Raw genomic sequence first — 112,424 nt, 5'->3', positions numbered from 1 at the left:
CGGCGGTCGCGTCGTCGGGGTCGGGGTCGGCGTCGCGCGGGGTGGCCCGGACGACGGACGCGGTCGCGGCGGCGAGGGCCGCGGCCGGATCCGGGTCGGCGCCGTCGAGGTCGGGTGCGTCGAGCGGCACGGGCTGCTCCGTGGGCGGGAGGAGCTGGCGGGCGTCGCTGCGGTCGACGAGGCCGAGCGAGCGGATCCCGCGGTCGAGGTGCCACTGCGCGTACGCCGCGACGACGCCGCTCGCGCGCGCCTGGGACCGCAGCGTCGCCGCCTCGGCGTGCCGCCAGTCGCCCGTGAGGAGGGCGGACAGGAGCGCGAGGGTGTCGGGGTCGAGGCGCGGGGACCCGGGCGGGGCGGCCGCGTCGGCGACCACGCCGCCGAGCTGCACGACGAACGCGGAGTGGGGTCCGGGCGCGCCCGTGACCGCGCAGTCCTGGAAGCTGGGCGCCCAGCCCGCCATGGAGAGGCTCCGCAGCAGGTACGAGTCGAGCGTGAGGCTCGCGCCGTGCTCCCGGCGGCTCAGCGACCGGAGCGCGCCGACGAGGAGCAGGTACTGCTGGAGCGAGCCCTCGTCCTCGGTGACGCGGTCGGCCGTCTCCACCATCGCGCTGGCCGCCGTGTAGCTGCCGTAGTCGGTCGCGATGAGGGCGCCGTAGGAGGCGATGGACTCGGCCTGCGTGATGATGTCGAGGGTCCGGCCCTCGAAGAACTGCGCGTCGGCGACCATGAAGGGCTCGAGCCGCGCGCCGAACTTCGACTGCGTGCGGCGCACGCCCTTCGCGACGGCGCGGATCTTGCCGTGCTGCCGGGAGAGCATCGTGACGATCCGGTCCGCCTCGCCCAGCTTGTGGGTGCGCAGGACGACGATCTCGTCACGGTAGAGGGGCACCCGTCGATTATCCGCCCCGGACGCCGGCTCCCCCTCCGCCGCCGCGCGGGGCGGGTCCGGTCCGCCCGGCGTCACGGGTCCGGGAGCGACGCCCGCGCTGTGCTATCAAGGGGAGGCCATGCATCCCGTCCCCCTCACCATCCCGCTGTGGGCGGACCTCCTGGCGGTGAGCATCGGCAGCCTCCAGGGCGCCATGTTCGCGGCCGGCTTCCGCGACCGGCGGCTCGACCTGCTCGGGGTCGCCATCATCGGCACGGCCACGGGGCTCGGCGGCGGCCTCCTCCGCGACGTGTTCCTCAACGTCACGCCGGCCGCGCTCTCCAGCAACTGGCTCATGCTCGTGGCCGTCGCCGCGGCGCTCGGCGGGATGCTGCTCGAGCGGATCTTCACCCGCCTCGACGTCGTCATCACCGTGCTCGACGCGCTCACCATCGGCCTCTTCTGCGCCATCGGCACGTCGAAGGCCATGGCCGCCGGCGTCCCCGAGGTGCCCGCGGTCTTCATCGGCGTCGTCTCGGCCGTCGGCGGCTCGTTCGTGCGCGACCTGCTCCTCAACCTGCCCATCGCGATGATGCACGTGGGCTCGCTCTACGCGGTCGCCGCCGCCGTGGGCGCGGTCATCGTGGTGGGGCTGGCCGCGTTCGGGGTGCCCATGTGGGGCGCCGCCATCGTCTGCGTCGCCGTCACCGCGACCACGCGGCTCCTCGCGGTGCGCTTCGGCTGGAGCCTGCCGGAGCAGCGCGCGCTCAGCCGCCTGCGCTTCACGGCGCTGCGCCGCCCGCGTCCCCGCCGCTGAGGCGCCCGCGTCCCCGCAGCTGCGCCGCCCGCGGGACGCCCCCCGCGCACGATGACGGCCGGGCGTCGCCGCCCGGCCGTCATCGTGGTGGTGCCCCGCGGATCAGACCGCGGCGAGCTCCGGTTCGCGTACCGTGCGGCGGATCGCCCGGTTGACCGCGGAGACGATGGCCTCGAGCGAGGCCGTGGAGCTGTCCTCGTCGATGCCCACGCCCCAGAGGCGCACGCCCTCGACCTCGAGCTCCACGTAGGACGCGGCCAGCGCGTCGCCGCTCGCGCTGAGCGCGTGCTCCACGTAGTCGAGGAGGCGCACGTCCACGCCCTGGTCGGCGAGCACCTGGAGGAACGCGGCGATGGGGCCGTTGCCCGCGGCGGATGCCTGCCGCACCTCGTCGCCGTCGCGGAGCTCGACGTCGAGCGAGACGGATCCGCCCATGTCGCTCGAGGTGCGCGTGGAGGTCAGCTCGAACCGCCCCCACTTCTCCTCGGCGCGGTCGAGGGGCGCGGGGAGGTACTCGTCCTGGAAGATCGACCAGATCTGCGCGCTCGTGACCTCGCCACCCTCGGCGTCGGTCTTGGCCTGCACGACGCCGGAGAACTCGATCTGGAGGCGGCGCGGCAGGTCGAGCGAGTGGTCGGCCTTCAGCAGGTACGCGACGCCGCCCTTGCCGGACTGCGAGTTGACGCGGATCACGGCTTCGTAGGAGCGGCCGAGGTCCTGCGGGTCCACCGGCAGGTACGGCACGGCCCACGGGATCTCGTCGACCGTCTTGCCCTGGGCCGCGGCGTCGACGGCCATGGCCTCGAAGCCCTTCTTGATGGCGTCCTGGTGCGATCCGCTGAACGCCGTGTACACGAGGTCGCCCGCCCAGGGGCTCCGCTCCGGCACGGCCAGCTGGTTGCAGTGCTCGGCCGTGCGCTTGATCCCGTCGAGGTCGCTGAAGTCGATCTGGGGGTCGATGCCCTGCGTGAACAGGTTGATCCCGAGGGCGACGAGGTCGACGTTGCCCGTGCGCTCCCCGTTGCCGAAGAGGCAGCCCTCGATGCGGTCGGCGCCGGCCAGGTAGCCGAGCTCGGCGGCGGCGACGGCCGTGCCGCGGTCGTTGTGCGGGTGCAGCGACACGATGACCTCGTCGCGGCGGTCGATGTGGCGGCACATCCACTCGATGGAGTCGGCGTAGACGTTCGGCGTCGCCATCTCGACGGTCGCCGGCAGGTTGAGGATGACCTTGCGCTCGGGCGTGGGGTCGAGCACCTCGACGACGCGGTTGCAGATCTCGGCCGCGAACTCCAGCTCGGTGCCCGTGTAGCTCTCGGGCGAGTACTCGTAGTACACGTCCACGTCCGGGATCGTCTCCTCGTACCGCTTGCAGAGGCGCGCGCCCTCGAGCGCGATGTCGATGATCCCCTGACGGTCGGTGCGGAACACGACGTCGCGCTGCAGCACGCTCGTGGAGTTGTACAGGTGGACGATCGCCTGCTTGGCGCCGCGGATCGACTCGTAGGTGCGGGCGATGAGGTGCTCGCGCGCCTGCGTGAGCACCTGGATGGTGACGTCGTCCGGGATCGCGCCCTCCTCGATGAGGCTGCGCACGAAGTCGAAGTCGGTCTGGCTGGCCGACGGGAAGCCGACCTCGATCTCCTTGTAGCCCATGCGCACGAGCAGGTCGAACATGATCCGCTTGCGCTCGGGACTCATCGGGTCGATGAGCGCCTGGTTGCCGTCGCGGAGGTCGACCGCGCACCAGCGCGGCGCCTCGGTGATCCGGCGGGAGGGCCAGGTGCGGTCGGGCAGGTCCACCTGGATCTGCTCGTGGAACGGGCGGTACTTGTGGATGGGCATCCCGCTGGGGGCCTGCGTGCTCTTCATGGTCGTCTCCTCGTCGTGTGCGGGTCAGCCGTGACGGGACTCCGCGACGAGGAGGGCCGGATCAGGCCTCGCCGCGGCGACTAAGGAGGAGGCGGCCGGACTGCATGGGTCCACGGTACACCGGCGCCCAGGCGGTCTGCACCCGCGGCCGGGCGGCGCTCATCGGGCGGAGCGGAGCACGCGCGTGAGGTCGCGCACCGACGTGGACGGCAGGTACGCCCGGGTGAGGGCGAGCCCGATGGTGGGCAGGGCGGTCGCGTCCGGGTACGCCATGATCAGCGGCACCAGCTCCGGCTGGAACTTGCGCTTGAACTCGAGCAGCGAGCGGAACCCGTAGACCGGCTCGAGCGAGTCGGCGAGGAACTCGAGGATCCGCTCGACCGCGCTCTCCCGGCGCTCCTCCCCCGGCGCGTCCGACGCGGTGTCGGGAGACGCCGCCCGGGTCTGCGCGAGGGGCGCCGCGGAGAGGCTCATGAACTCGATGCCGTCCTCCTTCATGCGCATGGCGGAGCGGGCTATGAGGAACTCCATCACGCCGTTGATGCCGTCGGGCCGGCGGCGCATGAAGTCGAGGGTCCAGCCGATCACCACGCCGTCGCGCCTGGTGGGCAGCCAGCTCGTCGCGGCCTGGACGCGGTCGTCGGCGTCGACCGCGAGCATGAGGCGCACCTGCGGGTCGCGCAGCTCCTCGACCCCGCCGAGCGTGAAGCCCATCTCGGGCAGCTCCTTCTCGGCGACCCACTCCTCGGACATCTGGTCGATCTGGCTGGCCCACGCCAGCGGCAGCTCGGCCCACGTCGTCCACTCGGCGCGGATGCCGGCCCGGTCGGCCCGGTTGATGGACGTGCGCACGTCCTGCCACTTCTTGCCCGTGGTCTGCCAGGTGCCCGGGCGCACGACCGTCTCCTCGGCGACGACCAGGGTCTCCCAGCCCATGTCGCGGAACAGCGGGGACATCGACGCGGGGACGCTGTAGAACACCGGCGTCCATCCGTTGTCGTCGGCGAAGCGCGCGAACTGGCCGAGGACGTCGCGGAGGGCCCGCTCGTCGTGGGCGGGCGCGCCGAGCGGCGCCGCGGTCGTGATGGCGACGCTGCCCACCACGCGGTAGGCGACGACCGTGGCTCCGTCCGCGGCGATCCAGTACGAGTTGCCGGGCCAGGTGGCCATGTGCGAGAGCGAGCCGATCGCGCCGCGCTGCAGCGCCGGGCGCACGAGCGACGCGGCCCGGGGAACGGCCTGGATGCGCACGTCCGCGATGGCCCGCAGGCTCGCGATGACCAGGATGATCCAGAACACCGGTCCGACGCCGCGGTAGACGATGTCGGTGATCGGGTCCGTGGGAAGGAAGTCGAGGGACTCGCCGCGGAGGAACGAGGCCGGGATGAAGCGGTCGGGTGCCTCGGCCAGCAGGTCGTTGAGGTCCACGGTCCGGGTGAAGGCGTCGGACAGCGCGAGGCCGACCCCGACGAACAGCGCCATGAGGCCCGCGAGCGCGCCCGCGACCGTCAGGAGGAAGCGGCGGATGGCGGGGGCCGTGGAGAGGATGGTGAAGTGCCGCCGCATGAGCACCAGGACGATCGCGCTCCCGAGCGGCAGCAGCACGGACGCCGCGAGCGCGGCCACCGCCTCCGGATGCGCGGACGGGGACGCCGACAGGCGCGGCGAGACCATGTCGCGGTGCACGAGCATGCCGAAGGCGTACGCCGACAGCACGGCGAGGAGCCCGTTGACGGCGACGGCGAGCCACACCGCGAACCGGCGTCCGCGGGCGAGGCCGTAGGCGGCGACGAGGAGGGCGAGCAGCGGGGCGACGGACAGGAGGATCGGCCCGACCCCGCCGCCGATGCGCGCCAGCATGATCTCCTGCAGGCAGTCGTGGGTGAAGTCGCTCGACAGGCAGCGCGTGGAGATGGCGTCGCCCGGCACGCGGTCGTCGACGAACAGGAGGGCGATGGGCGCGAGCGGGCCGTACCGGCTCCGCGACAGCAGCGCGATGGCGGGACCGGTGCCCAGGATTCCGACGACGGTGGCGAGGATCACGCGCACCTCGTGGTGGGAGCTGCGCTGCCAGCGCGCGCCGACGGCCGGGCGGTGGAGGAGCGCTCCGGCGACCCCGCCCGCGATGATCGCGAGCAGCCGGTAGAGGTCGGACGGCTGACCCGAGTAGAGCAGGAACACGAGCACCACGACCGCGAGGACCACGCGGATCCGGCGCCGCCACAGCACCCCGGCCCACGCGCTCGAGAGGGCGAGGACGCCGGCCACCGCCGTCAGCGGATCGGCCGTCGCGATGCCGCGGACGCCGTGCGACCACAGCTCGCCGTCGACGAGCCCCTGGGCCTGCACCGCGATGCCCAGGAGCGAGCCGACGGTGCCGGTGAGGAGGAACCCGAGGAGCGTCCGCCACCAGCCCATCAGCCGCTCGGCGGCGCCGACGAGCACGAGGACGGCGAGGAGGGACACGACGAGCTCCACGGGCCCGTCCGTCAGGAAGGCCGCGGTCGCCGTGGTCCACCAGTGCCCGCGTTCGACGACCGCGACGTAGCCGGTCGCGAGGTCGTGGTGCACCGTGTGCGCCCACCGGTCCGACACGGCGGGGAGGATGCCCAGCAGCAGCACGACCACGGCGATGCCCGTGGTCGCGGGGAGGGTCAGGGTGCGCATCATCAGCGCGCGACCGGTGCCCGACAGGGTGAGGAGCGGAGGGCGCGGGCTCATCGCGAGAGCCCCAGGCGCTGGCCGAGCGCCGGGAGCGCGTCCTGGACGCAGCTGGTCACGGCTCCCCAGTCGTGGGCTCGGCCGGGGGCGAGGCCCATCCGCGTGTCCATGCCCGCGGCCTTGGCCGCGGCCGACATCTCCTCCACCTGCGAACGGAAGGCCTGGTCGTTCTCGCCCACGCAGAAGAAGGCGCTCATGTCGTCGTAGGGCGCGCGGGCCTTCATCACGGCCTCCGGCGCGGCGGCCGCGAAGAGCTCCTGCGAGCCGCCGAACCCGGCCTGGACCGTGTCGGGGCCGCGGTTGGGCGTGAGCTCGCCCGAGATGTCCATGAGCGAGCCGAAGAGGTCGGGGTGGCCGGTGCCGAACTGCGCGGCGCACGTGCCGCCCTGCGAGAAGCCGAGGACGGCCCAGGCGTCGCGATCGGGGAGCACGCGGAGGTGGCTGCGGATCCACGCCGGCACGTCCACCGTGACGTACGTCTCCGAGTTGCCGAGCGGGGAGTCGATGCACAGGGGGTTGGCGTCGTCGGCGCCGAGCTGGTCGGGGATGACGACGATGGGCGCGAGACCGCCGTGGTCGGCGGCGTAGGCGTCGAGCAGGGTGTCGAGGCGCCCGGAGTCGATCAGGTCCACGGGCGATCCGGGCTGACCCGACATCCCCACGATGACGGGGAGCTGCGGGGCGTCCGCGACGAGCGCGGCCGGCGGCAGGTACACGAACGCCTCGCGTGCGGGGAAGCCCGACTGCGTGCCGGGGATGGTCACGCTGCCGACGCGCCCGCGGTGCGGCAGGTTCTCGCGCGCCTGCCACGTCTCGTCGAGCGGTGCCGACGCGTCCCGCGTCCCCGGGTCGCCCGCGGGGAGCGGTCCGGGGAGCGCGGAGACGTCGAGGGGGCTGATCCGCGACAGGCCGAAGACCGCCGCGATGTTCGGGTACTCCTGGATGTCGTCGTTGATGCCGACGGCCGCGGCGAACGCGACGAGCGGCACGACCAGCACGGCGACGACGGTGTGCAGAGCCCGGAGGCTCCGCGGCGGGGCCGCGCGCCCCCCGATGCCCGTCACGGCGCGTCGTCCGCGGACGAGGGACACCAGCGCGAGGCCGAGGCCCATGCCTCCGACCGCCGTCCAGCCGCGGGTCGGCATCGACAGCACGACGCCGAAGAGGTCCAGCACGTCGCCCAGGAGCCACGCCAGCGCGATGCCGGAGAGCGCTCCGAGGAGGGCCGCGAGGCCGAGGACGCCCGCCGTGCGGACGGGGTCCTCGGCACGTGCGCCGCGCACCAGCCGGGCGCGTCGCGCGATCACCGCGAGGAGCACGAGTCCCACGATCGGCGCGACCGCCACCGCGGTCACGAACGACGTCGAGATGATGGGCAGGTCGGCGAGTTGCTTGAGCACGGTCTTCCTCTGGAGCTGGAGGGTGGCGATCGAATGTAGCCCACGACCATGGGCGGGGCCGGAGCCGCGCGCCGAGCGGCTACGGAGTCGGTCGCGTGCCGGTCAGCCGGTGCTCGAAGGCGAAGACCACGAGCTGCACGCGGTCGCGGAGGCTGAGCTTCGCGAGGATCCGGCTCACGTGGGTCTTCACGGTCGCCTCGCTGAGGAACTCGGCCTGCGCGATCTCGGCGTTGCTGAGCCCGCGCGCCGCGAGCACGAAGATCTCCCGCTCCCGGGAGGTGAGCGACGAGAAGGCGGGCGGCGCGACGCGCGGTTGGGAGCCGGGATCGAAGTGCTCGAGCAGCTGCCGGGTCGCGGATGCGGCGATGACGGAGTTGCCCGCGTGGACCGTGCGGATGGCGGCGAGGAGGAACTCGGGGTCGGCGTCCTTCAGGACGAAGCCGCTCGCGCCGGCCCGGATGGCGCGCGCCGCGCTCTCGTCGAGGTCGAAGGTGGTGAGCACGAGGATGCGGGGCGGGCGCTCCCCGCGCGCGTCCGCCGCGCGCAGCACCTCGGCGGTGGCGTGGATGCCGTCCATCACGGGCATGCGGATGTCCATGAGCATCACGTCGGGCCGCTGCTCGCGCGCGAGGCCGACGGCCTCCTCGCCGTTGGCGGCCTCTCCCGCGAACTCGAGGTCGGGCTGCGAGGAGATGAGCATGCGGACGCCGGTGCGGAACAGGGCCTGGTCGTCGACCAGGGCGACGCGGATGGGGGGTGTCGGCACGGGGGTCCTTCTGTCGGGGTGCGGGAGGGCGGGGCAGCGGATGCGCGGGTCGGCGGATGCGCGGGTCAGGACGCCGTCGAGCGGTCGTCGTCCGCTCGGCGGGCGGCGGCACCGCGGGCGGCGGCGGTGCGGTGCGGGCTCATGCGCGGGCTCGGCGTCGCCGTGCCCGCGGCGGCGGCCTCGGGCGGGAACAGCTCGTCGAGGGTGAGGGGCCGGCTGCGCGCGTCGGATCCGGCCGTCGCGGCGGCGCCGGGCACGGGCACGCGCGGCACGGGTCGGGTGGCCGGCGCGAACGGGACCCACGCCGAGACCGTCCACACCCCGTCGCGCACGCCCGCGGAGAACCGCCCGCCGGACAGCGTGGCGCGCTCGCGCATGCCCGCCAGGCCGTGGCCGACCGGCTGCGGGGACGTGGCGGGCGCGGGCGGCAGGACGGGCAGCGCGATGATCCCGGTGGTGGTCCGCGCGGGCCGGACCGGATCCGGCAGCGTGCGGCTCCGCACCGCGACCGACACGCCGTCGGGCTCCCACGCCAGCTCCACGTCGACGGGGTGCGCGACGTCGCCGTGCCGCAGGACGTTCGTGAGGGCCTCCTGCACTATCCGGTACACGGCGAGCTGCTGGCCGGTGCCGAACGCGCCCGGCTCGCCGGTCTCGACGACGGCGATGGTGAGGCCCGTGGAGCGCATCTGCTCGATGAGGTCGCTGAGCTCCTTGAGCTCGGGCTGCGGGCTGTCGTCGGAGCTGTGCCGCAGCTGCGCCAGGAGGATCCGGACGTCGCCCAGCGCCTGCCGCGCGGTGGTCGAGATGGTGCGGAGCGCCTGGTCGGACGCCTCCGGGTCCACCAGACGGGCGTAGCGGGCGCCGTCGGCCTGGGCGATCACGACCGCCAGCGAGTGCGCGACGACGTCGTGCATGTCCCGGGCGATGCGGTTCCGCTCCTGCTCGACGACGACGTCGTGCAGCGCGCGCGCCTGGTCGCGCTCGGCCGTCTCCTGCGCGCTCCGGCTGGCGTGCGACGCGCGCGACGCGACGACGAGGCGGCCCGCGGTCCACGACGCGAGCAGCACGCTCCACGCGCAGAGGAGGAGGAAGAGCACCAGGGTGGCGTACGCCGTCCACTCCCCCGTGCTGAAGGCGGCGCTGCCGATCGGCACCCGGCCCGACTCGTAGGAGAGGTAGAGGGCGGCCACGATCCCGCCGACGAGCGCGGAGGCGAGGCCGAGCGCGCGCACGATCCGGCCCCCGTACGCGGCGCTGCAGTACACGACGCCCGCGACGGCGAGGTCGCCGGGCTCGACGCCCACGCCCGCCCCCATCTGGATGACGGCGCCCGCCCACGCGATGGCGAGCGAGAGGCCGGGCGACAGGCGGCGCACGGCGAGGGCGGCGCCCATGACGAGCACGAGGACGAGCGAGACCGGCGATGTGGTGAACGAGAGGACGCCGAACGCGCCGGCGGCCATGACGCCGATCGAGCCGGGCGCGAGGAGCGCGACGAACGCCACGGCGAGGACGACGTCGAGGACGACCTGGTACCTCGGGATCCTGCGCAGCATGGGACCACCGTAGGGGCCGCGCCCGCCGGGCGCGCCCCGAGCGGCCGAGGATCCGCGGCCGGTCGCCCCGATCTCATCCGCGCGATGTACGCGCGGCGGCTCCCGTGTCCCGGTCAGAACCCGAGGCGGCCGAGCAGCTTCGGGTCGCGCTGCCAGTCCTTGGCGATCTTCACGCGCAGCGAGAGGAACACGCGCTTCCCGACGAGCGGCTCGATCTGCGCGCGCGCCACCTGGCCCACGTGCTTGAGCCGCGACCCCTGCGCGCCGATGACGATGCCCTTCTGGCTGTCGCGCTCGACGAAGAGGTTCGCGTAGATCTCGAGCAGCTCCTTGTCCTCGCGCTCGATCATGTCGTCGATCGTCACGGCGAGCGAGTGCGGCAGCTCGTCCTGCACGCCCTCGAGCGCGGCCTCGCGGATGAGCTCGGAGATGCGGGCCTCGAGCCCCTCCTCGGTGACGGCGTCGTCTGGGTAGAGCTGCTCCGAGACGGGCAGGGCCTTCAGGAGCTCGCCCACGAGCGCGTCGAGCTGGATGGCCTCGACCGCGGAGACGGGGACGATGGCGTCCCAGTCGCGGAGCTCCTGCACGGCGAGGAGCTGCTCGGCGACCGCGTGCCGCGACGCGGAGTCGGTCTTCGTGACGATGGCGATCTTGCGGGCGCGTGGGTACTCGTCGAGCTGCTCGTTGATGAAGCGGTCGCCCGGGCCGATCCGCTCGTCCGCGGGGATGCACAGGCCGATGACGTCGACGTCGCCGAGCGTGGTCTGCACGAGCGAGTTGAGCCGCTCGCCGAGGAGCGTCCGCGGGCGGTGGATGCCCGGGGTGTCCACGAGGATCAGCTGCCCGTCGGGCCGGTGCACGATGCCGCGGATGGCCTTGCGGGTGGTCTGCGGCTTGGAGCTCGTGATGGCCACCTTCTCCCCCACCAGCGCGTTGGTGAGCGTCGACTTGCCCACGTTCGGGCGGCCGACGAAGGAGACGAACCCGGCGCGGTACGCCGGGGCGCCGCCGCGGGGCTTGCGCTTCGGCCGGGCGGCCTCGGCCGCGGCCTCGGCGGCACGGTCGATGCCCCACGCGGCGTCGGAGAGCGGGGCGGGCGCCGCGGCGTCGGCATCCGTCGTCGGAGCCGCGGCCACGTCGTCGTCGTCCCGGGGGTCAGTCATGGTCGTGTCCTCTGCTGGCGGCGGCGCCCGCGGGGGCCGCCTCGTGGTCGTCGTCGTCCGCGCGGTCGCGCTCGACGAGGATCGTGCTGATGCGCGTGCGGCGCCCCTCGACCCGGTCGGCCGTGAGCACCAGACCGCCGACCCGCACCACGGATCCGCGCTCCGGCAGGCGGCCGAGTGTCTTGGCGAGCAGGCCGCCGGCGCTGTCCACGTCGTCGTCGTCGAGCTCGAGGCCGAACAGGTCGCCCAGCTCGTCGATCGGGAGCCGGGCGCTCACACGGTACACGCCCTCGCCGAGGTCCTCGTACTCGGGCACGTCGCGGTCGTACTCGTCGCTGATGTCGCCCACGAGCTCCTCGATGAGGTCCTCGAGCGTGACGAGCCCGGCGATGCCGCCGTACTCGTCCACCACCATCGCGAGGTGGTTCGACTCCAGCTGCATCTGCCGCAGCAGCGCGTCCGCCTTCTGCGACTCGGGCACGAACACGGCGGGACGCGCGAGCTGGTCGACGGTCGCGCCCTCGGCCTCGAGGGGCCGCTCGTAGACCATGCGCGCGAGGTCGCGGAGGTACAGCACGCCCTCGATCTCGTCCGAGTCGCGCCCCGTGACGGGGGCCCGGGAGATGCCGCGGGAGAGGAAGAGGCCGAGGGCGCTGCCGACCTGCGCGGTCTGCTCGACCACGACCATGTCGGTGCGCGGGATCATGACCTCGCGCACCACGGTGTCGTTGAACTCGAAGATGGAGTGGATGAGCTCGCGGTCGTCCTCCTCGAGCACCTCGAGCTCCGTGGCCTCGTCCACCATGCTGAGCAGCTGCTCCTCGCTGGTGAACGTCGCCACGGTCTTGGGGCGGCCGGGCGTGACGCGGTTGCCGAGCGCGACGAGGGCGTCGGCGACCGGGCCGATGGCCACCCGGATCACGCGCACCATGAGCGCCGTCCACGCGAGGAGCGGGCGGGCGTGCACCCGACCGACCGAGCGCGGGCTGGCCCCGACGAGCACGAAGGACACGGCGGTCATGATGGCGGCGGCCACGAGCAGAGTGATCCACCACTCCGCGATCGTGTCCGCCAGCGCCAGCGTGACGAGCACGGCGGCGCTCGTCTCGGCGATGATGCGGACGAAGCTCAGCGCGTTGACGTACGCGCCGGCGTCGGTCGAGATGGCGAGCATCGACCGTCTCGCGCGCGACGTGAGCGCGAGCTCCTGGATGTCGGCGCGGGACAGGGACGAGATGGCCGACTCGGAGGCGGCGAGGAGGCCGCCGAGGACGACCAGGAGGAACGCGGGGACGAGGAGGGCGAGCATCGTCGGCGGGTCAGCGACCGCGCTCGCTCATGGCGAACCCGATCAGGATGTCGCGCTGGAGCCCGAACATCTCGCGCTCCTCGTCGGGCTCGGCGTGGTCGAACCCGAGCAGGTGCAGGATCCCGTGCGCGGTCAGCAGCAGGATCTCCTCCATGGTCGAGTGCCCCGCCGTCACGGCCTGCTCGGCGGCGACCTGCGGGCAGACCACGATGTCGCCGAGGAGCCCGGCGGGCGTCGGGCGGTCCTCGGTGCCGGGGCGCAGCTCGTCCATCGGGAAGCTGAGGACGTCCGTGGGACCCGGCTCGTCCATCCACTGCACGTGCAGCTGCTCCATCGCGCCCTCGTCCACCATCACGATGGCGAGCTCGGCGTCCGGGTGCACGTGCAGGGTGTCGAGCGCGTAGGTGGCGAGGCGCTGGATGAGCGGCTCGTCGACCTCGATGGCGGACTCGTTGTTGATCTCGATGCTCATCGGGTGCTCCCAGGGGCGGTGCGGCGCTCGGCGCGGAGGTGGTCGGCGGCCTGGCGCTCCGCGTCGTAGCGCGTGTACGCGTCCACGATGCGGCCGACCAGGGTGTGCCGCACGACGTCGTCGCTCGTGAGGCGGGAGAAGTGGATGTCGTCCATGCCGTCCAGCACGCGGGTGACGAGCTGGAGGCCGCTCGACCCCGTGGGCAGGTCGACCTGCGTGATGTCGCCCGTGACCACCATCTTCGAGCCGAAGCCGAGGCGGGTGAGGAACATCTTCATCTGCTCCGGAGTGGTGTTCTGCGCCTCGTCGAGCACGACGAACGCGTTGTTGAGGGTGCGCCCGCGCATGTAGGCGAGCGGCGCCACCTCGATGGTGTTGGAGGCCATGAGCTTCGGGACGAGCTCGGGATCCATCATCTCGTTGAGCGCGTCGAACAGCGGCCGGAGGTACGGGTCGATCTTGTCGGTCAGCGAGCCGGGCAGGTAGCCGAGCCGCTCGCCCGCCTCGACGGCCGGGCGGGTGAGGATGATCCGCTCGACCTCCTTGCGCTGCAGCGCCTGGACGGCCTTGGCCATGGCGAGGTAGGTCTTGCCGGTGCCCGCGGGGCCGATGCCGAACACGATCGTGCTCGCGTCGATGGCGTCGACGTACTGCTTCTGGCCGGGCGTCTTGGGGCGCACGACGCGGCCGCGCGACTGCACGATGGCCTCGCTCAGCACGTCGGACAGCGTCCGGGCGTCGTCCTGGCCGAGCCGGCGCGCGCTCGTCTCGATCTCCTGCGGTTCCACGTGCTGTCCGTCCTCCACCATCGCCACGACCTCGTCGATGAGCCGACGGGCCGACGCCACGTCCGCCCGGGTGCCGACGAGCGTGATCTCGTTGCCGCGGACCCGGACGTCGACGTCCGGGTGCTCGCGCTCGATCTGCCGGAGCAGCCGGTCCTGCGGCCCGAGGAGGCGCACCATGAGCACGCCGTCCATCGTCGCCGTCTGCTCGACGCGCTCCTCCTCCGCGGACGCGCCGCCCCGCGGGTCAGAACCCGACATGGTCCCCCTGGCCGAAGCCCGCGAGCACGTGCGCGTGCACGTGGAAGACCGTCTGGCCGGCCGCCGCGCCCGTGTTGAAGACGAGGCGGAACTGCCCGCCCGCCCGCTCGGCGCCGATGCGCGACGCGAGGTCGACGACCTCCGCGAGGAGGCCCGGGTCGCCCGCGGCGAGCTCGACGACATCGCGGTACGCGGCCGTCTTCGGCACGACCAGGACGTGGACGGGGGCCTTCGGGGCGATGTCCTGGAACGCGATCACGCGCTCGGTCTCCGCGACGATCTCGGCCGGGATCTCGCGGGCGACGATGCGCTCGAAGACGGTGGGCTCTCGGGTCTCGCTCATGCGTCCAGCCTACGCGGCGCCCGCGACGTCACCATCGCCCGAGGGCCGCGTTCACGAGCGCGAGCGCTGCGGGTCCTGCGGTGGACGTGCGGAGGATGCCCGAGCCGAGCGCGACCGGGATCGCCCCGGCCTCCCGGAGCACCTCGACCTCCGCCGGGCTGATGCCGCCCTCGGGTCCCACGACGAGGAGCACGTCGGTCGCCTCGGCCTCGGCGGGGGCGGCGAGGTCGAGCGCGGACAGCCGCGTCGCGGCGGTCGGGTCGAGCACGAGCACGCGGGCGGTGGCGGCCATCCGCGCGAGGTCCTTCGTCGTCGCGAGCCCCTCCACGCCGGGCACGCGCGGGCGGATGGACTGCTTCACGGCCTCGCGCACGATCGCGCGCCAGCGGTCCCGCCCCTTGGCGACCTTGGCGCCCTCCCAGCGGGAGATGGAGCGCTGCGCCTGCCACGGGATCACGGCGTCGACGCCCAGCTCGGTCGCGGCCTGCACAGCCAGCTCGTCGCGATCGCCCTTCGCGAGCGCCTGCACGAGCACGACGCGCGGCGACGGCTCGGGGTGCTCCTCGACACCGTCGACCCGCAGCTCCAGCCGCTGCGGATCCGCGGTCGTGACGGTGCACGACGCGATCGTCCCGCGCCCGTCGCCGACGAGCAGGCCCTCGCCCGCGCGGATCCGGCCGACGGTGACCGCGTGGCGCGACTCCGCGGCGCCGAGCGCGACGACCCGGCCGACGGCCAGGTCACCGTCACCGAGGTCGTCCGCGAGGTGGAAGTGCGCCACGGTCAGACGTTGAGGAAGCGGTCGCGGAGCTTCTGGAAGAGGCCCTGCTGGAAGTGCGCGAGGTGGGGCGCGGGAGCCTTGTTGCGCTTCGCGAACTGCTGGATGAGGTCGCGCTCCCTGTGGTCGAGCTTCTGCGGCGTCACCACCTGGATGCCGATCTTGAGGTCGCCGCGCCCCGAGCCGCGGAGCTTCGTCACGCCGCGGCCTCGCACCGTGATGATCTCGGCGCTCTGGATGCCGGGGCGGAGCTCGAGGTCCACCGCGCCGTCGAGCGCCTCGATGCGCGCGTCGCTGCCGAGGATCGCGTCGACCATGCTCACCTCGACCGTGGCGAGCAGGTCGTCGCCGTTGCGGCTGAAGACGTCGTGGTGCGCGACCTTGATCTCCAGGTAGAGGTCGCCGTTCGGTCCGCCCGCGGGGCCGACCTCGCCGGAGCCCGGCATCTGGAGGCGGAGGCCCGTATCGACGCCGGCCGGGATGTCGACCGGCACCGTGCGGCGCGCGCGGACGCGGCCCTGGCCGGCGCACGTGGGGCAGGGGTGCGGGATGACGGTGCCGTAGCCGCGGCAGGTGCCGCAGGGGCTCGACGTCATGACGTTGCCGAGGAGCGAGCGCACCTGGCGCTGGATGCTGCCGGAGCCGCGGCAGATGTCGCACGTGACGGCGCTCGTGCCGGGCTGCGCGCAGGATCCGTGGCACGTGTCGCACACGACGGCCGTGTCGATCTCGAGGTCGCGGTGCACGCCGAAGATGACCTCCTCGAGCTCGACCTCGACGCGGAGGAGCGCGTCCTGGCCGCGCTCCTGGCGCGAGCGCGGACCGCGCCCCCCTCCGCCCTGCTGGCCGCCGAAGAACGTCTCGAAGATGTCGCCGAACCCGCCGAAGCCCTGGCCGCCGCCGCCGAACCCGGCCTGCGGGCCGAGGTCGTACTGCTGGCGCTGCTGCGGGTCGGACAGCACGTCGTACGCGTGCGTCACGAGCTTGAACCGCTCGGCGGCGTCGGGGGCGTCGTTGACGTCCGGGTGCAGCTGGCGCGCCTGCTTGCGGTACGCCTTCTTGATCTCCTCGGACGTCGCCTCGCGGCTCACGCCCAGTACTTCGTAGTGGTCAGCCACGTCGGGCCCTTCGGTGGTGATGGTCGTGGGGAACAGGGGCGGTGCGCCGGCGTGCGGGCGTCACCGCTCCTCGAGCAGGCGCGAGAGGTAGCGCGCGACCGCGCGCACCGACGCCATGTTGGTGGAGTAGTCCATGCGGGTCGGGCCCAGCACGCCGAGGCGCGCGAGCACGCCTCCCGACGAGCTGTAGCCGCTGGTGAGCACGCTCGTCTCGCCGAGCCCGAACGGGGCGTTCTCCCGCCCGATGCTCACGGAGACGCCGTGCTGGTCGGCTTCCATCTCGCCGAGCAGGCGCAGGAGCACCACCTGCTCCTCGATCGCCTCGAGGACGGGCGAGATGCTGCCCGGGAAGTCGCGCTCGGTGCGGGCGAGGTTCGCGGATCCGGCGAGCAGCAGGCGCTCCTGCCGGTTCGCGAGCACCTGCTCGACGAGCGTGCCCGCGAGAGCCGCGGCGGCGGCCCGCTGGGCGGGCTCCACCTCGTCGGCCAGGGTCTCGAGGCGTGCGGCCGCCTCGGCGAGGCCGAGACCGCCGACGGCCGCGTTCACCCGCGTGCGCATGGCCGCGAGGAACTCCTGGTCGGGATCGCCCTGGAGCTCGACGACGCGCTGCTCGACGCGGCCCGTGTCGGTGATGAGCACGGTGAGCACGCGCGTGGCCGACAGCGCGACCAGCTCGACGTGCTTCACGTGGCTCGTCGCGAGCGACGGGTACTGCACGAGCGCGACCTGGTTGGTGAGCTGCGCGAGGAGCCGCACGGTGCGCGCGAGCACGTCGTCGAGGTCGACCGACTGGCCGAGGAACACGTGGATGGCCTGGCGCTGCGCCGGGGTGAGCGGGCGCACGTCCGCGAGCTGGTCGACGAAGAGCCGGTAGCCCTTGTCCGTCGGCACGCGTCCCGAGGAGGTGTGCGGCGCCGCGATGAGCTCCTCCTCCTCGAGCAGGGCCATGTCGTTGCGGATGGTGGCGGCCGAGACGCCGAAGGCGTGGCGCTCCACGATGGACTTGGAGCCCACGGGCTCACGGGAGGACACGTAGTCCTGCACGATCACCCGGAGGACGTCGAGTCCGCGTTCCGAGACCATGGCGGCTCCCTCCTGGCACTCGTCGGTTCTGACTGCCAATCGTACCGCGTGGATCCGACGGCCCGGCATTGCCGGTCGCGCGTCGGCGGAGGTAGCGTGGTGGGGCCGGGCGAGGCCGGGCACCACCCACACGATCCCGCGCGATCCACCGGCCGTCGGCCCGTGCCGTGCACCGAGAGGCCCGCGATGTCCGCACCCGATCCCCACCCCTACGGCGCCCCCGCCCCCCTCACCCCGGGCGAGGACCGGCTGTGGGCGTCGCTGACGCACTTCCTCGCGATCCTCATCGTGCCGTCGTTCATCGTCTGGCTCGTGTTCCGGGAACGCGGTCGCTTCACGGACCAGGAGGGCAAGGAGGCGACGAACTGGACGATCAACGTCGCCGGCGTGCTCGTCATCCTCAACGTGCTCCAGGCCGTCTTCGTGGTCATCCCGTTCCTCGGGATCCTCATCTCCGTGCTGCTCGGCCTCGTGATCTTCGCGGTCGTCGTGGTCAACATCGTGTTCGCGATCATCGGCGGCGCGCGCGTGCAGGGCGGTCGGCCCTACCGCTACCCGCTCAACATCCGGTGGATCAAGTAGTCGGGGACCGATGAGCGCCAGGATCCGCCACGTCGCCGTGGACTGCCGGGACCCGCACGCGCTCTCGCTCTTCTGGGCGGGCGTCACCGGCTTCGCGGAGGATCCGGACGAGCCCAACCGCCCCGACGAGGACGCGGCGTGGCTCGGCGACCCGGTGTCGGGCCTCGGCATCATCCTGCAGCGCACGGACGCGCCGAAGACGGCGAAGAACCGGGTGCACCTCGATCTGGCGCCCGACGACCGCACGCGCGACGAGGAGGTCGACCGGGTGCTCGCCCTCGGCGCGACGCTCGTCGCCGACCGGCGGAACGCGGACGGCAGCGGGTGGGTCGTGCTCGCCGACCCGGAGGGGAACGAGTTCTGCGTGGAGCGCAGCGACGCCGAGCGCGAGGCGGGCGACGAGGTGGGCGCGGTCGTCCTCTGACCCGGCGGCGGTGCGCGCCGGCCTCGAGGAGGCGGCGGACCACGGCCCGTGTCAGTCCTCGAGGAGGCGGCGGACCACGGCGTCGGCGAGGAGCCGCCCCGACAGGGTGAGCACGAGGGTGCCCGCGAGGGCGGCGCGCGGGTCCACGAGGCCGTCGGCGATGAGCCCGGCGACCTGGCGGCGCCCCTCGACGGTGAGGGTGGGAATGGACAGGCCGTCGCGGATCCGCGCCCCGAGCAGGACCCGCTCCACCTCGCGCGTGGCGTCGTCGAGGTTCTCGCGGCCGGCGCCCGGGGAGGCGCCCGCGAGCACGCGGTCGGCGTAGGCGGCCGGGTGCTTCACGTTCCACCAGCGCACGCCGCCGACGTGGCTGTGCGCGCCGGGTCCGACGCCCCACCAGTCGTGGCCCTGCCAGTACGCGAGGTTGTGGCGGCTGCGGCGGCCGCCGCGGGCCCAGTTGCTCACCTCGTACCACTCGTAGCCGGCCTCGCCCAGCATGCGGTCGGCCAGCTCGTACATGTCGGCCTGGAGGTCCTCGTCGGGCTCGGGCACCTCGCCGCGGCGGATCTGCCGCGCGAGCTTCGTGCCGGGCTCCACGATGAGCGCGTACGCGGACAGGTGGTCGGGCTCCTGGGCGATCGCCTGCTCGAGCGAGGCGCGCCAGTCGTCGATACTCTCCCCCGGCGTGCCGTAGATGAGGTCGAGGCTCACCTCGAGCCCGGCCGCGCGGGCGCCGCGGACGACGGGCGCGATGCGGGCGGGGTCGTGCGTGCGCTCCAGCGTCGCCAGCACGCGCGGCACGGCCGACTGCATGCCGAACGAGACGCGCGTGAAGCCGCCCGCCGCGAGGGCCGCGAGGTAGGCGTCGTCGACGCTGTCGGGGTTCGCCTCGGTCGTGACCTCGGCGCCCTCCGCGATGCCCCACGTCTCGCGCACGGCGTCGAGCATCCGCACCAGGTCCTCCACCGGCAGGAGGGTGGGCGTGCCGCCGCCGAGGAACACGGTGGAGGCGGGCCGTGCGGGTACGCCGGAGTCGCGGAGGGCGGATCCGGCGAACCGCACCTCCTGCACGGCCTGCGACGCGTAGTCCGACTGCTTCACGCCCCGGAGCTCGGGCGCCGTGTAGGTGTTGAAGTCGCAGTAGCCGCAGCGCACGCGGCAGAACGGCACGTGCAGGTAGACGCCGAACGCGCGCTCGTCGGCGCCCGCGGACGCGGAGGCGGGCAGCAGGCCGTCGGCGGGGGCGGGATCGGCGAGGGGCAGGGCGGACGGCATCCGTCCATCATCCCCCGGCGCGGAGGCCGGTCCGTGCAGCGGCCTCCGGCAGGATGGGCGCATGACCGACGCCCCCACGCCCCGGCCCCTCCACGTCCTCTGGGACGTCGACGGCACGCTCCTCCACAACAGCCCGCGCTCCGGCAGCATGTACCACCGCGCGATCGAGCTGGCCGCGGGCGAGCCGCTCGTGGACCGCACGGTGCACGCGCACGGCAAGACCGACGGGCAGATCATCTGGGAGACCCTGGACGTCTACGGCCTGCCCGAGTCGCTGCACGCGCCGGTCCGTCAGCACCTCGAGGAGCTGTCGCGGGTCGAGCACTACGGTCCTGGCCGCCGCACCGTGCCGGTCGGCGTCCCCGAGCTCGTGGCCGACGTGGCGGCACGCGGCTGGGTGAACGCGCTCCTCACGGGCAACTCGCCGCTCCGCGCCCGGTACAAGCTCGACGGCGCCGGGCTCGACGTCGGCCTGTTCGACTGGGACGCGTCCGCGTTCGGGCACGAGGCCCGGATCCGCAGCGACCTCACCCGGCGGGCGGCCGCCGAGCTGGCCGGCGCGCCCGTCGTGATCATCGGCGACACCCCCGCGGACGGCGTCGCCGCGGAGGCGGCGGGCTTCCCGTTCGTCGCGGTGGCGACGGGGGCGTATGACGTGGACGCGCTGCGGGCCCCGGACGCGCACGCGGCGCTCGTGGTGCCGGACCTCCGGGCCGGGCGCGACGAGGTGCTCGCGTTCCTGGACGGACTCGCCGCGCGCTGATCCCGGCACCCGAGGGGCGGAGCACGCGGCGCCGCGGATCAGGCCGAGGCGACCGCCGGGTGCAGCGAGCGCAGGTACCTGCGCGTGAAGATCCCCTGCACGACGCGGAGGACGGGGCTCGCCAGCCGCAGCGGCCACGAGGCCGGGCGGGAGAAGACGCGGAGGGTGAGCCACACGCTGCCGTCGGGCTCCCGGGAGACGAGGAACGCCTCCTCGCCGCTGAACGGGTGGCCGGGCAGCGTGCCGTAGGCGAAGCCGACGCGGTCGGCCTCCTCGACGGTGTAGACGACGCGCACCGGCGCCTCCGGGTGGAACGGCCCGAACGGCATGCGCAGCACGGCCGAGGTCCCCGACGTGATCCACGCGGTCCCGTCGTCGCCGTACAGCGCCTCGCGCGGGCGGTCGGCGGGCACCTGGGGCACCCCGTCCTCGTCGAACTCCAGTCCGCGGTAGCCGGGCTCGTCCGGCACCTCCTGCTCGATGCGCGTGACGTCGATCCCGCTGCCGCGCTGCACCCCCCAGGTCATGAGGAGGGCGACGGCCTGCTCGAAGCGCTCGTCGCCGCTGCCGAGCCGGGCGCTCGCCTCGGCGGGGCGGTAGCCCTCGGGCGGGTAGGTCATGAGATCGACGGCCTGGGTGCCGCCGACGGAGCCGTACGTGACGGCGGTCGCGGTGTAGGTGCTGCGGCGCATGAGGATCAGACTACGGCGTGCCGCTGGACGTCCCGGCCGACGCCGGGCGGACCGCTGCGGAGCGGAGCCGAGCCGGTGCTCCGAGCCATCGCCGGATGCGCCGCGGCGCGTGCCGCCAGCATGGACGAGCCCCCGTCCGAGGGCTCTCGGTGCCCCCGGGCGGGGGCTCGGACCCTCGACGTCATCCCTCCGGATGAGGATCCTGACGACGCCGTCATCCCCGCGATGCAGGGGCCCGAGGACCGTCACCGGATCGTGATCCGAACGCGAGCGGCCGTCCTCCGCGGACCCCTAGCCTTCAGTCGGCGCCGGGCCTCCCGAGCGTCGCGCATCCCCCTCTCCCGACGCTCGTCGTCGGTCCTCGGAAGGTCCTCCCGTGCTCCGCTCCCTCACCGCCCTCGCCGTCGCCGGCTCTCTCGCCGTCGCCGGAGTCGCCGTCGCGACCCCCGCCTCCGCGGCCGCCGGCGGCACGTTCTACTCCGTGCCCTACGACTCCTCGCTCTTCCAGGTGACGACGGTCGCCGGGCGCGCCGAGGCGCAGCCCGCGTCCTTCGAGACGTGGCGCGCCGCCGGCTTCCCGGCGCCGCAGCCCGCCGCCACGCAGTACGTGCGCTTCACGTGGGAGTCGACCGTCCAGGCCGACAGCACCGCGGGCGACGCGGCGTTCTCGGTCTCGTTGACCTCCGCCGAGTGGCGGCGCGCCGGGTCCCCGACGCCCCGTACGGACCGCCTCCCGGCCGCGTCGAGCATCCTGCAGTACTCCGGATCGGGCGAGCTCTTCGTCGTGGAGTCCGAGTCCTCCTTCACCGACGACCCCGGATACCACCAGCTGACCTTCGCCGAGTACGCGCACCTCGGCTACCCGGCCGTCGACACGACGTCGCCGCGCATCTTCTCCAAGCTGTCCTGGAACGCGACGCTCGTCGGCCCGGTGTCCAGCTCGGGCGAGACGGGCCCCGTCTCGTTCGCGGTCTGGGACCGCTTCGCCCGCCCCACCCCCGTCGTGGTCGCGTCCTACGACGGCGACCGCTTCTGCCACGCGGCCGGAGCCGCCGAGATCCGCTACGTGGGGAAGGCCGCGCCCGAGGGCATGGCGCTCACCTACCGCGAGTGGGTCGCCGCGGGGTCGCCCGAGCCCGCCACCTGCTGACCCCTCCCGCAGCGCCTGACGCGCCCCGCCTCTCGAGGCGGGGCGCGTCTCGTCGTCCAGGCCACGTGCGGTGCGCACGCCTAGCAGGTGCAGGCGCCGTGCGCATCCCTCCCGCGAGGACCGCCTCCTCATCCGTCCGCCCAACCCTCGTCCGGGGGTGGTCGGTGCCGTGATGAAACCGTGATCAGAGCTGCATTCCTACGCGAGTTGAAGCCGCTACCTTGGGCCTGCGAGGCCGAGCCGGAACGGGCGGATCCTCGGTCCGCATGATCCAGCACGACACCTCTCGGCGCCTCGGCGTCGCCCATCGGAAGGCCATCATGAACCGCTCACTGCCCGCCCTCGCCCTCGTCGGGGCGCTCGTCCTCGGCGGCAGCGTCCTCGCCGCGGCACCAGCCCAGGCCGCTGCCGGGGACACCTACTACTCGGTCCCCTTCAACGACTCGCTGATCGTCGAGTCCCCCGTCTCCGCCGACGTCCCCGGGATCGGCTACGCGACCTTCGCGGAGTGGAAGGCCGACGGCTTCCCGCGTCCCGTCCCCGCGGCCGTCGCCTACCGCCTCCTCCCCTGGGACAGCACCGTCTTCGCCGATGTGATGGGCACGCACTCCGGCCTCACGGCGGTGCTGACCGGCACCGAGTGGCGGCGCGCCGGATCGCCGGCGCCGACGCGGGGCGCGCTGCCGTTCTCCTCCACCGTCGTCCAGTACCCGACGTCCGACGAGCTGCTCGTGCGCACCGGCACGCTCTGGGGTTCGGATGCCGCCGAGTGGCACACGCTGACCTTCGCCGAGTGGCGCACCCTCGGCTACCCGGCGGTCGACCGCCGTGAGGCCGTCGGCTTCTCGAAGCTCTCCTGGCTCGGCACGATCGTCGGTCCGGATCCCCTCACGGGCGGGCAGACCGCGATCTCCTACGACACGTGGCTCGACGCCGGCCGTCCGACGCCGAAGGTCGTCCCGTCCTTCCCGAACGACAGGTACTGCTCCGCGCGGGGCAGCTCGGAGATCCGCTACGTCGGCCTCGCGGCTCCCCGGGGCGTCGCGCTGACGTTCCGCCAGTGGACCGCCGCCGGCTCGCCGAAGCCGACCGTCTGCTGACCTGCTCCGCACGCGACGCGCCCCCTGCCTCGAGAGGCAGGGGGCGCGTCGTGCGGGGGGGGGCGGCTACTTGGCCTTCTTCTCCGTGTCGCCCGAGAGCGCGGCGATGAACGCCTCCTGGGGGACCTCGACGCGGCCGACCATCTTCATGCGCTTCTTGCCCTCCTTCTGCTTCTCGAGCAGCTTGCGCTTGCGGGTGATGTCGCCGCCGTAGCACTTGGCGAGCACGTCCTTCCGCATGGCGCGGATGGACTCGCGGGCGATGATCCGGGCGCCGATGGCGGCCTGGATCGGCACCTCGAACTGCTGGCGCGGGATGAGCTCGCGCAGGCGCCCGGTCATCAGCACGCCGTACGCGTACGCCTTGTCGCGGTGCACGATGGCGCTGAACGCGTCGACCTGCTCGCCCTGCAGCAGGATGTCGACCTTCACGAGGTCGGCCTCCTGCGAGCCCGCGGGCTCGTAGTCGAGCGACGCGTAGCCGGCCGTCTTGCTCTTGAGGTTGTCGAAGAAGTCGAACACGATCTCGCCGAGCGGCATCGTGTAGCGGATCTCCACCCGGTCCTCGCCGAGGTACTCCATGCCGAGCAGGATGCCGCGCCGCGACTGGCACAGCTCCATGATCGTGCCGACGTAGTCCTTGGGGGCGAGGATCGCGGCCTTCACCACGGGCTCGGAGACGCTCACGATCTTGCCGCCCGGGAACTCGCTCGGGTTGGTGACCGTGACGGTCTTCTTGTCCTCGCTCGTGACCTCGTAGATGACGGAGGGCGCCGTGGTGATGAGGTCGAGGCCGAACTCGCGCGAGAGGCGCTCGGTGATGATCTCCAGGTGCAGGAGGCCGAGGAACCCGCAGCGGAAGCCGAAGCCGAGCGCGACCGAGGTCTCGGGCTCGTAGACGAGCGCGGCGTCCGAGAGCTTCAGCTTGTCGAGGGCGTCGCGGAGGTCGGGGTAGTCGGATCCGTCGATCGGGTAGAGCCCGGAGAAGACCATGGGCAGCGGCTCGGTGTAGCCGGGCAGCGCCTCGGTCGCGGGGCGCGCCGCGGTCGTGACGGTGTCGCCGACCTTCGACTGGCGCACGTCCTTCACACCCGTGATGAGGTAGCCGACCTCGCCGACGCCGAGGCCGTCGGACGGCGTGGGCTCGGGCGAGCTCACGCCGATCTCGAGGATCTCGTGGGTGGCGCGCGTCGACATCATCGCGATCTTCTCGCGCGGGCTCAGCTTGCCGTCGATCATGCGGACGTAGGTGACCACGCCGCGGTAGGCGTCGTAGACCGAGTCGAAGATCATGGCGCGGGCGGCCGCGTCGGGGTCGCCGACGGGAGCGGGGATGGTGCGCGAGACCCGGTCGAGCAGCTCCTCGACGCCGGCGCCCGTCTTGCCGGAGACGCGCAGGACGTCGGCCGGGTCGCCGCCGATGAGGGAGGCGAGCTCGGCCGCGTACTTGTCGGGATCCGCCGCCGGCAGGTCGATCTTGTTGAGCACCGGGATGATCGTGAGGTCGTTCTCGAGCGCGAGGTAGAGGTTCGCGAGCGTCTGGGCCTCGATGCCCTGCGCGGCGTCGACCAGGAGGATCGCGCCCTCGCATGCGGCGAGCGAGCGGGAGACCTCGTACGAGAAGTCGACGTGACCGGGGGTGTCGATCATGTTGAGCGCGTAGGTCTTCCCCTCCAGCTCCCACGGCATGCGCACGGCCTGGCTCTTGATGGTGATGCCGCGTTCGCGCTCGATGTCCATGCGGTCGAGGTACTGGGCGCGCATGGCGCGCGACTCGACGACGCCCGTGAGCTGCAGCATGCGGTCGGCCAGCGTGGACTTGCCGTGGTCGATGTGGGCGATGATGCAGAAGTTGCGGATGGACGCGGGGTCGGTCGCGGCGGGCCGGAGGGCCTTCGTTGCTAGGGGGCTCACGCGTTCCTCAAGGTCGAGCGGGTGGGGCGGTCCGTCGATCATCCCATGGCGGGGCGGTCCGGCCGGTCCGGGCGCCGGCGCCGAGGCGGGGCGCGGTCCCTGCCCGCGGAGGAGCAGGGACCGCGCCCGGCGACGGGATCAGCGGCGGACGATGTCGGCAACCGCCGCGTCGAGCTCCGGCCACCGGAACCGGTAGCCCGCGGCCTCGAGCGTCTCCGGGACGACCCAGCGGCTCTTGAGGACGAGCTCGGGCTCGGTGCGGAACAGCCACATGCCCGCCTCGAGCATCCACCGGTTCGCGGCGAGGCCGACCGGCATGCGGACGGCGTGGCGCAGCACCTTCATCAGCCGCCGGTTGGTGACGGGCGCGGGGCTCGACGCGTTGACCGGGCCCTCGATCGTCGGGGTGTCGCGCACGAAGCGGATGATCCCCACGAAGTCGTCGATGTGCAGCCAGCTGAAGACCTGGCGGCCGTTCGTCGGCTGGAAGACGTGGTGCGCGCCCGCCCGGATGCGCGACGGGCGCCCCGGGAACCGCCCGTCGAGCTGCGGCCCGCCGAGGCCGAAGCGCGCGAGGCCGAGGAGCGGCTGGAGCGCGCCGTCCCGTCCGAGGACGATCGCGATGCGCAGCGCGACGCGACGCGTGGACGGCAGATCCGGCGCGAAGAACGCGCGCTCCCAGGCGCGGCCCACCGACGGCGAGAAGTCGTCGCCGAGCTCCCCCGTCGACTCGGTCTGCGGCCCGTCGGTCGCGTGCCGGTACACCGTGGCGGTCGAGGCGTTGATCCACACGGGCACGGGGGCCACGCTGTCCTGGATCGCGCGTCCGAGCTCGGCGGTCGTCTCCACGCGCGAGCGCAGGATCTCGAGGCGGTTGGCCACGCCGTAGCGGCAGTTCACGCTCTTGCCCGCGAGGTTCACGAGGAGGTCGGCGCCGTCGAGGAGGCGGCGGATCCCCTCGGCGTCGCCCCAGCGCGCGTCGGCGCCGGAGCGACCGACGGTGCGGACGAGGTAGCCCTCCTCGGTCAGCTCGCGGACGAGCACCTGTCCGATGAAGCCGGACGCGCCCGCGATGACCGCGATGCGCGGGGCGGCCGGCCCCGGTGCGTCGCTCATGCGCCGAAGCGCGTGCCGCGCTCGACCGTGGTGCCCCGGCCGTCGGCCCACGTGTAGACCGTGTCGCCGCCGATGATGACGTGCTCGGCGCGCGACCGCACGTCGAGCGGGTCGCCCGACCAGATCACGACGTCGGCGTCGAGGCCCGGCGTGAGCGCGCCGACGCGGTGGTCGAGGCGGAGGATGGCGGCGGGGTTCGCGGTGATCGCCCGCAGCGCGATGTCCGCCGGCAGGCCGTCCTTCACCGCGAAGGACGCCTGGTGCACCAGGAAGTCGATGGGCACGACGGGCGCGTCCGTCGTGATCGCCACGAGGACGCCCGCCCGGTGCAGGGCCGCGAGGTTCGCGACGGCGCGGTCGCGGAGCTCGACCTTGGAGCGCGAGGTGATCATGGGCCCGAAGATGACGGGGATGCCGCGCTCGGCGAGCACGTCCGCGATCTTGTCGCCCTCGGTGCCGTGGTTGACCACGAGGCGGTAGCCGAACTCGTCGGCGAGGCGGATCGCCGTGGCGATGTCGTCGTGGCGGTGCGTGTGCTGGTCCCAGGCGAGCTCCCCGTCGAGGACGCGCACGAGCGTCTCCTTGCCGAGGTCGCGGGAGAAGGGCGTGCCCTCCTTCGCCGCGTGGTCGCGGGCGGCGCGGTAGTCCTCGGCGTCGCGGAAGGCCCGGCGGATCACCATGGCGACGCCCAGGCGCGTCGACGGCGTGCGGTCCTTGGAGCCGTAGACGCGCTTCGGGTTCTCGCCGAGCGCGCTCTTGACGCTCACGGAGTCGCTCACGAGCTGCTCGTCGATGGTGCGGCCGCCCCACGACTTGATGGCGACGGACTGGCCGCCGATCGGGTTGCCCGAGCCGGGCTTCACGACGATGGTCGTGACGCCGCCCTTGAGCGCGTCGCGGAAGCCCTCGTCGTCGATGTCGATCGCGTCGATCGCGCGCACCGACGACATGTCGGGGTCGGTCATCTCGTTGGTGTCGTCGCCCGCCGGGCCGTTGGCCTCCTCGTGGATGCCCACGTGGCCGTGCGCCTCGACGAAGCCGGGGAGGACCCAGCGGCCGGCGGCGTCGATCACGGTCGCGTCCGCGGGGACCTCGACGTCGGCGGCCGGGCCGACCGCGGCGACGAGGCCGTCGCGGAGGAGGACGGTGCCGCCGGGGATCGGGGCGCCGTCGACGGGGACGACGTGGCCTCCGGTGATGGCGGTGACGGTGGATGCGGAGGCGCGGACGGGGGCGGTGGGATCTGCGGGGAGGGCCATGCCCCGAGCCTAGGACGGCGGGGCGGCGGCGGCGGGGCGGCCGCGGCGCGTTCTGGCGGCCGCCGGGGACGGGGTCGCCGGAGGAGCCTCGGTAGGCTCGCGGGATGGGCATCCCCGACTTCATCGTGTCGCTCCGCGAGCGGATCGGCACGGAGCCCCTGTGGCTGTCCGGCGTGACCGCGGTGATCCTCGACGGCCCGCGCGTGCTCCTCGTCCGCCGCGGCGACACCGGCGGGTGGGCGCCCGTCACGGGGATCCTCGATCCCGGCGAGGAGCCCGCCGTCGGCGCCGCGCGGGAGGCCGCCGAGGAGACGGGCGTGGAGATCGAGGTCGAGCGGCTCGTCTCCGTGGGCACCACCGGCGAGATCACCTACCCCAACGGCGACCGCGCGAGCTACCTCGACCTGACCTTCCGCTGCCGCTACGTGGGCGGCGAGGCGCACGTCGCCGACGACGAGTCGCTCGACGTGGGCTGGTGGCCGGTGGACGCCCTCCCGGACATGCCCGCGGACCTCCGCCAGCGCATCCTGGACGCCGTCGACGACCTGCCCGAGGCCCGCTTCGTGCGTCCGGGCGAGCGCTCCCCGTGGGCGGACGGCGACGCGCGGGGCTCGGGCGCCTGATTTCCTGGCCGCGACCTGGTATCGTCGCCTGTTGGCTTGCGTGTGATCCTCCCCGATCACGCGGTATCGCCGCAGGCGCCCTCTCTCGCTGAGCGGCAACTCATCTGACGAAAAATCGAACGGAAGACATAACACGTGGCAAACATCAAGTCGCAGATCAAGCGCATCGGCACGAACAAGAAGGCTCAGGAGCGCAACAAGGCCGTCAAGAGCGAGCTGAAGACGGCGATCCGCTCGGTCAAGACCGCCATCACGGCGGGCGACAAGGACGCGGCCGTCAAGGCCGTCAGCCTCGCCGGCAAGAAGCTCGACAAGGCCGCCAGCAAGGGCGTCATCCACAAGAACCAGGCCGCGAACCGCAAGGGCGCGATCGCCAAGCAGGTCGCCAAGATCGGCTGACCTCGCCGCACCGCACGACGAAGGGCCCCGCTTTCCGCGGGGCCCTTCGTCGTGCTCGGCGCGATGCCGATGGGCGGCCTCAGGGGCGGTCCTGATGGGCGGCCTCAGGCGCGGTCCGCGTCGTGGTCTCAGTCGCGGTCCCCGTCGCGGCCCACGCCGTGGTCTCAGTCGCGGCCGCGGGAGGCGACCGTGCGGACCATGCGCTCGAGCGAGTAGACCGCGTCGCGTCCGCCGCCCTTGACCTGCGCGTCCGCCTCGGCCAGGGCCTCCACGGCGCGGCCCAGGCCCTCGTCGTCCCAGAGCTGCAGGTCGCGCCGGGCGCGGTCCACCTGCCACGGCGCCATGCCGAGCTTCGAGGCGAGCTGGCCGGAGGGGCCGGAGACGCCGGAGACCTTCGCCATGGTGCGGATCTTCATGGCGAAGGCGGCGATGAGCGGCACCGGATCCGCCCCCGAGGTGAGCGCGTGCCGGAGGAGCACGAGGGCCTCGCCGCGGCGACCGGCGATGGCGGAGTCGGCGACCGCGAACGCGTTGATCTCCACCCGGCCGCCGTAGTACTCGTCGACCGTGACCTCGGTGATCTCGTGCGCCGTGTCGGAGATGAGCTGCTGGCACGCGGACGCGAGCTCGCTGACGTCGTCCTGGAACGCGGCGACGAGCTGGCGCACGGCGCCCGGCGTGATGGAGCGCTTGGCCGCCCGGAACTCGGCGACGGCGAAGTCGTGCTTCTCGCTGTCCTTCTTCAGCTCCGCGCAGACGACCTCGATGCCGCCGCCCGTGCCCGCGCGCACCGCGTCGAGCAGCTTCTTGCCGCGCACTCCCCCGGCGTGCCGGAGCACGACGTAGGTGTCGTCGGCCGGGGACTCGAGGTAGGCGACGGCGTCGAGCAGGAACTGGTCGGAGCACTTCTCCACGTTGACCACGCGGATGAGCCGCGGCTCCGCGAACAGCGACGGGCTGGCCAGCGTGATGAGCTCCCCAGGGGCGTAGGAGTCGGCCTCGATGTCGGACACCTCGATGCTCGGATCCTCCGCGGTGAGGATGTCGCGGAGGCGCCGGATGGCCCGGTCCGCGAGGAGCGCCTCCGTGCCGGAGACGAGCACGATGGGGGCGGGGCGGACGGCATCCCACGCGAGCTGCGGGATGGCCGCGGACGCCTTCGCGGCGGTGCCGCGGGTGGTCCTGGTCGCCATGCGGGTCCTTCCGGGCGGGGTGGAGTGGTCGGCCGCGGTCGGGTGCCGCGAGCGGATCCAGGTTAGCCGTCGGGTGGGACATCGGCCGTCCCCGGGCGCACGCCGTGCACGGGCGGCGGGCCCGCCGACGACGGGGCTGCGGGCGGGGCCGGGCCGGGAGTGACGGCGGTCCCGGCGCGGCGCTCCCCCGGCCCGCGTCCGAGCGCGAGCGCCGCGACCGCCAGCGCGCTGGCCAGCGTGAGCGCGACGACGCCGCCCAAGCCGGTGGGCCACGGGACCCGCCCCCACGGCAGCTCCGACATGACCCGGGCGACGGCCGCGATCCACGAGGACGGCAGCCAGGCGAGCCGCAGCGCCAATCCCCCCGCGGCCGGCCAGATCGGCAGCAGGACGCACGCGGCGAGCCCCGCGACGGTGGCGGGCGCCGCCGCGGGCTCGGCGAGGAGGTTCGCGAGCACGCCGTGGACGGGCAGTCCCGGCTGCAGCACCAGCAGGACCGGCTGGCAGGCGACCTGCGCGGCGACGGGGACGGCGAGCCCCTCGGCCAGGCGACGCGGCATCCCTCGCGCGAGGCGGTCGGCGAGCGGTGGCGCGAGCACGAGCAGACCCGCCGTGGCCAGCACGCTCAGCGCGAAGCCGAGGTCCCGAGCCAGCCAGGGATCGCCCACGAGGAGGATGACCACCGCGAGGGCGAGCGCGGGCAGACCGCGTGAGGGGCGGCCGGTGACGGTGGACACGATGAGCACCGCGGCCATGACGGCCGCGCGCAGCACGCTCGGCTGCGGGGTGACGAGCACGACGAACGCGGCGAGGGCCCCCACCGCGGCGACGGCGCGGGCCGGCCGCCGCAGCCCGACGGCGGCGGCCAGCGCGAGCACGATGCCCACGATGACCGCGCAGTTGGCGCCGGAGACGGCTGTGAGGTGCGTCAGGGAGGTGTCCTTCATGGTCTGCGCGAGCTCCGCGGGGACGGCGGACACGTCGCCGATGGCGAGCCCGGGGAGCAGACGCGCTCCCGGCCCGGGCAGCTCGGACGCGGCGCGCGTCAGTTCCCGGCGCAGGCCGTCGGCGACGGCGAGCGGGCCGTCGGGCCGGGCGATCTGCTCGAGGCCGCCGCGGGCGAGGAGCAGGTAGGCCGCCTGGTCGCCCGCTTCCGCGGCTCGCACCGCCGCGGTCAGCCGGATCGTCGACCCCACCCCGGGTCGCGCGCCGCCCACGGCGGCGGCGGGCGCGAAGACGACCACGGGGACGGGCGCCGACGGGGTCACCGTGACGTCGGCGGCCCGACCGGGCGCCTGCCCGCCGACGTGGATGACGCGGAGGCGGCCGACGATCCGGACCCGGGCGGGTGCGGCGGACGCGCCCGACGCGCGCCCCGCCACCGGGGCGGGCGACTCGTCGAGGACGACGTCGGCGACGACCATCCCGGCGGCGGCCGCCGCGGCCTCGAGCTCGACGGGATGGCGCAGCGGCTCGCGGGCGGCCGCCGCGCCGAGGAGCATCGCCGCCACGCCCGCGGCGACCGCCAGGCCGGCCGCGCCTCGGAGCATCCCGGGCGGGGATGAGGTGGGACCCCGGGATGCGCGCCGCGATCCGCGCCCGGGTGGGGCCGGTCGGGCGCCGCGCTCGTCACATCGGGACCGCCGCGCCGCGGCCACCGACGCCAGCGCGAGCGCAGCGGCCAGCGCCGCGGCGAGGACCGCGGCCGGAGCGGCGGACCCGCGGACGCCGATCGCCACGGCCGTCGCGCACCAGCCGACCCCCGCCGGGATGGCGAGCCGCAGGTCGAGCGGCGTCGCGGCGGCGGCTGCTCGCGCCCGATCACGGCCGCCCCGGACGTCACGAGGGCCACGGGCGGGGCGGTCGCGCGCGGTCGGGTCCGCTCGGCGGGGCGTCACACCCGCACCAGGGGCGTCAGCGAGGCGAGCGTCCGATCGCCGATGCCCGGCACGCGGCCGAGGTCGGCGACGCGCGCGAAGCGGCCGTGCGCGGATCGCCAGGCGATGATGCGCCCGGCGAGCGACGGGCCGACGCGCGGGAGCGTCTCCAGCTGCTCCGCTGTCGCGGTGTTGAGGTCGACGGGCGCGGACGGGGTCGCGCCGCCCGCGCTGCCGGCGGCCGCACCGGCGGGACCCGAGGCGGCGGCGGGAGGCGTCTCCCCCTGGCGCGGCACGACGAGCTGCTCGCCGTCGACGAGGACGCGCGCCAGGTTGACGCCCGCCGGATCCGCGCCGTCCGCGAGCCCGTGGGCTGCGGCGAGGGCGTCGACCACCCGACTCCCGGCCGCCAGCGGGTACAGGCCCGGAGAGACGACGGCGCCGACTACGTGGACGTAGACGGGGGCGGCGCCGGCGGTCCCGGAGCCGGAGCCGGATCCGGTGCCCGCGCCGTCGGCATCGGCTGCGCCCCCGGAGCGCGACACGGCATCCCCGGGATGGCCCGTCGTGCGGGGGGATCCGGCGTCGTCGGACCCGACGTCGGACACGGTGCCACCCGCTGCCGACGCGTCGGCGGTGGCCGCTCCCTCCCCGTGCGAGGTCGCGCGGGGCGAGGCGGCCCCGGCTGCGTCGGAGCCGGGCGTCCCGGTCGCCTGGACGGCCGTGACGAGGATCGTGACGACCAGCGCGGCGGCCACGAGCACCGCGGCCGCCCCGACCCCCGTGCGCAGGCGGAACCGCGGACGCCGCCCCACGAGGTCCGCCGGGAGCCGCGGCGCGGCGGCGCGCGTGCCCCGGTCCGCGGGGCGCGGCCGCGCGTCCTCGGCCGCGTCTGCGCGCGCACCGAACGGGTCCTCCGCGTCGAACGGGTCCTCCGCCGGGAACCGATGCTCCGTATCGAACGGATCCTCCGCCGGGAACGGATCCTCGTCGGGTCCGCCCCATCCCGTGGCGTCGCCCGCGGCGTCGCCGGGATCGTCGGCGGGGAGTGCGGGCCGGGAGGGGCGGTGGGAGCGCATGCGCGCACGGTAGGCCGCGACGCCGGTGCGGACGATCCCGTGCGTCCGGGCTGGGGATCGTGCCCCGCGGCGGCCCCTGGGATGGAGCGAGGGCGGCCCGGGATCCGGACCGCCCTCGTTCCCGCGTGCGCGGCCACCCGCTAGGAGGCGGGCTTGGTGGTGATGCTGACGATCTTCGGCGCGCGCACGATGACCTTGTCGATCGTTCGGCCGGCGGTGGACCGCGTGACGCCCGCCGTCTCCCGGGCCAGCGCCTCGAGCTCGTCGGCGCCGATGCGGGCGTCGACCTCGAGCTTGTCGCGCACCTTGCCGTCGACCTGCACGACGGCGGTGACCGTGCTCACGACGAGCAGGTTGCGATCGGCCTTGCGCCAGCCGGCGAACGCGACCGAGCCCGTGTAGCCGAGGCGCTTCCACATGTCCTCGGCCGTGTACGGCGCGAAGAGGCTGAGCGCCACGGCGACGACCTCGGTGGCCTCGCGGACGGCCGCGTCGCCGCCGCCCGGGCCCTGGTCGATGGTCTTCCGGATGGCGTTGACGAGCTCCATCGTGCGGGCGATGACCACGTTGAACTTGAACGCCTCGAGGAGCCCGGGGCCCTCCGCCAGGAAGCGGTGCGTGACGCGGCGGAGCGCCTCGTCCCCCGTCTTCCACTCGACCTCGGGCGCGCTCGTGATGTCGCCCGTGAGGCGCCACGCACGGGCCAGGAACTTGGCGGACCCGGACGGGGACACGTCCTCCCAGTCGATCGGGTCCTCCGGCGGGCCGGCGAACGCCATGGTGAGCCGGATGGCGTCCACGCCGTGGCGGTCGATCTCGGAGCCGAGGTCGACGCCGCCCTTGCTCTTCGACATCTTGACGCCGCCGGAGAGCACCATCCCCTGGTTCAGCAGCGCGCTGAACGGCTCCGTGAAGGTGACGTAGCCGAGGTCGAACAGCACCTTGGTGATGAAGCGCGAGTACAGCAGGTGCAGGATCGCGTGCTCGACGCCGCCCACGTACTGGTCGACGGGCGCCCAGCGGTCGGCGTCGGCCGGGTCGAACGCCTTCGTGGCGTCGTTCGGCGAGAGGAAGCGCAGCCAGTACCAGGAGCTGTCCATGAACGTGTCCATGGTGTCGGGGTCGCGCGTGGCCGGGCTGCCGTCCACCGGGCTCGGCACGTTCGACCACTCCGTCGCGGCGGCCAGCGGCGACTTGCCCTTGGGCGTGAGGTCGAGCCCCGCGGTGTCGGGCAGCCTGACGGGCAGCTGGTCCTCCGGCACGCGGATCTCGTTGCCCTCCGCGTCGTAGACGATGGGGATGGGCGTGCCCCAGAACCGCTGGCGCGAGATGAGCCAGTCGCGCAGCCGGTAGTTCTTCGCCGCACGGCCTCGGCCCTCCGCCTCGAGCTGCTCGATGACGCGCTTGATGGCGGGCTGCTTGCTCAGGCCGTTGAGCGACCCGGAGTTGATGAGGCGGCCCTCGCCGGGGAGCGCGACGCCCGTGCGACCGGGCAGCACCTCCTCGAGGTCGGGCAGCTCGCCGTCCTCCGGGATGATGCGGATGGCGCCCGTGACGGGCTGCGTGGTGTCGACCACCACGCGCACCGGCAGGTCGAAGGCGCGCGCGAAGTCGAGGTCGCGCTGGTCGTGCGCGGGGACGGCCATGACCGCGCCCGTGCCGTAGTCGGCGAGGACGTAGTCGGCGGCCCAGACGGGGATCCGCTCGCCGTTGACCGGGTTGACGGCCGTGCGGCCGAGCGGGATGCCCGTCTTCGGCCGGTCGGTCGTGGAGCGCTCGATCTCGTTGAGGCGCTGCGTGCGCTCGAGGTAGCCGCGGAACTCCTCGCGGACCTCGTCGGACGCGCCCTCGACGAGCTCGGCCGCGAGGTCGCTGTCGGGCGCGACCACCATGAACGTGGCGCCGTGCAGCGTGTCCGGGCGGGTGGTGAACACCGTGACGGGCTCGTCGCGGCCCTCGATGACGAAGTCGACCTCCGCGCCCACGGAGCGGCCGATCCAGTTGCGCTGCATGTTGAGCACCTTGGACGGCCACTTGCCCTCGAGCTGGTTGAGGTCGTCGATCAGGCGGTCGGCGTAGTCGGTGATGCGCAGGTACCACTGCGTGAGCTTCTTCTTGACGACGACGGCGCCGGAGCGGTCGGACGTGCCGTCCGGCAGCACCTGCTCGTTGGCGAGCACCGTCTGGTCCACCGGGTCCCAGTTGACCCAGCTGTCCTTGCGGTAGGCGAGGCCCTTCTCGTGCATCTTGAGGAACAGCCACTGGTTCCACGCGTAGTACTCGGGGTCGCTCGTGTGGAGCTCGCGCTCCCAGTCGAAGGAGAGGCCGTAGCGCTTCATCGACTGCTTCTGCGTGTCGATGTTCGCGTAGGTCCACTCGCGCGGGTCGACGCCGCGCTTGATGGCGGCGTTCTCCGCCGGCAGGCCGAAGGAGTCCCAGCCGATGGGGTGGAGGACGGTGAAGCCCTGCTGGCGCCAGTAGCGCGCGACCGCGTCGCCGATGGCGAACGCCTCGCCGTGCCCCATGTGGAGGTCGCCCGAGGGGTACGGGAACATGTCGAGGATGTACTTGCGGGGACGGGTGTCGCTCGCGTCCGGCGTGCGGAACGGCTGCTCGCGCTCCCACACCTCCGACCACTCGGCCTCGATGGCGCGGAAGTCGTAGGTGTCGCCGGGGGTGTCGGGGGTCTCGTGTGCCAAGGGCGCTCTCGATTCGATGCGGGGGTCGCGGCCGTCAAGGCCTCGACAAGACTAGTGACCCGGCCGGGGGGAACCCGCACGGGCGACGGGGTGGCGGATCAGGCCCCGGCGGCGGCCCTGGGGAGGGAGGACGGGAGACCCCCGACGCGTTCCGCGACCCGGCCCGCGGCCACGGCGGCCAGCAGCGGCGCGGCCTTCACGCGCACCTCCTCGAGCTCCTCCTCGGGCACCGACAGGGCCGTGATGCCGCCCCCGGCGCCCACGGTTGCACGGCCGTCCACGACGACGACCGAGCGGATCACCATGGCCAGGTCGGCACGTCCGTCGTCGCCGAACCAGCCGAACGCGCCCGCGTACACGCCGCGCGGCCCGCGCTCGAGGGCCCGGAGGATGCCGACGGCCGCGGACTTCGGGGCTCCCGTCATGGATCCGGCGGGGAACAGGGCGCGCACCGCGGCCACCGCCGTGACGCCGGGCACGAGCCGGCCCTCCACACGGCTGACGAGCTGGTGCACCTGCGCGTACGCCTCGACGGCGAAGAGGCTCGTGACGCGGACCGAGCCGAGCACGCACACGCGGCTGAGGTCGTTGCGCATGAGGTCGACGATCATCACGTTCTCCGCGCGCTCCTTGTCGCTCGCGAGCAGCTCGGCGCGGGCCCGCTCGTCGGCTGCCGGATCGGCGTGACGCGGCCGGGTGCCCTTGATGGGGAGCGTGCGCAGCGTGCCGCCCGCGTCCACCTCGACGAAGCGCTCGGGCGACGCGCTGACGAGCACGGTGCCGCCTATGCGGAGGAACCCGCCGTGGTGGGTGGGGCTGAGCGCGCGCAGGGCCAGGTGCACGCGCACGGGGTCGACCCGCCCGGGCATGCGCGCGGTGTTGGTGAGGCAGAGCTGGTAGGCGTCGCCGCGGCGGATGGACTCCTGGCACGAGCGGATGAGGGCGAGGTAGCCGTCGTCGTCGTGGCGCCAGACGGGGTCGGATCCCGGATCCGCGTCGGCGGGGCCGTGCGGTGGCGCCGCGGCGGCCCGACGGGGGTTCGCCGGGACGCCCGCGAGGTCGCCCTCGACGGCGTCGAGCCACGGGTCCCCCGCGCGCGCGACCGCCCAGACGGCGGAGGTGCCGTGGTCGAACGCGAGCAGGCGCTCCACCCGGAGGACGGCGGCGGCGGCGGGCTCAGCATGCTCGGGCGCGGCATGCTCGGGCGCTGCGTGCTCGGGCGCGGCGCGGTCCGGGGCGTCCGCGACCGGCGCGTGGTGCAGCGGCACGGTCTCGGTCCAGGCGTCGTACGGGATCCAGCCGACCACGCCCAGCCGGAAGGCGAGGTCGGGTGGGAGGCCGTCGTCGAGGGAGGCGCCGGCGTCGGCGGCCGACGCGTGCGCCAGCAGCCCGGCCAGCCCGTCGAAGACGCCGTCCGGCCAGGCGGTGACGCTGCCCGCGCTCGCACCGAGGTAGCTCCAGCCCTCCCCCGCCGAGTCGTCGAGCCACGCGACGTCGCCCGCGGCCTCGTCGGCGAAGAGGGCCGTGAAGACGTCCTCGGGGTCGTGCCATCCGGCGATGCGGCGTCCCCGGACGGCCGTCCTCGCGTGCGCGAGCGCTCCGTCCATGCGCGGCCTCCCGGTGTCGTGGCCGCACCCTGTGGCCGCCTAGCCTCAAGGGTATGAGCTCCGAGCAGATCCTCCGGTGGACCCCCGCGGGCTGGGCGCCCGACGCCGCGGACGCGACCCGGGGAGGAGCCGAGGAGACGCGGCCCGCCGGGCACCGGGTCCTCGCGGCCGACTCGTTCCTGGTGGACGACGGGCGGGTCCTCGCGCTCGACGTGCACCGGCAGCGGTTCCTCGCGGCGCTCCGGACGCAGGCGGCCGCGGTGCCGGATCCCGCCGCCTTCCTCGACGCCGCCGTCGCCGCGCTGCCGCGCGCGGGCGCCTGGTTCCCCCGCGTGGAGGCGCTGCGCGGCCCGGACGGCGACGTCGCCCGCCTGCTCGTGCGACCCGCCCCCGAGCGCACCGCGACGGTCGTGCTGCGCGACCACGACGGGCCGGATCCGCGCACCCTGCCGCGCCTCAAGGGCCCGGACCTGCACGCGCTCGGCGCCCTGCGGAGCCGCGCGGCCCGGCACGGCGCGGGCGAGGCCGTGATCCTCGCCGACGACGGGACCATCGTCGAGGGCGCCTACAGCGCGATCCTGTGGTGGCACGGCGACGCGCTCGCGGTGGTCGAGGGCGACGTGCCGCGGATCGCGAGCATCACCGAGCGCAGCATCCTCGCGCTCGCGACCGCCCTCGGGGTCGATGTGCTGCACGACCGCGTTCGTCCCGCCGACCTCGACGGCCGCGAGGTGTGGGCCGTGAGCGCGCTGCACGGCATCCGCCTGGTGCGCGGGTGGATCGACGGCCCGGCCGTCGCCGCCGAGCCCGGCCGCGTGACCGCCTGGCGCGCGCGGCTCGACGCGCTGCGGCGCGAGCTGCCGGTGGGCTGAGTCAGCCAGCGGAGGGGAGGGTGCCCGCTCCCCCGATCGCGCCGAGCTCCACCGTCCGGTCGACGAGGTCCGCCGGCACGTCCGTGTGCGTGAGCAGCAGCACCCCGCGGCCCCGGTCGCGCGCGGCCTGCAGCACGTCGCGGAGGACGGCCCGGGCGCGGTCGGCGTCGACGTCCGCCGTCGGCTCGTCGAGCACCAGGATCGGGAAGTCGGCGAGGAGGGCCCGGGCCAGCGCGATCCGCTGCGCCTGGCCGCCGGAGACGAGCCCGCCCCGGTCGCCCACGCGCGCGTCCAGGCCGCCGCGATCGGCGGTCCAGCCCGCGAGCCCCACGCGGTCGAGCGCTGCGAGGAGCTCGTCGTCGGTCGCCTCCTCGCGGGCGAAGAGCAGGTTCTGCCGGATGCTCGCGTCGAACAGGTGCGGCGACTGCTCGCACAGGCCCACGATCCGCCGCACCTCGGAGGGCCGCCGCGACCGGGCGTCGACGCCGTCCAGCTCGTAGCCGCCCGTCGACTCGAGGAAGCGCACGAGCGCGGCGGCGAGCGACGACTTGCCGGATCCGCTCGGGCCGCGCACGACGACCGTCTCCCCCGGCCGCACCGCGAGCGACACCGGTCGGAGGGCGTCGGCGTCCGCGCCCGGCCAGCGGGTGACGAGGTCGCGGATCACCAGGGTCGCGCCGCCGCGGGCAGCGGAGGGAGCGGGGCCCGCCTGCTCCGGCTCCTCCGCCCGCTCCAGCGGGATCTCGGCGGGCACGACCGCGGGCGCGGCGCCCGCGACCCGATCCGCGCTCGTGCGCACCCGCGTCCACGCCTGCACCGCGAGCGGCACGGCGGTCGCCGACTCGACGAGCGCCAGCGGCACGAGCGCCGCGAGGACGAGCCACGCCGGATCCAGCGCGCCGGACGCGAGGCCGGGCACGCCCTGCAGCACGGTCCAGCCCGCGACCGCGCCCGTCCCGACGAGGACGACGCCCGTCGTCGCGCCCGTGGCCGCCGCGCTCCGCAGCTCCTCGCGGCGGAGCCGACGCGCGACCCGCTCGAGGTCGGCGAGCCGCGCGTCCACCGCCTGGAACGCCGTGAGCACGTCGAGGCCGCCGACGAGGTCGAGCACCCGGTCCTGCACGGCGGCGCGCAGCGGGGCGATCCGCGTCTCCGCGCGCCCCGCGAGCGCCCGCGTCGCGAGGACGCCGACGGCGAGCGCGACGGCGAGCACGAGGGCGAGCGCGATCCCGGCGGCCGGGAGCACGGCCGTCACCACGGCCACGCTCGCCGCCTGCACGAGCACCGACACGGCGAGCGGCTGCACGACGCGCAGCGGGAGGTCCTGGAGCCGGTCGACGTCGCCGACGAGCCGCGCGAGGAGGTCGCCGCGCCGGGTGTGCCGGAGCCCGGCCGGCGCGTGCGGCAGGAGCCGTTCGAACACCCCGACCCGCAGCGTCGCCAGGGCGCGGAACGCGGCGTCGTGGCTCGTGATCCGCTCCAGGTAGCGGAACGCGGCGCGCCCCAGCGCGAAGGCGCGGACGCCGACGATGGCCATGCCGAGGAAGAGGATGGGCGGCTGCTCCGACGCGCGCGTGATCAGCCAGGCCGAGGTCGCGAGGAGGGCGACCGCGCCCGCCGCGCTCGCGAGCCCCGCCAGCAGCCCGGGGAGCGCCCGGCGGAGAGGCGGCTGCGCGAGGCGGAGCACCTCGCCGCGGTTCACGGCGCCACCTGGGCGCGCCAGGCGGGCTCGGGCGTCGTGCGCGCGGGATCGGCGACGGCGCCGGCCCGGTCGTGCTCCGCGGGCCGCGCGCCGGGCGAGGGAGGCGCGGCGGCGGATCCCGGCGCCGCGAGCCGTAGCTCCTCGTCGGCGGCGTCCACGAGCGCCGGGCGGTGGGTCACGACGACGACGGCGCGGCCCTGGTCGGCGAGCGCGCGGATCCCCCGCGCCAGCCGCTCCTCCGCCGCCGCGTCGAGGGCGGAGCTCGGCTCGTCGAGGAGCACGAGCGGGCAGTCGAGGGCGAGCGCGCGGTGCACGGCGCGGGCGACGGCGACCCGCTGGGCCTGCCCGCCCGAGAGGCCCTGGCCACCGACGCCGAGCACGAGGTCGGGGTCGATGCCGTCGGCGGCTGCGAGGGACAGGGCGCGCCGGACGAGCGCATCGTCCGGATCCGGGACGCCCAGCGCGACGTTCTCCCGCACCGTGCCGGCCACGAGTCCCGGCCGCTGTCCGGCCCAGGCGATCTCCGCGGGTGCCGGCCGCCGGAGCGCGGTCGGGTCCCCGTCGCCATCCGCCCAGCCGATGACGCCGCGCGCGGGCAGCTGCCCGAGCACCGCCGCGAGGAGCGACGACTTCCCGGCCCCGCTCGGGCCGGTCACCGCCGTCACGCAGCCTCGGCGGAAGCGCGCCGAGAGGCCGTCGACCACCGGCCGGTCGTCGTGCGCGACGACCAGGTCGCGGATCACGAGCTCGTCGTCCGGAGCCGCCTCGCCGGGCGCGGCGCCCGCGCCGTACCGCGCAGACCCCGGAGCGGGTGCGGCTGCGGCTCCGGCGGCGCGGGACGCCCGCCCCGCCCGCTCCTCGTCGAGGATCCCGAGCACGTCGTCCGCGGCCGCCACCCCCTCCGCGGCGGCGTGGAACTGCACGCCGACCTGGCGGATCGGCAGGAACGCCTCGGGCGCGAGCAGCAGCACGAACAGCCCCACCTCGAGGTCGAGCTGCCCGCCGATGAGCCGCACGCCCACCGACACCGCGACGAGCGCCACCGACAGGGAGGCGGCGAGCTCGAGCACGAAGCCGGAGAGGAACGAGATCCGGAGCACGCGCATGGTCTCGACGCGGTGCTCCTCGGTGACCCGCCGGATCCTCGCCGTCTGCCGCCGCGCCCGCCCGAACACCAGCAGGGTGGAGAGACCGTCGACCACGTCGAGGAATCCCGACGCCAGCTCGGTGAGCCGGACCCACTGACGCCGCTGCACCTCCCGCGTCGCCCAGCCGACCAGCACCATGAAGACGGGGATGACGGGCAGCGTCACGAGCACCGTGACGCCCGTGAGCGGGTCGGCGAGGAGCAGCACCGCGACGACGATCGGCGTGGCGAGCGCCGTGAGGATCAGCTGCGGCACGTAGCGCGCGAAGTACGGGTCGAGCGCGTCGAGGCCGGGGCCGATCACCGTGGCGACGCGGGCGCGGCTGCGGCTCGCGGTCCACACCGGGCCGAGGTCGACGACGGCCCGGAGCGCGCGCCGCCGCAGTTCCGCGACGACCTGCGCGGCCCCGCGCGCGCCGACCACGTCGAGCAGCCAGCCGGCGACGCCGCGGAGGACCGCCGAGACGACGACGAGCGCGAGCACGGGCGCGAGCTCCTCCGCGGTCCGCCCCGCGATCGCCCGCACGACCAGCTGCGTGAGCGACCAGCAGAAGCCCACGAGCGCCGCGGTCTGCACGATGCCCGCGAGGGCGCCGACGACGAGCATCGTGCGGGCGGCGGCGGACGCCCGCAGCAGCCGCGGATCCAGGGGCTTCACCGTGCGCCTAGTGGGCGGCCCGGCTGATCACGGCGCGCGTGATGCGCTTCCGGAACACCCAGTACGTCCACCCCTGGTACGCGAGGATCAGCGGCAGCGCGAACCCCGCGGCCCACGTCATGATCGTCAGCGTGTACGCCGACGACGACGCGTTCGCGATCGTCAGCCCGTACGCCGGGTCGTTCGACGCCGGCATGACGAACGGGTGCAGCGCCGCGAACAGGCTGGCGACCGCGAGCGCGATAGTGGCCGCGAGCAGACCGAAGGCCCAGCGCTCCCGGCCGCGCACGTTGGCGAGGTACGACGCGACGAGCGCGACGGCGGCGAGCACCGAGATCAGCCCGGAGAGGGCCGAGCCGTGGGCCAGCGTGGTCCAGACGAGGAAGGTCGCCGCGACGACGATGGTGACGGCCCCCACCCGCATCGACAGCGCCCGGGCACGCGTCCGGATCGGCCCGTCCGTCTTCAGCGCCGCGAACTGCAGCCCGTGCACGAGGAACAGCGACAGCGTCGTGAGCCCGCCGAGGAGCGCGTACGGGTTCAGCAGGTCGAGCGTGGATCCCGTGTAGTCGTGGCCCGCGTCCATCGGCACCCCGCGCACCACGTTCGCGAACACGACGCCCCAGAGGAACGCGGGCACGACCGAGCCGACCACGATCATCAGGTCGAAGGACCCGCGCCACCGGTCGGACGCCCCCTGGTGCCGGTACTCGAACGAGACGCCGCGGAGGATGAGCGTGATGAGGATCGCGAGCAGCAGCAGGTAGAAGCCGCTGAACATGGTGGCGTACCACTCGGGGAACGCCGCGAAGAGCGCGGCGCCCGCGACGATGAGCCACGTCTCGTTGAGGTCCCAGACCGGGCCGATCGCGTTGATGAGGACGCGCCGGTCGGTGTCGTCCTTCGCGAGGAACGGCAGGCTCATCCCCACGCCGAAGTCGAAGCCGTCGAGCACGAAGTAGCCGACGAAGAGGAAGGCGATGACGCCGAACCAGAGGGTGGGCAGGTCCATGTCAGTACACGCTCGCTTCCCGGGCGACCTCGCCCGTCACGGGATCCGGCTCCCGCTCGGGCTCCGGTCCGTGCTGCGCCGCCTTCAGGATGAGGCGGAACTCCACCACCGCGAGCGACCCGTAGACGAGCGTGAACGCGACGAGCGAGATCAGCACCTGCAGCCCGGTGACGTTGGGCGAGACGGCGGAGGACGTCTGCAGCAGGCTGAACACGATCCACGGCTGGCGGCCCATCTCCGTGAAGATCCAGCCGACCGTCATCGCGAGCAGCGGGAGCGGGGCGGCCCAGATGGCGACCCGCCACATCCACGGCCTGGTGATGCGGCGCCCGCGGCGCGTGAACCAGAGGCCCGCGACGGCGACGCCGATGGCCGCCATGCCGAAGCCCATCATCCAGCGGAACGCCCAGTAGGTGACCCAGATGGTGGGCGTGTAGTCGCCGGGGCCGTAGCTCGCCACGTACTGCGCCTGCAGGTCGTTGATGCCCTGCACGGTGCCGTCGAGCGTGTGCGTGGAGAGGAACGAGAGCAGGTACGGGATGCGGATGGAGAACAGCTCGCTGGAGCCGTCCGGCGTGCCCCAGGTGAAGAGCGAGAACGACGCGGCCGCTCCCGATGAGGTGTCGTAGTGCGCCTCGGCGGCCGCCATCTTCATCGGCTGCGTCTGCACCATGGCGAGGCCGAGCTGGTCGCCCGACAGGATCGTGAGCGCGCCGGAGACGACCATGAACCACATGCCGAACCTCAGCGCCGGCATCATCGTGTCGAGGTGCTGGTTGCGCGAGAGGTGCCAGGCGGCGACCGAGATGATCACGGCGGCCGCGCACATGAAGGCGGCGAAGATCGTGTGCGGGAACGCGGCGAGCGCGACCTTGTTCGTGAGGAGCGCCCCGATGTCGGTGAGCTCCGCGCGGCCGCGGACCTCGTCGATGCGGTAGCCCACCGGGTTCTGCATGAAGGCGTTGGCCGCGAGGATGAAGTACGCCGACAGGATCGACGCCGCCGACACCACCCAGATGGACGCCAGGTGCAGCCCCTTCGGAAGCTTGTCCCAGCCGAAGATCCAGACGCCGATGAACGACGCCTCGAGGAAGAACGCCAGCAGCCCCTCGAGCGCGAGCGGGGCACCGAACACGTCGCCGACGAAGCGCGAGTACTCCGACCAGTTCATGCCGAACTGGAACTCCTGCACGATGCCGGTGACGGTGCCCATCGCGAAGTTGATGAGGAAGATCCGCCCGAAGAAGCGCGTGAGGCGCAGGTACTCCTGCTTGCCGGTGCGCACCCAGGCGGTCTGGTACAGCGCGCAGACGACGGCCATGCCGATCGTGAGCGGCACGAAGAGGAAGTGGTAGACGGTCGTGAGGCCGAACTGCCAGCGGGAGAGGACGAGCGGGTCGAGGAGCTCGTTCACGAGCGGGCCCCGCTCCGGGCGGCGCCCGTGCGGCGCGGATCCCGCGGGACCGACGCGTGCGACGGACGGGCGGCCGGGAACCGGCTCGCGTGCGGGTGGTCGGCGGGGGCGGGATGCGGTGTCATGGCGACCGGCTGCGCTTCCTGTGGAGGGCGGATCGTGCGGTTCGAGGCTCCATCGCGACGCCTCCATTCTACGACTTGTAGACGATCGGCGCGAGGGGCGCGGCATATCCCGGTCGGGCCGCGTTCGCCCGACGGCGGCGCGCGCGACACCCGGCGTTCATCCGGCCGGGCGAGCCTTCGAGGACGCATCCGGTCGGCGTCGACCCGGTGCGCCCGCGTCCACGCGCGGCCCGCCGGGTCGCGCCTCCGCCGGATCCGATCCGCAGCACCCGGCCCCGCACGACCCGAACCGCACGACGACCGAAGGGCCGCCATGAACTCCTCCGCCCCCGCACCCCGGGCCTCCGGCCTCGCGACGGGATCCGCCGCTGCGGCTCCCGCGACCGCGTCCGCCTACGTCGGCGTCCTCGTGGCCGACGGCGCCCTGCTCGCCGGGCGCGTCGCCGAGGCCGCCGAGCGCGTCGTGGCCGAGGCCCCCGAGCGGTACGACGCACGCACCGCGTCGGTGCAGGACGTGCTCGTCGTGGCCCTCGCCCTGGTGGCCGGCGGGCTCGACGTCCGCGACGCCGCCCAGCACGCGGTCGCCGGGGATCCCGCACCCGTCATCCAGGCGCTGCACTCGCTCGCGGGGCGCGGCGGCGTCGAGCCGTACCTCCTCCGCAACGGCCTCGAGGTGCACCACTTCCACGCGCTGCGGGACGCCGTCGTCGCCGTCGGCGCGCGCGAGCTGGACGAGTCGCAGGACTGATCCGCGCCGCGCCCCTCCTACTGGGGCCAGCCCGGTGTGTCCGCATAAATGAGGACCGGCTAGAGTCGTCTACGAGCAGACGGCCCTTACCCCCCTGGGGCCGATGCTCGCAACCCGACGAGCGCGTCCGTCCATCCCCCCCCCCCCGGGCGGACCGCTCCCGGACCACGACGGCCTCCTCTCCCCCGAAGGAACCCGGGCCGTCGGAGAGAGGCCCGGCACCGTGCGGCGTTCCCGCGCCCCGTGCCGGGCCTCTCGACCGTCCGCCGCCTCAGGCGCGGGGCGCGTCCTCGAGCGGGAGGTGCAGGATCGCGAGGTCGAGCGACCGCCCGAACTTGACGCCGATTCCGGGCAGGAGCCCCACCCGACGGAAGCCGAGCCGCTCGTGCAGCCGGATGGATCCCGCGTTGCCGGCCTCGATGTCCGCGAACATCGCGCGCTTCCCGGCCGCCTTCGCGTGCGCGATGAGCCCCTCCACGAGCGCCCGGCCGATGCCCTGCCCCTGGAAGCCCTCGCGCACGTAGACGGAGTCCTCCACGGAGAAGCGGTAGCCGGACTTCTCCCGCCACTGCCCGTAGGTGCCGTACCCCGCGACGCGCCCGTCGACGTCGGCGATGAGGATCGGGTCGCCCGCCGCCGTGGTCTCCTCGTACCAGCGCTCGCGCTCGGCGCGGTCCACGGGCTCGTCCATCCAGAGGGCCGTGCCGTGCAGGATGGCGTCGTTGCGGATGTCCAGCAGGTCGTCGATGTCGCGGGGCTCGGCGGGGCGGATCAGCATCCCACCAGGGTATCGGCGCGGTCGTCGCCGGCCCACGCGTGCGGCAGGATCGATGCATGCACTGCACCATCGCGCCCGTCCCCGGGGACGACGAGGATGAGGACGCGACCCTCCTCCGGCCGGCCCCGCACGCCCTGCGGTCCTCCGCGCGCGAGGGCTCGGCGGCGATCCCCCGCTCCGGCGCCTCCGCCGGATCCGCGCGCTCGCGCTGCTCCGGGCTGACGCTCGCGTGAGGCGCCCCCTGCGGTCGATCCGGCTCCTCGCGCTCTCCTCGCATCCGGGTCCGACGGCCACCGTCACCGTGCTCGCGGCCGGCCTCGCCGCGGCCCTCGGGTTCGCGCCCGGGCGCGTCGCCGCCGTCGCGGTGGCCGTGCTCCTCGGGCAGCTGTCGATCGGGCTGTCCAACGACTGGATCGACGCGGGCCGCGACCGCCGTGTCGGCCGCACCGACAAGCCGGTCGCGCGCGGCGAGGTGACCGTGGCCGAGGTGCGCGCCGCCGCGCTCGGCACGGCGGCCGCCTGCCTCGCGGTGTCCGCGCTGCTGGGGCCGGCCTTCCTCGTCGCGCACGTGGTGCTGGTCGGCGCGGGCTGGGCCTACAACGCGGGGCTCAAGCGCACGGCGGCGAGCGTCGTGCCGTTCGTCGTGGCCTTCGGGATCCTGCCGACCGTGGTGGCGCTCGGTGGCCCGGATCCGCTGCCCGCCGCCGCCTGGGCCGTCGCCACGGGCGCGGTGCTCGGCGTCTCCATCCACTTCACCAACGTGCTCCCCGACCTGGAGGACGACGCGCGGACGGGCGTGCGCGGCCTGCCGCACCGGCTGGGCCGCGTGCCGTCGGGCCTGGTCGCCTTCGGGGCGCTCGCCCTCGGCGCGGTGGTCGCGTCGGTCGGGCCCGTGCTCGCCGATCCCGCGCACGCCGTGACGCCGCTCGCCGTCGCGGGCCTGGTCGCGATGCTGGCGATCGCGGCGTGGGGCGCGGTGCTGGTCGTCACGCGACCACCGGGTCGGCTCCTGTTCCGGCTGATCATGGCGGCGTCGCTGCTGCTCGTGGCGCTCGTCGCGGCGAACGCCACGCAGCTCACCTGATCCGCGCGCCCGCGTCCCTGCCCATGGCGTAGACGGACGCGAGCCCGGCGGCGGCGGGCGACGCGAGGACCGCGCGGAGCCCGGCGTCGCGCACGACCCGCGTGAGGCCGCGGACCGGCCGGCCGAGCGCGGTGTTGATCTCCGACTGCACCGCGGCGCGTCGGGCGCTCGACATGCGGTCGCGCTCCCAGCGGGCGATGCGGTGCGCGTCCGGCACGCCGTCGCGGGAGCGGACGGCGTCGACCAGGATCGGCGCGAGGGCGTCCGCGTCGAGCCAGCCGAGGTTCATGCCCTGGCCGCCGATGGGGCTGATCTCGTGGGCCGCGTCGCCGATGAGCAGCGCGCGGCCGGCGGACATGCGACGCGCCAGACGCCGCCGTACGCCGAACCCGCTCACGGGATCGAGGTCCGCGGCGCGCACGACGTGGCCGGTGCGCGCGCGCACCGCCGCGGCGACGATCTCGGCCGGATCGCCGTCCCCCTCCCCGGCGCGCACGCCGACGACGAAGCGGCGCATGCCGCCGGGCAGCGGGAACGACTCGACGACGCCGTCCGGGTGCAGCGTGATCACGGCGTCGTCGCCGCCGTCCGTGGTGTCGGGGGCGTCGCCCATGAGGAAGCGGTCGGGCAGCGGGCGTTCGTCCACGCCGATGCCGAGGAGGTCGCGGACCCGGCCGCGCGTGCCGTCGGCGCCGATCACGAGGCGCGCCGTCGCCTCGACGAGCCGGCCGTCCGCGTCCTGGCCCGTCGCGCGGACGCCGCCGCCGGGCGCCTCGACCGGATCCGCGTCGAGCCCCGTGAGCGTCACGCCGCGTCGGAGCGCGTCCGGGGCGAGCGCGTCGAGGCGGCGGGCGAGGATCGCCTCGGTGCGCCACTGCGGCAACGCCGCCACGTACGGGTGCGTGGCGGACGCGCCGGCGAAGGACACCCGGCCGATCGCGCGACCGCGCGCCATCGCGATGCCGTTCCGCACGAGCACCGCCTCGGCGACCATCTCGTCGGCCACGCCGAGGCGGTCGAACGCGTCGAGGGCGGGCGCGTGGATGCCGATGGCCCGGGACAGCCGCGCGGGCTCGGGCCGCGCCTCCCAGACGCGCACGTCGAGGCCAGCCTGCGCCAGGAGCGCCGCGAGGTGGATCCCCACGGGCCCGCCGCCCACGACCAGCGCGTCGCGCGGGCTCACCGCGTCGCGCCCCGCGCCGAGGGGTCGCGCACCAGGAGCAGCCGGCAGGGCACGGCCCCCTCGACGCGCCAGCCGTCCGGCACGCGCAGCGCGAGCTCCACGGGCGTCCAGCTGCGGCGGATCGAACGCAGCCCGTCGACGTGCACGAACGAGCCCCGCGCCACCAGCCGGGACAGCGGACCGTAGACCGCGTACGCGAGCCGGCTCCGCGCGATGTCGCCGTGCATCGCGCGCGGGGCGAGCGCCGCGGAGTCCGCGAGCAGCGCGTCGAGGGCGGCGTCGTCGAGATGGTGCAGCACGTGGTTGCTCGTCACCAGGTCGAAGCGGCGGCCCTCGGCGACGAGGTCGGCGCTCGACGCCCGGAGGAACGTCAGGTCGGGATCCGCCGGCAGGTCGCGCGTGAACGCGGCCGCGCGGGGATCGGGGTCGATGCCCGTCACGCGCAGCCGCAGCCCGTCCCGGCGCGCCCACCGGACGAGGGCGACGGGCACGTCCCCGCCGCCCGAGCCGATGTCGAGGAGCGTCGTCTCCCGCGCCGGGGACAGCAGCGGGCGGATCCGGGACCGGTACACCCCGCGCCACCCCGCCACGACGCGGTTGACGAGCGCGAAGCGGGCGTACGTGCGGTCGAGCGCCGCGGGGTCGCAGTCGGGGTCGTCCATCAGCTCGGTGAGGCCGACGTCGCGACGGGACAGGTCCATCAGGCGATGCGGCGGGTCATCAGCGACGTCTCGACCGTGAGCCCCGGTCCGAACGCCATGGCGCACACGCGACCGGCACCCGCGCCCGGGACGGCGACGGGTGCGGCCAGCTCGCTGCCGTCCACGCCCGGGACGTCCGCGGGAGGGGTGCCGTGGAGGATCCGCCGGAGCACGAACAGCACGGTCGCGCTCGACATGTTGCCCACCTCGGCCAGCGTCGACCGCGATGCCTGGAGCTGGCGGGGCGCGAGCGCCAGCCGGTCCTCCACGCGGTCGAGGATGCTGCGCCCGCCCGGGTGGATCGCCCAGTCCTCGATGTCCGCGGGCGCGACGCCCCGGAGCGCGGGCACCTGCGCCCACAGCGGCTCGAGCGCGCCCGTGATGTGCTCGTCGATGATCTTCGGCACGTAGCTGGAGAGCACCATGTCGAAGCCCTGGTCGCCGATGGTCCACGCCATGTCGTCCTCGCCGACGGGCGTGAGCACGGTCTCGAACGCGTCGAGGTCGAGCACGGTGGAGCCGGCGGGCGCGGGCCGCGCGGTCACGATCGCGGCCGCGGCCCCGTCGCCGAACACGGAGGACGCGACGATGGTGTCCGCATCGTCCGAGGAGTGCAGGTGCAGGGAGCACAGCTCGACGCACACGACGAGGACGACGGCATCCGGGTCGGCGGCGCAGAACTGCGACGCCATGCGGAGCGCGGGGAACGCCCCGTAGCAGCCCATGAAGCCGAGGTGGAAGCGCTGGGTGGACGCGCCGAGGCCGAGGCCGCGGACCACGGCGTAGTCGGGGCCGGGCGCGTAGAAGCCGGTGCAGGACACGGTGACGACGTGGGTCACGTCGGACGCCTCGATGCCGGCCGCCTGCTCGACCGCCTGACGCGCCGCGCCGAGCAGCAGCGCGGGGGCCTCGCGGATGTACGTGTCGTTGCGGGCGCCGGTGCCGGGCGTGAGGATCCGGCCGGTCCCGCGGTCGTAGAACACCGGCTCGTCCGCGTGCGGCCCGGCCGGAGCGTCGGCACCCGCCATGCCGGGCGCGGTGCCGAGCTCGTCGATGACCGTGTGCCGCGTGCGGATGCCGGACGCCCCGAACGCCGCCGAGACGAGCCGCGTCCCGAGGCGGCTGAGCTCGGGCTGGCTCCCGAACAGGTCGCGCACCCCCTCCTGCGCGAGGACGGTCGGCGGGACCTCCGTCGCGATGGAGCGGATCGACGCGGTCAGCGTCGGCCGCCGGAGACGACGGCGGCGCCCACCGCGATGACGACGGCCACGGCGCCCGCGCCGATCGAGGCGGCGAGGGCGGGGTCGTTCCGGGTGAAGGCGCGCGTGCGGGCCGTCACGTCGTCGGTCGTGCTGCGGACGCGCGCGACGACGTCGTCGCGGATGCCGCGCACGCGGCCGGACGCCTCGGCCTTCAGCTCCGACGCCCGGGCCGGCACGTCGAGCGCGGTCTCGAGCTCGCGGACGGTGCGGGCGAGCTCGTCGCGGCCGGAGCGGATGTCGCGCTTCAGCTCCTCGGGGCTGCGCTTGGGCGCGGGCGGGATGTCGGCCCCCTGCCCGTGCGGGGCCGACTCGGCGACGACCTTGTGCTTGCGCACCTCGCGGGCCACGGTCGTCACGGCACCGAGCACGCTCACCTCGCCGGTCGGGGACTTCTTCTTCTTCGCCATGCGCGGGCTCCTGCCGTCGGGAAAGGACATCGGTGGGTCCATTGTGCTCCGCCGCGTGCACGGCGGAGCGCGATGCGACGAGGGGCCGGCGCTCGTGCGTCGGCCCCTCGTCGCGGGACGGGCCTCTCGGCCCGGTCGGCTCCTCCTAGAAGAGGGCCTTCTCCTTCAGCCAGTCGGAGGCGATGGCGGCGGGCTCCGCCTTCTCGTCCCCCTGGTTGCGGCGGTTCATCTTCGTGAGGTCCTCGGTGGTCAACGCGGCCGAGACCTTGTCGAGGATCGAGGTGATGTCGGGGTTCATCTTCGCGGTCTTCACGAGCGGCACGACGTTCTGCGCCTTGATGAGGTTCTCGGGGTCCTTCAGCGTGACGAAGCCGTTGTCGAGGATCGACGGCGTGGTCGTGTAGATGTTCGCCATGTCGACCTGGCCGTCGAGGAGCGCCTTGACGGTGTTGGGGCCGCCCTGGTCCTCGATGGTGACGAGGCTGGCATCGGCGCCGTAGACGCTCGTGAGCCCGGGGATCCCGTACTCGCGCTCGCCCAGCACCGCGCCGCCGCCCACGCGGACCGTCTTGCCCTTGAGGTCGGACAGGCTCGTGACGCCGTTGGCCGCGGAGTACTCCTTGGTGACGTTGTAGGAGTCCTTGTCCTCGGCGGGCGACTCGTCGAGCACCTCGAAGCCGTCGGGGAGGGCGGCGCCGAGGGCGGAGTAGACGTCGTCGCTGGAGGCGGCCGTCGAATCGGTGTCGTACGCCGCGAGCAGGTTGCCCGTGTACTCGGGGATGAGGTCGATGGACCCCTCCTCGAGCGCCTTGAGGTAGACCTCGCGCTCGCCGATCTGCAGGTTGCGCGTGACCTTCACGTCGTTGGCCTCGAGGGCCTGCGCGTAGACCTCCGCGAGGATGACGTTCTCGCCGAATGCGGCGGATCCCACGGAGATGGTGTCGCCGGGCGCCGCGGAGCCCTGGCCGCCCGAGGTGTCGAGGGGGTCGCCGGACGCGCAGCCGGCGAGGGCCATCGCGGTGCCCAGCGCGACGGTGCCGACGAGGAGCCGGCGGGTGATGCTGTGGGACATGTGCTGTGTTCCTTTCAGGAGGTGGTGCTGACCGCGTGCCTCGACGAGGCGTGCGGTGAGTCGGGGGTGCGTCCCGCGGCGGCGACGACGCCGCGGGGGATGACGAGTCGCTGCACGACGGCGAACACGCCGTCGACGACGAGCGCGAGGGCCGTGACGAGGATCGATGACGCCAGGAGGAGCGGGAAGTCCCGCGTGGTGAGGCCGGTGAAGATGTCGCGCCCGAGGCCGCCGAGGCCGAGGAAGGCGCCCAGGGTGACGGTGCTCACCACCTGCAGGGTCGCCGCGCGGAACCCGCTGATGATGAGCGGCAGGGCCAGGGGGATCTCGACCCGACCGAGGATCTGCCGTTCCGTCATCCCCACCGCGCGGGCGGCGTCGATGGCGGGCCGGTCGACGGCCTGGATCCCGGCGTACACGCCCGCGAGGAGCGGGGGGATGCCGAGGACGGAGAAGGTGAGGATCGGCCCGGTGAGCCCGATGCCGAACAGGAGGCCGAGGAGCACCAGCACGCCCAGCGTGGGCAGCGCGCGCAGCCCCCCGGAGAAGGCGACGGCGACGTTGCGTCCACGACCCGTGTGCCCGATGTAGAGCCCGGCGGGCACGGCCACGAGCGCCGCCAGGCCCATGGCGAGGCCGGTGTAGGAGAGGTGCTCGAGGAGGCGCGTGCCGTATCCGGTGCCCCCGCCCCACCTGGAGCCGTCGAGGAGGAGGCCGAACGCCTTGGCGAAGAGGTTCACGAGGCGCTCGCATCCGTGACGAGGGCGGCGCGGCGGGCGGAGCGCGACCGCGCGCGGAGGGAGGGCGTGCTGGCCCACGGCATGAGGAGCCGACCGGCGATGACCAGCAGGAGGTCGAAGACGAGGGAGATGAGGAGGATGCCGACGATCCCGGTGAGGATCTCCGTGTAGAACTGCCGCCGGTACCCCGAGAGGATCATCGTCCCGAGGCTCTGGATGCCGGACAGCGACCCGACCGTCACCATGCTGACCGTGCTCACCGAGACGACCCGGAGGCCGGCGAGCAGGACGGGCCCGGCCAGGGGCAGCTCCACGCGCCAGAAGCGCCCCCATCCGGCGTAGCCCATCGCGGTGGCGGACTGCGTGACGTCCTCGGGGACGGACGCCAGGGCGTCCGCGGTGATCCGGATCATGAGCGCGACGGCGTACACGCTGAGGGCGACCACGACGTTGAGCGGGTCGATGATGGTCGTGCCGATGATCGCCGGGATGGACAGCAGCAGGGCGATGGACGGGATCGTGTACAGCGCGCCCCCGACCGCGAGCAGCGAGCCGCGCGCCCGTCGGTAGCGGTTCGCCAGCCAGCCGAGCGGCAGCGAGATCACGAGTCCCAGGATGATGGGCGTCGCCGACAGCGCCACGTGCGCGACGGCCAGGTCGAGCACCGTCTGGATGTTCGTGAGGACCCAGTTCACGCGGGTCCCGCACCCTGCGCCGGAGCACCGGGGGCGTGCGCGGCCCCCGCCTCGGTCGTGGCGCGCCCGGACGTGGCGCGCTCCGATGCGGCGGCGGTCCGGGCGGCGCGGTCCTCGTCGTCGAGCACGCCGACGAGGCGGCCGTCGCGGTCGACGAGCACGCGGCCCGTGCCGGTGTCCTCGAGGTGGAGCGCGCGCTTGCCCTTGTCGGCGCCCACGAAGTCGCGGACGAAGTCGTTCGCCGGGGCCGAGAGGATCTCCTGCGGCGTGCCCTGCTGGGCGATGCGGCCGCCCTTCTCGAGGATCACGACCTGGTCGCCGAGGAGGAAGGCCTCGTCGATGTCGTGCGTGACGAAGACGACGGTCTTGTCGAGCTGCGTCCGGAGGCGGATCAGCTCCTGCTGCAGGTCGTCGCGCACGAGCGGGTCGACGGCGCCGAACGGCTCGTCCATGAGCAGGATGTTCGGGTCGACCGCGAGCCCGCGGGCCACGCCCACGCGCTGCTGCTGACCGCCGGAGAGCTGGGACGGGTAGCGGTCGGCCATCGAGCGGTCGAGGCCGACGGTGTCCATGAGCCGGAGCGCGTCCTCGCGCGCCTTCCGCTTGTCGACGCCCGTGAGGCGGGGCACGGTCGCGATGTTGTCGACGACCCTGCGGTGCGGCAGGAGGCCCGAGTTCTGCATCACGTAGCCGATGCTGCGGCGGAGCTTGACGGCGTCCTGGGTCGCGATGTCGGTGCCGTCGATCTCGATGCGGCCGCTCGTGGGATCGACCATGCGGTTGATCATGCGCATGAGTGTCGTCTTGCCGCAGCCCGAGGACCCGACGAGGACCGTCGTGGTCCGCGAGGGGACGACGAGGCTGAAGTCCTCGATCGCGAGCGTGCCGTCCGGGTACTGCTTGCGGACGTGGTGGAACTCGATCATGGGTGGCTCATTCCTCGTAGGCACTACGAATCGACACTTGCCAGGCACACCAGCGAACCACGCCCGCCGCGGTTCGGCCGCACCGGCGGCTCCCCTGACGCCACTTCGTAACAAATGGACGCTCGCCGGACAGCCCACCGGACGCGGGCCGGGGACCCGGGCATCCGGGGCGTCGGCCAGGATGGAGGGCATGACGCGCATCCTCGCCCGGGCCCTGTCCGCCGACGACCTGGTCGCCCTGCTCGACGTCGACCACGCGGGCGACGCCGTGCCCGCACCCTCCTGGCGCATCCAGCCGGGCCAGCGCGTCGCCGTCCTGGTGGACACGCTCCCCCGCCGCGCCGAGGGCGACACGGAGGACCAGGTGCCCGTCCGCCGGCTCGAGTCCGCGCGCTGGGGCCTCGTCCCGGCCGGATCCCCGGGGCCGGACCAGGTCCCGCCGCTCGCCGAGGTCCCCGCCGAGTCCCTCGCCTCCCGGCCCGAGCTCCTGCCGGCGCTCGTCTCCCGGCGCGCGGCCGTCCCCGTCTCCGGCTACTACGAGCACCACGAGACCGACGACGGGCTCCGCACGCCCTACCTCGTCGGCGCGGGTGACGGCGTCGTGCTGCTCGCGGCGCTGTACGAGTGGTGGCGGGATCCGTCGCGCGCCACCGACGACCCGGCCCGCTGGGTGCTGAGCTGCGCCGTCCTCACCCGGCCCGCGGCCGGCACGGTCGAGGCGCTGGCCGAGCGGATGCCCGTCGTGCTGTCGCCGGACGTCGTCGAGGAGTGGCTCGACCCCACGGCGGAGGGCTCGCCCGACCTGCTACGCGCGGTGGCCGCGCAGGCCGAGGACGTCATCGAGGAGCTCGCGATGGACGAGGTCGGCCCCGGCGTCGACCAGGGCGCGCCGGACACCGCGGCGCTCGCCCGCCCGGTGTGATGGGCGTCCCGCTCCGCCCGGGTCTGCTTGACTGAGCGCGTGGCCCCCTCCTCGAAGAAGAAGAAGCACGCGACCCGCACGCTCCTCGAGTCCCCCGCCGCCGCACCCGTCCTGCACCGGGCGGCGCGCATGGAGGACCGCATCCACGAGATCCGCGAGGGCCGCGCCCGCAAGCGGGGCCTCCAGCCGACCGTCATCCCGTACGCGGGCTACGGATCCGTCCGGTGGGTGCGCGTGCTCTGCCGCGTCCTCCTCACCGACCCGAAGAGCAAGCGCGCGCTGGCCGGCGACAAGGTCGTCCGCGGCTGGCGGAGCTTCACCAGCGTGCCGCTCACCGACGTCGACGTGGTCGTCGAGATCGACGGCACCGAGCACCACGTGCGGGCCGACCGAGGCGGCGTCGTCGACACGGTCGTCGAGGCGGCGCTGCCGAGCGGGTGGCACACCATCCGCATCCGCTCCGAGGGGTCGGAGACCGTCGAGGCCCCGGTGTTCATCGTGGGCGACGACGTGCGCACCGGGATCCTCAGCGACGTCGACGACACCGTCATGGTCACCGCGCTCCCCCGGCCCTTCCTCGCCGCGTGGAACACGTTCGTGCTCGACGAGCACGCGCGGACCCCCACGCCCGGAATGGCCGTGCTCTACGAGCGCCTGCGCGTGCGGCATGCGGGCTCGCCCGTGCTGTACCTCTCGACCGGCGCCTGGAACGTGGCGCCGACGCTCACCCGCTTCCTGTCGCGGAACCTGTACCCGCCGGGCCCGATCCTCCTCACCGACTGGGGTCCCACGGTCGACCGCTGGTTCCGCAGCGGCATGGAGCACAAGCGGCTGAACCTCCAGCGGCTCGCCGAGGAGTTCCCGCGCGTGAAGTGGATCCTCGCGGGCGACGACGGCCAGCACGACGAGCTGCTCTACGGCGAGTTCGCGGAGCGGAACCCCGACAACGTGAAGGTCGTGCTCATCCGCCAGCTCAGCGCCGGCGAGGCCGTGCTGGCGGGCGGCCGCGCCAAGGCCGAGGAGCGGGCGCTCGACAGCAGCGTCCCGTGGGTCTACGCCCCGGACGGCGCGAGCCTCCTCGCCCAGCTCGACGACCTCGGCCTCGCCGACGACTCCGGCACCCGCATCGGCACCTAGTCCCCGCACCACGACGAGGGCCCCGCAGGAGATCTCCTGCGGGGCCCTCGCGCGTGCGGGTGGATCAGACGGCGTCGGTGAGCGCCTGGAACTCGTCGTCGGTGAGCTCGATGGCCGCCGCGGCGATGTTGTCCTCGACGTGCCCGACCGACTTGGTGCCGGGGATCGGCAGCATCACGGGCGAGCGGCGCAGGAGCCAGGCGAGCGCGAGCTGCGACGGGCTCGCGTCGTGCTGCTTCGCGAGGGCGTCGAGCGGGCCGCCGTCCTTCGCGAGCTCGCCGGTCGCCAGCGGGAACCACGGGATGAACGCGAGGCCCTCGGCCTCGGCGTACTCGAGCAGCGGCTCGGCGTCGCGCTTGGCGAGGTTGAAGAGGTTCTGCACGGAGACGATCTCGGCGATCTCCCGCGCCGCCTTCACATCGTCGACGGAGACCTCGGACAGGCCGATGTGGCGGATCTTGCCCTCGGACTGCAGCTCCTTGAGCACGCCGATCTGGTCCTCCAGCGGCACGGCCGGGTCGATGCGGTGCAGCTGGTACAGGTCGATGCGTTCGAGGCCGAGGTGGCGGAGGCTCAGCTCGGCCTGCTGGCGCAGGTACTCGGGGCGGCCGACAGGGCGCCAGTCGCCGGGGCCGGGGCGCGTGAGCCCGCCCTTGGTCGCGACGACGACGTCATCGGCGTACGGGTGGAGCGCCTCCTTGAGGAGCTCCTCGGCGACGAACGGGCCGTAGGAGTCGGCGGTGTCGAAGAACGTGACGCCGAGCTCGGCGGCGCGGCGGATGACGCGGACGGCCTCGGCCGGGTCCGCGGGGGCGCCCCAGACGCCTTCGCCGGTCAGCTGCATGGTGCCGTAGCCGAGACGGACGACGGGCAGGTCGCCGCCGATGGTGAACGTGCCGGATGCGCCGGCTGCGGTGGTGGTGTCGGTCATGTGGACCCTCCTCGGGTGTCGATGACGAGGGAGGCGTCTGCCGCCCTCGGGACCCTGGTGCCAACGCACGGGTCGCCGGATCCATGCCCGATGCACGTGACGAGCACGAGACCCTCAGGCTCCGGTGGAGGGTGAGGCGGATCCGCCCGCTCCCCTCGTGGATGTCGGCGCGCGTTCCTACACTCGGACCAGACGTTCGAACACCCGTTCGAACGCACGAGGCGCGGCCGGCGCGACGACGGGAGGAGCGGCATGATGCGGATCGACGAGGACGTGGAGGTCGAGCTCTCGGGAGACGGCTCGCCGCTGCGGTTCACCTGGCGGGGCGTCGTGTACGGCGTCGTCAGCTCGCCCGAGCGGTGGATCGCGCGGGTCGACTGGTGGCAGCGCACGGGCCGCGCGCCCCGCGGCGCGAGCGGGCACCTGCTCGAGCTCCGGATGTGGCGCGTCGAGGCCGTGCCGCTCACCACGGGAGCGCGCCGGGTCGACGGGTCCTTCGACCTGAGCGTCGACGGGCGCGGCAGGTGGTCGCTCGTCACGGCGTCGGACGAGGAGCTCGACACGCGCCTGTTCGCCTGAGCGCGGCTGTGGGTGACGCGGGGAATAGCCGACGGCGTCCCGGCCTTGGACCCCTCGGCGCCGCGCACGGCGCCGGCACGCGGTCACCCGGATCGCGGCGCACGGAGGGACCCGGCATGGCGGCACTCGAGTGGCTGTTCGACGCGCAGCTCCGCATCGGCGACCAGGTCGTGCTCTGGCGCGAGATCGTCGGCAACCTGTTCGGCCTGGCCAGCGCGCTCGGCGGCATGCGCCGGAGGGTGTGGGCGTGGCCCGTCGGCATCGTCGGCAACGTGCTGCTCTTCACCGTCTTCCTCGGCGCCGTCTTCGGCACGCCGAACCCCGTGAACCTCCTCGGCCAGGCCGGGCGCCAGGTCATGTTCATCGCCGTGTCCGTCTACGGCTGGCACCGCTGGCAGCAGGCCCGCCACGGCGGCGCGCCCGTCGTGCCGCGCTGGGCGTCCGGCCGCCAGCGCGCGCTGCTCGTGGTCGCGCTCGTCGGCGGCACCGCGCTCCTCACGCCGCTGTTCCGCGCGCTCGGCTCCTACGAGCCCGTGTGGGCCGACGCCTGGATCTTCGTCGGCTCGCTCCTCGCCACCTACGGCATGGCGAAGGGCTGGGTCGAGTTCTGGCTCATCTGGGTGGCGGTCGACCTCGTCGGCGTGCCGCTGCTCGTGGGCGCCGGGTACTACGCGTCCGCGTTCATGTACGTCTTCTACGGCGCCTTCACCCTCACGGGCTTCTTCGTGTGGATGCGCGCCCGCGGCACCGCGGCGCCCGCGGTCGAGACGGCGTTCCCGGATCCGCGCGTCGTCGAGGCGCCCGCCGAGCGCTAGGTCGAGGTCGGCCCGGTCGGCGATCCCCCGGTCGGCGAGCCCGCGGTCAGCGGCCCTGGCCGTTGGAGCAGGTGCTCTGCGCCGCCGTCTGCCCGGTGATGCTCGGGTCGAGCACCTCCGAGGTCGGGGTGGGCGGCGTCGTCGGCGACGCGCCCTCGGCGGGCGACGCGCCCTCGGCGGGCGGCGCGCCCTCGGCAGGCGGCGCGGCCTCGGCGGCCGGCGTCGGGGTCCCCGCGCCCGGCACGCTGCTGCCCGGCACGCTGCCGGCATCGTCGCTCGGAGCCGGCTGGCCGAGCGAGAAGTCCGCGTCGGAGGCGAGCAGGCTCACGAGCTGCGCGGCCGCCGCCTCGTCCGGCTGCACGCGGCCGTTGGCGAGGACCGCGCCCGGGTACTGGAGGAACACGACGTCGTCGAGCGGGATGTCCTTGAAGGTCAGCGCCACAGACACGAGGGTGTCCAGGTCGGCGAGCGACGTCGAGAGCTGCATGTTGTCGACCACGGCGCGCGCGATGCCGTAGAGCTTCGCCGGGTTCGTGAGCGTGTCCGCGCTCTTGATCGTGCGGACGAGCGCGCTGAGGAAGACCTGCTGGTTGCCGATGCGCGAGATGTCGCTGCCGTCGCCCACGCCGTAGCGCGTGCGGAGGAACTGCACCGCGTCCTTGCCCTGGAGGGTGTGCGGGCCCGGATCGAGCGCGAGGTCGGTCTTCTTGTCGTAGATCCCGTTGGCCACGCAGACCTCGACGCCGCCGACCGCGTTGGACATCTCCACCACGCCGTTGAACTGCACGACCCCGCCGTACGGGATGTCGAGTCCCGTGAGGCCCTCGACCATGCGCACGGTGCACTCGAAGCCGCCGCGCGTCAGCGACTCGTTGAGCTGGGCGCGCGCGCTGGCCGGGTACTTCGTGCCGTCCGGTCCCTCGCAGGCGGGGATGGGGACGAGCATGTCGCGGGGGAAGGAGATGACCGTCGCGCGGCTGCTGTCCTCGCTGATGTGCAGGAGCATCGTCACGTCGTTGAGCGAGGCCGTGCCCACGTCCTTCGCGGCGCCGTAGCCGTCGCCCTGGCCGGCGCGGCTGTCGCTGCCGACGATGAGGATGTTCGCGCCGCCGTCGATGCCGCCGAGGGACGGCGGGAGGGCCTGGCCGCCGGAGATGTCGACCTGGTTCGCGGAGACGGTGCGGGAGAGGTCCCAGGCGGCGATGCCCACGACCGAGACCGTGCTCACGAGGGCGACCACCGCCGTCACCGCCACGCCCTTCATCACCGTGCGACCGGCGCTCGGGGCGCGGAGCCGACCGTGGCGGGCGATGCCGCGGACGCGGGCCCGATCGGCGCGGGTGCTCTGGGGGGCGTGCTGCATGGATGGATCTCTCGTCGCCGGGTGGGGAGCGCCGGGCTCGGGCACCCGGATCATCCACAGGCTAGCCGAGCCCGGTGGAGAGTCCCATCGGCACGCGGGCCGGATGCGCTATGCGCCCGCGCGCTCCCCGCCGCGCAGGTGCGCGTCGAGGAACGCGTCGATCCGGCGCCAGGCGTGCGCGGCCGAGGCGGGCTCCGTGCCCATGCCGAGCGCGCGCAGCACGGGGCGGAGGATCCGCGGGCCCGGCTCCGCGTCGTCGAGGAACGCGTGCCCGGCGTCCGGGTGCTCGCGCACGTCGTGGTCGATCCCGTGCGCGACGAGGGCGGCGGCGAGCCGGTCGGCGGATCCCGCCAGCTGCCGGTCGCGTCCGCCGTAGCTCGCGACGATCGGGCACGCAGAAGGGCCCGTGAACCACCACGACCGCGGGCCAGGGGCCCTCGCCGTCGGGGACCGCCAGCACGCCGTGCAGGCCCGGCCGGCGCCGGTCAGCGCCAGGCGGTCGGGCCTGTGGAGCCCGCGCGGTACTCGGCCATGGGCACGCGGTCGCCCTTCCAGGCGCGCATGACGGGCGCGACGATGCGCCAGCACCGCTCGGCCACGTCGCCGCGGACGGACAGCCGCGGGTCCCCCGCGAGGATCCCGTCGAGCACCTCGCCGTAGGGCGTGAGCTCGGGCTGCGCGAACTCGGCCCGGAACGTGGACTGCGTGAGGGTGAAGGGCTCGCCCGTGCCGTCCATCGTGACCTCGAGCGAGATGCCGTCGGGCTTCAGGTCGATGATGAGGCGGTCGGGCCGGGCCGGGCCGTGGAGCCCGCGCGGCAGGTGCGCCACGGGCTTGAAGGTGACGATGATGCGCTTCGACGCCTCCTTGAGGGCCTTGCCCGAGCGGAGGCGGAAGGGGACGCCGGCCCAGCGCGCGTTGGCGACGCCGAAGGTGACCTCGGCGAGCGTCTCCGTCTCGTTGGCCGGATCCACCCCCTCCTCCTTGGCGTAGGCGGGGATGCGGGTGCCGTCGATGGTGGCGCCCGTGTAGCGGGCACGGCGGCTGTGCGCGACGGGGTCGTTGCCCCACACCTCGGTGGCGCGGAGCACGGAGGCGATGTTCGAGCGCAGGTCGTCCGGGTCGATGCTCGCCGGCGGCTCCATGGCGAAGACCGCGAGCACCTGCAGCAGGTGGCTCTGGATCATGTCGACCAGCGCGCCCGACTTGTCGTAGTAGGCCGCCCGGCCCTCGAGCGCGAGCGTCTCGTCGTAGAGGATCTCGACCTTCTCGATGTCCTTCGCGCTCCACACCGACTCGAAGAAGCGGTTGGCGAAGCGCAGCGACACGAGGTTGAGCACCGTGGAGAGGCCGAGGAAGTGGTCGGTGCGGTGGATGCGGTCCTCCGGCACGAGCTTCAGCAGCTGGCGGTTGAGCTGGGCGGCCGTGCGGCTGTTCGACCCGAAGGGCTTCTCGAGCGCCAGCGTGGTGCCCTCCGGCAGGTCGAGCTGCTCGAGCTTCTCGCACACGGCGATGGAGATGGCCGGCGGCAGCGCGAAGTAGAGGGCCGGCGCGCCCTCGCATGCGTCGAGGATGCGCTTCAGGTCGTCGAGGTCCGTGGGGTCGGCCTGGATGTACTTCGTGGACGAGACGATGCCCGCCGCGCGACGCCCCTTCGCGTCCACCGAGTCGAACGCCGCCTTCACGGTCTTCCGCCACTCGTCCGCCCCGCGCTCGCTCCGGCCGGTGCCGATGAGCTGGATCCGACGCCCCCTGTCGCTCGCCACGAGGCTGCCGAGACCCGGCAGGAGGAGGCGTTCCGTGAGGTCGCCGCTGGCGCCGAGGATGACGAGGGTGGAGGGTTCGCTGGTCATCCTCCGAGACTACGGGTCGCGGCCGCGCGGGAGCCGACCTACACTGGGCGAGTCGAACATCCGTTCGAACCTCGTGCCCGGGAGGGCGCGGCAGATCCGTCGGGAGGCGCGCGTGAGCTTCACCCACCTGCACGTCGCGTCCGCCTTCTCCGCCCACTTCGGCACCACGGCGCCCGAGGCGCTGGTCGACCAGGTCGCGTCCCGGGGCGCGTCGGCCGCGGCCATCACCGACCGCGACGGGCTCTACGGCGCCGTCCGCCACATCCGCCGCGCGATCGCCGCGGGCGTCTCCCCCGTCGTCGGCGCGGAGCTCGGTCTCACGGGCGAGCACCCGGGCCGGATCACGGTGCTCGCGCACGGCGGCACGCACGGCCAGGGATGGGCGGCGCTCAGCCGGCTCATCAGCGCGAGCCACGGGCGGGGCACGGCGCGCAGCACGGCCCGCAGCGCCCAGGCGGGCATCTCCCGCACCCGGCCGCCCGGGTTCCTCCTCGGCGAGGACGGGCCGGTCGGCACCGTCCTGCTCGGGCCCGACTCGGACGTGGGCCGCGCGGTCGCGGCGGGCGACCACGCGCTCGCCTCCCGACACCTCACGGAGTGGGCGCGGCTCCTGCCGGGCGCGATCGCCGTCGAGGTGGTCTGCCACTACACCGAGCCCGGCGAGGCCGCGAGCCTCCGCCACGCCGCCCGGATGCTGGAGCTCGCGGACGCGCACCGCGTCCCGGCCGTCCTCACCAACGCGGTCCGCTACCTCGAGCCCGACGACGCGCTCACGGGCGACGTGCTCGACTCCGCGGGCACGCTCCGGCCGCTCGGCTCGTTCCGGCCGCAGCCCAACGGGCAGGCGTGGCTGAAGACCCCGGAGGAGATGCAGGGGATCGCGCGTGAGATCGCCGGCGCCTCCTCCCTCGACCGCCGCGCCGGCGAGGCCCTGCTGCGCGCCACCGAGGAGCTCGCCGACCGCTGCCGCCTGGATCCGGACGCCGACCTCGCCTGGCGGAAGCCGAAGCTGCCGGAGAAGGAGGTCATCGGGGTCACGGGCGACCCGGACGAGGCGCTCTGGCGGAAGGCCGAGGCCGGCGTCACCGAGCGGTTCGGCCACGTCGACGAGGCCATGCGGCAGCGCGTGCTCGCCCGCATGCGCACCGAGCTGCAGACCATCACGGGCTTCGGCTTCGCCACCTACTTCCTCACGGTCGCCGACGTGTGCTCGCTCATGCGGGACATGGGCGTGCGCAACCAGGCGCGCGGATCCGGCGCGGGCAGCCTGGTCAACTACCTCCTGCGCATCTCCAACGTCGACCCGCTCGAGCACGACCTGCTCTTCGAGCGCTTCCTCGGCAAGGTGCGCTCGACGCTGCCCGACATCGACATCGACGTGGAGTCCGCGCGGCGGCACGAGGTGTACCACCGGGTGTTCGAGCGGTACGGCAGCAACCGGGTCACGCTGCTGTCGATGCAGAACACCTACCGGGCCCGGGGCGCCGCGCGCGACGCGGGGCTCGCGCTCGACCTCGACGAGCAGCAGATCGACTTCATCGCGAAGAACATCTGGCGCTTCAACGCGCGCGAGTTCCGGGCGGTGCTCGAGACGAAGCCCGAGCTGAAGCCCATCGCCGACCTCGTGCGGGACGACCCGAGCATCGACCTGCTGGTCGACCTCACCGAGCGGCTCGACCGGCTCCCCCGGCACATCTCGATGCACCCGTGCGGCGTGATCCTCGGCGACTCCGACCTGCTGAGCACCACCCCGGTGCAGCCGAGCGGCATGGGCCTGCCCATGAGCCAGTTCGACAAGGACGACATCGACGACATGGGGCTCCTGAAGCTCGACATCCTCGGCGTGCGGATGCAGAGCACCATGGCGTACGCGCTGGACGAGATCCACCGCATCCACGGCACGCGGTCGGCGGTCGCGGGCGGCATCCCGGTGGACGCGCGCTACGTGCACCGCGACGGCCGCATCGAGCTCGACGAGATCCCGCACGACGACGAGGAGACGTTCGCCGCCATCCGCACCACGCACACGCTCGGCATGTTCCAGATCGAGTCGCCCGGCCAGCGCGAGCTCATCGGCAAGATGCAGCCCGACGTCTACGAGGACCTCATCGCCGACATCTCGCTGTTCCGGCCGGGGCCCATGAAGGGCAACATGGTGGCGCCGTTCCTCGACACGAAGCACGGCATCACACGGCCCGACTACCTGCATCCGCGGTTCGCGCCGTTCCTCGCGCCCACCTTCGGCGTCGTCATCTACCACGAGCAGGTCATCCGGATCTTCGCCGACTGCATGCAGGTCTCCCTCGCGGAGGCCGACGAGCTGCGCCGCAACATGGAGCGGCAGGACACCGTCGTCGAGCAGGCGTTCCGGGAGCGCACGACCACGCACGTCGACGGCCGCACGGGCCGCCGCCCGTTCTCCGACGCCGACGTCGAGCGCATCTGGAAGGCGCTGAAGGGCTTCGGCTCGTTCGGGTTCTGCAAGGCGCACGGCGCGGCGTTCGCGCTGCCCACCTGGCAGAGCGCGTGGCTGAAGACGCACTACCCGGCGGAGTTCCTCGCGGGGATCCTCACGCACGACCCCGGCATGTACCCGAAGCGCCTGCTGCTCACCGAGGCACGGCGGATGGGCGTGCCCGTGCTGCCGCTCGACGTGAACCGGTCCACGGACGCCTACCGGGTGGAGCGCGTGGAGGGCGAGGCGACCACGGGGCGCACGCGCATCGGCGAGCTGGGCATCCGGCTGTCGCTGCAGGACGTGCACGGCATGAGCGAGGCGGAGACGGCGCGCATCGTCGCCGGGCAGCCCTTCGACTCCATCTCCGACTTCTACGCGAAGGCCCAGCCGTCGCGCGCGCTGCTCGAGCGGCTCGCCGCGGTGGGCGCGCTCGACCCGCTCGCCGCGTCCGCCGACGACGCCGGCGGCACCGCCGACGACGCCGGCGGCACCGCCGCCGGCGCCCGGGGTCCGGCGTCGCGCGGCGACGTCATGGCGTACGTGCGGCGGCTCACGGCGCGGACGGCCCGGCCCGCGGATCCGGCCGGCCAGCTGCCGCTCTTCGTCGACGACCGCGACCTCATCCCGCGCGGCTCGCCCGACCCCGACGGCCGGGCGCGGGTCGCCGCCGAGCTCGACATCCTGCAGATGGAGGTCACCGAGCACGTGCTCGAGAGCTACCGCCCGATGCTCGACGAGCTCGGCGTCATCCCGGCGAGCCAGCTGCTGGAGGTGCGCAGCGGCTCGGAGGTGGTGGTGGCGGGGATCCGCATCGCCACGCAGACGCCGCCCATGCGCAGCGGCAAGCGCGTGGTCTTCATCAGCCTCGACGACGGCTCGGGCTGCTCCGACTCCACCTTCTTCGACGAGGCGCAGCAGAAGGCGGGGCCCATGCTCTTCGGCACGCGGCTGCTCGTCATCCGCGGGCGCACCCGGCGCACGGGCGAGCGGGGCGTCTCCATCCAGGCGGAGGACGCGTGGGACCTGAAGGAGATGTGGGCGCGCTGGCAGGACGCGCGGCGGCAGGGCGGCGCGGGCGGCGCCGACGGGATGGACGACGCGGCCCAGGTCGCCTGAGCGGGTCGGCCCGCGGGATGATGGGGTACCCGAGATCCGCCGGAGGCCGCACGTGCGCATCACCACGACCGTCCGCACCACCACGCGGATCCCGTTCGTCCAGGTGGTCAAGACGAGCGTGGCCGCGATCATCGCCTGGTTCGTGTGCATCGCCCTGCTCCCGGCGCAGCTGCCCATCTTCGCGACCATCGCCGCGCTGCTCGTGGTGCAGCCGAGCATCAACCAGACCTTCGGCAAGGCGGTCGAGCGCAGCCTGGGCGTGATCACCGGGGTGCTGCTCGCGCTCGTCCTCGGCCTGGCCCTCGGCACGTCGAGCGGGGTGGTGCTCCTCGCGGTCGTCGTCGCCGTGCTGGTGGGCTGGGTGTTCCGCCTGACGCCGGGGTCGAGCACGCAGATCCCCATCAGCGCGATGCTCGTGCTCGCCATCGGGCAGCTCTCGCCCGTGTACGCGGTCGACCGCATCGTGGAGACGATCCTCGGCGCGGCGATCGGCGTGGTCGTCAACATCGCGATCGCCCCGCCCGTGCTGCACGAGGCGAGCCGCCGCGCGGTCATCGGCCTCGCGGGCGACTGCGCCGCCGCGCTCGACCGGCTGGCCGGCGCGCTGGCCGAGCCCGTCGACCGCGAGGAGCTGGACCGCATGCTCGTGCGCGCCCGCGAGCTCCGGCCGCGGCACACGAAGGCGGTCGCCGAGGTCGACCGCGGCCTCGAGAGCCTCACGCTGAACCCGCTCCGCCGTCGGCACCGCGCGCTGCTGGAGGCCGACCGGGAGCTGCTCGCGACCCTCACCGTGCTCGTCAACCGCGTGGTCGGCATGACGCGCGCGGTGCACGACCGCTACGACGCGTCGCTCGCGGAGGAGCCCGTGGTGCGCGGCATCGCGACCGAGCTGACGCGCGCCGCCCACGACGTGCGGCTGCTCGCCGAGCACGCGCTGCCGGGAGGCGGAGCCGCGGACGCCGCGCACGAGGAGCCGGCGCTCACGGCGCCGCTCGTGGTGCTGCAGCCGAACGAGGAGCACTGGATACTCATCGGCTCGCTGCTGGAGGACATCCGCCGCATCCGCTCCGAGATCATCGGCGGCGCGGAGTGACGCGGCCGCTGCCCGGCTACAGCCCGCTCGAGCTCGACCCGGATCCGCGCGCGGCCGGCCTCGTCCGCGGCACGACGCCCACGCCGCTCGGGGTCGTGCGGCACCACCACGTGGCGCGCCGCGGATCCGACACCGCGACCGTCCTGCTGCACGGCGCCGCCGGGTCGTGGACCACGTGGACGCCGCTCCTGCGCACCGCGCGGGACGCCGGCGTCCCGTTCGCGGACGTGGTCGCGATCGACCTGCCCGGCTGGGGCGGCTCCGCGCTCGACGCCGCCGACGCCGACGCGACCGTCGACGCCATCGCCGACGCCGTGACCCGGGTGGTCGACGGGCTCGGCTACGCGCGCTGGCGGCTGGTCGGCCACTCGATGGGCGGCTTCATCGCGCTGCACCTCGCGGCGCGCGACCCGGCCCGCGCCGTGTCGGTCGCGCTCGTCTCCCCCACCACGTACTCGGTCATCCGGAGCGTGGCGCATCCCGTCCGGGCCTTCCACGTCATCCCGGGCTTCACGATGATGCTCGGGATCATGCGCACCATGCGCCGCCTCGGCCGCCCGGGCACGGCGCTCATCCGCGGGGTCGGCCGCATCCGGCTGATGCGCGCCATCGCCCTCCCGCTCTTCGCGCACGGCTGGCGCGTGCGCCGCTCGATCGTCGACGCCATCGCCACCGAGGCGCGCCCACGCGCCTTCTCCCTCGCCGCGGAGGTGACGCGCGGCTACGACGCCGACGGGCTGTGGGCGCGCATCGCGTGCCCGGTGGTCGCGGTGCGCGGGGACGACGACGTGTTCGTCTCCCGGGACGACCTCGACCTGCTGGCGCGCGTGGTCCCCGACCTCCGCTCGGCGGTCATCCCGGACGCCGGCCACTTCGCGCACGTCGAGCGCCCGGCGGAGACGCTGCGGGCCCTTGGGCTCGCGGCGGCGCGCGCCGCCGGTCCCGCCTGACCCCGCGGGCCTGCGCTGTCCGGATCCGCCGGGATGCCGCCCCGCGACACGACGGCGCCCCCTGTCCGCGCGGGACAGGGGGCGCCGGATCCGCCGTAGCGGAGCGGGCCGGGACGGTGCCCGGCCGGGATCGCTAGGCCGCGGGGGTCGCGAGGACCGCCTGGATGTCGAGCGTGATGGTGACCTTGTCGCCCAGCAGCACGCCGCCGGTCTCGAGGGCCGCGTTGTAGGTGAGGCCGAAGTCCTCGCGGTTCACGACCGCGGTGGCCGTCGCGCCGAACTTGGTGTTGCCGTAGGCGTCCTTGCCGAAGCCGCCGAACTCGACGTCGAACGTGACGGGCTTGGTGACGCCGCGCATCGTGAACTCGCCGTCGATCTTCGCGTCGCCGTCGGCCTCGACGCGCACCGCGGTCGAGACGAAGTCGATGGTGGGGTGGTTCTCGGCGTCGAAGAAGTCGTTCGTGCGGAGGTGCTGGTCGCGGTTCGGCTCGTTGGTGTCGATCGAGACGATGGTCGCGTGGGCCTTCACGGAGCTCTGCTCGGGCGTGGCGCCGGTGACGATCTCGGCGTCGAAGTCCTTGAACGTGCCCTTGACCTTGCTGATCATGATGTGGCGGATGCTGAACCCGACCGAGCTGTGCGTCTTGTCGATGGTCCAGGTGCCGGCGATGTATCCGGGGACGGTGGTGGTGTCGCTCATGTGCGTGCCTCTCGTGCGGGGTCATGGGGTGCGGGCCGACGGCCTCGAAGGTATGCAAGCGCATGGATCTCGCATCCATTCCCGATTCCATTTGCGAGTTCATGCACTTCCCGCGGCGGGTCCGCGCCGGGCCCACCGGGCGCCTCGCCGTGGCGGTCCCGTGCCGGGCGCGGGCGTACCGTGGCGGGATGCGCGCGATCACCTTCCCCTCCCCCGGCGGCCCCGACGTCCTCTCCCTCTCCGAGCTCCCGGATCCGGTCGCCGGACCCGGCGAGGTGCTCATCCGGGTGGCGGCGGCGGGCGTCAACCGCGCCGATCTCAGCCAGCGCGAGGGCGCCTACCCGCCGCCCGCCGGCGCGCCGACGCACCTCGGGCTCGAGGTGTCGGGCACGGTCCAGGCGGTCGGCGAGGGCGCGACGCGCTGGAGCGTCGGCGACCGCGTCTGCGCGCTGCTCGCGGGCGGCGGCTACGCGGAGCTCGTCGCGGTCGACGAGCGGCACGTCCTCCCGGTCCCCGCGGGGCTCGACCTCGTCGCGGCCGCGGGGTTGCCCGAGGTGGTCGCCACCGTGTGGTCGAACATCGTGCTCGACGCCCGGCTCCAGCCCGGGGAGACGCTCCTCGTGCACGGCGGGTCCAGCGGCATCGGCACCATGGCGATCCAGCTCGCGACGCGCCTCGGTGCGCGCGTGGCCGTCACGGCCGGCAGCCCCGCCAAGCTCGACGCGTGCCGGGCGCTCGGCGCCGAGATCCTCATCGACTACCGGCAGCAAGACTTCGTGGAGGCGCTCCGCGAGGCGACGGGCGGCCGCGGCGCCGACGTGATCCTCGACGCCATCGCCGGCGACTACATCGACCGCGACATCCGCGCGCTCGCCCGCGACGGCCGGATCATGGTCATCGGCGCGCAGAGCGGCGCGCCCACGAGCATCGCCATCGGGCAGCTCATGGCCCGGCGCGGGCGGATCTGGGGCACGACGCTCCGGGCGCGCGACGCCGACGACAAGGCCCGCATCGTCGCCGCGATCCGCGCGGACGTGTGGCCCGCCGTGGTCGACGGCTCGGTCCGCCCGGTGGTCGACCGCGTCTTCCCGCTCGCGGAAGCCGCCGCGGCGCACGCGCACGTGGCGTCGTCGCAGCACGTGGGCAAGGTGCTGCTGACCGTCTAGGCCCCGGGCGCGTCCGTTCCGACGGCGTCGGCGGGCGCCGCGTCCGGCCCCGCCGCCCGGCGCGACCGGATCCCGACGAGGGACACCAGCCCGCCCGCGATCAGCAGGGCGGCCGTGACGAGCACGACGCGGTGGAACGCCGGGACGTCGAGGTCGGCCCCGGCGACGAGCCCGATGGCGGCGATCGCGACGAGGCCCGCCACGCGGGACACGGCGTTGTTCACCGCCGACGCGATGCCCGCCTGCGCGGACGGCACGGCCTCGAGCACGGTCGACGTCAGCGGCGCCACGGTCATCGAGAGGCCGAGGCCGAACACGACGATGCCCGGCAGCAGCTGCGACCAGTAGTCGACCGGCTCCGCGACCCGCAGCATCAGCAGGTAGCCGCCGCCCGCGACGACGGGGCCGATCCCCATCAGGAGGCGCGGCCCGATCCGCCCGGCCAGCGCGCCGAAGCGCGTCGACAGCAGCAGCATGATCACGGTCGTCGGCACGAGCGCGAAGCCCGCTGCCGTCGCCGACAGCCCGCCCGCCTGCTGCAGGAACACGGCGATCACGAAGCCGCCGAGCGACAGGGCGCCGTAGATCCCGACCGTCGCGATGTTGCCGACCAGGAAGTCGCGCTCACGGAAGAGGGACAGCGGCAGCATCGGATGCGGCGTGCGGCGCTCGCGGAGCACGAACAGCACGAGGCACGCGATGCCCACGACGAGGCTGGCGACCACGAGCGGGTGGCCGAGCCCGAGCCGCGACTGCTCGATGAGCGCGAACACCGGGCCGCCGATCCCGAGCGCGCCGAGCACTGCGCCCGGGACGTCGACGCGCGTGCCCTCGGCCGCGGGCGCATCGTGCGGGAGCCGCGCGAGCAGCGCGAGCGTGACGGCGATGGGGAGCACGTTGATGCCGAACACGAGCCGCCAGTCGAGCGCGTCGACGAGGACGCCGCCGAGCACGGGCCCGACGAGCATCGCGGTGCCGGTCCACGCCGTCCACGAGCCGATGGCGCGCGACTGCGCGGCTCCCCGGAACGTCTGCGAGATGAGGGCCAGCGAGCTCGGCACGAGGAGCGCCCCGGCCGCGCCCTGGGCGGCGCGCGCGGCGATGAGGACCCCCGCGGACGGGGCGACGGCGCACACGAGCGACGTCACCCCGAAGCCGACGAGCCCCCAGCGCAGCACGCGCACCCGGCCGAAGGCGTCGGAGAGGGACCCGGCCAGGAGGATCAGCGCGCCGAGGGTGATGAGGTACGCGTCCACCACCCACTGCTGCACGACGAGGCCGCCGCCGAGGTCGGCGCCGATGGCGGGCAGCGCGACGTTGACGACCGTGCCGTCGAGGAACGCGACGAAGGAGGCGAGGATCGCGACGACGAGGACGGTGCGGCCGCGGCCCTCCGCGGTGCCGCCGGTCCCGCCGCTCGATCGGGCGGGGGCGGCGGGGTGGGGCATGAGCCCAGTATGCGCCGGGCGGCGCGCCGGATCAGGCCGCGGGGCCCGTCGGCGGCCCGGCGCGGTCGATCGCGGCCTCCACGCGGCGGAGCACGTCCTCGTCGCCCATGATCCGGAAGTGCCCGGCGGCGGCGACGCGCTCGTTCACGGCGCCCTCGAGCGAGCTCCCGCCCGGGATGTGCGGGTCGAACCGCGCGTGGATGCTCGTGATCCGCGCGTTGGCCTCCCGCGACCGGCCGAGGGCGACGAGCGCGCCGTTGCGCGGCGAGAAGTCGCGGATGCTGCGGATCGGGATGAAGCGCGCGTACGACGAGCCGCCGAAGGGCGCGTTGATCGCGACCATCGCCCGGATCCGCCGGTCGGGGTCGTCGAAGGCCATGAGGTGCTTCCCGATCAGGCCGCCCTTGCTGTGCGCGACGACGATGACGTCCCGGAGGTCGGCGGCCTCGAGACGGGCGCGCGCCCGCCGCGCCATCTCGGCGACCCGGCCGACGTTCGCGCCGAGCGCGCCCACCACGTGCACGCCGTGGCCGCGCGCGTGCAGCCGCCGGATGATCGGGAGCATGAACTGCCACCGCTCGTAGACGCCGGGGAGCACGAGGATCGTGGGGCGGTCGTCGCGCCCGTCCTCGAAGGCGTGCGCGTCGTCCCGGGAGAGCGCGGCGGCGGCCTGCCAGCGGAGGACGTACGCGTAGTCGAGCGCCCAGTCGACGGCCTTCGCGAGCGGGGACAGCGGCGGGAGGGCGTCTCGTCCGTCGGCGGTCACCCCTCCATCCTGGCCGGGGGACGCGGCGGCGGGGCCGACGTCGCCGGCCGGATCAGCCCAGTCGGGCATGCTCCACGATCGCCCGGGCGACGCCGACCGGATCCGTGAACATCACGACGTGCGGCCCGTGCGCCACATGGAGGCGTCCGCGTGGGATCGCGTCGGCGAGGTCGCGCGCGAACGAGCGGTCGACCACGGCGTCGCGGTCGCCCACGATCACGAGCGTGCGGGCGCGGATCCGCCCGGCGCGGTCCTCCACCCGGTCCTGGATGAGGTGCGGGAGCTGCCGCAGGTAGTACGGCACGCCGCAGCGGAACAGGTAGTCGCCGATCACGACCGCGTTCGAGAGCAGCGGCTCGCGCAGCGTGTCGTGCGCGAGGGCCAGGCCGGCCCGCACGACGCCGCGCTTCCGCGGATCGAGCGTCGGCGCGATGAGCACGATCCGGTCGGCGACCTCCGGGTGCCGGGCCGCGAGGCGCGCGACGATCTGCGAGCCCATCGAGTGGCCGACCACGACCGGGTCGACGAGGCCGTGCGTCCGGATGACCTCGGCGACGACGGCCGCGTGGTCGTCGAGCGTCACGTCCCGGTGCACCCGCGGCGACTCGCCGTAGCCCGGCAGGTCGATCGCGTGCACGTCGCCGTGCTCGGCCAGCAGCGCCGCGACGGGGTGGAAGTACCGGGAGGAGACGCCGATCCCGTGCACGAGCACGAACGACGGCCGGCCGGCGGCGGGCCCCGCGGACCCGATCCCCGAGGGCGCCGCGGAGAGCGTGCGCCCGGCGTTCCCGCGCGGCGAGCGGAACACCTTGATCGCGACGCGGAAGCCGAGCACCGTGCGGCGCTCGAGGTCGTGGTCCACCGGGATCGCGCGCGACCCGTAGCGGCGGGAGAGGAGCAGCCAGCGCGGCGGCGAGGACTCGGTGCGGTGCACGTCCCCCGGGCGCCGGACGCGGGTGAGCCGGGCGAGGGGGGAGCGCATCCGACGACCCTAGCCGCCGGCCCCCGCGCGTCCGGCGCGCGTGCGCGGACCGGCTGCCGGCGACGGGCCCCCGCCGGGAGCGATGGGAGGATGGGAACCCCCACCCGAAGAGGAGACACATGAGCCCCGACTGGTCGAGGACCACCCTCGCCGACCTGCCCCTCCGCGACGACCTCCGAGGCGAGGAGCCCTACGGCGCCCCGCAGCTCGACGTGCCGGTGCTCCTCAACGTCAACGAGAACCCGCACCCGCTGCCCGAGGAGGTGGCGGTCGCCGTGAGCGAGGCGGTGCTCGAGGCCGCGCGGGGGCTCAACCGCTATCCCGACCGCGAGTTCCTGGAGCTCCGCACCGAGCTCGCCGACTACCTCACGGCCGACAGCGGCCTGCCGCTCGGGCCGGAGAACGTCTGGGCGGCGAACGGATCCAACGAGGTGCTCCAGCAGGTGCTGCAGGCCTTCGGCGGCACCGACCGCGTGGCCCTCTCCTTCGCGCCGCACTACGCGATGTACCCGGAGTACGCGCGCAACACCCTCACCCGCTGGGTCTCCGGCCGCCGCCAGGAGGACTTCACGCTCGACCTCGAGAACGTGACGGCGCTCATCGAGCAGCACGAGCCGAGCGTCGTGTTCCTCACGTCGCCGAACAACCCGACGGGCACGGCGCTGACCATCCCGGAGATCGAGCACGTGCTGTCGGTGGCTCCCGGCGTCGTCGTGATCGACGAGGCCTACGCCGAGTTCCGCCGGGAGGGCGTGCCCACGGCCGTCTCGCTGCTGCCGGAGCACCCGCGCCTCATCGTGTCGCGCACCATGAGCAAGGCGTTCGCGTTCGCGGGCGGCCGGCTCGGGTACCTCGCCGCCTCCCCCGCGGTCGTGGACGCGCTGCGGATCGTGCGCCTGCCGTACCACCTGTCCCGCATCACCCAGGTGAGCGCGACCGCCGCCCTCCGGCACAGCGGCGTGCTGCTCGCGCAGGTCGCGTCGCTCCGGGAGGAGCGCGACGGGCTCGTCGACTGGCTGCGCGGCCGCGGCTTCGAGGTGGCGCCGTCCGACGCCAACTTCGTGCTCTTCGGCCGGTTCCCCGACCGGCACGCGGTGTGGCAGGGCCTGCTCGACCGGGGCGTGCTGATCCGCGAGACCGGCCCCGAGGGCTGGCTGCGCGTCTCCGTCGGCACGCCCGCCGAGACGGCCGCGTTCCGCGACGCGCTCGACGACGTGCTCGGGACGCCGCGCGACTGATTCCGCCGCCCCGCCCGCCGTCGCCACCGTCGCCCTTCCTCAGGGCCGGAAGCGGATCCCCGTGGCGTCCTCGGCGGCGGCCCACAGCTGCTCGGCGACGGCCGTCGAGCGCGCGTGCTCGGCGACGAACGCGGGCGCCGGCGGTCCCTTCAGCTCGAGCGTCCCGGCGGGTCCCCAGAAGGCGCCGCCCGTCACGCCGCTCGCTGTGGCCGCGTGCACGACAGGCCACGCGCCCGCGTCCTTGCCCTGCACGACGACGCGTCCCGCGCGGGCGAGGCGTCGACGCGCAGCGTCCGCGCCCCTCGGCCGGACGGCCGGGTCCTGCGGCGGCGTGAGCCCGTCCACCGCGTAGCCGGGGTGCGCCGACAGCGCGATGCGGTCGGATCCCGCGGCCCGCCAGCGCCGGTCGAGTGCGTCCCCGAGCATCATGCAGGCCGTCTTCGACCGGCCGTAGCGCACGAGCGCGGGCATGCGCCGCTCCCCCGCGAGGTCGCCGAGGTCGAGGGGCGAGAAGCGGTGGGCGAGGGATCCGAGCATCACGACCCGGCCGCGCGCGCGCAGCCGGGGCGCGAGCCCGGCCACGAGCGCGAAGTGGCCGAGCGCGTTGGTGCCCATGAGCTCCTCGAACCCGTCGACCGTCGTGCGGCGGTGGCGCGCGCGGCCGCCGGCGGGCGTCAGGCCGGCGTTCGCGACGATCGCGTCGATCTCCTCCCGCACGGCGCCGACGGCGGCGTCCACGCTCGCGAGGCTCGCCAGATCCAGGGCCACCAACTCGACGTCGGCCCGTGGCACGCGTGCCTGGAGCGCGCGTGCGGCGGCATCCCCGCGCTCGGCGGAGCGGCAGGCGAGCAGCACCCGGGCGCCCGCGCCGGCCAGCTGCGCCGAGGTCCAGAAGCCGATGCCGCCGTTCGCGCCCGTGACGAGCACCGTCCGCCCGGCGAGGTCGGGCAGGACCGGCGCCGCGCTCACGAGAGGGTGCCCACCCGGGTCACGCGCACGACGGCCTCCCCGGCCTCGTTCGACGCGTCGAGGTCGACCGTCGCCTCGATCCCCCAGTCGTGGTCGCCCTCGGGATCGTGCAGCGCCTGCCGGACGATCCATTCCGTCGCCCGCTCCTCGATGGTCACGAGCGCCTGGCTGCGCGCATCGCCGTCGGTGAGGATCCGGTCGTACTCGCCGAAGTAGCCGTCGAGCGCCTCGCCCCACGCGTCCGCGTCGAAGCCCGCGGCGGCGTCGAGCTCGCCGAGCGCGGTGAGGTCCTCGCGGGCCGCGAGCTGCACGCGCCGGAACATCTCGTTGCGCACGAGGATCCGGAACGCGCGCGTGTTCGAGGTGAGCAGCTTCGGCGCGGGCGGCAGCACGGGCGCGTCGCCGGGTGCCGCGGTCGGATGCGACAGCTCCTCCCACTCGTCGAGCAGGCTCGAGTCGACCTGGCGCACGAGCTCGCCGAGCCACTCGATCACGTCGAGCAGCTCCTCGGTCTTCGCCTCGTCGGGGATGGTCTGCCGCAGCGCCCGGAACGCATCGGACAGGTAGCGCAGCACGAGGCCCTCGGAGCGCATGAGCTTGTAGAAGGAGATGAGCTCGCTGAAGCTCATGGCCCGCTCGTACATGTCGCGGACGACCGACTTCGGGCTGAGCGCGAAGTCGCCGATCCACGGCTGGCTCGCCGCGTAGGTGGAGAACGCCTGGTCGAGCAGCTCCTCGAGCGGCTTCGGGTGGGTGACGGACTCGAGCAGCTCCATGCGCTCGTCGTACTCGATGCCGTCGGCCTTCATCGCCTGCACGGCCTCGCCGCGGGCCGTGAACTGCTGCTGCGACAGGATCGGCCGCGGGTCGTCGAGCGTCGCCTCGACCACGCTCACCATGTCGAGCGCGTACGTCGGCGACTCCCGGTCGAGCAGCTCGAACACGGCGACCGCGAAGGGCGACAGCGGCTGGTTGAGGGCGAAGTCGGCCTGCAGGTCGACCGTGAGCGTGATCCGCGCGGGCCCGCCGTCGGGGTCCGCCTCCTGCTCCACGATCCCCGCGGTGCGCAGCGTCCGGTAGATCGCGAGGGCGCGGCGGGCGAGCGCCAGCTGGCGGATCCGCGGCTCGTGGTTGTCCTCGACGAGCGCGCGCATGTTCTGGAAGACGTCGCCGCCGCGCGCGATGACGTTGAGCATCATCGCGTGGCTCACCTGCATGCTCGAGGTCAGCCGCTCCGGCTCCGCGTCGATGAGCTTGCGGAAGCTCGGCTCGCCCCACGAGACGAAGCCCTCGGGCGCCTTCTTGCGCACGAGCTTCCGGCGCTTCTTCACGTCGTCGCCGGCGCGCTCGAGCATCTTGATGTTCTCGGTCTCGTGCTCGGGCGCCTGCGCGACCACGGTGCCCGCGGTGTCGTAGCCGGCGCGGCCCGCGCGCCCGGCGATCTGGTGGAACTCGCGCGCGTTGAGCTGGCGCATCCGGGTGCCGTCGTACTTGGTGAGGCCCGTGAACAGCACCGTGCGGATGGGCACGTTGATGCCGACGCCGAGCGTGTCGGTGCCGCAGATGACCCGGAGGAGGCCCTGCTGCGCGAGCTGCTCCACCAGCCGCCGGTACTTCGGCAGCATGCCCGCGTGGTGCACGCCGATGCCCGCGCGCACGAGCCGCGACAGCGTCTTCCCGAACGCCGTGCTGAACCGGAAGCCGCCGATCAGATCCGCGATGGCGTCCCGCTGCTCGCGCGTCACGATCTTGATGCTGGAGAGCGCCTGCGCCCGCTCGAGGGCCGCGGCCTGCGCGAAGTGCACGATGTAGACGGGCGCCTGCTTCGTGTCGAGCAACTCCTCCACCGTCTCCTGCACGGGCGTCACGGCGTAGTGGAAGAACAGCGGCACCGGCCGCTCGATGCCCGTGATGCGCGCGGTCGGCCGCCCGGTGCGCCGCGTGAGGTCGTCCGCGAGGTCGGTGACGTCGCCGAGCGTCGCCGACATGAGCACGAACTGCGCGTGCGGCAGGAGCAGGAGCGGCACCTGCCAGGCCCAGCCGCGCTGCGGATCCGCGTAGAAGTGGAACTCGTCCATGACCACCTGGTCGACGGGCGTGTCCGCGCCGCCGCGGAGCGACCGGTTGGCGAGGATCTCGGCGGTGCAGCAGATGATGGGCGCGTCCGGGTTCACCGAGGAGTCGCCCGTGACCATCCCGACCTGCGCGGCGCCGAACAGCTCGACGAGCGCGAAGAACTTCTCGGAGACGAGCGCCTTGATGGGCGCCGTGTAGTACGAGCGGCGTCCCCGGGCCAGCGCCGCGAAGTGCGCCGCGACCGCGACGAGCGACTTCCCCGTGCCGGTCGGGGTCGAGAGGATGAGGTTCGCGCCCGACGCGATCTCCAGGGCCGCCTCGTCCTGCGCCGGGTACAGCTCGATGCCCCGCGCGAGCGCCCACTCGGCGAAGGCGTCGTAGATCGCGTCGTCGGTCGCCCCGTCCACGGCCAGGCGGGCCGCCTCCTCGGTGAGCGTGGGGGCGGGGGCGGTGTCGGGCATGATGCGTCCATCCTCCCCCACGCGCGGGTGCCGGCCGGGCGACGGGAGTTGTCCACAGGCGGCGGCGGCTCCCCGGCTGCGCCGCATACGGTCGCCGGATGCCCTCCCTCCCCCACGAGCCCAGCCCCGACCCCGCGCCCACCGAGGCGGAGCGCGCGCGCTGGCGCGACCGCCGCACCGGGCTCACCGCCCTCATCGTGGTGGCCATCGCCCTCTGGGCCGTCATCGCAGCCGCCGTGGGCTTCGCCACCACGATGTAGCCGCCGCGGGCCCCGCCCGGCCCCTCCCGCTCGGCCGTGCCCGCCCGCCCGCCCGCCCGCCCGCCGGGTATCATCTCCTGTGCCCTCCGACGCCCTCCCCGACGACCCCGCCGTGCCCGCGGATCCCGCCGCCGCCTCCGCCCCCGGTCCCGACGCCGGCGCGGCCATCGACCCCGCGGACCTCGCCGTCACGCTCCGCGTCCTCGGCTCGCTCGCCGACATCGATGAGGAGCACCCCGACTTCGTCGCCGTCCGCCGTGCCACGGCGAGCATGTTCAAGTCCGTGAAGAAGGCCCGCCGCCTCGAGAAGCGCGAGGCCGTCGCCACCGCCGACCGCGCCGTCGTCGCCGCCACCGCGACGGGCGCCCCCGACCGCATCGACGACGAGACGCGTGGCATCCCGCTCGCCATCACGACGGCCGCGCCCACCGCCGGCACGCTCCTCCGCTCGCGCCCCTGCTACATCTGCAAGCAGCACTACACGCAGGTCGACGCGTTCTACCACCAGCTCTGCCCGGACTGCGCGCGGATCAACCACGCCAAGCGCGAGGCCCGCACCGACCTCACCGGCATGCGCGCGCTCCTCACCGGGGGCCGCGCGAAGATCGGCATGCACATCGCGCTGCGGCTCCTCCGCGACGGCGCGCACACCACCATCACCACGCGCTTCCCGCGGGATGCCGTCCGCCGCTTCGCCGGGCTGCCCGACGCGCACGAGTGGGTGCACCGCCTCCGCGTCGTGGGCCTCGACCTCCGGGACCCGGCCCAGGTCATCGGCCTCGCCGACGCGGTCGCGGCCGCCGGCCCGCTCGACATCCTCATCAACAACGCCGCGCAGACCGTGCGCCGCTCCCCCGGCTCCTACGCGCCGCTGTCGGAGGCCGAGTCCGCGCCGCTGCCCGACGGCCCGATCCCGGAGCTGCTCACGTTCGGCCACACGAACGACGCGCACCCCGCGGCCCTCGCGGCCAGCGTCGCCGCGCACCCGATCCTCTCGACCGCCACGGGCATCACGGCGGCGGAGGTCACCGAGCTCGCGATGACGGCGGGGTCCTCCTCGCTCGCGCGCCTCGCGGCCGGCACAGCCATCGACGCGGGCGGCCTCGTGCCCGACCTGCACGACGCGAACAGCTGGACCCAGGTGGTGCACGAGGTGGATCCGCTGGAGATGCTCGAGGTGCAGCTCGCGAACGTCACCGCCCCGTTCCTCCTCGTGAGCCGGCTGCGCCCCGCGATGGCGGCGTCGACCGCGCGCCGCAAGTACGTCGTGAACGTGAGCGCCATGGAGGGCCAGTTCGCCCGGGCGTACAAGGGCCCCGGCCACCCGCACACCAACATGGCCAAGGCCGCGCTCAACATGATGACGCGCACGTCGGCGCGCGAGATGCGCGAGACCGACGGGATCCTCATGACGAGCGTCGACACCGGCTGGATCACCGACGAGCGCCCGCACCCCACCAAGGTGCGGCTCGCCGAGGAGGGCTTCCACGCGCCGCTCGACCTGGTGGACGGCGCCGCGCGCGTCTATGACCCCATAGTCATGGGCGAGGCCGGCGAGGACATCTCGGGCGTCTTCCTCAAGGACTACCGCGTCGCCGAGTGGTGACGCGCACGCTCGCCTGACACGAGAGGGCCCGGCCACCGCATCGCGGTGACCGGGCCCTCTCGTCGTGCGGTGCGGCTACTCGACGGCGTCGAGGTCGCTCTCGAGCAGCGCGGCGAGCTCGTCGAGCGCGGCGTCCGCGCCGTCGCCCTCGGCCGTGAGCACGACCTGGTCGCCGTTCGCGGCGCCGAGGCTCATGAGCGACAGGATGCTCGTCGCGTCGAGCGGCGTGCCGCCCGGCTTGCTGATCCTCACGGCGACGCCGGTGCGCCGCACGGCCTCGATGAAGAGGGATGCGGGTCGGGCGTGCAGGCCCACGCGGCTGCCGATGGTGGCGGTGCGCTCGGTCATGGTGTTCTCCTTCTGCGGGGATCGGGTGGGTCGGACGGGAGCGGGTCAGGCCGCGACGGGCACGCCCTGGTCGACGGTCGCGTCGGCGACGGCCTCGGGGCGCTTCGTGGTGAAGCGCTTGAGGAGCACGACGAGGAACGCCGAGACGACGGTCCCGACCGCGACGGAGGCGAGGAAGCCGAGGAACGTGCCGTTCATGGCGAAGAGCACGAAGACGCCGCCGTGCGGGGCCTGCGACACGACGCCGAGACCCATCACCATGGCGCCCGTGACGGCGCCGCCCACGATGCTCGCGGGGATGACGCGCAGCGGGTCGACCGCGGCGAACGGGATCGCGCCCTCGGAGATGAACGCGGCGCCGAGGAGCCAGGCGGCCTTGCCGTTCTCGCGCTCGGCCGGGCTGAAGAGGCGGCGGTCGATGACGGTCGAGGCGAGCGCGAGGGCGAGCGGCGGGACCATGCCGGCGGCCATGACCGCGGCCATGATCTGCCAGGGGGCCTGGTTGTCGAGCGACGCGGTGCCGAGGCCGGCCACGGCGAACGAGTAGGCGACCTTGTTGATCGGGCCGCCGAGGTCGATGCACATCATCACGCCGAGGATCGCGCCGAGGAGGACCGCGAACGAGGTGCCGGAGAGGTCCTTCAGGGAGCCATTGAGCCAGTTCGTGAGCCCTGCGATCGGGCCGCCGAGCACCATGATCATGAGCCCCGAGGCGACGATCGAGGCGAGGAGCGGGATGATCACGACGGGCATGAGCCCGCGCAGCCAGCGCGGCACGTCGATGCGGCCGATCGCGTAGGCGACGCCACCGGCCACGAGGCCGCCGACGAGGCCGCCGAGGAAGCCGGCGCCCATGATCAGCGAGACGGCGCCCGCGACGAACCCGGGGGCGATGCCCGGGCGGTCGGCGATGGCGTAGGCGATGTAGCCGGCGAGGACCGGGACGAGGAAGCCCATCGACGCCTTGCCGATGACGAAGGCCACGGCGCCGAGGTAGGTCATGATCCCGCCGTCGGGCAGGTTGGCGAGGGAGTTCTGGACCACGACGTCGGCCGCGACGTCGGTGATCCGGTACCCGCCCAGCAGGAAGCCGAGCGCCATGAGCAGGCCGCCGCCCGCGACGAACGGGATCATGTAGCTGACGCCCGTGAGCAGCCAGCGCTTGAGGCGCGCTCCCACCGACTGCGAGGACTGCGGTGATGCCTGCTCGGATCCCGCGGAGGCGGATGCGCCGCCCGGCACGCGCGGCGCGTTCGGGTCCTTCGCGGCGGCGACGGCCTCGGCGACCATCTGGTCGGGCTGGTCGATGCCGCGCTTGACGGGCGCCTGGATGACGGGCTTGCCCGCGAAGCGCGCGCGGTCGCGCACGTCGACGTCGACCGCGAAGATCACGGCCGTGGCCCGCGCGATGACCGCCGGGTCGACGGGCGTGACGGAGGAGGATCCCTGCGTCTCGACGTGCAGCTCGACGCCGGCGCGCTTCGCGGCCGCGACGAGCGAGTCGGCCGCCATGTAGGTGTGCGCGATGCCGGTGGGGCACGCGGTGACGGCGATGAGCACGGGCGCGTCGGCCACGGGGGCGGGCGCGGCGGATCCGGCGTCGGCGTTGGACGCGACCGGAGCGGGAGCGGCGGCGGGTGCCCCGGTGGACGACGCGGGCTCGTCCACGAGCGCGCCCTCGACCAGCGAGACGACCTGGTCCTCGTCGGTGGCCGAACGCAGCGCCTCCACGAACTCCGGCTTGATGAGGGAGCGCGCGAGGCGCGACAGCAGCACGAGGTGCTCCTGGTCGGCGCCGTCGGGCGCGGCGATGAAGAAGACGAGGTCGGCGGGGCCGTCCGGCGCGCCGAAGTCGACGGTCGGCGCCGGGCGGGCCATGACGAGCGTCGCCTCCGTCACCGCGGCGGAGCGGCAGTGCGGGATGGCGAGGCCGCCGCCCATGCCGGTCGCGGTCTTGGACTCGCGGTCCCAGGCATCGGCGAAGAGGGCGTCGGCGTCCGTGGCGCGGCCCTCCGCGACGACGCGCTCAGCGAGCGCGCGGACGGCGTGCTCGCGGTCGGCGCCGAGATCGGCGTCGAGGAGCACGAGGCGGTTCGTGATGAGCGATGGCATGTTCTTCTCCAGGTGGGGCGGGTCAGCGATCGGCGGCGATCGGGAGGAGCGGCTGGACGGTGACGCTGTCCGGCCGGGTCTGGTCGGGGGACGGCATGGTGCTGCCGGGGAGGGAGGCGGCCGCGGAACCGTGGGCGACGGCCTGCGTGAGCCGCCCCTCCGGTCCCGCGCCGCGGTGGTCGGCGAGCAGGTAGCCCGCGAGCGACGAGTCGCCCGCGCCCACGGTGCTCACCGGCACGATCGGCGGCATGGTGGCGTGCCACCCGCCGTCGGCCGTGGTGAGGACGGCCCCGCGGGCGCCGAGGGTCGCGAGGACCGCGCGGCAGCCGCGGGAGACGAGGGACCGGGACGCCTCGTGGGCGAGGCGGGGGTCCTCCTCGAGCGCGACCGGGTCGTCGATCCCCACGAGCTCGGCGAGCTCCTCGCCGTTGGGCTTGACGAGGTCGACCACGGCGCCCGACGCGATGAGCGCCGCCATGGGCGCGCCCGAGGAGTCCACGGCGATCCGCGGGGCCCGGTCGCCGAGCTCGGCGCGCACGGCCTGCACCACGCGGGCGTGGAAGTCGTCGTCGAGGCCGGGCGGCAGGGATCCGGCCAGCACGAGCCACGTGGCGGCGCGCGCGTGCCGCACGACGAGCGCGACCAGCGCGTCCGCCTCCGCGGCGCTCAGCACGGGGCCGGGTTCGTTGACCTTGGTGGTCGTGCCGTCGGGCTCGGTGAGCGTGACGTTCTGCCGCACGCGGCCGTCGATGTCGAGGTGGTCGAGCGGGATCCGCTCGGCCTGCAGCGCCACGAGCATCGGGTCGTCGAGGCGGCCCGGCAGGAGCGCGATGGTGTCGAGGCCGGAGGCGATGAGCGCGCGGGAGACGTTGACGCCCTTGCCGCCCGGCTGCTCGGTGACGCCGCGGGCGCGCTGCACGGCGCCGCGCGCGAGGGGGCCGGCGAGGTCGATGGTGCGGTCGAGGCTCGGGTTGGCGGTGAGGGTGAGGATCACGCGACCATCACCTCCACCTCGGCACCGGCCAGCGCGTCGGCGAGCGGGCCGCGGGGAGCGGCGTCGGTGACGAGGGTGTCGAGGTCGTCGAGGGCGGCGAAGCCCACGAGGGCCTCCTCCCCCGCCTTCGAGGCGTCGACGAGCGCGACGGCTCGGCGGGATCCCCGGGTCAGGGCGGTCTTCACGGCGGCTTCCTCCTCGTCGGGCGTGCTCAGGCCGAACTCCGCGTGGATGCCGTTGGCGCCGATGAAGGCGATGTCCGGCCGCAGGCGCGACAGCTGTCCGAGCGTCGCGGGCCCGACCGCGGCGCTCGTGATGCCGCGGAGGCGGCCGCCGAGCAGCTGCACCTCCACGGCGGGGTTCCGGCTCACGGTCTGCGCGACCACCATCGAGTGCGTGACGACGACGAGCGTCCGGCCCGCCACGACCGGCGTCCAGGCGGCGATGCGCTCCGCCACCAGCCCGGTGGTCGTGCCGGCGTCGACGGCGACGGATCCCTGGAAGGTGGGGGGCAGGAGGGCCATCGCGGCATCCGCGATGCGCGCCTTCGCGTCGGTGTTGCGCGTGCTGCGGGCGTCGAGGCTCTCCTCGACGCGCGTGGAGCGGCTCGCGCGGACGGCGCCGCCGTGGACGCGGCGGAGGAGCCCGCGGGACTCCAGCTGGGCGAGGTCGCGGCGCACGGTCTCCGTGGTGACGGCGAAGTCGCGGGCGAGGTCCATGACGGCGACGCGGCCCGCGCGCTCGAGGAGGTCGACCACCCGGTCCTGGCGTTCCTCGGCGTACACGGGCGGTCTCCTTCGACTCCGCGGGGCACGTTCGCCTCGCGTCCTCGCACTGTAGCCCTCATCCGCAGGAGAAGCAACACGAAGCAACACATACCCACACGAGTCCGTCCGCGGGTCGCGCCGACGGTCAGCGTCCGAGCGCGGCCGCCTCCTCACGCAGCACGCCCGCTATCGCGTCCGCCTCCCAGGCGAGCCCGGCCGCGTTGGGATGCAGGGGCACGTCGCCCGCGCTGCCGCCGAGGCCCGCGACATACGGATCCCCCGCGTCGCCGACGCAGGACCCGTGCGCGGCGGTCGGGGTCTCCTGGTCGACGAAGCGGAGGCCCGCCGCCTCAGCCGTGCGCGCGATCGCGTCGTCGAGCGCGCTCTGCACGACGGCGAGCCAGGGCGCATCGCGGTCGGTCAGGAGCACCCGCCCGTTGACTCCCGACGTCGCGGTCGCGGCCAGGCACCCTTCCTCCGGCAGGGCGTCGGCGCCGCCGAGCACGCTGAGGTACCCGAGCACGACGACGCGGGCGTCCGGGGCGGCCTCGCGGATCCGGCCGAACGCGTCGGCCAGGCGCGTCGAGACCTCGCCGTCGATGCGGGCGCGCACGGCGTCGGTCCCGCCCGCGGGGGCGAGGGCGTCGACGCACGTGGACGGTCCTGCGGCGACCGGGCCGTCGGCGTCCCGGGCGAGGCAGCCGCCCACGAGCGCGGGGAAGCCGAGGTCGTTGCCCCCGATGCGGACGAGGACCACGTCCGCACCTTCCGCCAACGCGTCGATCTGCGCGGGCAGCGTCTGTCCGCCGCGCTCCCGCGGGGCGAGGAGGTCGGCCGTGGTGGCTCCGTCGCAGGCGGCGTCCACGAAGTCCGCGCCGACGGCGTCGGCCGCCACGCGGACGGATCCCGCCACCGTCCGCCCGCACACCCCCGGGTCGCCCGGCAGGGGCGTCGCCGATCCCGTGCCCGTGGAGTACGAGTCGCCCAACGACACCACGCGGAGGGGCCCGGGCGCGGGCGGGATCGGCGTGGGCGTCGTGCAGGCGGCGAGCCCGAGCGCGACGGCGCCCGTCACGACGGCCAGGCCGACGAGACGGCCGCGCGAGCCGCGCACCCGACGTCGGTCGGACACGGAGGAGGGGCGGCGATCGTCAGGCATCCCCTCGACCCTACGCGCGGACCGGACGGGTGCCGGATCCGCTCAGTCCTCGGCGCCGCACTGACGCGCGTGGACGACCACCCTCGGCGCTGCACCGACGCGCGTGGACGACCACGTCCACGATGAGGCCGGCGGCCAAGCCGGTTGCCAGGCCGCGGTTATCGGGAATGAGGAAGCCGCCCGGGCCGATCTGCGTGATGACGCCGCCGTGGTCGATGCGCGTGTCGATGACGCCCGGGACGTCCAGCCCCGGGCAGCCCGCGGCGGCCTGCGCGAATCAGGTGACGAGCGGCATCGCCATCACAGCCGCTCCGACCGCGAAAGCCGCCAGGACGCCTGGGACCGCCGATCCCACGACCGATGCGCGGTGCGGATCGGCGGCGTTCGAGTGGTGCAGGCTGGCGTGCGACATTCGGGAGCTTCGGGGGCCGATGACCCGTGCTACGTTACGCGCGTCCTTCCTTCTGGAGGACAGCCCCCTGATCCGGGAGAGGCCCGGCTCGCGCCCCCGTTGACGCGCCCCCGTTCGCAATCCACGGTGCGCAAGGAGGACGCGCGATCCCGCGGTGAGAGGACTGACATGGACGGCTGGAGACTGGACCCCGCGAAGGCGCGCGCCGTCCTCACGAAGGCGGAATCGGACGCCGAGGGCATCTCCAAGGCGACCACGACGATGGAGTCCGCGATCGGCCATGCCTCGGCAGCGGTCGGCACGGGTTCCCAGGCGGCAGCCGCCCTCGCCGACCTCAGCATCGATCCCCTGGGCGTCGACCTCCTAGCCGTGAAGAACCAGGTGGCCACGGCGATCTCCGCGACCCGGAGCTCCATCGCCGACTACGAGCAGGGTGACGAGCAGATGGCGACGGACGCCGCGAAGCGCGTCGCGGAGGTCAGCTGGGGCGGTTCCGAGTGATCAAGATCGGGACGCTCGCCGACGTGCCCGACTCCGCGGCCGTCGAGATCGCGGCCAGCGGGTTCGCGGACGTCGCCACCCAGCTCGACGGGGCGATGGATTCCGTCGCCTCCGGATGGACCGGGCTCGCTGCGGAGGACGTGTACGACGGTCCTGGTGCTGACCGTGTCCGTGCCGCGATGGACGCCCCGAAGACGGTTGCCCGGATGGTCGCGACGGAGGCGACGAACGCCCGGCGCGTGCTCGACGACTACGCCTCCGCACTCGCCGACCTCGCTACCCGCCGCGCCGCCCTGGCCTCGGACGTGGATGCGCACACCTCCTCCATGGACGACACCTTCGACGACGAGGACTCCATCGGGGCGCGGGACACCCCCGGCGGCCGACTGGCGGACGACGTGGCGAAGTTCAACCGCGATGTGGCCGCGGCCGATGAGGACTGCGCCCGGCGCCTCCGGGCGCTCTCCAAGTACCGCGCACCCCACCAAGCCGACGCGGCCCTTAAGGTTCTATCCGGTGACGTCTCTAGCTCCGCAATGGGCGTAGGACAGGGCATCAGCCAGCGCATCCGCTGTGTCCCGGTCGCGACCTCCTCGGACTTCGAGGAGCCGCCGCAGGCGAAGACCGTGGACAGGTGGCAGAACCGTGAGTATTGAACGCGTCCGGGAAGCCCGGTGCTTGTTCCTCGAGAGCTGGCACAGGCAGCGATGGATTCGCCGCCACCTGATATCAAAACCGTGCCCCATTTGTACCTCTCAGGCGACCCATCGGCCGGTCTGAGTGCACTACCCGCAGTTGCGAAGACGGCGAGTCACGTGCTCGGTGGAGCAGGCATCGTCGTAACTGTCGCTGCAGCTGGAACCGAGCAGTACCAAGAAGACCTCCGTACACACCCAGAATGGGACGGAGAGCACAGATTCGCACATGCCGCTGAGAACGCGGGGGTTGTAGGAGGCGCGGCCGCTCTAGGTGGTTGGGCGGGTGCCGCGACAGGTGCGGAGATCGGAGCCGCTATTGGAAGCGTCGTGCCAGGTCCCGGGACCCTGCTGGGTGGAATATTGGGCGGGGTGATTGGCGGACTAGTAGGAGGGCATGTCGGAGAGGATGCAGGTGGAGTCGTGATGGGCAATCTGGACGGTAAGCACCGATGACGGGCACCAATGAGGATGAGCGCGTATCTTGGCAGAAGATCCCCACACGTTTGGGCGCGCTCCATCTGCCGGCCGGCTGGAGTGGTGAGACCGGCGGAGAGATAGTCACCGGGATCCCAACGGCCACTCGAATCGGCACATATTTCCGAGAGAATGTTGTGTTGTCCACCATCGAATCAGCGGGCAGCATCGTGGCAGACTCCGCCCGTGCCATACTCGAGACCATGTCCATGGAGCCCTGGTCGCATGTTGTTTCAGTCAACCCATGGGAAGACGGAATCTTCCAGAGGCGCATGCAATTCATCTACGAGATCGACAGCAAAGCTGTAGCGGTCACGAAGTTCACGGCGACATACGGCGACACGAGGATCGACCTAACCTGCAGCGCGGGTTTCGACGTCTACCCCCGGCTGATCCCGGTGTTCGACGGCATCGCTGTGACGAGTCCATTCGAAGAGGTCGTCGGATGAGCGCGACATTGGACGAGTACTCCTCTGATGAGTGGGGGCGCCCGCTCGAGTCGCTGGAGGTCACGGCCGATCAGGAAGCCCCCACCAACGCCTACGTGCTGCCATCTGGCTCCTTGAGCGCTCTGTGGAGCGTCCGCGATCGCGGCCTCGTCGGGGGTGCGAAGCGGAATACGGAACAGGGAATAGCGCTCCGCACGAGCGGCCTGACCGGGAAGTTCGGAGCTCCTACGGCTGCCGGTGTGACGCTGACCGGAGTCATTGCTCACGCCGGCTATCGACTCGTAGCAGAACGCCGGTCCGCAGAGGGTACGGCGACGTGGAGCCTCTGGGCGCGGCGGGATCTGAGCGTCACGCTCGTCAGAGAGGACGGACAAGAGAAGCTGGATGTTATCCCGTTCTCAACCGCGGTCGCACGCCTCGTTGGGTGGCTCGGCATCAGCCCCTATTGGCCGGTGCCCGGAGGAGATGAACCAGGAGCTCACGTCATAGGTGATGCCGACATCGACGCTCGCATCCGAGGCGATTTCGTCGAGGTCCCGAGCTGGGCTGCCGAGTCGCTGGCCCGGCGATGGCGCGGGACCTGGTCGTCGGCGTCGGTGGGCGTCCCGGATAGCGACGACGGCCTTCCACTGGTGATCATGGACGGGAACATCCACGTCCGAGAACGCGTAGAGGGTGGCTCGTTGCTCTCCGTCGTGCCGTCGTACTGGGCCTACAGTGCGATCTTCGATCTGATCGGCCGGACAGGAACACGCCGATGACGTGCGCCCTCGGTGTGCTGCTCATGGCGATCGGACTCCTCGGATATACAGGCGTGTGGCGATCGTGGGCACGGCAGGGCTTCCACTTCTACGTCTTCGGTCTGTTCTGGTTCGGTTTAGGAGCTCTTCTCATCGGAGCGACAAGCGACCTGGAACCACTCCCGGGATGGGTGCGGTTCGCTTTCATCGTGATCCTCCTAGCCGGAGGTGGAGGCACATGGTACTTGCCTCCGTTCATGACGCCGCCGTGGTTCCGCGCCATGCGCCGGGGGACGCGATCAACGAGTTCGAGAACGTAGACGTCCAATGAGCACCGACGCCACTGGTCCTCAGATTGACATCGAAGACCGTCATGGAATTATCAAGGTACGGAGGGTGAATCCCCCACGCGGAATCCTGAGTCGTCATGAGGCCAGCGGCAGACACACGGGCCTTCACGGCGGATTTCAGAGCCAACACAGCCCGGACATAGCCGCAGTTCGTCCTCGTCAGTACCGCTACGAGAAGGTTCAGTACGGCATGACGTCCCCGCGGATATCGTCGTGATGGTTGCTTTCGGCTCTCGTCGACCTGAGCGCCGCAAACGGAGGACGAAGGTGAGGTCAGCGTTTGGTGAGGGCCTCATTCCCGTCAGGCTTGTCGAATACACCGGATCGTGGCGGAACGGCTCGCTTACTCCGTCTTCGGCTCTTCTCATTCAAACATGGTATGGATGACCAGGTGATTCCCGACGACCACGTCGACGCCCGGATCCGCGGCGAGCACGTGGATGTGCCTGAGTGGGCGCAACCGGGCCTGACTGGTGGATGGACGCAGGAGTGGACATCGTTCGGCATGGCAGTGCCCGGATCAGACGAGGGACTGCCGATCGTCGTGGCGGGTGGCGCCACTCATCTCCGTCGCCGAGTCGACTGTGATTCGTCGCTTCAGCTCGTGCCGACCTACTGGGACCACTCCGCGCTTTCAGAACTGGTCGTGAAGACCTCCGAGGAGAACGCGTGATCTGGCCCATCGGCGTCATCCTGATGATGTTCGGGCTCTCCGCATACGCGGGCATCTGGAGGAGTTGGTCGAGAGACGGCTTCTACTACTACGTCTTCGGTGTGTTCTGGTTCGGCCTGAGCATTGTCGTGATCGATGTGCAGACTCTCCTCGCGCCTCTGCCCATCTGGTTCCTTAATCTGACCACGTTCTTCTTCTTCGCGACCATAGCGACGGCCTTCTACCTGCCTCCCTGCCTCACTCCACGCTGGTTCCGAGCGATGCGGAGGACGTGGAAGTGATGCACGCGACTCGCGAGAGCGGTACGGATCTGCACGAACACGCTGAGCACGGCCCCGCTCTCACGCAGACGTGGCGATATCCGACATTTCCCACTCGGAATGACGTCTTCGCCCCAGAAGGAGGCCGTCGATGATGTACGCGATCGGCGCCAGCTTCATGGCCGTCGGCCTCCTCGGCTACACCGGCCTCTGGCGAGCGTGGTCTCGCAACGGGTACTACTACTACGTCTTCGGGTTCTTCTGGTTCGGACTCGGTGCGTTCCTCATCGGGTTCATCAAGTTCATCCCGACCGCTCCCACGTGGATCCTGTGGATCCCCATGGTCCTGATCGTCGGAGGTGCCGCAAGCACGTGGTACCTGCCGCCGATCCTGACGCCACGGTGGTTCCGGGCCATGCAGCGCTCACATGGTTAAGCTGCATCGCCCTGGCGAGAATCGTGAGGCCAGGGCCGTGCGCCATGCACGACGAAGCGCCTCCTCAGTGGTCCGCCGGCCCCGGCCCGTCGCTCCACGACCCGGTGACACGACAGCGGGCGCACCCGCCATCGTGGCGGACACCATCACCTGATGCTGACCCTCCTCGGAGCCGCCCTGACGGGCATGGGGCTCCTCGCGTACACGGGACTCTGGCGCTCCTGGTCCCGAGGCGGCCATCACTTCTACGTCCTCGGCCTGTTCTGGTACGGGCTCGCGATGCTCGGCACCTCGACCCTGTACGCGTTCCGGCCCGTGCCGGAGTGGACCCGGTACCTGGTGATCGGAGTCATGCTCGTCGGTGTGATCGGCGCGTTCTACCTCCCGCCGTTCATGACGCCGCGGTGGTTCCGGGCCATGCGGCGCGCGCACCGGTGACGCGCGCGCAGCCTGCCCGCTGTGGCAGCGCTCCGCCGACGCCGACGCCCTTTCACTGACGCGCTGATGGATGCGACGAAGCCGGAGATCCGCGCATCCGGCCCACTGCGACGACACCGCGATCGCGAACGAGAAGAGCCCCGCACCTCGATGAGGTGCGGGGCTCGTGCGGTGGATCTGAGGGGATTCGAACCCCTGACCCCCTGCATGCCATGCAGGTGCGCTACCAACTGCGCCACAGACCCGTACTCCGCTTCCCTGCGGAAGCGACTCGTCTACATTACTACACATTCCGACCGCCCCATGACCAGGGCATCCGCGTCGACGGACCGGTCGGGCGACGACAGCGCGTCAGTCGAAGAGCTCGCTGAGCCAGCTCTCCTTCTTGCGGCGCTTCCCGCCGTAGCCGTCACCCTGTCCGTAGCCGCCAGCCTGCCCGTAGCCGCCGGCGGGCGGATATCCCGACCCGCGGTCGTCCCGCGACCCGTACGAGCGGTCACGGCCGTCCTCACGCCGGCGATCGCCATCACGGCGATCGCGGTCGTCGTCGCGCCAGCGGTCGTCGCGTCCCGCATCCGGGTAGCCGCCCAGCGGCGCTGCCGGCGCCACGGGAGGCGCGGCCGCTGCCGGGGGCCGGGACTCCTGCTCGGCGCGGTCGAGGATCTTGTCGAGCTCCCCGCGGTCGAGCCACACGCCCCGGCAATCGGGGCAGTAGTCGATCTCGACCCCGCTGCGCTCGCTCATGACCAGGGTCGCGGAGTCGTTGGGGCACTTCATGCGGGGATCTCCTCGCGGGCGGGATGGGAGCGGATCAGGATGCGGAGGCCGTCGGCTCGATCTCGAGGGCGACGACGGGGCAGTCCTTCCAGAGGCGCTCCAGCGAGTAGTACATGCGGTCCTCCTCGGTGAAGACGTGGGCGACGACGTCGCCGAAGTCGAGGAGGATCCAGCGGCCCTCGCTCTTCCCCTCGCGGCGCAGCGGCTTGGCGCCGGCCTCGATCATCTTGTCCTCGATCTCGTCGGCGACCGCCTGCGCGTTCCGCTCGTTGCGGGCCGAGGCGATGAGGAAGACGTCGGTGAGGGGCAGGGGCCCGGAGACGTCGAGCGCGACGAGGTCGATGGCCTGCTTGGAGTCGGCGGCGAGGGCGGCGACCTTGAGCAGGTCGAGGGCGCGGGGAGAAGCGGTCACAGAGTCCTTCCGGGACGGGTGGGGTGGTGCATCAGCGATCAGAATACATTCGTCATGAAGGCGACGATGACGAGACCCGCGCCGATGACGGCCACTCCCCCGGCCGTGACGGCCGCCACGACGGGCGCGGTGAAGCGCTTGCGGGGCGGCGGCTGCACGACGGCGCGCGTGGAGGTGTGGGTGCTGACGGCGCGGCTCGCGCGGACGGGCTCCGAGTCGGAGCCGCCGGGAGCGTGGTCCTGGTCGTCGCTCTGCTCGAGGATCCGGTCCATGTCGGCCGTGTCGAAGCGGTCCGGGTGGGTGCCCATGGAGCCGAGGCTCCGCGGGAGGTCGATGGAGCCCGTGATGATGATCTCGCCCGTGCTGTTCAGCGCCTGCTGCATGTCGTTGACGTGGGGCACGGTCGGGAGGATGAAGTGGTTGCCGGTGTGCGGCTGGTCCTCGTCGACCTGGTCCTGCACCGACCAGTGGCCGGTGGGCGGGGTGAACGGGGACCGCGCATCGGCGGTGGTGTCGGCCTCGGTCGTCGGAGCCTCCGGCGACGTGCGCTCGTCGGCGCCGTCGTCGACGTCGGGGCGAGCGGGCGCACCGTCGGCGTCGTCCTCGGCATCGGAGGCGCGCGTGCCGAACGCGGGCTCGAGGTGGGGGGCGGGAGCCGCGGAGTCCCAGGGGGTGGCCTCGAGGGACGGAGCGGGTCGGGGATCCTCGCCGCGCTCGGGGATGTGGGTCGCGAGCGGCGGCACGGTGGGCTGCTCCCCGGACGCGTCGACGTCGTGGTCGGCGTCGACGACCGACGGCGTGATGGGCGCGAAGGGCCACGCCGACGGGATGCGCGCCGACGCGTCGGCGGCGTCCTCGGGGACCACGTCGTCCGCGGTCGAGGACGCGGGTGCCTCCGTCGGCACGTCGGCGTCCGTCTCCGCCGCGCCGGTCTCCGCGGGGGCCTCGGACGCGGACGCGGGGGTCGCGTCCGGGGCGTCCGGGGCGTCCGGCGTCTCCTCCGCGAGGGCGGCCCGACGGTACGCGCTGCCGTAGGGGGCGCGCGGACGCGGGGTCGCCCGGGATCCGCGCCCGTAGCGGACGTACGGCGGGACCGTGGCGTCGCCGACGGGCGGGGCGTCGTCGACCGGCGCCGGCGCCACGTCCGGCCCCGCAGCGCCCTCGTCGGTGGAGTCGTCCGTCGTCGCGGGAACGTCGGGCGCGTCCTGATCCGCTGCCACGTCGGCGGGCACGTCGTGCTCGGATCCACGCTGCTGGCGGGCTGCCTGCTCCGCCTCGCGGATGGCGCGCAGCTGGCGACGCGTGAGGACGCCGCCGGAGAGCAGGATCGCGGAGGTGTCCGCGCCGACGCCGGGCATCGTGGCCGGCTCGCCGGAGGGCTCCTCGGAGGGGCCGGACGATGCTGCCGATCCAGGTCCGTCGGCGGTGTCCGCGGGGTCGTCGCTCGGAGCCGCCCCGCCGTCTGTGGACGGCGCCGCCGCGTCCTCGGCGGGCGCGTCGTCGGCCTCGTCGATGCCCAGGGCCTGAGCGCGCGCGCGCTCGGCGGCGCGCATCTCACGGCGGCTGAGGCCGAGGGTCGCGGGAGCGGGACCGTCGTCGAACGAGGTCGGCCCGGTGTCGGGCGCGTCGTGGGAGGGGGTCATTGCGGGCTCCGATACAGGTGGTGCTTGGAGATGTACTGGACGACTCCGTCGGGGACGAGGTACCACACGGGGAATCCGCGTCCGACTCGGCTCCGGCAGTCGGTCGAGGAGATGGCGAGCGCCGGGACCTCCAGCAATCTTACGTCGGCGTGCGGGAGGCCGCTCTCGGTGAGGTCGTGCCCCGGCCGCGTGACCGCGACGAAGTGCGCCAGGTCCCACAGCTCCTGCACGTCCTTCCAGCCGAGGATCTGCTGGATGGCGTCGGCGCCGGTGATGAAGAAGAGCTCGGCGTCCGGATGAGCGCTCCGGATGTCGCGGAGGGTGTCGATCGTGTACGTCGTGCCCCCGCGATCGATGTCGACCCGGCTGACGGTGAAGCGGGGGTTCGCCGCGGTGGCGATGACGGTCATGAGGTACCGGTGCTCGCCGTCCGTCACGGTCTGCTTCTGCCAGGGCTGGCCGGTGGGCACGAAGATCACCTCGTCGAGCTGCAGGTGCTGCTGCACCTCGCTCGCGGCGACCAGGTGGCCGTTGTGGATGGGGTCGAAGGTCCCGCCCATGACCCCGATGCGCGGGCGCGGGGTCGTCGGAGAGGTCATGGGGCGGGGGCTCCGGATCAGTGCGCCTGGTCGGCGGTCCCGTGGCCCTGCTCCGCCACCGGCGGCTTGCCCCACTTCTCCGAGTGGCGGTTGCTTACGTCGCGGAAGCTGAACATGACGACGCCGAGGGCGATGAACACGACGGCCGCGACCGCCGGGAAGACCCAGAGCGGAGCGGCGAGCTCCATGGCGTGCTCGGTCTCGGCGAGGATGGTGGTGGTCAGCGCGTGCATGGGATCTCCGTTCGTGGCACGCCCCGGGGCACGGGGGCGGCGCCTGCCATCCTATCGGCGGCCCCCCGAGAGGGGCGCATCCGCTCCCGGGCGTGCCGTCGGCCCGCTGCCGACGCGGGGCGGGAACCCGAGCCGTCAGCCGCGGACCTGACCGTTGCCCCGGACGATCCACTTCGTGCTCGTGAGCTCCTGCAGGCCCATCGGTCCGCGGGCGTGCAGCTTCTGCGTGGAGATGCCGACCTCGGCGCCGAAGCCGAAGACGGATCCGTCCGTGAACCGCGTGGACGCGTTCACCATGACGACGGCGGAGTCGACGGCGGACAGGAAGCGCTCCGCCTCCCCCACGTCCGAGGTGACGATCGACTCGGTGTGGTGCGTGGACCAGCGGGCGATGTGCGCGACCGCGTCCTCCGCGGAGTCGACCACGCGGACGGCGAGGTCGAGCGACAGGTACTCGGCGGCCCAGTCCTCGTCGGTCGCGGGGACGGCGCCGGGCCAGAGACCGCGGACGGCCTCGTCTCCGTGGATCGTCACGCCGCGGTCGCGGAGCGCGTCGAGCACGGCGGGCAGGACACGGGGAGCGGCGTCCCGGTGCACGAGCAGCGTCTCCATCGCGTTGCAGACGCTCGGGCGGCTGACCTTGGCGTCGACCGCGACGTCCACGGCCATGGCCGCGTCCGCGGAGGCGTCGAGGTAGACGTGGACGACGCCGGCGCCCGTCTCGATGACCGGGACGGTCGACTCCTCCACGACGGTGCGGATGAGGTCCGCGGATCCGCGCGGGACGAGGACGTCGACGAGGCCGCGGGCGCGCATCAGCCGGGCGGCGCCGGCACGGCCGTGGGGGTCCACCGTCTGCACGGCGTCCGCCGGGAGGCCCGCCTCGGCGACCGCCTCCCGCATGACCTCGACCAGCACGGCGTTCGAGCGCAGGGCGGCGGATCCGCCGCGGAGCACGACGGCGTTGCCGCTCCGGAGGGCGAGCGCGGCGATGTCGACCGTGACGTTCGGGCGCGCCTCGTAGATCGCGCCGACGACGCCGAACGGCACGCGCACCTGCGAGAGGAGCAGCCCGTTAGGGAGGGTGCGGCCGCGCACCACCTGCCCGAGCGGGTCGTCGAGTCGACGGATCCCCGCCACGGCGTCCGCCAGCGCGCGCACCCGCGCCGCGTCGAGGGCGAGGCGGTCGAGGAGCCCGGCGGCGAGGCCCGCGGCCCGTCCGGCGGCGAGGTCCTCCGCGTTGGCGGCCACGATGCGGTCGGAGGCCGCGTGGAGGGCCGCCGCGATGCGGTCGAGGGCGGCGTCGCGCTCCCCCGCCGTGCTGGCCGCGAGCCGGGTCGACGCGGTGCGTGCGGCGACGAGGATCCCCTCCAGCGCGGACGACGACGCGTCCGCATCGGTGCGGGCGGCGGGATCGACGGCGGACGCGAGCGCGGCGTCGGTTCCGCCGGTGACGGTCGTGGGCATGGGGGAAGCCTAGCCAGGCGGGAGGGCCGGGCGACCGCGGCGGATCAGGGGCGCGGGGCGAACCACGTGCCGACCAGCGCGCCGTCGAGCGCCTCCGCCACCTGCGCGGTCGAGGTGAGCAGGACGCCCGTGCCGGAGCCGGCGGCCAGGCGCGCCGCGGCGACCTTGGTGACCGCTCCGCCGGTGCCGACGCCCGTGCCGGTGCTGCCGATCTCGACGCCCGCCAGCTCGTCGCCGAACCCGACGTGCGCGATGCGCTCGGCGCCCGGCTCCTGCGGCGGCCGCGTGTACAGCGCGTCCACGTCGGACAGCAGGAGGAGGAGGTCGGCCTCCACGAGCTGCGCGACGAGGGCGGCCAGCCGGTCGTTGTCGCCGAAGCGGATCTCATGGGTGGCCACGGTGTCGTTCTCGTTGACGATCGGCAGGATCCGGAGCCCCAGCAGCCGCTCCATGGCGCGCTGGGCGTTCTCGCGGTGGTCGGGGGCGGCGAGGTCGCCCGCGGTGAGGAGCACCTGGCCCGCGACGATGCCGTAGCGGTCGAGCGCCTCCTGGTAGCGGAAGACCAGGATGCTCTGGCCCACCGCGGCCGCGGCCTGCTGCGTCGCGAGGTCGGCCGGGCGGTCGTCGAGGCGGAGGAAGGGCATGCCCGTCGCGATGGCGCCGGACGAGACGAGCACCACCTCGGCGCCGCGGCCGTGCGCGACGGCGATCGCGTCGACGAGCAGGCGGATCCGCCCGGCGTTCTCGCCGCTGATGGACGACGAGCCCACCTTCACGACGATGCGGCGCGCACCCGGGATCCCGGCGCGCGAGGTCGTCCCCACGCGCGCAGCCCTCCCCACGGGTCAGGCCTGCTCGTCCGTGGGGGCCTCGCCGTCCTCGCCGTCCTCGTCGGCCCAGAGCCCGGCCTCGCCCTCGCGCACGAGCTGCGCGCGGGCCTCGGCCTTGGCGTCCATGCGCGCGAAGTAGTCCTCGCGGCGCGCCTGGTTGGTGCGTCGGCGGATCGGGTCGACGCGGGCGTCGGCCCCACGCGGGCTCGTGATGAGCTCGGCCGTGGACGTGAGCGTGGGCTCCCAGTCGAAGACGATGCCGTCGCCCTCGCCGATGACGACGCTGGATCCGGCGACCGCGCCTGCCTTGAACAGGCCGTCCTCGACGCCGAGCTTGGCCAGACGGTCGGCCAGGTAGCCGACGGCCTCGTCGTTGGTGAAGTCGGTCTGCTGCACCCAGCGCTCGGGCTTCGCGCCGAGGACGCGGAAGATGTCGCCGTAGCTGCCGCCGTCGACGCGGATCGTGAAGGGCTTCTCGTCCACGGCGCGGGGGCGGAGGACGATGCGCTCGGCCTCGGGCTGCTCGAGCGCCTTCGTGCGCGCGGCCTCCACGAGCTCGGCGAGGGCGAAGGACAGCTGGCGCAGGCCGTCGCGGCTGACCGTCGAGATGTCGAACACGCGGTAGCCGCGGGCCTCGAGCTCCGGGCGCACGAGCTCGGCGAGCTCCTTCGCCTCGGGCACGTCGACCTTGTTGAGCGCGATGAGCTGGGGGCGCTCGATGAGCGGCACCTGACCCTCGGGCACGGGGTACGCGGCGAGCTCCCCGAGGATGATGTCGAGGTCGGAGATGGGGTCGCGGCCGGGATCGAGCGTCGCGCAGTCGAGCACGTGCAGCAGCGCCGAGCAGCGCTCCACGTGGCGGAGGAACTCGAGCCCCAAGCCCTTGCCCTCGCTCGCGCCCTCGATGAGGCCGGGCACGTCCGCCACGGTGTAGCGGGAGTCCGCCACCTCGACGACGCCGAGGTTCGGGTGCAGCGTGGTGAACGGGTAGTCGGCGATCTTCGGCTTCGCCGCCGAGATGGACGCGACGAGGCTCGACTTGCCCGCGGACGGGTAGCCGACGAGCGCGACGTCGGCGACGACCTTGAGCTCGAGGACGACGTCGCCCTCCTGGCCGCGCGTGCCGAGGAGCGCGAAGCCGGGGGCCTTGCGCTTGGTGGTGGCGAGCGACGCGTTGCCGAGCCCGCCCTGGCCGGCCTCGGCCGCGACGAAGCGCATGCCGGGCACAGCCATGTCGACGAGGACCTCGCCGTCGGCGTCCTTGACGACGGTGCCGACCGGGACGGGGAGCTCGAGCATCTCGCCGAGCGTGCCGTGGCGGTGGTCGCCCATGCCGGGGCCGCCGTTGCGCGAGGACCGGTGCGGCCCGCGGTGGTAGGCGAGGAGGGTGGTGACCTGCGGGTCGGCGACGAGGACGATGTCCCCGCCGTTGCCGCCGTTGCCGCCGTCGGGGCCCGCGAGGGGCTTGAACTTCTCGCGGCGCACCGAGACGCAGCCGTTGCCGCCGTTTCCCGCCCGCAGGTGGAGGGTCACGGTGTCGACGAATGTCGCCATGGCTGTCGCTCGTTTCTTCTAGAGGTGTCCCTGCGGAACGCACGCAAGGGCGGGCCGAGGAGGCCCGCCCTTGAGGTGCTGCGCGGCAGTGCCGCTGCAGGGTCCGTGCTGTCGGCCTGCGCTAGGCCGGGACGACGATGTTGACGACCTTGCGGCCGCCCTTGACGCCGAACTCCACCGAACCGGCGGAGAGGGCGAACAGCGTGTCGTCGCCGCCACGGCCGACGTTGACGCCGGGGTGGAAGTGCGTGCCGCGCTGGCGGACGATGATCTCGCCGGCGCCGACGACCTGGCCGCCGAAGCGCTTCACGCCGAGGCGCTGGGCGTTCGAGTCACGGCCGTTGCGGGTAGAGCTCGCGCCCTTCTTGTGTGCCATCTGTATCTCCCTGCGGTCTCGGTGCTAGTTGATCTCGGTGACCTGGACGCGCGTGAGGTCCTGGCGGTGCCCCTGGCGCTTCTTGTACCCGGTCTTGTTCTTGAACTTCTGGATGACGATCTTGGGACCGCGGAGGTCGTTCAGGATCTCGGCGCTGACGGTGACGTCGGCGAGCTTCGCGGCGTCCGTGGTGATGGTGTCGCCGTCGACGAGCAGGACCGCGGGGAGCACGACCTTGCCGCTCTGCTGGTTCTTGACCCGGTCCATCGTGACGATGGTCCCGACCTCGACCTTCTCCTGCCGACCGCCGGCGCGCACAACTGCGTAAACCACTTTTCCGTACCTGTTTTCTCTCGCGGGCTTGACTCACTGAGGACATGACGCCTCGTGGCCCGAATCATTGGAGGAAGTCTGCGGCACGCGCGCGACCTTCGAGGATCAGCGCATGCCAGCGACTCACGTTACCGGAACGCCGGACAGGGGTCAAACTCCGGACCCCCGGCGTCCTCGTCGATCATACGCGAGGGCGGGTGCTCCCCCGGGCATCCCCGCCGGGCGCGTCGCGCGTCCCGCCGGCCCCGCACCCTCGTCGTCCGTCGCCTCGCGTGCCTAGGATCGACGGATGAGCGTGCTCCTCGACCGACCCGCGTGGCCCGCGCACGGGACGCTCTGGGCGCACCTCGTGAGCGACGCGTCCCTCGAGGAGCTGCACGCGTTCGCGCGGGCCGCGGGGATCCCCGAGCGGGGCTTCGACCGCGACCACTACGACGTGCCCGCCGCGCGGTACGACGAGCTCGTCGCGCTCGGCGCCGTGCCCGTGTCGAACCGGGATCTCGTCCGCCGCCTGCAGGCGAGCGGGCTGCGGGTCACCCAGCGCGAGCGGCGCGCTCCCCGGGGCTGAGGTCCCGACGCGCGGACGATGCCCCTCGCGCGGACGACACCCCGGGGCCGCGGACGATGCCCCGGCGCGCGGACGACGGAGGGCCCGGAGCACGTGCTCCGGGCCCTCCTCTGCGGCCGTCGCGCGGACGGCCGAGTGGCCTAGCTGCCGTCGGCGTCGGGCGCCGGCGTCGTCAGCGTCGCGGTGGACACGCGACGGCTGCGCGAGCGGCCCTGCCCCGGCTCCTTGGGCTGCGGCAGCGCGTCGAGCACGGAGCCGAGGAGCTGCTCCGCGTCCGCCGAGCTGACGCGGCGGGGTGCCGTGCGCGCGCTCGCCACCGGGATGTCGAGGATCTGGACGGGCTCGAGGCGGATCGCCTCGCGCGGCTCCAGGGTCGACAGGGCGGGCTCCTCCACGGCCGCGTCGGCGGGCGTCGGGTCCTCCACGGGAGCCGACGGCGCGTCGGCGGCGGGTGCCAACGCCGTCGAGCCCTCGGGTGCCTCGGCGGTCGCAGACGACGCGCGTCCCCGTCCGCCGCGACTCCGACGCGGGCGGTCACCGCGGGGCTGCTCCTCGGCGGGCGCGGCCTCGACGCGTGCCGCGGGCTCCGCGGTCTCGTCCGGGGTGCGCACGACGTCCTCGACCCGGTCGATGGCGTCGTTCACCGTCTGGATGGTGCTCGTCGCGATCTTGGCGAGGGCGTTCCGCGCGTCGTCGGTGATGCTGTGGGTGCTGGCCGCGGGCGTCCGCGGCTGCTGCTGCGGCTGCCCGCCGCCGTTGCCGCGACCGCCGCCGCCGTTGCCTCCGCCGTTCCCGTGCTCCTGCTGGCCCTTGCCGCCGCGTCGGCGTCCCTGGCCCTGCACGGGCTCCTGCGGCGTCTGCGTGTGCGCCATGAGCGGGTCGTGGTGGATGATGATGCCCCGCCCGGCGCACGTCTCGCAGTTCTCGGAGAACGACTCCAGGAGGCCGAGGCCGAGCTTCTTGCGGGTCATCTGCACGAGTCCGAGCGACGTGACCTCGGCGACCTGGTGCTTGGTGCGGTCGCGGCTGAGGCACTCCACCAGGCGCCGCAGCACGAGGTCGCGGTTCGTCTCGAGGACCATGTCGATGAAGTCGACGACGATGATGCCGCCGATGTCGCGCAGGCGCAGCTGGCGGACGATCTCCTCCGCGGCCTCGAGGTTGTTCTTGGTAACGGTCTCCTCGAGGTTGCCGCCGGATCCGACGAACTTGCCCGTGTTCACGTCGACCACGGTCATGGCCTCGGTGCGGTCGATGACGAGCGATCCGCCCGACGGCAGCCAGACCTTGCGGTCGAGCGCCTTCTCGATCTGCTCGCTGACGCGGTAGTGGTCGAACGAGTCCTTCTCGCCCGAGTAGGCCTGCACCCGGTCGATGAGGTCGGGCGCCACGCCGCGGAGGTAGCCCTCGATGATCTCCTGGGCGTCGCCGCCGTCGATCACGAGCTCGCGGAAGTCCTCGTTGAAGACGTCGCGGATGATCTTGAGCAGCAGGTCGGGCTCGGAGTGCAGGAGCGCGGGCGCCTGCGCCTTCTCGACCTGACGGCTGATCTCGGACCACTGCGACGTGAGGCGCTCGACGTCGAGCTTGAGCTGCTCCTCCGTCGCGCCCTCGGCGGCCGTGCGGACGATGACGCCCACGTTCTCGGGCAGCACCTCCTTGAGGGTCTTCTTGAGGCGCGCGCGCTCGGTGTCGGGGAGCTTGCGGCTGATGCCGTTCATCGACCCGTTGGGCACGTAGACGAGGTAGCGGCCGGGCAGGCTGACCTGGCTCGTGAGGCGGGCGCCCTTGTGGCCGACCGGGTCCTTCGTGACCTGGACGAGCACGCGGTCGCCGGGCTTCAGCGCGACCTCGATGCGGCGGGCGTGGTTGCCGCCGCCCTTGTCGGCGTTGGCCGCCTCCCAGTCGACCTCGCCGGAGTAGAGGACGGCGTTGCGGCCTCGGCCGATGTCGATAAACGCGGCCTCCATGCTCGGCAGCACGTTCTGGACGCGGCCGAGGTAGACGTTGCCGATGAGGGACGCCTCGTCGGCGCGGGCCACGTAGTGCTCCACGAGGACGTGGTCCTCGAGCACGCCGATCTGGATCTTGCCGTCGCGGGAGCGCACGATCATGCTGCGGTCGACGGACTCGCGGCGGGCCAGGTACTCCGACTCCGTGAGGACGGGACGGCGGCGGCCGGCATCGCGGCCGTCGCGGCGGCGCTGCTTCTTGGCCTCGAGGCGCGTGGACCCCTTGATCCGCTGCGGCTCGGTGATGAGCTCGGGCTCGCGGGGCGTGCGGACCTTGACGACGGTGCCGGGCGCGTCGTCGCCGTCGCGGCCCTCCTCGCCGGAGCGGCGGCGCGCGCGACGGCGGACCGACGGGGCGTCGTCGTCCTCGTCGCGGTCGTCGTCGCGGTCGCGGTCGCGCGGGTCGCGGCCCGTGCCGCGGTCCTGGGCGCGACCGCCGCGGCGGGAGGAGCGCGACGGGCGCTCGTCGCGCTCGAGGTCGTCGTCCTGGTCGTCGCGGCGGTCGTCGCGGCGGTCGTCCCGCTCGCGGCGGGGCGGCAGCGGCGCGATGTCCGGCGCCTGGAAGAAGACGGAGAGGGACGGGAGCGCGCGGGCGGGCGCCTCCGGCTCCTGCGGCGCGGGGGCCGCAGCGGCTGCGGCGTCCTCGGCGACGGAGGGCGCCTCGGCGGGGGTCGCGTCGGCGACCGGCGCGGCGCTCGGCGCCGCGATCGGCCAGTCGACCGCCGGAGCGTCCGAGGCGCCTGCCGCGGGAGCCGAGGCGGACGCGGATGCAGCGGCACGACGCGGGGCACGCGCGCGGCTCGCCCGCACGGGCGGCTGCCCCTCGGCCGCATCCGGGGCGGACCCCTCGGACGGCGCGGCGACGGCGGCGGACGCGTCGACGCTGGCGTCGTCCGTCGGGGCGCCCGCGGGTGCGGAGGCGGTGGCGCTCGCGCGGCGGGAGCGTCGGACGACCGGCGCCTCCGTCTCGTCGGGCGTGGACGGGGTGGTCTCGTTCTCGTTCAGGGTTCGGCCCTTCGCTTCGGAGGCGGCGGACGCACCGCTCGCCTCGGGGGTCGCGGCACCGGGGAGGACGGACGCGCCGTCGGTCCCCTCGGTCGCGGTCGGCTCGGCACGGCGGCCCGTGAGCCGCTCGAAGAGGCGCGGGCGCCTCCTGCCGGTGTTCTCGTCTCTCTCCACCATCTCTGGTGCACTCCTCAGCCGGGCGGTACGGCCGCGCCGTACCCCGGTAGCTCTCCGAGTGGATCCCCGCGTTCGCGGTTCTCCGTCGATCCTTGGTCTGCGACGACCGGCCCGAGGCTTCGGTCGTGCGCACTGGTACGGAACTGGCTATCCGCCGCCGGACGTGCCTGGCGGCCCGGGTCTGCCCCGGGAAAGACTCTTCATGGCGGTCGACCCGCGCGGCGGGACGACCTGCCTGCCAGTATCGCACGCCGACGTCCACCCGGCCGTCAGGGTCGGGGCCCGCCGGTCTGCCATGATCACCGCATGACCGCGACCCGGGCCCCCGTGCACACCCGCTCCCTGGCCCTCCTGCTGGTCGTGACGGGAGTCGTCGGGTGGATCGGGGCGTTCGTCCTCGTGCTCGACCGCCTCCACCTGTTGGAGAACCCGGGCGCGTCGCTGTCCTGCGACGTCAACCCGTTCATCTCCTGCGCCACGGTCATCCAGTCGCCGCAGGGGTCGCTGTTCGGCTTCCCGAACCCGCTCATCGGCGTGGCCGCGTTCGTCGTGCCCGTGGTGATCGGCATGGCCCTGCTGGCGGGTGCGCGGTTCGCGAGGTGGTTCTGGACCCTGTTCGCGATGGGCACGTTCGCGGGCTGGGTGTTCGTCACCTGGCTCTTCACGCAGAGCGTCTTCGTCATCGGCGCGCTCTGCCCCTACTGCCTGCTGGTGTGGAGCGCCATGATCCCGCTGTGGTGGGGCACGCTGTCGGCCACCGCCCGCGCCGGGCTGCTGCCGCTGCCCGCGGGGATCCGCCGAGCCGCCGACGCGGTGGCGCCGTACACGTGGGCGATCGTCGTGCTCAACTACGCGATCATCGTCGTCGCGATCATCGCGACGTTCCCCGCGCTGATCCCCACGCTCCTCGGCTGAGGCGCCGGGACGACGAGAGGGGCCGACCGGATCGCCCGTCGGCCCCTCTCGTCGTGTCGGGAGCTAGAACCAGAGGGCGAGCTCGCGCTCGGCCGACTCGGGCGCGTCGCTGCCGTGCACGAGGTTCTGCGCGACGGCGAGGCCCCAGTCGCGGCCGAGGTCGCCGCGGATCGTGCCGGGCGCGGCGCCCGTCGGGTCGGTCGTGCCGGCGAGCGACCGGAAGCCCTCGATGACGCGGTTCCCGGCGACGCGCACGGCGACCACCGGGCCCGACTCCATGAACGCGACGAGCGGCTCGTAGAACGGCTTGCCCTGGTGCTCCTCGTAGTGCTGCTCGAGCAGCGCGCGGTCGGCCCGCACCATGCGCAGGTCGACGATCCGGTAGCCCTTGGCCTCGATGCGGCGGAGGATCTCGCCGGTGAGGCCGCGGGCGACGCCGTCGGGCTTGACGAGGACGAGGGTCTCCTGGTCGGGAGCGGTCATGGGTTCCTCCTACGGGGTGGGAGCCGGCGGCTCGGTGGTGGGTCGGTGGTCGGTGGGGCGGTCGTCGGCATCCGGTACGTCGGCGGATCGCGCGGCCCGCTGCTCGTCGAGCATGGCCTGCTCCCATGCGCCGCGGGCGGCGGCCTTCTCGCGGTCGATGCGGGCGCCCTGCACCATCGCGTAGACCCACAGGAGCAGGAAGAACCCGCCGACCGCGAACATGGCGGGCAGCACGAAGCCGGTGAGGACGACGAGGATCTGCACCACCCAGCCGGCCCGCACGCCGAGCGGCGTGCGGAGCGAGCCGACCACCGCGAGCATCGCGAGGACGAGCAGCGCGCCGCCGCCGAGCGCGGGCAGCGCGGGAAGAGCCTCGAGCCCGAAGGCCACGAGGCTGGCGAGGAACACGACGATGACCTGGAAGCCCATGACGATGGACCCGAGGATCTCGACCGTCGTCCGGGGCGGGCGGGGTCGCCGGGTGCGGGCCGGTCGGCCGTCGGTGCTCACGCGATCTTCCAGCCCTCGCCGCGCGCGTGCTCGATGGCCTCGCCCACGAGGAGGATGGAGCCGGTGACGAGCGCCGCGCCCTTCTCGGTCTCGCCCGCGGAGTCGCGCGCGTCGTCGAGGGCGGTCCGGAGGTCGGGCTCGACCGTGACGCGGTCGCGGCCGACGACGCCCACCACGATCCGGGCGAGCTCGTCGGGATCAACCGACCGCTCGGACGCGGAGCGCGTGACGATGAAGTGGTCCACGACGGGCGCGAGCTCCCGCACGATGCCCTCCGCGTCCTTGTCGGCGAGCACGCCGATCACCGCGGTCACGCGGTCGAACGTGAAGTAGACGGGCAGCGCGGCCGCGAGCGACGCGGCGCCCGCCGGGTTGTGCGCGGCGTCGACGAGCACGGTCGGCTCGGTGCCGACGACCTGCAGGCGGCCCGGGCTCGTCACGGTGGCGAGGCCCTCGGCGAGCACGTCCTCGTGGATGGCGTGGTCGCCGCCGCCCAGGAACGACTCGACCGCGGCGATCGCGACCGCGGCGTTCTGCGCCTGGTGCGCGCCGAAGAGCGGCAGGAAGACGTCCCGGTAGGTGCCCGCGAGCCCCTGCACGCTGATGACCTGGCCGCCGACCGCGAGCGTCGTGTCGAGGAGGCGGAACCGCTCCCCCTCCATGGACCAGGTGGACTCGGTGAGCTCGGCCGCGCGCGTGAGCTCGGCGACCACCTCGGGCGCCTGGGCGCTCGAGACGACGTCCGACGCCGGCTTCACGATGCCGGACTTGGTGCGCGCGATCTCCGCGACGGTGGATCCCAGACGCTGCGTGTGGTCGAGCGACACGGGCGTGAAGACCGCGACCTCGCCGTCGGCGACGTTGGTGGAGTCCCATTCGCCGCCCATGCCGACCTCGACCACGGCGACGTCCACGGGGGCGTCCGCGAAGGACGCGAACGCGAGCACGGTGAGCGCCTCGAAGAACGTGACGGGCTGCTCCCCCGCGGCCACGAGCTCCCGGTCGACGAGGTCGATGAACGGCTCGACGTCGGCCCAGTTGCGGCTGAGGGCCTCGTCGGTGATCGGCTCGCCGTCGATCACGATGCGCTCGTTGACCCGCACCAGGTGCGGGCTCGTGAACAGCCCCGTGCGGAGGCCGGCGGCGCGCAGGATGCTCTCGGCCATCCGGCTCGTGGACGTCTTCCCGTTGGTGCCCGTGACGTGGACGATCTTGTAGGCGCGGTGCACGTCGCCGAGCAGCTCGACGACGCGGCGGGTGGCGGTGAGGCGCGGCTGCGGCGCCTGTTCGCCGACGCGGGCGAGGAGCGCCTGGTAGACCTGCTCCCCCTCGCGCTCGAAGTAGTTCTCGTCGTCGACCTCGCGGCCGGCGACGATCGAGCGCTCGGCCTCGCGGCGGAGCTCGGCCGCGTCGTCGGCGAAGAGCTGGTCGTCGCTCAGGCCGTCGACGTCGGGGTCGAGGGCGCGCGCGGCCGCGTCGACGCCCTCGTCCGTCTCGGGCTCGAAGTCGTCGTCGCGGCGGACGTCGTCCGCGTCGTCGTCGAAGGGCGTCCCGCCCCGCTGGTCGCTCATGCTCGCTCCACCTCGATGTCCAGGGGCGATCCGCCGCCGACGACGATGCCGGACGCCGTCGCCTCGGCGTCCGCGTCGATCCGCAGCGCCACCGCCAGGGTCTCACGCGCGATGAGGTCGCGGAACCGCTCGGCGGCCTCGGCGCCCGCCGCATCGAGCCGGATCACGAGGGCGATGCGGTCGCTCACGTCGAGCCCCGCGCCCTTCCGCGCGTCCTGCACGTTCCGCACCACGTCGCGCGCGAGGCCCTCGGCCTCGAGCTCGGGGGTGAGCGCGGTGTCGAGCAGCAGGAAGCCGCCGCCCGGCAGGAGCGCGAGCGCCTGGTCGGCGCGGTCTCCGGCCACCTCCAGCACGAGCTCGTACTCGCCGCCGACGAGCGGCACGCCGCCCGCGACGACCTCGCCGTCCGCCTCGGTCCAGTCGCCGGAGCGGGCCGCCTGGATCACCTGCTGCACGCCCTTGCCGAGGCGGGGCCCCGCGACGCGCGCGTTCACGGTGAGGCGGCGCGTGATGCCGGCGTCGGCCGCGCTCGTGGGGGTCAGCTCCTCGACGGCGACGGCCTTGACGTTGAGCTCGTCGCGGAGGATGTCCTCGAAGCGGGCGAGCCCGTCCGCGTCGTCGCTCACGACCGTGAGGCGCGCGAGCGGCTGCCGGACGCGGAGGCCCGACTGCTTGCGGAGCGACAGCGCGGTCGACGCGACCTGGCGCACCCGGTCCATCACCTCCACGAGGCGGTCGTCGGCGGGCAGGTCGTCGGGCTCCGGCCAGTCCTCGAGGTGCACGCTGCGGCCGCCCGTGAGGTCCTTCCAGATGCGCTCGGAGACGAGCGGCAGGAGCGGCGCCGCCACGCGCGTCACGGTCTCGAGGACCGTGTGGAGCGTGTCGAACGCCTGCGTGCCGGTGACGGTGCCGTCCGACTGCGACTCGACGCCCGCCCAGAACCGGTCGCGACTGCGGCGCACGTACCAGTTGGTGAGCACGTCGGCGAAGTCGCGGAGGGACGCGGCGGCGAGGGTCGAGTCGAGCGCGGTCATGTGCTCGGTGACCTCGGTGACGAGGCGGCGCGTGCGGGCGAGGATGTAGCGGTCAAGGACGTCGTCGCTCGTCGTGTCGCGCGTCGCCTCGTAGCCGCCGGGCTGCGCGGAGTTCGCGTAGAGCGAGAAGAAGTACCACGTGCTCCAGAGCGGGAGCAGCACCTGGCGGACGCCCTCGCGGATGCCCTCCTCGGTGACCACGAGGTTGCCGCCGCGGAGCACGGGGCTCGCGAGGAGGAACCAGCGCATGGCGTCGGATCCGTCGCGGTCGAACACCTCGTTGACGTCCGGGTAGTTGCGGAGCGACTTCGACATCTTCTGCCCGTCGTTGCCGAGGACGATGCCGTGGCTGACGACGCTGGAGAACGCCGGCCGCTCGAACAGCGCGGTCGACAGCGCGTGCAGGGTGTAGAACCACCCGCGGGTCTGGCCGATGTACTCGACGATGAAGTCCGCCGGACTGTGCTCGTCGAACCACTCGCGGTTCTCGAACGGGTAGTGCACCTGCGCGAAGGGCATGGACCCGGAGTCGAACCAGACGTCGAGCACGTCCTCGATGCGGCGCATGGTGCTCCTCCCCGTCGGGTCGTCGGGGTTCGGGCGGGTGAGCTCGTCGATGAACGGGCGGTGCAGGTCGGTCGGGCGCACGCCGAAGTCGGCCTCGAGCTCGTCGAGGCTGCCGTACACGTCGACGCGCGGGTACGCGGGGTCGTCGCTCTTCCACACCGGGATGGGGCTTCCCCAGAACCGGTTGCGGCTGATCGACCAGTCGCGCGCGTTGCCGATCCACTTGCCGAACTGGCCGTCCTTGACGTTCTCGGGCGTCCACGTGATGTCCTGGTTGAGGCGCACCATGTCGTCGCGGAAGTCGGTGACGCGCACGAACCAGCTGGAGACCGCCTTGTAGATGAGCGGGTTCTTGCAGCGCCAGCAGTGCGGGTAGGAGTGCTCGTAGCTGGCCTGGCGGATGAGGCGGCCCTGCGCCTTGAGCATGCGCGTGAGCGTCTTGCCCGCATCCGACCACAGCTCGCCGGCGACCTCGGGCACGGTGTCGACGAAGCGGCCGCCCTCGTCGAGCGACAGGATCACGGGGATGCCGGCCGCGGCGCAGACCTGTTGGTCCTCCTCGCCGTAGGCCGGGGCCTGGTGGACGATGCCGGTGCCGTCGGTGGTCGTGACGTAGTCGGCGACGAGCACCTGCCAGGCGTTCTCCGTGCCGAAGCGCTCCGTGTCGGCGTAGAAGTCCCAGAGGCGGTCGTAGGCGACGCCCTCGAGCTGGCGGCCGAGCACGGTGCGGGAGACGGCGGCGCGGGCCTCGTCGGCGGATGCGTAGCCGAGGTCCTTGGCGTAGTTCCCCACCAGGTCCTGGGCGATGAGGTACTCGGATCCGAGCACCTCCGCCGCGAGCTGCACGGAGGACTCCCGGGGCAGGGAGTCGGGCGCCTCCGCGTCCGGCGTCCCGGCGGGTCCCGCGGGGACGACGGCGTAGACGATGTCCGGCCCGACCGCGAGCGCCATGTTGGTGGGCAGGGTCCAGGGCGTGGTCGTCCAGGCGAGCGCGCGCACGGCGGTGAGGCCGAGCGACTCCGCCTTGGCGCCGACGAGCGGGAACGTGACGGTGACGGACTGGTCCTGGCGCATGCGGTAGACGTCGTCGTCCATCCGCAGCTCGTGGTTGCTCAGCGGGGTCTGGTCGTGCCAGCAGTACGGCAGCACGCGGAAGCCCTCGTAGGCGAGGCCCTTGTCGTGCAGCTGCTTGAAGGCCCAGATGACCGACTCCATGAAGTCGACGTCGAGCGTCTTGTAGTCGTCCTCGAAGTCGACCCAGCGCGCGGAGCGGGTGACGTACTCCTCCCACTCGCCCGTGTACTCGAGCACCGAGCGGCGGGCGACGGCGTTGAACTCCTCGACGCCCATCTCCTCGATCTCGCTCTTCTCGGTGATGCCGAGCTGGCGCATCGCCTCGAGCTCCGCGGGGAGGCCGTGCGTGTCCCAGCCGAAGCGGCGGTGGACCTGCTTGCCGCGCATGGTCTGGAAGCGCGGAAAGGCGTCCTTCGCGTAGCCGGTGAGGAGGTGCCCGTAGTGCGGGAGGCCGTTGGCGAAGGGCGGACCGTCGTAGAAGACCCACTCGTCGCATCCCTCGCGCTGCTCGACGGAGGCGCGGAAGGTGTCGTCACGCTTCCAGAAGGCGAGGATGCCCTTCTCGACGTCCGGGAAGCGCGGACTGGCGGCCACCTGGTCGGGCGCGGTCGGGTCGTCGGGGACGGGACGGGGGTAGGTCATGGCATCTCCTGCGGCGATGGGATCTCCGCGAGGACGCCCGGATGCCGTGTGCGGATCCCGAGCGCGGTACCACCCCGCTTGCCGCGCGTCGCGCGACCGCTCTCCAGAGGCGATGACGGACCCGACCCGTTCGGTTCTACCTTCCCCGCCGACGTGCCCGCGGGGCTCTCTTCCGAAGGCTCCCCGGTGATGGCCGGATCGATGCCTGTGCCCTCATGCTAGCGCGCCCGGGCGGCGGATCCGGCGGCTCAGCCGCCGAGCTGGGACCGGTACGCGTCGGCGCGCCACGGGAGCTCGAGCACGTCGCGCCCCGCCGTGTCCGGGTGGCCGGCCAGGAGCGTCCGGATGTCGTCGAGGAGGCGGGCGCGCGCGTCCTCGGGCAGCGTGCTGACGACGCTGATGGACCCGGCGAACGCCACCGCGTCCTCCGGCGACAGGCGCTGGACGTGCGGGAAGGACGCGTGCTCGACCGGGCCGAAGCCGGGGAACGGGCCGGGCTCGGGGGCGGTGTTGGAGGAACGCGACCCCGCCGGGTGCAGCAGGGCGTCGAACTCGCGGACCCAGTCGACCTCCGTGTCCAGGTTGTTCCACACGATGCCGAGGCGCCCGCCGGGTCGGAGGACGCGGGCGCACTCGCGCGCCGCCTCGCCCGCGTCCATCCAGTGCCACGCCTGCGCGACGAGGACCGCGTCCTCCTCGCCGTCGCCCAGGGGGATCGCCTCGCCGCTGCCCGCGCGGACGTCGACGTCGGGGGCGGATGCGGCGAGCACCCGGCGCATCCCGGCGTCGGGCTCCACCGCGGTGACGGCGAGGCCGCGGGCGGCGAGGAGCCGGGTGAGCTTGCCGCTGCCGGCGCCCAGGTCGACGACGCGGCGGGAGCCCGCGGGGAGCATCCAGTCGACGGCCTCGTCGGGGTACCCGGGCCGCACGCGGTCGTACTGGTCGGCGACCGCGCCGAACGAGGAGGCGAGGTCGGAGCGGGCGGGCGTGCCGGGGGCGTCGGAGGTCATGCGGACATCCTGGCCTCGGCACGTGCGCCGCGGCGCGGCGGTTCCCACCGCCGCGCCGCGGCGCACGCGTCAGCCGAGCCGCGCCGTGGTGCGCTGGAGCCGCATCGGGTCGAGGGCGATGCCCGGGACCGTCGCCGTGCGCCCCGTGACGTCCGTGACGCGCACCGTGTACGGCCCGGCGCCGAGACCCGACGAGGCGAGCCAGTAGCCGTAGGTCGTCCGCGACAGCGGCACCCATGTCGCGCCGACGCGGACCTCGACCGAGCGGAGCTCCGTCCCCGCGTCGACGACCTGGATCGCCGCCCAGTACGCGGACGACCCCTCCTTCAGGCGGAACGCGAGCGGCGGGACCGTCGGCGCCGCGACGGGCGCGTAGGAGATGGGGATGATGCCGGCGTCGTAGTCGCCGATGGCGCGGAACGCCTCCTCGCTCAGGTCGAGGTGCCCGTGCTCGCACTCGGGGCACTGGTCCGCGACCTCGACGCGCACCGTCCCCTTCGGGCCGGTGACGTCGAGGTAGGTGCCGCACGCGGCGCTGCCGGCGTAGTCGTCCGGGCCGACCGCGACGTAGAGGCGGTTCGCGGGGATGGCGGGGAGCGAGCAGTTGCCGTTCGTCGGGTTGCCGTCCGGGCCGAGCGAGTAGTGCGTGGCGCGGCCGGATCCGGCGGCGACGGCCGACGCGGATCCGGCGGGCGCGACCGCCGAGAGGCCGGCGATCGCGATGAGCAGGGCGAGCAGGGCGGGGAGTGCCCGGAGGCGGCGGGCACGGCCGGGATGCCACCGGGTGCCCTCCCGTCGCGGGCGGTCGGCGAGGGCGTGGATGAGGTGCATGGCGTCTCTTCTCATCTCGAGGGAGCGGCGCGGTCGCGCCGCGCGGCCAGGGTAGGACCGCACCCTCCCGTCGCGGAAGGGCCGCGGCCGACGCCCTCTGCTCGTTCGCCGGCAGGACGCGCGGCGTTCAGCTGGCGGCGACGGCGACGGAGGCCGCGAGAGCCGGGCGGAGCGGATCCAGCGCGCGGCGCACCGCGTCCTCCAGCGGACCCCGGCCGACCCCGTCGGCGGCCCAGGCCATGACGGCGGCGGCCGTGGCCGCGGCGACGACGGACGCCGCCACGCGCACGGGGCCGTCCGACGCGCGTCGGCCGGTCGCCCGGGCGAGGGCCTGGGCGACCGGATCCACGAGCGGCGCGGCCCGCGCGACGCCCTCCCCCGCGACGTCGGCGCCGAGCCCCATGACCTCGTGCTGCGTGAGCGCGAGCGGCAGCCACCCCTCGCCCCGGCTCCGGGCGGCCGTGGCGATCGCCTCGACCACCGCGTCGACAGGGGCCCCGCCAGCACCCGTCGCGATCGCCTCGACCACCGCGTCGACAGGGGCCCCGCCAGCACCGACGCCGGCGACCGCCGCGCCCGCCTCGCGCAGGGTGTCATCGAGGCCCGCCCAGAGCAGGTCGGCCTTGGAGGCGAAGTAGTTGAAGAAGGTCGCGCGGCTGACCCCGGCGCGCTGGGCGATCTGCTCCACGGTGGTCGCCGCGTACGTGTGCTCGAGGAAGAGCTCGGCGGCCGCCTCCTCCAGGGTCGCGCGCGACGAGCGGCGCGGGCGGCCGGCGGGACGGGCGGAGGTCATGCGCCCATCCTCGCGCACCGTCGTCGGCGCCCTCGCGTATTGTTGGACGCGGTACAGAAACCACCCGCACCAGCGCCCGTCGGCGCGCACATCGGAAGCACCCATGATCCCCACCCCGCGCGCCCGCGCCCTCGCGGGTCTCGGCGCCCTCGCCGCGACCGCCCTCGTCCTCACCGGCTGCACGACCGGCACCCCCGAGGCGTCCACGACCCCGGTCTCCGGCGGCACCCTCGTCTACGCCTCCGGCGACGCGGAGCCCGACTGCCTCGATCCGCACGTCGGCGGCAACTACCCGCAGGCGCTCGTGTCCTCGCAGTTCCTCGAGCCGCTCGTGTCCCTCGACGGGAAGGGCGGGATCACGCCGTGGCTCGCCGACAGCTGGACCTGGAGCGACGACGGCCTCGGCCTCACGCTCGAGCTCCGGCAGGGCGTGTCCTTCACCGACGGCACGCCGTTCGACGCGGACGCCGTGGTCGCGAACATCCGGCACGTGCAGGATCCCGCCACGCTCTCCTCCACCGGGTACCTCGCGCTGCAGGCCGTGACGGACGCGACCGTGGTCGACGCCGACACGGTGCAGCTCACGCTCCAGGCGCCCGACAGCGCGCTGCTCGAGTCGCTCTCGCAACCGTGGCTCGCCATGGAGTCGCCCGCCGGCATCTCCCGCGGCACGGACGCGAACTGCGCGCAGCCCATCGGAACGGGACCGTTCAGCGTCGAGCGCTGGGACCGACAGCAGTCCATCTCCCTCGTGCGGAACGACGCCTACTCCTCGCCGCCCGCGGACGCCGCCCACACCGGCGCCGCCTACCTCGAGCGCATCGACTGGCGCTTCCTGCCCGACGCCGCCTCGCGCTACGCGGCCCTGCAGAGCGGCGAGGTCGACGTGATCGACAACGCCCAGCCCGACGCCATCGCCTCCGCGACCTCCGGCGGCACGCTCGGCGAGCTCGACGCGCCGCGACCGGGGGCGTCCAACCGCATCGAGCTGAACTCCGGCCGGGCCCCCTTCGACGACGAGCGCGTGCGCGAGGCGTTCATCCGCTCGGCCGACGTCGACGCGGGCATCACGGCGCTGTTCCAGGGCGCCGCGGAGCGCTCGTACTCGCCGCTCGCGAGCACGGAGCCCGCGGCCGTCTCCGACCCCGACCTCTTCGGCATCGACGCCGACCGCGCCGCCGCGCTCCTCGACGAGGCGGGCTGGTCCACGAAGGACGCCGACGGGATCCGCACGAAGGACGGGAAGCGGCTCACGCTGCGCTTCCCCGTGAGCACCAACCAGTCGATCCCCGCCGAGCAGTCGCTGTTCGAGCAGATCCAGGCCACCACCAAGCAGGTCGGGTTCGACGTGCAGCTCGAGCCGATGGACCTCGGCCGCTGGTACGAGGCGCTGGGCGACGACGCGTACGAGCTCGTGAGCGCGCCGTACACGAAGGCGGGGCCGGACGTGCTGCGGATCCTCTACGACACCTCGGGCATCACGCCCGCGCCCAGCGGCTACTTCGCGAACCACGCCAAGGTCTCCGTGCCCGAGATCGACCGGGCGCTCGCCGAGGCCCGCTCCACCACCGACCTCGACCGCCGCAACGCGCTCTACGCCGACGTGCAGCGGCGTGTGATGGCCGGGCACTGGATCCTGCCGCTCTACGACCAGCAGAACCACTTCCTGCACGGGACGGCCGTGCAGGGCCTCCGCGCGCTGCCGTCGGTGGCGACGC

General features: G+C 73.7%; 103 protein-coding genes, 1 tRNA gene and 1 pseudogene (1 of these 105 cut by a window edge). 34 read left to right on the top strand and 71 right to left on the bottom strand.

Annotated features, from left to right (window positions below; genetic code table 11):
• Window positions 1–175: 175 nt before the first annotated feature.
• Window positions 176–889, bottom strand: a pseudogene (gene recO, locus ACU4ZT_RS08250) (DNA repair protein RecO); the annotation flags it as partial.
• Window positions 890–1,007: 118 nt separating this feature from the next.
• On the opposite strand from recO, the gene ACU4ZT_RS08245 reads away from it, so the two are divergent.
• Window positions 1,008–1,685 carry a trimeric intracellular cation channel family protein gene (locus ACU4ZT_RS08245; RefSeq protein ID WP_445337003.1) on the top strand — a complete coding sequence of 226 codons (678 nt, stop codon included), beginning with the start codon at window positions 1,008–1,010 and terminating at the stop codon, window positions 1,683–1,685.
• Window positions 1,686–1,787: 102 nt separating this feature from the next.
• On the opposite strand, the gene leuA is transcribed toward ACU4ZT_RS08245, so the two are convergent.
• The 13 genes from leuA to hrcA all read right to left on the bottom strand — a co-directional run bounded on the left by leuA (window position 1,788) and on the right by hrcA (window position 17,312).
• Window positions 1,788–3,554, bottom strand: a complete 1,767-nt coding sequence (gene leuA, locus ACU4ZT_RS08240; RefSeq protein ID WP_414747962.1) for a 2-isopropylmalate synthase — start codon at window positions 3,552–3,554, stop codon at window positions 1,788–1,790.
• A gap of 159 nt (window positions 3,555–3,713) precedes the next feature.
• A complete protein-coding gene (locus ACU4ZT_RS08235; RefSeq protein ID WP_081234746.1) occupies window positions 3,714–6,275 on the bottom strand; it encodes a bifunctional lysylphosphatidylglycerol flippase/synthetase MprF in 2,562 nt (853 codons plus the stop codon).
• Window positions 6,272–7,675, bottom strand: a complete 1,404-nt coding sequence (locus tag ACU4ZT_RS08230) for an alpha/beta hydrolase (protein ID WP_063070265.1) — start codon at window positions 7,673–7,675, stop codon at window positions 6,272–6,274. Before ACU4ZT_RS08230 ends, ACU4ZT_RS08235 begins: the two co-directional genes overlap by 4 nt.
• Window positions 7,676–7,754: 79 nt before the next feature.
• A complete protein-coding gene (locus ACU4ZT_RS08225) occupies window positions 7,755–8,441 on the bottom strand; it encodes a response regulator (protein ID WP_063070266.1) in 687 nt (228 codons plus the stop codon).
• A 65-nt stretch (window positions 8,442–8,506) separates the two neighbouring features.
• Entirely contained in the window at window positions 8,507–10,000 is a 1,494-nt protein-coding gene (locus ACU4ZT_RS08220) for a sensor histidine kinase (protein WP_445337002.1), read from the bottom strand.
• Window positions 10,001–10,113: 113 nt separating this feature from the next.
• The gene (era, locus tag ACU4ZT_RS08215; protein WP_445337001.1) at window positions 10,114–11,163 is read right to left on the bottom strand and encodes a GTPase Era; all 1,050 of its coding nucleotides are present in this window, start codon (window positions 11,161–11,163) and stop codon (window positions 10,114–10,116) included.
• Complete coding sequence (locus ACU4ZT_RS08210) at window positions 11,156–12,472, bottom strand: hemolysin family protein (protein WP_063070268.1); 1,317 nt, start codon at window positions 12,470–12,472, stop codon at window positions 11,156–11,158. The genes era and ACU4ZT_RS08210 overlap by 8 nt, the downstream gene beginning before the upstream one ends.
• A 10-nt stretch (window positions 12,473–12,482) precedes the next feature.
• The gene (gene ybeY / locus ACU4ZT_RS08205; protein ID WP_043669058.1) at window positions 12,483–12,944 is read right to left on the bottom strand and encodes an rRNA maturation RNase YbeY; all 462 of its coding nucleotides are present in this window, start codon (window positions 12,942–12,944) and stop codon (window positions 12,483–12,485) included.
• Window positions 12,941–13,990, bottom strand: a complete 1,050-nt coding sequence (locus tag ACU4ZT_RS08200) for a PhoH family protein (RefSeq protein ID WP_414747964.1) — start codon at window positions 13,988–13,990, stop codon at window positions 12,941–12,943. Before ACU4ZT_RS08200 ends, ybeY begins: the two co-directional genes overlap by 4 nt.
• On the bottom strand, window positions 13,977–14,333 hold the full coding sequence (locus ACU4ZT_RS08195; RefSeq protein ID WP_063070270.1) for an HIT domain-containing protein: 357 nt from the start codon (window positions 14,331–14,333) through the stop codon (window positions 13,977–13,979). The genes ACU4ZT_RS08200 and ACU4ZT_RS08195 overlap by 14 nt, the downstream gene beginning before the upstream one ends.
• A 28-nt stretch (window positions 14,334–14,361) precedes the next feature.
• Window positions 14,362–15,114, bottom strand: a complete 753-nt coding sequence (locus tag ACU4ZT_RS08190; protein WP_414747965.1) for a 16S rRNA (uracil(1498)-N(3))-methyltransferase — start codon at window positions 15,112–15,114, stop codon at window positions 14,362–14,364.
• 2 nt (window positions 15,115–15,116) lie between these two features.
• The gene (gene dnaJ, locus ACU4ZT_RS08185; RefSeq protein ID WP_270981596.1) at window positions 15,117–16,229 is read right to left on the bottom strand and encodes a molecular chaperone DnaJ; all 1,113 of its coding nucleotides are present in this window, start codon (window positions 16,227–16,229) and stop codon (window positions 15,117–15,119) included.
• A gap of 60 nt (window positions 16,230–16,289) precedes the next feature.
• Window positions 16,290–17,312, bottom strand: a complete 1,023-nt coding sequence (gene hrcA, locus ACU4ZT_RS08180) for a heat-inducible transcriptional repressor HrcA (protein ID WP_063070273.1) — start codon at window positions 17,310–17,312, stop codon at window positions 16,290–16,292.
• 186 nt (window positions 17,313–17,498) lie between these two features.
• Here hrcA and ACU4ZT_RS08175 point away from each other — a divergent pair, with 186 nt between their 5' ends.
• Window positions 17,499–17,894, top strand: coding sequence for a DUF4870 domain-containing protein (locus ACU4ZT_RS08175; RefSeq protein WP_063070274.1), 396 nt, complete (start codon window positions 17,499–17,501; stop codon window positions 17,892–17,894).
• A gap of 10 nt (window positions 17,895–17,904) precedes the next feature.
• On the top strand, window positions 17,905–18,318 hold the full coding sequence (locus tag ACU4ZT_RS08170; protein WP_063070275.1) for a VOC family protein: 414 nt from the start codon (window positions 17,905–17,907) through the stop codon (window positions 18,316–18,318).
• Window positions 18,319–18,369: 51 nt separating this feature from the next.
• On the opposite strand, the gene hemW is transcribed toward ACU4ZT_RS08170, so the two are convergent.
• Window positions 18,370–19,593, bottom strand: a complete 1,224-nt coding sequence (gene hemW / locus ACU4ZT_RS08165) for a radical SAM family heme chaperone HemW (RefSeq protein WP_063070276.1) — start codon at window positions 19,591–19,593, stop codon at window positions 18,370–18,372.
• A 61-nt stretch (window positions 19,594–19,654) separates the two neighbouring features.
• Here hemW and ACU4ZT_RS08160 point away from each other — a divergent pair, with 61 nt between their 5' ends.
• Window positions 19,655–20,356 (top strand): HAD family hydrolase, encoded by a 702-nt coding sequence (locus ACU4ZT_RS08160; RefSeq protein ID WP_445337000.1) that lies wholly within the window; start codon window positions 19,655–19,657, stop codon window positions 20,354–20,356.
• Between the two features lie 38 nt (window positions 20,357–20,394).
• Here the strand turns inward: ACU4ZT_RS08160 and ACU4ZT_RS08155 are convergent, their stop codons facing one another.
• The gene (locus ACU4ZT_RS08155) at window positions 20,395–21,048 is read right to left on the bottom strand and encodes a DUF1990 domain-containing protein (RefSeq protein ID WP_063070278.1); all 654 of its coding nucleotides are present in this window, start codon (window positions 21,046–21,048) and stop codon (window positions 20,395–20,397) included.
• 376 nt (window positions 21,049–21,424) lie between these two features.
• On the opposite strand from ACU4ZT_RS08155, the gene ACU4ZT_RS08150 reads away from it, so the two are divergent.
• Window positions 21,425–22,198 carry a hypothetical protein gene (locus ACU4ZT_RS08150; RefSeq protein ID WP_063070279.1) on the top strand — a complete coding sequence of 258 codons (774 nt, stop codon included), beginning with the start codon at window positions 21,425–21,427 and terminating at the stop codon, window positions 22,196–22,198.
• A 266-nt stretch (window positions 22,199–22,464) separates the two neighbouring features.
• Window positions 22,465–23,298 carry a hypothetical protein gene (locus ACU4ZT_RS08145; protein WP_414763349.1) on the top strand — a complete coding sequence of 278 codons (834 nt, stop codon included), beginning with the start codon at window positions 22,465–22,467 and terminating at the stop codon, window positions 23,296–23,298.
• A gap of 66 nt (window positions 23,299–23,364) precedes the next feature.
• On the opposite strand, the gene lepA is transcribed toward ACU4ZT_RS08145, so the two are convergent.
• From lepA to ACU4ZT_RS08130, 3 genes are all read right to left on the bottom strand, one after another.
• A complete protein-coding gene (gene lepA, locus ACU4ZT_RS08140; protein WP_063070280.1) occupies window positions 23,365–25,212 on the bottom strand; it encodes a translation elongation factor 4 in 1,848 nt (615 codons plus the stop codon).
• A 138-nt stretch (window positions 25,213–25,350) separates the two neighbouring features.
• A complete protein-coding gene (locus tag ACU4ZT_RS08135) occupies window positions 25,351–26,328 on the bottom strand; it encodes an epimerase (RefSeq protein WP_445336999.1) in 978 nt (325 codons plus the stop codon).
• Window positions 26,325–27,587 (bottom strand): amidohydrolase, encoded by a 1,263-nt coding sequence (locus tag ACU4ZT_RS08130; protein WP_414747970.1) that lies wholly within the window; start codon window positions 27,585–27,587, stop codon window positions 26,325–26,327. The genes ACU4ZT_RS08135 and ACU4ZT_RS08130 overlap by 4 nt, the downstream gene beginning before the upstream one ends.
• Before the next feature lie 104 nt (window positions 27,588–27,691).
• Between ACU4ZT_RS08130 and ACU4ZT_RS08125 the strand changes: the two genes are divergently transcribed.
• Window positions 27,692–28,210, top strand: coding sequence for an NUDIX hydrolase (locus ACU4ZT_RS08125; RefSeq protein WP_063070283.1), 519 nt, complete (start codon window positions 27,692–27,694; stop codon window positions 28,208–28,210).
• A gap of 135 nt (window positions 28,211–28,345) precedes the next feature.
• Window positions 28,346–28,609 carry a 30S ribosomal protein S20 gene (rpsT, locus tag ACU4ZT_RS08120; RefSeq protein WP_012038238.1) on the top strand — a complete coding sequence of 88 codons (264 nt, stop codon included), beginning with the start codon at window positions 28,346–28,348 and terminating at the stop codon, window positions 28,607–28,609.
• Window positions 28,610–28,773: 164 nt separating this feature from the next.
• Here rpsT and holA read toward each other — a convergent pair whose 3' ends face one another.
• From holA to ACU4ZT_RS08095, 5 genes are all read right to left on the bottom strand, one after another.
• A complete protein-coding gene (gene holA, locus ACU4ZT_RS08115) occupies window positions 28,774–29,802 on the bottom strand; it encodes a DNA polymerase III subunit delta (RefSeq protein ID WP_270981600.1) in 1,029 nt (342 codons plus the stop codon).
• A gap of 62 nt (window positions 29,803–29,864) precedes the next feature.
• Window positions 29,865–31,352, bottom strand: coding sequence for a ComEC/Rec2 family competence protein (locus ACU4ZT_RS08110; RefSeq protein WP_063070285.1), 1,488 nt, complete (start codon window positions 31,350–31,352; stop codon window positions 29,865–29,867).
• Between the two features lie 344 nt (window positions 31,353–31,696).
• Entirely contained in the window at window positions 31,697–32,758 is a 1,062-nt protein-coding gene (locus ACU4ZT_RS08105; RefSeq protein WP_445336998.1) for a helix-hairpin-helix domain-containing protein, read from the bottom strand.
• 140 nt (window positions 32,759–32,898) lie between these two features.
• Complete coding sequence (gene leuS / locus ACU4ZT_RS08100; protein WP_063070286.1) at window positions 32,899–35,457, bottom strand: leucine--tRNA ligase; 2,559 nt, start codon at window positions 35,455–35,457, stop codon at window positions 32,899–32,901.
• Window positions 35,458–35,555: 98 nt separating this feature from the next.
• On the bottom strand, window positions 35,556–37,064 hold the full coding sequence (locus ACU4ZT_RS08095; RefSeq protein WP_445336997.1) for an anthranilate synthase component I family protein: 1,509 nt from the start codon (window positions 37,062–37,064) through the stop codon (window positions 35,556–35,558).
• 53 nt (window positions 37,065–37,117) lie between these two features.
• Here ACU4ZT_RS08095 and ACU4ZT_RS08090 point away from each other — a divergent pair, with 53 nt between their 5' ends.
• On the top strand, window positions 37,118–37,936 hold the full coding sequence (locus tag ACU4ZT_RS08090) for an aminotransferase class IV (protein WP_270981603.1): 819 nt from the start codon (window positions 37,118–37,120) through the stop codon (window positions 37,934–37,936).
• Window position 37,937: 1 nt separating this feature from the next.
• Here ACU4ZT_RS08090 and cydC read toward each other — a convergent pair whose 3' ends face one another.
• The 4 genes from cydC to ACU4ZT_RS08070 are packed head-to-tail and all read right to left on the bottom strand — an operon-like array spanning window position 37,938 to window position 43,869.
• Entirely contained in the window at window positions 37,938–39,638 is a 1,701-nt protein-coding gene (gene cydC / locus ACU4ZT_RS08085; RefSeq protein WP_445336996.1) for a thiol reductant ABC exporter subunit CydC, read from the bottom strand.
• Window positions 39,635–41,443, bottom strand: coding sequence for a thiol reductant ABC exporter subunit CydD (gene cydD, locus ACU4ZT_RS08080; protein WP_445336995.1), 1,809 nt, complete (start codon window positions 41,441–41,443; stop codon window positions 39,635–39,637). Before cydD ends, cydC begins: the two co-directional genes overlap by 4 nt.
• A gap of 7 nt (window positions 41,444–41,450) precedes the next feature.
• A complete protein-coding gene (gene cydB / locus ACU4ZT_RS08075) occupies window positions 41,451–42,455 on the bottom strand; it encodes a cytochrome d ubiquinol oxidase subunit II (RefSeq protein WP_445336994.1) in 1,005 nt (334 codons plus the stop codon).
• Between the two features lies 1 nt (window position 42,456).
• Window positions 42,457–43,869, bottom strand: a complete 1,413-nt coding sequence (locus tag ACU4ZT_RS08070) for a cytochrome ubiquinol oxidase subunit I (RefSeq protein WP_270981606.1) — start codon at window positions 43,867–43,869, stop codon at window positions 42,457–42,459.
• A 438-nt stretch (window positions 43,870–44,307) separates the two neighbouring features.
• Here ACU4ZT_RS08070 and ACU4ZT_RS08065 point away from each other — a divergent pair, with 438 nt between their 5' ends.
• Window positions 44,308–44,742 carry a hypothetical protein gene (locus ACU4ZT_RS08065; protein WP_270981607.1) on the top strand — a complete coding sequence of 145 codons (435 nt, stop codon included), beginning with the start codon at window positions 44,308–44,310 and terminating at the stop codon, window positions 44,740–44,742.
• 271 nt (window positions 44,743–45,013) lie between these two features.
• Here ACU4ZT_RS08065 and ACU4ZT_RS08060 read toward each other — a convergent pair whose 3' ends face one another.
• Window positions 45,014–45,520: a GNAT family N-acetyltransferase gene (locus ACU4ZT_RS08060; protein WP_063070294.1), complete on the bottom strand. Its 507-nt coding sequence runs from the start codon at window positions 45,518–45,520 to the stop codon at window positions 45,014–45,016.
• 56 nt (window positions 45,521–45,576) lie between these two features.
• On the opposite strand from ACU4ZT_RS08060, the gene ACU4ZT_RS08055 reads away from it, so the two are divergent.
• Both ACU4ZT_RS08055 and ACU4ZT_RS08050 read left to right on the top strand, forming a co-directional pair.
• Entirely contained in the window at window positions 45,577–45,753 is a 177-nt protein-coding gene (locus ACU4ZT_RS08055) for a hypothetical protein (protein WP_445336993.1), read from the top strand.
• On the top strand, window positions 45,750–46,604 hold the full coding sequence (locus tag ACU4ZT_RS08050) for a UbiA family prenyltransferase (RefSeq protein WP_254654421.1): 855 nt from the start codon (window positions 45,750–45,752) through the stop codon (window positions 46,602–46,604). The genes ACU4ZT_RS08055 and ACU4ZT_RS08050 overlap by 4 nt, the downstream gene beginning before the upstream one ends.
• Here ACU4ZT_RS08050 and ACU4ZT_RS08045 read toward each other — a convergent pair.
• The 8 genes from ACU4ZT_RS08045 to ACU4ZT_RS08010 all read right to left on the bottom strand — a co-directional run bounded on the left by ACU4ZT_RS08045 (window position 46,597) and on the right by ACU4ZT_RS08010 (window position 53,590).
• Complete coding sequence (locus ACU4ZT_RS08045) at window positions 46,597–47,787, bottom strand: FAD-dependent oxidoreductase (RefSeq protein ID WP_445336992.1); 1,191 nt, start codon at window positions 47,785–47,787, stop codon at window positions 46,597–46,599. The two genes, ACU4ZT_RS08050 and ACU4ZT_RS08045, sit on opposite strands and share 8 nt — an antisense overlap.
• Complete coding sequence (locus ACU4ZT_RS08040; RefSeq protein ID WP_270981611.1) at window positions 47,784–48,488, bottom strand: class I SAM-dependent methyltransferase; 705 nt, start codon at window positions 48,486–48,488, stop codon at window positions 47,784–47,786. Before ACU4ZT_RS08040 ends, ACU4ZT_RS08045 begins: the two co-directional genes overlap by 4 nt.
• Window positions 48,488–49,708 carry a type III polyketide synthase gene (locus ACU4ZT_RS08035; protein WP_445338640.1) on the bottom strand — a complete coding sequence of 407 codons (1,221 nt, stop codon included), beginning with the start codon at window positions 49,706–49,708 and terminating at the stop codon, window positions 48,488–48,490. Before ACU4ZT_RS08035 ends, ACU4ZT_RS08040 begins: the two co-directional genes overlap by 1 nt.
• A complete protein-coding gene (locus ACU4ZT_RS08030) occupies window positions 49,705–50,157 on the bottom strand; it encodes a DUF3618 domain-containing protein (RefSeq protein WP_414763339.1) in 453 nt (150 codons plus the stop codon). The genes ACU4ZT_RS08035 and ACU4ZT_RS08030 overlap by 4 nt, the downstream gene beginning before the upstream one ends.
• Before the next feature lie 145 nt (window positions 50,158–50,302).
• Entirely contained in the window at window positions 50,303–51,229 is a 927-nt protein-coding gene (locus tag ACU4ZT_RS08025; protein ID WP_063070298.1) for an ABC transporter substrate-binding protein, read from the bottom strand.
• A 14-nt stretch (window positions 51,230–51,243) separates the two neighbouring features.
• Entirely contained in the window at window positions 51,244–51,969 is a 726-nt protein-coding gene (locus ACU4ZT_RS08020) for an ABC transporter permease (protein ID WP_445336991.1), read from the bottom strand.
• Complete coding sequence (locus ACU4ZT_RS08015; protein WP_445336990.1) at window positions 51,966–52,664, bottom strand: ABC transporter permease; 699 nt, start codon at window positions 52,662–52,664, stop codon at window positions 51,966–51,968. The genes ACU4ZT_RS08020 and ACU4ZT_RS08015 overlap by 4 nt, the downstream gene beginning before the upstream one ends.
• Entirely contained in the window at window positions 52,661–53,590 is a 930-nt protein-coding gene (locus ACU4ZT_RS08010) for an ABC transporter ATP-binding protein (protein ID WP_445336989.1), read from the bottom strand. The genes ACU4ZT_RS08015 and ACU4ZT_RS08010 overlap by 4 nt, the downstream gene beginning before the upstream one ends.
• A 190-nt stretch (window positions 53,591–53,780) precedes the next feature.
• Between ACU4ZT_RS08010 and ACU4ZT_RS08005 the strand changes: the two genes are divergently transcribed.
• Window positions 53,781–54,512 carry an SOS response-associated peptidase gene (locus tag ACU4ZT_RS08005; RefSeq protein WP_063070302.1) on the top strand — a complete coding sequence of 244 codons (732 nt, stop codon included), beginning with the start codon at window positions 53,781–53,783 and terminating at the stop codon, window positions 54,510–54,512.
• Window positions 54,513–54,551: 39 nt separating this feature from the next.
• Entirely contained in the window at window positions 54,552–55,649 is a 1,098-nt protein-coding gene (locus ACU4ZT_RS08000) for an App1 family protein phosphatidate phosphatase (protein WP_063070303.1), read from the top strand.
• A 64-nt stretch (window positions 55,650–55,713) separates the two neighbouring features.
• Here the strand turns inward: ACU4ZT_RS08000 and ACU4ZT_RS07995 are convergent, their stop codons facing one another.
• Complete coding sequence (locus ACU4ZT_RS07995; RefSeq protein WP_063070304.1) at window positions 55,714–56,580, bottom strand: aldo/keto reductase; 867 nt, start codon at window positions 56,578–56,580, stop codon at window positions 55,714–55,716.
• 252 nt (window positions 56,581–56,832) lie between these two features.
• On the opposite strand from ACU4ZT_RS07995, the gene ACU4ZT_RS07990 reads away from it, so the two are divergent.
• Together ACU4ZT_RS07990 and pnuC are read left to right on the top strand one after the other, a co-directional pair.
• Window positions 56,833–57,159, top strand: a complete 327-nt coding sequence (locus ACU4ZT_RS07990) for a DUF6504 family protein (protein ID WP_237583510.1) — start codon at window positions 56,833–56,835, stop codon at window positions 57,157–57,159.
• Window positions 57,160–57,275: 116 nt separating this feature from the next.
• Window positions 57,276–57,974, top strand: coding sequence for a nicotinamide riboside transporter PnuC (gene pnuC / locus ACU4ZT_RS07985; protein ID WP_445336988.1), 699 nt, complete (start codon window positions 57,276–57,278; stop codon window positions 57,972–57,974).
• A gap of 46 nt (window positions 57,975–58,020) precedes the next feature.
• On the opposite strand, the gene ACU4ZT_RS07980 is transcribed toward pnuC, so the two are convergent.
• The 3 genes from ACU4ZT_RS07980 to ACU4ZT_RS07970 form a co-directional block, all read right to left on the bottom strand.
• On the bottom strand, window positions 58,021–59,337 hold the full coding sequence (locus ACU4ZT_RS07980) for an LCP family protein (protein WP_445336987.1): 1,317 nt from the start codon (window positions 59,335–59,337) through the stop codon (window positions 58,021–58,023).
• 108 nt (window positions 59,338–59,445) lie between these two features.
• Window positions 59,446–59,925: a dienelactone hydrolase family protein gene (locus ACU4ZT_RS07975; protein WP_445336986.1), complete on the bottom strand. Its 480-nt coding sequence runs from the start codon at window positions 59,923–59,925 to the stop codon at window positions 59,446–59,448.
• A complete protein-coding gene (locus tag ACU4ZT_RS07970) occupies window positions 59,823–61,190 on the bottom strand; it encodes a glucose-6-phosphate dehydrogenase (RefSeq protein WP_063070307.1) in 1,368 nt (455 codons plus the stop codon). Before ACU4ZT_RS07970 ends, ACU4ZT_RS07975 begins: the two co-directional genes overlap by 103 nt.
• A gap of 112 nt (window positions 61,191–61,302) precedes the next feature.
• Here ACU4ZT_RS07970 and ACU4ZT_RS07965 point away from each other — a divergent pair, with 112 nt between their 5' ends.
• From ACU4ZT_RS07965 to ACU4ZT_RS07955, 3 genes are read left to right on the top strand one after another with little or no spacing between them, the layout of a single operon-like run.
• Entirely contained in the window at window positions 61,303–64,764 is a 3,462-nt protein-coding gene (locus ACU4ZT_RS07965) for a DNA polymerase III subunit alpha (RefSeq protein WP_414747978.1), read from the top strand.
• Window positions 64,765–64,816: 52 nt separating this feature from the next.
• Complete coding sequence (locus ACU4ZT_RS07960) at window positions 64,817–65,857, top strand: FUSC family protein (protein WP_063070309.1); 1,041 nt, start codon at window positions 64,817–64,819, stop codon at window positions 65,855–65,857.
• A complete protein-coding gene (locus ACU4ZT_RS07955; protein ID WP_414747979.1) occupies window positions 65,854–66,807 on the top strand; it encodes an alpha/beta fold hydrolase in 954 nt (317 codons plus the stop codon). Before ACU4ZT_RS07960 ends, ACU4ZT_RS07955 begins: the two co-directional genes overlap by 4 nt.
• A gap of 133 nt (window positions 66,808–66,940) precedes the next feature.
• Here ACU4ZT_RS07955 and ACU4ZT_RS07950 read toward each other — a convergent pair whose 3' ends face one another.
• Window positions 66,941–67,507: a YceI family protein gene (locus ACU4ZT_RS07950; RefSeq protein ID WP_063070311.1), complete on the bottom strand. Its 567-nt coding sequence runs from the start codon at window positions 67,505–67,507 to the stop codon at window positions 66,941–66,943.
• A 188-nt stretch (window positions 67,508–67,695) separates the two neighbouring features.
• Here ACU4ZT_RS07950 and ACU4ZT_RS07945 point away from each other — a divergent pair, with 188 nt between their 5' ends.
• Window positions 67,696–68,673 (top strand): NAD(P)H-quinone oxidoreductase, encoded by a 978-nt coding sequence (locus ACU4ZT_RS07945; RefSeq protein WP_445336985.1) that lies wholly within the window; start codon window positions 67,696–67,698, stop codon window positions 68,671–68,673.
• Here ACU4ZT_RS07945 and ACU4ZT_RS07940 read toward each other — a convergent pair.
• From ACU4ZT_RS07940 to ACU4ZT_RS07930, 3 genes are read right to left on the bottom strand one after another with little or no spacing between them, the layout of a single operon-like run.
• Complete coding sequence (locus ACU4ZT_RS07940) at window positions 68,670–70,121, bottom strand: MFS transporter (RefSeq protein ID WP_270981620.1); 1,452 nt, start codon at window positions 70,119–70,121, stop codon at window positions 68,670–68,672. The two genes, ACU4ZT_RS07945 and ACU4ZT_RS07940, sit on opposite strands and share 4 nt — an antisense overlap.
• A gap of 31 nt (window positions 70,122–70,152) precedes the next feature.
• Window positions 70,153–70,887, bottom strand: a complete 735-nt coding sequence (locus tag ACU4ZT_RS07935; protein ID WP_063070325.1) for an esterase/lipase family protein — start codon at window positions 70,885–70,887, stop codon at window positions 70,153–70,155.
• A 52-nt stretch (window positions 70,888–70,939) separates the two neighbouring features.
• Window positions 70,940–71,869, bottom strand: coding sequence for an alpha/beta fold hydrolase (locus ACU4ZT_RS07930; protein WP_445336984.1), 930 nt, complete (start codon window positions 71,867–71,869; stop codon window positions 70,940–70,942).
• A 119-nt stretch (window positions 71,870–71,988) separates the two neighbouring features.
• Here ACU4ZT_RS07930 and ACU4ZT_RS07925 point away from each other — a divergent pair, with 119 nt between their 5' ends.
• The gene (locus tag ACU4ZT_RS07925; protein ID WP_063070314.1) at window positions 71,989–73,107 is read left to right on the top strand and encodes a histidinol-phosphate transaminase; all 1,119 of its coding nucleotides are present in this window, start codon (window positions 71,989–71,991) and stop codon (window positions 73,105–73,107) included.
• 39 nt (window positions 73,108–73,146) lie between these two features.
• Here the strand turns inward: ACU4ZT_RS07925 and ACU4ZT_RS07920 are convergent, their stop codons facing one another.
• A complete protein-coding gene (locus ACU4ZT_RS07920) occupies window positions 73,147–74,076 on the bottom strand; it encodes an SDR family NAD(P)-dependent oxidoreductase (protein WP_445336983.1) in 930 nt (309 codons plus the stop codon).
• Entirely contained in the window at window positions 74,073–76,613 is a 2,541-nt protein-coding gene (locus ACU4ZT_RS07915; protein WP_414747982.1) for a DEAD/DEAH box helicase, read from the bottom strand. The genes ACU4ZT_RS07920 and ACU4ZT_RS07915 overlap by 4 nt, the downstream gene beginning before the upstream one ends.
• A gap of 98 nt (window positions 76,614–76,711) precedes the next feature.
• Between ACU4ZT_RS07915 and ACU4ZT_RS07910 the strand changes: the two genes are divergently transcribed.
• Both ACU4ZT_RS07910 and ACU4ZT_RS07905 read left to right on the top strand, forming a co-directional pair.
• Window positions 76,712–76,873 carry a hypothetical protein gene (locus ACU4ZT_RS07910; protein ID WP_175345443.1) on the top strand — a complete coding sequence of 54 codons (162 nt, stop codon included), beginning with the start codon at window positions 76,712–76,714 and terminating at the stop codon, window positions 76,871–76,873.
• Between the two features lie 79 nt (window positions 76,874–76,952).
• Window positions 76,953–78,479 carry an SDR family NAD(P)-dependent oxidoreductase gene (locus ACU4ZT_RS07905; RefSeq protein ID WP_414763330.1) on the top strand — a complete coding sequence of 509 codons (1,527 nt, stop codon included), beginning with the start codon at window positions 76,953–76,955 and terminating at the stop codon, window positions 78,477–78,479.
• A gap of 75 nt (window positions 78,480–78,554) precedes the next feature.
• On the opposite strand, the gene ACU4ZT_RS07900 is transcribed toward ACU4ZT_RS07905, so the two are convergent.
• The 5 genes from ACU4ZT_RS07900 to ACU4ZT_RS07880 all read right to left on the bottom strand — a co-directional run bounded on the left by ACU4ZT_RS07900 (window position 78,555) and on the right by ACU4ZT_RS07880 (window position 83,859).
• Complete coding sequence (locus ACU4ZT_RS07900) at window positions 78,555–78,827, bottom strand: HPr family phosphocarrier protein (protein ID WP_063070326.1); 273 nt, start codon at window positions 78,825–78,827, stop codon at window positions 78,555–78,557.
• Between the two features lie 45 nt (window positions 78,828–78,872).
• Window positions 78,873–80,939 (bottom strand): PTS fructose transporter subunit IIABC, encoded by a 2,067-nt coding sequence (locus tag ACU4ZT_RS07895; RefSeq protein ID WP_445338617.1) that lies wholly within the window; start codon window positions 80,937–80,939, stop codon window positions 78,873–78,875.
• Window positions 80,940–80,961: 22 nt separating this feature from the next.
• Window positions 80,962–81,933, bottom strand: a complete 972-nt coding sequence (locus tag ACU4ZT_RS07890) for a 1-phosphofructokinase family hexose kinase (RefSeq protein WP_445338615.1) — start codon at window positions 81,931–81,933, stop codon at window positions 80,962–80,964.
• A complete protein-coding gene (locus ACU4ZT_RS07885; protein ID WP_270981626.1) occupies window positions 81,930–82,718 on the bottom strand; it encodes a DeoR/GlpR family DNA-binding transcription regulator in 789 nt (262 codons plus the stop codon). Before ACU4ZT_RS07885 ends, ACU4ZT_RS07890 begins: the two co-directional genes overlap by 4 nt.
• A 127-nt stretch (window positions 82,719–82,845) precedes the next feature.
• Window positions 82,846–83,859 (bottom strand): SGNH/GDSL hydrolase family protein, encoded by a 1,014-nt coding sequence (locus ACU4ZT_RS07880; RefSeq protein WP_445338613.1) that lies wholly within the window; start codon window positions 83,857–83,859, stop codon window positions 82,846–82,848.
• A gap of 580 nt (window positions 83,860–84,439) precedes the next feature.
• On the opposite strand from ACU4ZT_RS07880, the gene ACU4ZT_RS07875 reads away from it, so the two are divergent.
• From ACU4ZT_RS07875 to ACU4ZT_RS07840, 8 genes are all read left to right on the top strand, one after another.
• Window positions 84,440–84,772: a DUF6507 family protein gene (locus tag ACU4ZT_RS07875; RefSeq protein WP_270981628.1), complete on the top strand. Its 333-nt coding sequence runs from the start codon at window positions 84,440–84,442 to the stop codon at window positions 84,770–84,772.
• Complete coding sequence (locus ACU4ZT_RS07870; RefSeq protein ID WP_445338612.1) at window positions 84,769–85,428, top strand: hypothetical protein; 660 nt, start codon at window positions 84,769–84,771, stop codon at window positions 85,426–85,428. The genes ACU4ZT_RS07875 and ACU4ZT_RS07870 overlap by 4 nt, the downstream gene beginning before the upstream one ends.
• Before the next feature lie 491 nt (window positions 85,429–85,919).
• A complete protein-coding gene (locus ACU4ZT_RS07865) occupies window positions 85,920–86,393 on the top strand; it encodes a hypothetical protein (RefSeq protein WP_131798084.1) in 474 nt (157 codons plus the stop codon).
• Between the two features lie 8 nt (window positions 86,394–86,401).
• The gene (locus ACU4ZT_RS07860) at window positions 86,402–87,154 is read left to right on the top strand and encodes a hypothetical protein (protein ID WP_445338610.1); all 753 of its coding nucleotides are present in this window, start codon (window positions 86,402–86,404) and stop codon (window positions 87,152–87,154) included.
• A gap of 708 nt (window positions 87,155–87,862) precedes the next feature.
• A complete protein-coding gene (locus ACU4ZT_RS07855) occupies window positions 87,863–88,156 on the top strand; it encodes a hypothetical protein (RefSeq protein WP_270981630.1) in 294 nt (97 codons plus the stop codon).
• On the top strand, window positions 88,153–88,437 hold the full coding sequence (locus ACU4ZT_RS07850; protein ID WP_063070337.1) for a hypothetical protein: 285 nt from the start codon (window positions 88,153–88,155) through the stop codon (window positions 88,435–88,437). Before ACU4ZT_RS07855 ends, ACU4ZT_RS07850 begins: the two co-directional genes overlap by 4 nt.
• A gap of 130 nt (window positions 88,438–88,567) precedes the next feature.
• Entirely contained in the window at window positions 88,568–88,852 is a 285-nt protein-coding gene (locus tag ACU4ZT_RS07845; protein WP_270981632.1) for a hypothetical protein, read from the top strand.
• A gap of 153 nt (window positions 88,853–89,005) precedes the next feature.
• Complete coding sequence (locus ACU4ZT_RS07840) at window positions 89,006–89,290, top strand: hypothetical protein (RefSeq protein WP_445338607.1); 285 nt, start codon at window positions 89,006–89,008, stop codon at window positions 89,288–89,290.
• Between the two features lie 172 nt (window positions 89,291–89,462).
• On the opposite strand, the gene ACU4ZT_RS07835 is transcribed toward ACU4ZT_RS07840, so the two are convergent.
• From ACU4ZT_RS07835 to rplU, 11 genes are all read right to left on the bottom strand, one after another.
• A tRNA-Ala gene (locus ACU4ZT_RS07835) sits at window positions 89,463–89,535 on the bottom strand.
• Between the two features lie 106 nt (window positions 89,536–89,641).
• Window positions 89,642–90,067 carry a TFIIB-type zinc ribbon-containing protein gene (locus ACU4ZT_RS07830; protein ID WP_414747987.1) on the bottom strand — a complete coding sequence of 142 codons (426 nt, stop codon included), beginning with the start codon at window positions 90,065–90,067 and terminating at the stop codon, window positions 89,642–89,644.
• A 34-nt stretch (window positions 90,068–90,101) separates the two neighbouring features.
• Complete coding sequence (gene rsfS / locus ACU4ZT_RS07825; protein ID WP_012038183.1) at window positions 90,102–90,479, bottom strand: ribosome silencing factor; 378 nt, start codon at window positions 90,477–90,479, stop codon at window positions 90,102–90,104.
• A gap of 38 nt (window positions 90,480–90,517) precedes the next feature.
• A complete protein-coding gene (locus ACU4ZT_RS07820; protein ID WP_445338604.1) occupies window positions 90,518–92,122 on the bottom strand; it encodes a hypothetical protein in 1,605 nt (534 codons plus the stop codon).
• On the bottom strand, window positions 92,119–92,721 hold the full coding sequence (gene nadD / locus ACU4ZT_RS07815; protein WP_063070341.1) for a nicotinate-nucleotide adenylyltransferase: 603 nt from the start codon (window positions 92,719–92,721) through the stop codon (window positions 92,119–92,121). Before nadD ends, ACU4ZT_RS07820 begins: the two co-directional genes overlap by 4 nt.
• 17 nt (window positions 92,722–92,738) lie before the next feature.
• Window positions 92,739–92,954 carry a hypothetical protein gene (locus ACU4ZT_RS07810; RefSeq protein ID WP_063070342.1) on the bottom strand — a complete coding sequence of 72 codons (216 nt, stop codon included), beginning with the start codon at window positions 92,952–92,954 and terminating at the stop codon, window positions 92,739–92,741.
• 135 nt (window positions 92,955–93,089) lie between these two features.
• A complete protein-coding gene (locus ACU4ZT_RS07805; RefSeq protein ID WP_445338602.1) occupies window positions 93,090–94,421 on the bottom strand; it encodes a glutamate-5-semialdehyde dehydrogenase in 1,332 nt (443 codons plus the stop codon).
• Between the two features lie 44 nt (window positions 94,422–94,465).
• The gene (gene proB / locus ACU4ZT_RS07800; RefSeq protein ID WP_063070344.1) at window positions 94,466–95,245 is read right to left on the bottom strand and encodes a glutamate 5-kinase; all 780 of its coding nucleotides are present in this window, start codon (window positions 95,243–95,245) and stop codon (window positions 94,466–94,468) included.
• Window positions 95,246–95,266: 21 nt separating this feature from the next.
• Window positions 95,267–96,805 carry a GTPase ObgE gene (gene obgE, locus ACU4ZT_RS07795; protein WP_445338599.1) on the bottom strand — a complete coding sequence of 513 codons (1,539 nt, stop codon included), beginning with the start codon at window positions 96,803–96,805 and terminating at the stop codon, window positions 95,267–95,269.
• Between the two features lie 121 nt (window positions 96,806–96,926).
• Window positions 96,927–97,181, bottom strand: a complete 255-nt coding sequence (gene rpmA, locus ACU4ZT_RS07790) for a 50S ribosomal protein L27 (RefSeq protein ID WP_012299161.1) — start codon at window positions 97,179–97,181, stop codon at window positions 96,927–96,929.
• 24 nt (window positions 97,182–97,205) lie between these two features.
• Window positions 97,206–97,514, bottom strand: coding sequence for a 50S ribosomal protein L21 (rplU, locus tag ACU4ZT_RS07785; protein ID WP_012038175.1), 309 nt, complete (start codon window positions 97,512–97,514; stop codon window positions 97,206–97,208).
• 289 nt (window positions 97,515–97,803) lie between these two features.
• Between rplU and ACU4ZT_RS07780 the strand changes: the two genes are divergently transcribed.
• On the top strand, window positions 97,804–98,082 hold the full coding sequence (locus tag ACU4ZT_RS07780) for a DUF4031 domain-containing protein (protein WP_063070346.1): 279 nt from the start codon (window positions 97,804–97,806) through the stop codon (window positions 98,080–98,082).
• 140 nt (window positions 98,083–98,222) lie between these two features.
• On the opposite strand, the gene ACU4ZT_RS07775 is transcribed toward ACU4ZT_RS07780, so the two are convergent.
• Window positions 98,223–101,276 carry an Rne/Rng family ribonuclease gene (locus ACU4ZT_RS07775; protein WP_445338596.1) on the bottom strand — a complete coding sequence of 1,018 codons (3,054 nt, stop codon included), beginning with the start codon at window positions 101,274–101,276 and terminating at the stop codon, window positions 98,223–98,225.
• 306 nt (window positions 101,277–101,582) lie between these two features.
• Between ACU4ZT_RS07775 and ACU4ZT_RS07770 the strand changes: the two genes are divergently transcribed.
• A complete protein-coding gene (locus tag ACU4ZT_RS07770; RefSeq protein ID WP_063072778.1) occupies window positions 101,583–102,191 on the top strand; it encodes a vitamin K epoxide reductase family protein in 609 nt (202 codons plus the stop codon).
• 63 nt (window positions 102,192–102,254) lie between these two features.
• Here the strand turns inward: ACU4ZT_RS07770 and ndk are convergent, their stop codons facing one another.
• From ndk to ACU4ZT_RS07735, 7 genes are all read right to left on the bottom strand, one after another.
• The gene (ndk, locus tag ACU4ZT_RS07765) at window positions 102,255–102,674 is read right to left on the bottom strand and encodes a nucleoside-diphosphate kinase (protein WP_063072777.1); all 420 of its coding nucleotides are present in this window, start codon (window positions 102,672–102,674) and stop codon (window positions 102,255–102,257) included.
• Window positions 102,675–102,683: 9 nt separating this feature from the next.
• A complete protein-coding gene (locus ACU4ZT_RS07760; protein ID WP_270981644.1) occupies window positions 102,684–103,184 on the bottom strand; it encodes a DUF4233 domain-containing protein in 501 nt (166 codons plus the stop codon).
• The gene (locus ACU4ZT_RS07755; protein ID WP_445338593.1) at window positions 103,181–104,755 is read right to left on the bottom strand and encodes a bifunctional folylpolyglutamate synthase/dihydrofolate synthase; all 1,575 of its coding nucleotides are present in this window, start codon (window positions 104,753–104,755) and stop codon (window positions 103,181–103,183) included. Before ACU4ZT_RS07755 ends, ACU4ZT_RS07760 begins: the two co-directional genes overlap by 4 nt.
• Window positions 104,752–108,072 carry an isoleucine--tRNA ligase gene (gene ileS / locus ACU4ZT_RS07750; RefSeq protein ID WP_445338591.1) on the bottom strand — a complete coding sequence of 1,107 codons (3,321 nt, stop codon included), beginning with the start codon at window positions 108,070–108,072 and terminating at the stop codon, window positions 104,752–104,754. Before ileS ends, ACU4ZT_RS07755 begins: the two co-directional genes overlap by 4 nt.
• 248 nt (window positions 108,073–108,320) lie before the next feature.
• Window positions 108,321–109,082: a class I SAM-dependent methyltransferase gene (locus ACU4ZT_RS07745; protein WP_445338589.1), complete on the bottom strand. Its 762-nt coding sequence runs from the start codon at window positions 109,080–109,082 to the stop codon at window positions 108,321–108,323.
• A gap of 69 nt (window positions 109,083–109,151) precedes the next feature.
• Window positions 109,152–109,913, bottom strand: coding sequence for an expansin EXLX1 family cellulose-binding protein (locus ACU4ZT_RS07740; RefSeq protein ID WP_445338587.1), 762 nt, complete (start codon window positions 109,911–109,913; stop codon window positions 109,152–109,154).
• A gap of 127 nt (window positions 109,914–110,040) precedes the next feature.
• A complete protein-coding gene (locus tag ACU4ZT_RS07735) occupies window positions 110,041–110,706 on the bottom strand; it encodes a TetR/AcrR family transcriptional regulator (RefSeq protein WP_063072771.1) in 666 nt (221 codons plus the stop codon).
• A gap of 103 nt (window positions 110,707–110,809) precedes the next feature.
• Between ACU4ZT_RS07735 and ACU4ZT_RS07730 the strand changes: the two genes are divergently transcribed.
• A protein-coding gene (locus tag ACU4ZT_RS07730; protein WP_445338585.1) for an ABC transporter substrate-binding protein crosses the window boundary here: on the top strand, window positions 110,810–112,424 show its 5' portion. The gene runs 32 nt beyond the window's last position; only the first 1,615 of its 1,647 coding nucleotides appear in the window; it begins with the start codon at window positions 110,810–110,812; the stop codon falls past the right edge of the window.

Source organism: Clavibacter davisi, from assembly GCF_052751415.1.
This window is presented reverse-complemented; position numbering and strand designations above follow the sequence as displayed.

What these genes read in the sequence shown, in the direction of transcription:
- ACU4ZT_RS08245 (WP_445337003.1), top strand. Translation starts at nt 1,008, where the DNA reads ATGCATCCCGTCCCCCTCACCATCCCGCTGTGGGCGGACCTCCTGGCG.
- leuA (WP_414747962.1), bottom strand. Translation starts at nt 3,554, where the DNA reads ATGAAGAGCACGCAGGCCCCCAGCGGGATGCCCATCCACAAGTACCGC.
- ACU4ZT_RS08235 (WP_081234746.1), bottom strand. Translation starts at nt 6,275, where the DNA reads ATGAGCCCGCGCCCTCCGCTCCTCACCCTGTCGGGCACCGGTCGCGCG.
- ACU4ZT_RS08220 (WP_445337002.1), bottom strand. Translation starts at nt 10,000, where the DNA reads ATGCTGCGCAGGATCCCGAGGTACCAGGTCGTCCTCGACGTCGTCCTC.
- era (WP_445337001.1), bottom strand. Translation starts at nt 11,163, where the DNA reads ATGACTGACCCCCGGGACGACGACGACGTGGCCGCGGCTCCGACGACG.
- ACU4ZT_RS08210 (WP_063070268.1), bottom strand. Translation starts at nt 12,472, where the DNA reads ATGCTCGCCCTCCTCGTCCCCGCGTTCCTCCTGGTCGTCCTCGGCGGC.
- ybeY (WP_043669058.1), bottom strand. Translation starts at nt 12,944, where the DNA reads ATGAGCATCGAGATCAACAACGAGTCCGCCATCGAGGTCGACGAGCCG.
- ACU4ZT_RS08200 (WP_414747964.1), bottom strand. Translation starts at nt 13,990, where the DNA reads ATGTCGGGTTCTGACCCGCGGGGCGGCGCGTCCGCGGAGGAGGAGCGC.
- ACU4ZT_RS08195 (WP_063070270.1), bottom strand. Translation starts at nt 14,333, where the DNA reads ATGAGCGAGACCCGAGAGCCCACCGTCTTCGAGCGCATCGTCGCCCGC.
- hrcA (WP_063070273.1), bottom strand. Translation starts at nt 17,312, where the DNA reads ATGGTCTCGGAACGCGGACTCGACGTCCTCCGGGTGATCGTGCAGGAC.
- ACU4ZT_RS08175 (WP_063070274.1), top strand. Translation starts at nt 17,499, where the DNA reads ATGTCCGCACCCGATCCCCACCCCTACGGCGCCCCCGCCCCCCTCACC.
- ACU4ZT_RS08170 (WP_063070275.1), top strand. Translation starts at nt 17,905, where the DNA reads ATGAGCGCCAGGATCCGCCACGTCGCCGTGGACTGCCGGGACCCGCAC.
- hemW (WP_063070276.1), bottom strand. Translation starts at nt 19,593, where the DNA reads ATGCCGTCCGCCCTGCCCCTCGCCGATCCCGCCCCCGCCGACGGCCTG.
- ACU4ZT_RS08160 (WP_445337000.1), top strand. Translation starts at nt 19,655, where the DNA reads ATGACCGACGCCCCCACGCCCCGGCCCCTCCACGTCCTCTGGGACGTC.
- ACU4ZT_RS08155 (WP_063070278.1), bottom strand. Translation starts at nt 21,048, where the DNA reads ATGCGCCGCAGCACCTACACCGCGACCGCCGTCACGTACGGCTCCGTC.
- ACU4ZT_RS08145 (WP_414763349.1), top strand. Translation starts at nt 22,465, where the DNA reads ATGATCCAGCACGACACCTCTCGGCGCCTCGGCGTCGCCCATCGGAAG.
- ACU4ZT_RS08135 (WP_445336999.1), bottom strand. Translation starts at nt 26,328, where the DNA reads ATGAGCGACGCACCGGGGCCGGCCGCCCCGCGCATCGCGGTCATCGCG.
- ACU4ZT_RS08130 (WP_414747970.1), bottom strand. Translation starts at nt 27,587, where the DNA reads ATGGCCCTCCCCGCAGATCCCACCGCCCCCGTCCGCGCCTCCGCATCC.
- ACU4ZT_RS08125 (WP_063070283.1), top strand. Translation starts at nt 27,692, where the DNA reads ATGGGCATCCCCGACTTCATCGTGTCGCTCCGCGAGCGGATCGGCACG.
- holA (WP_270981600.1), bottom strand. Translation starts at nt 29,802, where the DNA reads ATGGCGACCAGGACCACCCGCGGCACCGCCGCGAAGGCGTCCGCGGCC.
- ACU4ZT_RS08110 (WP_063070285.1), bottom strand. Translation starts at nt 31,352, where the DNA reads ATGCTCCGAGGCGCGGCCGGCCTGGCGGTCGCCGCGGGCGTGGCGGCG.
- ACU4ZT_RS08105 (WP_445336998.1), bottom strand. Translation starts at nt 32,758, where the DNA reads ATGCGCTCCCACCGCCCCTCCCGGCCCGCACTCCCCGCCGACGATCCC.
- ACU4ZT_RS08095 (WP_445336997.1), bottom strand. Translation starts at nt 37,064, where the DNA reads ATGGACGGAGCGCTCGCGCACGCGAGGACGGCCGTCCGGGGACGCCGC.
- ACU4ZT_RS08090 (WP_270981603.1), top strand. Translation starts at nt 37,118, where the DNA reads ATGAGCTCCGAGCAGATCCTCCGGTGGACCCCCGCGGGCTGGGCGCCC.
- cydB (WP_445336994.1), bottom strand. Translation starts at nt 42,455, where the DNA reads ATGGACCTGCCCACCCTCTGGTTCGGCGTCATCGCCTTCCTCTTCGTC.
- ACU4ZT_RS08065 (WP_270981607.1), top strand. Translation starts at nt 44,308, where the DNA reads ATGAACTCCTCCGCCCCCGCACCCCGGGCCTCCGGCCTCGCGACGGGA.
- ACU4ZT_RS08060 (WP_063070294.1), bottom strand. Translation starts at nt 45,520, where the DNA reads ATGCTGATCCGCCCCGCCGAGCCCCGCGACATCGACGACCTGCTGGAC.
- ACU4ZT_RS08055 (WP_445336993.1), top strand. Translation starts at nt 45,577, where the DNA reads ATGCACTGCACCATCGCGCCCGTCCCCGGGGACGACGAGGATGAGGAC.
- ACU4ZT_RS08040 (WP_270981611.1), bottom strand. Translation starts at nt 48,488, where the DNA reads ATGGACCTGTCCCGTCGCGACGTCGGCCTCACCGAGCTGATGGACGAC.
- ACU4ZT_RS08030 (WP_414763339.1), bottom strand. Translation starts at nt 50,157, where the DNA reads ATGGCGAAGAAGAAGAAGTCCCCGACCGGCGAGGTGAGCGTGCTCGGT.
- ACU4ZT_RS08025 (WP_063070298.1), bottom strand. Translation starts at nt 51,229, where the DNA reads ATGTCCCACAGCATCACCCGCCGGCTCCTCGTCGGCACCGTCGCGCTG.
- ACU4ZT_RS08010 (WP_445336989.1), bottom strand. Translation starts at nt 53,590, where the DNA reads ATGATCGAGTTCCACCACGTCCGCAAGCAGTACCCGGACGGCACGCTC.
- ACU4ZT_RS08005 (WP_063070302.1), top strand. Translation starts at nt 53,781, where the DNA reads ATGACGCGCATCCTCGCCCGGGCCCTGTCCGCCGACGACCTGGTCGCC.
- ACU4ZT_RS07995 (WP_063070304.1), bottom strand. Translation starts at nt 56,580, where the DNA reads ATGACCGACACCACCACCGCAGCCGGCGCATCCGGCACGTTCACCATC.
- ACU4ZT_RS07990 (WP_237583510.1), top strand. Translation starts at nt 56,833, where the DNA reads ATGATGCGGATCGACGAGGACGTGGAGGTCGAGCTCTCGGGAGACGGC.
- pnuC (WP_445336988.1), top strand. Translation starts at nt 57,276, where the DNA reads ATGGCGGCACTCGAGTGGCTGTTCGACGCGCAGCTCCGCATCGGCGAC.
- ACU4ZT_RS07980 (WP_445336987.1), bottom strand. Translation starts at nt 59,337, where the DNA reads ATGCAGCACGCCCCCCAGAGCACCCGCGCCGATCGGGCCCGCGTCCGC.
- ACU4ZT_RS07970 (WP_063070307.1), bottom strand. Translation starts at nt 61,190, where the DNA reads ATGACCAGCGAACCCTCCACCCTCGTCATCCTCGGCGCCAGCGGCGAC.
- ACU4ZT_RS07950 (WP_063070311.1), bottom strand. Translation starts at nt 67,507, where the DNA reads ATGAGCGACACCACCACCGTCCCCGGATACATCGCCGGCACCTGGACC.
- ACU4ZT_RS07945 (WP_445336985.1), top strand. Translation starts at nt 67,696, where the DNA reads ATGCGCGCGATCACCTTCCCCTCCCCCGGCGGCCCCGACGTCCTCTCC.
- ACU4ZT_RS07940 (WP_270981620.1), bottom strand. Translation starts at nt 70,121, where the DNA reads ATGCCCCACCCCGCCGCCCCCGCCCGATCGAGCGGCGGGACCGGCGGC.
- ACU4ZT_RS07930 (WP_445336984.1), bottom strand. Translation starts at nt 71,869, where the DNA reads ATGCGCTCCCCCCTCGCCCGGCTCACCCGCGTCCGGCGCCCGGGGGAC.
- ACU4ZT_RS07925 (WP_063070314.1), top strand. Translation starts at nt 71,989, where the DNA reads ATGAGCCCCGACTGGTCGAGGACCACCCTCGCCGACCTGCCCCTCCGC.
- ACU4ZT_RS07915 (WP_414747982.1), bottom strand. Translation starts at nt 76,613, where the DNA reads ATGCCCGACACCGCCCCCGCCCCCACGCTCACCGAGGAGGCGGCCCGC.
- ACU4ZT_RS07910 (WP_175345443.1), top strand. Translation starts at nt 76,712, where the DNA reads ATGCCCTCCCTCCCCCACGAGCCCAGCCCCGACCCCGCGCCCACCGAG.
- ACU4ZT_RS07900 (WP_063070326.1), bottom strand. Translation starts at nt 78,827, where the DNA reads ATGACCGAGCGCACCGCCACCATCGGCAGCCGCGTGGGCCTGCACGCC.
- ACU4ZT_RS07895 (WP_445338617.1), bottom strand. Translation starts at nt 80,939, where the DNA reads ATGCCATCGCTCATCACGAACCGCCTCGTGCTCCTCGACGCCGATCTC.
- ACU4ZT_RS07880 (WP_445338613.1), bottom strand. Translation starts at nt 83,859, where the DNA reads ATGCCTGACGATCGCCGCCCCTCCTCCGTGTCCGACCGACGTCGGGTG.
- ACU4ZT_RS07875 (WP_270981628.1), top strand. Translation starts at nt 84,440, where the DNA reads ATGGACGGCTGGAGACTGGACCCCGCGAAGGCGCGCGCCGTCCTCACG.
- ACU4ZT_RS07865 (WP_131798084.1), top strand. Translation starts at nt 85,920, where the DNA reads ATGACGGGCACCAATGAGGATGAGCGCGTATCTTGGCAGAAGATCCCC.
- ACU4ZT_RS07855 (WP_270981630.1), top strand. Translation starts at nt 87,863, where the DNA reads ATGGATGACCAGGTGATTCCCGACGACCACGTCGACGCCCGGATCCGC.
- ACU4ZT_RS07845 (WP_270981632.1), top strand. Translation starts at nt 88,568, where the DNA reads ATGATGTACGCGATCGGCGCCAGCTTCATGGCCGTCGGCCTCCTCGGC.
- ACU4ZT_RS07840 (WP_445338607.1), top strand. Translation starts at nt 89,006, where the DNA reads ATGCTGACCCTCCTCGGAGCCGCCCTGACGGGCATGGGGCTCCTCGCG.
- ACU4ZT_RS07830 (WP_414747987.1), bottom strand. Translation starts at nt 90,067, where the DNA reads ATGAAGTGCCCCAACGACTCCGCGACCCTGGTCATGAGCGAGCGCAGC.
- ACU4ZT_RS07820 (WP_445338604.1), bottom strand. Translation starts at nt 92,122, where the DNA reads ATGACCCCCTCCCACGACGCGCCCGACACCGGGCCGACCTCGTTCGAC.
- nadD (WP_063070341.1), bottom strand. Translation starts at nt 92,721, where the DNA reads ATGACCTCTCCGACGACCCCGCGCCCGCGCATCGGGGTCATGGGCGGG.
- ACU4ZT_RS07810 (WP_063070342.1), bottom strand. Translation starts at nt 92,954, where the DNA reads ATGCACGCGCTGACCACCACCATCCTCGCCGAGACCGAGCACGCCATG.
- ACU4ZT_RS07805 (WP_445338602.1), bottom strand. Translation starts at nt 94,421, where the DNA reads ATGCCCACGACCGTCACCGGCGGAACCGACGCCGCGCTCGCGTCCGCC.
- obgE (WP_445338599.1), bottom strand. Translation starts at nt 96,805, where the DNA reads ATGGCGACATTCGTCGACACCGTGACCCTCCACCTGCGGGCGGGAAAC.
- rpmA (WP_012299161.1), bottom strand. Translation starts at nt 97,181, where the DNA reads ATGGCACACAAGAAGGGCGCGAGCTCTACCCGCAACGGCCGTGACTCG.
- ACU4ZT_RS07780 (WP_063070346.1), top strand. Translation starts at nt 97,804, where the DNA reads ATGAGCGTGCTCCTCGACCGACCCGCGTGGCCCGCGCACGGGACGCTC.
- ACU4ZT_RS07775 (WP_445338596.1), bottom strand. Translation starts at nt 101,276, where the DNA reads ATGGTGGAGAGAGACGAGAACACCGGCAGGAGGCGCCCGCGCCTCTTC.
- ACU4ZT_RS07770 (WP_063072778.1), top strand. Translation starts at nt 101,583, where the DNA reads ATGACCGCGACCCGGGCCCCCGTGCACACCCGCTCCCTGGCCCTCCTG.
- ndk (WP_063072777.1), bottom strand. Translation starts at nt 102,674, where the DNA reads ATGACCGCTCCCGACCAGGAGACCCTCGTCCTCGTCAAGCCCGACGGC.
- ACU4ZT_RS07755 (WP_445338593.1), bottom strand. Translation starts at nt 104,755, where the DNA reads ATGAGCGACCAGCGGGGCGGGACGCCCTTCGACGACGACGCGGACGAC.
- ileS (WP_445338591.1), bottom strand. Translation starts at nt 108,072, where the DNA reads ATGACCTACCCCCGTCCCGTCCCCGACGACCCGACCGCGCCCGACCAG.
- ACU4ZT_RS07745 (WP_445338589.1), bottom strand. Translation starts at nt 109,082, where the DNA reads ATGACCTCCGACGCCCCCGGCACGCCCGCCCGCTCCGACCTCGCCTCC.
- ACU4ZT_RS07740 (WP_445338587.1), bottom strand. Translation starts at nt 109,913, where the DNA reads ATGCACCTCATCCACGCCCTCGCCGACCGCCCGCGACGGGAGGGCACC.
- ACU4ZT_RS07735 (WP_063072771.1), bottom strand. Translation starts at nt 110,706, where the DNA reads ATGACCTCCGCCCGTCCCGCCGGCCGCCCGCGCCGCTCGTCGCGCGCG.